Source organism: Rossellomorea sp. NS-SX7, from assembly GCF_052828565.1.
Window position 1 is genome coordinate 170,344 of the sequence record NZ_CM128249.1, and the last position, 115,343, is coordinate 285,686.

Below are 115,343 nucleotides of genomic sequence, written 5' to 3' on the forward strand. Positions count from 1 at the left end.
GGATTCATCGAGCTGAACCGTCCCAAGGTGCTGAACGCCATCAATCGCCCCATGGTGTCAGAAATCGTGGAAGCTTTTGAAGAGTTCGATCGGAACGACAATGTAAAAGTGATCATTTTATCCGGAAAGGGGAGGGCATTCGCTGCCGGTGCCGATATTGATGAAATGTCAGAAGACGGCGCCATTGATCTTGAGCTCCTCAACCAGTTCACTGAATGGGACCGCCTTGCATGGATCAAAAAGCCGATCATCGGTGCAGTTCAGGGTTTCGCGCTCGGCGGCGGCTTCGAACTGGCATTGTGTTGTGACATGTTGTTTGCAGCAGAAGACGCAAGCTTCGGATTCCCTGAAGTGAATCTCGGGGTCATGCCCGGTGCAGGAGGAACGCAGCGTTTGACAAAGCTCATTGGGAAATCAAGGGCGATGGAATGGCTCATGTCAGGCGACCGTTTCACTGCGGCACAGGCACTCGAATGGGGTGTCATCAACCGTGCGATCGCCCCGGAACTTTTGATGGAAGAAACAGAGAAATTTGCAAGGAAACTAGCATCGAAGCCGCCGCTATCGATACGGCTGATAAAAGAATCCGTTCATAAAGCGGTTGATTATTCTCTTTACGAAGGAATGCAGTATGAACGGAAGAATTTCTATCTTCTTTTTGCCTCCGAGGATCAAAAAGAAGGCATGAAAGCTTTCGTGGAAAAACGCAAACCACATTTCAAAGGAAAGTAAGGAGGCTACATAATGTACGAAACCATTAAATACGAAGTGAAAAACCATGTAGCCTGGATCACCCTGAACCGACCGGATAAATTGAATGCATTCATCCGCCAGCTCAACCTTGAAGTAGCGAAGGCGGTAAAAGAATCTTCACGTGACAAGGACGTAAGGGCAGTCGTCATCACCGGTGAAGGCCGTGCGTTCTGTTCCGGACAGGATTTGAGTGAAGTCGATGATTCGATGGACCACGGTGAAGTCCTCCGAAATAACTACGGGCCGATGGTGAAGGAAATCGAAGTCTGCGAGAAGCCGGTCATCGCGGCGGTGAACGGGGTTGCGGCAGGAGCAGGGTTTTCCCTGGCATTGGCATGTGACTTTAGGCTTGTATCTGAAAAAGCAAGTTTCGTTCAAGCATTCGTCCACGTCGGATTGGTTCCTGATTCAGGCAACCTCTACTATTTAACCAATCTGGTAGGCTATGCAAAAGCGCTGGAACTCGCTGTTTTTGGTGAGAAGATCACGGCAGAGCAAGCTGATAAGTTCGGATTGGTGACGAAGCTGATCGGGGTTGAGAGCTGGCAGGAAGAAACGGCCGCTTTTGCTGAACGGATTGCTTCCATGCCGACGAAAGCCATCGGATTGATGAAGCGGCTTTTAAAAGGAAGCCATGATTTACCCTTTGAAGAATACTTGGAAAAGGAAGCCTACGCCCAGCGGATTGCCGGCCAGACCGAAGACCATCGCGAAGGCGTCACCGCTTTTATGGAGAAAAGAAGACCTGCTTTTCACGGTAGATAGACTATTCTTGAATTTTAGGCTGAATCCAGCGGTTGATTGGAGTGCAAGACGAAGACTCCTGCGGGAGAAGCGTGTTAGGTGAGACCCCGCAGGAGCGCAAAGACGAGGAGGCTCAACAACCGCCCGCGGAAAGCGAAGTCTTGCACGGAAATCAACAGCGGAGTTTAACACAGTAAAACGAAAAAGGAGATGGGACTATGTCTACAGTAAAAGAACAAAGCTTTGAAGTACTTGAGATGAAAAGAGAGCATTATTCATTGGTAATCAACGGTCAACGTATGGAAAGTGAATCTGGGGAGACGTTCACGACGTTTAATCCTGCTACGGGTGAACCGATCGCAACCGTTTCTCTTGCTTCCGTGGAAGATGCTGAAAAAGCCGTTGAGGCTGCAAGAAATGCGTTTGATCATGGAAAGTGGAAGAAGTTCCCAATCAACAAACGCTCCCGCGTGCTGAATAAGATTGCCGGTATCATGCGTTCCCGCTTTAATGAACTGGTATCGCTTGAAATCATGGACAGCGGTAAATCTCTTTCTGCAGCCCAAGGACAGGTCATGCAGGCAATCGAAGACTTCGAATTTTATGCGGGTGCGATTGTCGGCCACCGAGGCACGGTAAACAATGTCCCGGGACAATTCACGAATACGGCAGAGAAAGAGCCGGTCGGTGTTTGTGCCCAAATCATTCCGTGGAACTACCCATTGATGATGGCAGCTTGGAAAATTGCCCCTGCAATCGCTGCTGGCTGCTCGGTCGTCGTGAAGCCGGCAACGCTCACTCCGCTCACGGCAATCGTTTTAGGTGAAATCTGTATCGAAGCGGGAGTTCCTGAAGGTGTTGTCAACATCGTACCGGGAGCAGGTTCTTCTGTCGGAAACTATCTGGTCGAGCATGAAAAAGTAGACAAAGTGGCATTCACAGGTTCAACGCCAATCGGTAAAAACATCATGGAAAAAGCTTCTCAAACATTGAAACGCGTGACATTGGAGCTTGGAGGCAAGTCTCCGAACATCGTCTTTGACGACGCTGACGTAGACGCTGCGGTAGATGGTTCGCTGTTCGGTATCTTCTATAATACGGGACAGTCCTGTGAAGCACGTTCAAGACTTTATGTGCATGAAGATATCTATGATGAGTTCATGGAAAAATTCACAGCGAAAACTAAGAAGCTTTCGCTTGGAGATCCCCATGATAAAGGAACCCATATCGGTGCCATCATCAACCAGGGACAGGTGGATACGATCCACAGCTATGTAGAGTCTGCCAAACAAGATGGGGCCACAATCGTGACAGGAGGAAAGCCTGCGACTGTAGAAGGCTTTGAAAAAGGATACTGGTATGAGCCTACAATCATCACCGATGTCAATCATGATATGAAGGCTGTGAAGGAAGAGATTTTCGGACCGGTTGTCGTAGTAATGAAATTCAAAGACGAAAAAGAAGTCATCAAGATGGCAAACGACAGCGAATACGGCCTCGGTTCAGCAGTTTGGACCCAAAATCACGGCCGTGCTACGAGAGTGTCCAAGGCAATCCAGGCAGGGATCGTCATGGTGAACTGTCCATTCTCGGCATTCCCGGGAACACCTTTCGGAGGCTACAAGCAGTCAGGGTTCGGCCGCGAACTCTGTGTCGAAACACTGGATCTATATACAGAAACGAAGAGTATCATTTCTTACTTCGGAAATCGTCCGCTGAATCCATTCGGCGTATAAACATAACAGCTTGATACAGGGGTTGTCCTTTAAGGGGTCAACCCCTTATTGCTATAAGGAGGAATCGATATGACACAGCATATTGTTGTCGTAGGATCAGGAGTAATGGGAAGGGGCATCGCCTATGTAAGTGCAGTGGGTGGCTTCAGAACCACTTTGGTGGATATTAAACAGGAACAGCTGGATCATGCCAAAGAAGATATTCAGCGTATTTTTGAAAAAGGTGTGGAAAGAGGGAAGATCACGAATCAGGAGTATATGGAAGCACGCGAACGTCTTTCGTATTCTACTAATCTATCCATAACGGTCCGTGATGCGGATGTCGTCATCGAAGCTGTTCCGGAAAAAACTGATATCAAACGCGGTGTGTTCGAAGTGCTGGATGCACATGCTCCTGATTACTGCTATCTTGCAACCAACACCTCGACGATGAGCCCGACCGAAATCGGTTCTTTCACGAAACGGCCTGACAAAGTCATTGCGATGCATTTCTTCAATCCTGTACATAAAATGCCGCTGGTAGAAATCGTAAGAGGGTTGGAGACAAGTGATGAAACGGCGGAAGTGATTGAGCAGGTCGCCCGCTTAATGGGCAAAGAAACAGTCGTCATCAATGAGTTTCCGGGTTTTGTCACAAGCAGGATCAGCGCGCTCGTCGGCAACGAAGCCTTTTATATGTTGCAAGAGGGCCTCGGAACGCCGGAAGAAATCGATAAGGCGATCAAGCTCGGCTTGAATTATCCGATGGGCCCGTTTGAACTGGGGGATCTGGTTGGACTCGATACCCGTCTGAACAACCTGAAATATCTTCATGAAAAGCTTGGGGAAAAATACCGTCCGGCCCCTCTTTTAGAACAATACGTAAAAGCGGGAAGACTTGGCAGGAAGTCGGGCAAGGGTGTATATGATTACTCAGAAACGAAAGAAAAGGAGAGCCGATCATGAGGGAAGTCGTCATCGTTGATGCAGTGCGGACTCCAATCGGAAGATATAAAGGCGCCTTGAAAGACGTCCGTCCGGATGACCTTGGGGCACTTGTGATCAAAGCGTTGGTCGAAAGGAACAGTGAAATGGCTGTTGATGCCATCGAAGAGGTCGTGCTCGGAAATGCTAATGGCGCAGGAGAAGACAATCGCAATGTAGCACGCATGTCCACCCTGCTTGCCGGCCTTCCTGTCGAAGTGGGTGCAACGACAATCAATCGACTATGCGGGTCGGGACTGGATGCAGTGAACTATGCCGCCCGTGCAATCCTTGCCGGGGAAGGCGATATTTTCATTGCCGGCGGTACCGAAAGCATGACGAGGGCTCCATTTGTTATGGCGAAACCTTCCAAGGACTTTCCGAGAGGGAATATGGAGATGTTCGATACAACTATCGGGTGGCGCTTCGTCAATGCCCGGCTTAAGCAAAGATACGGGACGGATTCCATGCCGGAAACAGCTGAAAATGTTGCAAATCGATATGAAATCACCAGGGAAGAACAGGACAGGTTTGCCTTTGAGAGCCAGGTGAAAGCTAAGCAAGCAATGGATGAAGAACGGTTCAAAGAGGAAATCATACCTGTAGAAATCACTGATCGAAAAGGGAATGTCACAACTGTGACAGTGGATGAGCACCCTCGTCCCCAATCAAGTATGGAAAAACTCGGCAAACTGTCACCTTTATTTAATGAAGGAACAGTCACCGCAGGAAATGCATCCGGTGTGAACGATGGGGCATCTGCGCTGCTTTTGATGAGCAGGGATAAAGCGGACGAATTAGGTCTGAAACCCCTCGCGCGTTACGTTACTTCTGCAACTGCAGGGCTGGATCCTTCTGTAATGGGGCTTGGTCCGATCTATGCCACACGCAAAGCACTGAAGCGGGCGGGCATCTCTCTTGATCAAATAGGATTGGTAGAGTTGAACGAAGCGTTTGCAGCCCAATCAATTGCATGTGTGAGGGACCTTGGACTGAACGAAGATATCGTCAATGTCAACGGAGGAGCGATCGCCTTCGGTCACCCGCTTGGAGCAAGCGGTGCGAGGATCCTGACAACACTCGTGCATGAGATGAAGAAACGCGGTACTCGGTACGGTCTCTCGACAATGTGTATCGGTGTGGGTCAGGGGATTGCGACGCTGGTTGAAAATATAGAATAATAATGAAGGAAGAGGTGCTGGATCCAGGACCTCTTTCTGTGATGTCTTTATTTTGGCTGATTACTATGATGTGATTGTTAGGAACCCCCGCTATTATTTCCAAAAATTTCGAGTTTGTTATTTAAATAAGTCAAAGAGTTGTGATAATATATTTATCAAACGTAAAATGAACGTCACAAGAAAGTTTTTTCGCAAAAGTGATTGTGCAAAAGGAGAGGCAGCAATGAACACCAGATCAATGATCTTTACCCTTTACGGGGATTACATACGCCATTATGGAAATAAAATATGGATCGGCAGTCTCATCCGTTTGCTGAATGAATTCGGACATAACGATCAGGCAGTCCGGGCAGCGATTTCAAGGATGAATAAACAAGGCTGGGTCCAGGCGGAGAAGCAGGGGAATAAAAGCTATTATTCATTGACTGAACCCGGCGTCGACCGCATGGAAGAAGCAGCTAACCGTATCTTCAAGCTCAAGCCCCAGGAATGGGACGGGAATTGGAGAATCTTCATGTACAGCATTCCTGAAGAAATCCGCAGCATCAGGGATGAACTCCGCAAGGAACTAGTATGGAGCGGTTTTGGTACGCTTTCGACCTCCACATGGATTTCACCGAACAATTTGGAAAAACAGGTTCAATCTTTGATCAAGAAATACGACATCAAAGAATACGTCGATTTCTTTATCGCAGAATACAAAGGACCGAATGAAAACCAGCGATTAGTCGAAAAGAGCTGGGACTTGAAAGAAATCAATGAACGTTATCAGGAGTTCATCGCCCTGTACAGTCAGCAATATATGATCGATAAGAACAAAATCAAAAAAGGCGATATGAGCGATGCGGAATGCTTTGTTGAGCGGACAAAGCTTGTGCATGAGTACCGGAAATTCCTATTCGTGGATCCCGGTCTTCCGGAAGAACTGCTTCCTGAAAAGTGGCTGGGGGCACATGCAGCCTCCTTATTTGCCGAATACTATAAAGAACTTGCGGAACCGGCATCCCGATTCTTTGAAAGTGTATTCGAAGACGGCAACGAATTGAAAAATAAGGACCGCAGTTACGATATCATGACACACCCTTTATTGCTGGATTGATAAAACCCCTGCTGAAATGGTAAGGGGTTCCGTTTTGGGAGAGAAAATTACAAATAGCACTATAAATAGCAGGCTAATTCGCATATGAATTAGACCTGCTTTATTTGTTGCGATAACAATGTTTTCATTCGATTTTGTGGTGAGATAGCACCTTGAATAGCATCTTAATTATCAGGAGCACAGTAATAATTGTATAACTAAAAAAAGAGGTGCTAATTAGGGTGCTAAATGACTTGTCAATTCAAAACCTGTTCTTGAGGAGATGAGCCTCTTGTAAGGAATTGTTTGGTACAATTGCAGGTTAGTAAAAAGGATATTTACATATTAATAACGAATTGTTGATGAACAGAGTAAAGAAGGATAGTGGTTAAAATGAAATTCAGACCCTGGATAGACATAAAATAGTGACAAATTATATTTGTAAGGTGATAAGTCGATGATAGGAATAAGTATAGCAACGAAGTGGGAATACGAAGCGACATTAGAATATTTCGGCATAAAAGATAATGAACGTATCGGTTATCCTTTTGGAGAGTATTTCATAAGAACAATTAATGATACCGAACTTGTTTTTTATAGTACCGGTGTAAGAAAAGTAAATGGTGTTGGTGGTAATCAGTATATGATTTCTACATTTAATTTAACTAAAGTAATCGTTGCTGGAACCTGTGCAGGAATAGATGATAAGTACAGTAATTTGGATATAATTGTACCCGGCGAAGCCGTTCAATATGATTGCACAGTAAAAGAAATCGAGCCTCTTATTAAACATTCCTTCAAAGTCGATATTGATCTATCAAAATATGGAAATGATTTTTATACCGGAACAATTGGCACCGCTGATAAAGCAGTAGTTATGTGGAAGGACTATTTAGAACTTAAAGAAAACGAAATAACAATAGCCGATACAGAAGCGGGTGCAATTGCTTATATCTGTAAGAAGAATGATGTTGAATGTATTATTATTAAAGGAATTTCTGATTTCCCAACAGATGAAAGAAACTCTGATAAATTCGAATCAAACATTGAACAAATGAATGTTTATTTAGAAAACACACCCAAAGTTATGAACAAAATATTTGGCGAATATTTAAAGAGATTTATATAAATAAATGTAAGGATGAAAAAACACTAAAGGGTGCTGTAACGGAACAAGAAGATAATCTAGACATAAAAACCCAGAGTCATTAGCTCTGGGTTTTTTTCTGTTCAGATTTCTTTTGCCAGATTGGAAACTTACAAACCATTTCATTATTATTTTCCTAGCATAACATCAAATAGAACTTGTCTATATTTTCGCAAAAGTATAACATAAAATTAACGAAGGGGGATTTTAATGAATAACTTAGCGGAGATTCTCAAAATCGACTATCCTATTCTTCAAGGGGGAATGGGGAACATCAGTAATGCTCCTTTGACGGCAGCCGTTTCCGAAGCAGGTGCGCTGGGCACCATCGGGGTCGGGACAATGAGCGTAAAGGAAGTAGAAAGTATAATCATAGAGACAAAGAATCGTACAGCGAAACCTTTCGCATTAAATATTCCAATCGCGATCACTCCTCATTTACAGGAGATGGTCCGACTGGTGGTTAAACATAAGGTGCATGCCGTATCCTTATCGGCAGGAAATCCGACGCCGCTCATTCCATATTTCCATGAACATGGAGTGAAAGTGATCTGTGTGGTCGCTTCCAAAAAACAAGCGATGAAAGCGGAAGATGCAGGAGCGGATATCCTTGTGGGGGAAGGGTATGAAGCAGCGGGGATCAATTCCAACCTGGAAACGACCACGCTCGCACTGATACCGCAGCTCGTTGATGCAGTAAGCATTCCCGTGGTCGCTGCAGGTGGAATCGGCGACGGAAGGGGACTTGCCAGCATGCTCGCCCTCGGTGCAAGCGGGGTTCAGATGGGGACCCGTCTCATCGCGACGCAGGAAGCACCGTTTCATGAAAGCTACAAATCCTCGCTTCTGGATGCGAAAGATGACAGCACGGTGATTGTCGGCCGTTCAGTCGGCAAAGTAAGAAGGGTCATGAAAACACCTTATTCTGCCGATTTGATCCGAAAAGAAAAGGAAGGCGTTCCTGCTGAGGAATTCGGGCAGCTTACATCCGAAGTCTACCATAGAATTGGTGCGCTGGAAGGAAAGCTGGATCAGGGATTTATCAATGGGGGCCAGGTATCGGGATTGGTATCGGATATTCCGACAGTGAAAGAGCTGATTGAAAAAATGATGGGTGATGTTGACCGGATTTTCGAAAGATTGGCAAAGAGCAGGATGAAATGATAGAGGGGAGCATGTTCCTTTTAGGGGGAGCGTGCTTTTTTATTGGAATGTTGGTTTTTGAGGTTACTGTAAATCTACACTAGAAAATAGGATTTATGAGCGCGGAGGCTGCGTATAGCAGTTAATCCCCTAGCAGGACTAGTAGGATATTTGCTTTTAAATGATTTTATCTGCCGTTTTATAATTTTATCTGCCAAAATTTCAATATATCTGCCATTCTTCACGAAACGACAAATTTCGCGCACCCGCCAAAAGAACACTATAAACGCCACCATGCCTTATGGAAACCCCGGTCTCAGAAAGATAATGATCATCCCATTATCAAATAGTTTCTAAACCCCTTGCTAAATCAGATTTCACTTCGCCAAAAACCAAAAAACATCTAGATATTCACACCCAAACCGTCTATACTAGTATTAATTTTTAAATTTTCGGAATATTATTGACTATTTTGTGACAGGAATGATAATATAACGTTGTATTAACGACGGTCATTTTTTTATCATAATGGGTTTGCTAGTCTTTGAGACTACTAATCATAAAATTCTTTTAAGAGAAAAAGGGGGATTTCAATGAAGAAGAAGAGTTTGTTACTCGGTGTCATAACGATGCTTCTAGGTATGCTTGTATTATCCGGATGCGGCGGCAGCGAGCAGGGTTCGGCAGATAATGGTGACAAGAAATACGTAATCGGGGTCACTCAAATTGTTGAACATCCTTCTCTAGATGCAGCTTTCGAAGGATTTAAAAAAGCTTTAGCTGACAATGGATTTAAAGAAGGGGAAAATGTTGAATACAATATTCAAATTGCCCAAGGAGATCAAAGTAACTCCCAGACGGCAGCCAAGAACCTGGTGGGTGACGGAGTAGACCTCATCTTCGCGAACTCAACCCCAAGTGCGCAGCATGCACTGAATGCTACAAAGAAAATCCCAATCGTTTTTACTTCAGTAACGGACCCGGTTGGTGCTGAATTGGTGAAATCGTTCGATGAACCAGGCGAAAATATTACAGGTACAACGGATACTCATCCTGAAGCCATTACTAGAACACTTTCTTTCGTAACAGATGAAATGAAAGCGAAAACAATCGGTATCATTTATAACTCAGGCGAGCAAAATGCGGTCGTTCAGGCAGAAGAAATCAATAAGATCGCAAAGGAAAAAGGAGTCAAGATCGTAGAAGCTTCCGTCTCCACATCTGCTGATGTTAAGCAAGCAGCTGAGTCGCTGACCGGGCGTGTTGATGCCATTTATATCCCGAAAGATAATACAGTGGTATCTGCACTCGAATCGGTCATCGGTGTTGCTAATGAAAAGGACATCCCTCTATTTGTCGGGGAACTTGATTCATTGAAAAAAGGTGCGATTGCGGCAAGCGGCTTTAACTATGAAGATCTTGGTTATGAAACTGGGTTGATGGCCGTCAAGATTTTAAAAGGTGAGAAAAAGCCTTCTGAACTTCCAGTACAGGCTCCACAAAACTTCGAATTGATGTTTAACAAGAAAGCAGCGGAAGAGCAAGGTGTAGAAGTGAAGGAAGCATGGTCTGAATTAGGTGAGTTTTTAGAAGAATAAGAGAGGATGATGATTCGTGCCTACAGCAATATTCGCATCCTTTGAATCTGGGATCATTTACGCTATTATGGCCCTCGGAGTCTACTTGTCCTTTCGGATATTGGATTTTCCTGATTTAACAGTCGATGGCAGCTTCGTTACCGGGGCTGCTGTCGCTGCTACCATGATTGTCAGTGGCGTAAACCCTGTCATCGCAACGATAACAGCGATCGTCATCGGATTTGCAGCAGGATGCATAACTGGATTGCTTCACACATTTGGTAAAATCAATGCTTTATTATCAGGGATCTTGATGATGATTGCGCTCTACTCGATCAACCTCAGGATCATGGGGCGGTCGAATGTCCCGTTATTAAGTCAGGAGACGACGTTTACCGGGGTAGAAAGCATGTGGGCGCCACTCGGGATCGATGCAGCCCTAAATAAACTCTGGATGGCCGTCGGACTCGGCGAGCCTCTTCCAGGTACATGGAGTATTTTGTTCATCATGGTCATCATTACACTGGCCATCAAATTTTTGACTGATGCATTTTTAAAGACGGAAATCGGTTTGGCATTGCGTGCCACTGGAGACAACCAGCGGATGATCCGCAGCTTCTCTGCCAACACCAATTTAATGATCATATTGGGCCTTGGGATCTCTAACGGCATGGTGGCCTTATCGGGTGCGCTGATTGCACAGTACAGCCGGTTTGCCGATGTCGGAATGGGAATCGGGATGATCATCATCGGCCTTGCCTCTGTCATCATCGGGGAAGCATTATTCGGTACAAAGACGATCGCCCGTACCACACTCGCGGTGATCGGAGGAGCGATCATCTACCGTTTGGTCGTCAGCTTGGCCCTTCGTGTCGAGTTCCTTGAAACCGGTGACATGAAGCTGATCACTGCAACGATCGTCATTCTGGCTTTGATCATGCCGAAAGTAATGGATCATTACAAAGATAAGAAACGAAAAGCCCAGCGGATGTCTGAGCGAATAGGAAAGACGTCGATTACCGAAGGAAAGGGTGATAAAGGTGCTGCAATTAAATCGAATTCATAAAGTGTTCAATGAAGGCACACCGGATGAAAAAATCGCCCTGGACGATATCCAGCTGACCATGAAACCAGGTGATTTCGTCACAGTCATCGGCAGCAACGGAGCTGGTAAATCGACATTGATGAATATCGTTTCCGGGGTTCTGCTGCCGGACGTGGGGAATGTGTACATTGATGATCATGAGGTTTCAAGGGTATCGGAATACAAGCGTTCCAAGCTGATCGGACGTGTATTCCAGGACCCGATGGCAGGAACGGCCCCTTCGATGACAATCGAGGAAAATCTGGCGATGGCCTATTCCAGGAACCGGACAAGAACTTTCCGACTCGGTGTGACGAAGAAGCGGAAAGAGTTCTTCAAAGAGGTTCTGGAATCCCTGCATTTAGGATTGGAAAACCGTTTGAATGCAAAAGTGGGACTGCTGTCAGGTGGGGAAAGGCAGGCACTTTCGTTATTGATGGCGACCTTCACGGAACCATCGATCCTGCTTCTTGATGAACATACCGCAGCACTTGATCCGGCCCGTGCAGATCTGATAACGAACCTGACAAAGGAAATTGTGGAGAAATATAATCTGACAACCCTGATGGTCACCCACAATATGCAGCAGGCACTCGATCTCGGCAACAGGCTGATCATGATGGACAAAGGACAGATCATCCTCGAGGTTAATGAAGACGAAAAGAAACATCTGACCGTCGAAGGCCTCCTGAATGAATTTCAACGAATTCGCGGAAGCAAGCTGGCAAGCGACCGCGCGCTTTTATCCTAGAATAGAGGCTGATGCATAATTGTTATAGCCTAAGTAAACCCTGAACTAATTTGCATTAGTTCAGGGTTTTAGTTTTGTTTAAATAAAGTGGGAAATATGCTCTTTCCAGCGGTTGATTGGAGTGCAAGACGAAGACTCCTGCGGGAAGAGTAGCTAATGTGAGACCCCGCAGGAGCGCAGCTCCGAGAAGGCTCACGGGCTACCCGCGGAAAGCGAAGTCTTGCACGGAAATCAATAGCGGTATTAAGAGCCTAAATTGAATTGTAAGTGCCAAGCCTCCGAGAGGGTTTATAAGATGTTTAAATTTTAACAATATATTGACTATTTATAATACTTAATGTTATTATATCGTTAAATTAACGTTATATGAAAATGTATAATGCGTTGGTTTAAAGGGGGAAAGCGATGAAGTCCGGATTAGCTGAAGGGCATACCGCCACGATCATGACGGAAGTAACCCCTGCCATGCATGCCCAGTTCGAGGGAAACGTGGTACACCCGGTTTATTCAACCGTGTCAATGGTCTATCACATGGAATGGGCATCAAGAAAGATCATCCTTCCTTATCTGGAGGAAGACGAAGAAGGCATGGGGTCGAAAGTGACAGTCAAGCACATGGCTCCTGCAGGCACCGGTTCCAGTCTTGAAATTAAAGCAACAGTCATAAAATATGAAAGAAACATCATCCTGACCGAAGTGGTCGTAAGAGATTTCAAGAATGATAGGATAATCGGCAAAGGAGAAGTCAAACAGGTTGTCCTGCCCAAAGAGAAAATTAGAGAAAGAATGAAAAGTATATAGTATTTGTGTTCTAATTTGAAAGCGTTTACAAAATGTCTGGGGGAAGAAGAATGGATATGTTTGAACAGATCAAAAACCATCAACAAGTTGTTTTTTGTAATGATGAAGATACAGGACTCAAAGCCATAATTGCCATACATAATACAACACTGGGGCCAGCTCTTGGCGGATGCCGTATGAGGCCTTATGCATCAGTGGACGAAGCATTGAACGATGTGCTGCGATTGTCTAAGGGGATGACGTATAAGTGTGCGGCAGCAGATGTTGATTTCGGAGGGGGGAAGGCCGTTATCATCGGGGATCCCGCGAAGGATAAGCACCCGGAACTGTTCCGTGCTTTCGGTCAGTTTGTGGAGTCCCTTAACGGCCGCTTCTATACAGGCACAGACATGGGGACGGAACCTGAGGATTTTGTTTATGCCCTAAAAGAGACAAATTGCATTGTCGGGGTGGATGAAGTGTACGGAGGCAGCGGAGACTCTTCGATTCCGACTGCGATGGGAGTCATTTACGGACTCCAGGCAACGAACCAGACCATATGGGGGTCAAGGGACCTGCACGGAAAAAGTTATGCGATCCAGGGACTTGGAAAGGTCGGCTATAAAGTAGCGGAACGCCTCCTTGATGAAGGGGCGGATCTGTATGTAACGGACATCAATCAAAACTCCATCGATCAATTGGTATCAAAAGCAAAAAACATGGGGGCAGCCATCAAAGTCGTATCAGGCGATGAAATATACTCTGTCGATGCCGATGTTTTCGTACCGTGTGCAATTGGCGGGATCATCAATGATGAAACCATCGATCGATTGAAAGTTAAAGCAGTCGCGGGTTCTGCCAATAACCAGCTGCTGGACCTGTATCACGGTTTGAAGCTCCATGAAAAAGGAATCCTCTACGCACCGGATTACATCGTCAATGCCGGCGGATTGATTCAGGTAGCGGATGAACTATACGAACCGAATAAAGAGCGTGTCCTGCAAAAGACAAGTGCCATCTACAACACCCTTCAGAATATTTACCTTCAAGCAGAAAACCAAAAGATGACCACAATGGAAGCAGCGGACCGGTTCTGCGAAGACCGCATCCACTCCCGCTCAAGAAGAAACAGCTTTTTCTCACACATGAAACGTCCGAAGTGGGCGGTTAGGCAATAAGAAAAGCGGAGGCGGCTCGCTCAGAGGCGACAAGCATAAGATGGATGGGCCTTGAAGGCGTTTTTTGCCTTCATGGACCATTTAGCTTATGACCTCGAGCCTCTAGCCGCCGCAGCTGGACAATAAGAAATGTGGAAGCGCCTTGGTCAGCTCCGACAAGCATAAGACGGGGGTGCCAAAAAGGCGGTGTTTGCCTTTATGGCAGCCATGGCTTATGACCTCGAGGAGCTAGGCGCAGGAACTAGGCAATAAGAAAAGCGGAGGCGGCTTGCTGCCCGAGCTGGAACTTGAAAAAACAAAATATGCACCACATGAGGTGATGAAATGATCGAGGATTTTCCAATCGTCCAGGTGATGGACAATCAGGGAGAACTTATTCGAAACGAGTATGAAAACGAGATTACTGAAGATATGACTCGTCAATTTTACCGGCATATAATCAGGATCCGCACCTTTGACCGTAAAGCGGTCAGTCTACAGCGGCAAGGCCGGATCGGGACATATGCCCCTTTTGAAGGACAGGAAGCATCGCAGGTGGGCACTGCCCTGGCCCTCGATGGAAAAGACTGGCTCTTCCCGACTTATCGCGACCACGGTGCCACCATGACATTCGGCCATTCCTTATTGAACATCCTCCTTTTCTGGAAAGGGAGGAATGAAGGGTGTGTACCTCCGGAAGGGAAGAATATCTTCACGCCGGGAATTCCGATTGCCACTCAGCTCCCGCATGCAGTGGGGGCAGCTTTTGCTGAAAAAAGGAAGGGTACAAAGAATGCCGCAATTGCTTATTTTGGTGATGGTGCGACTTCGGAAGGCGACTTCCATGAAGGCTTGAATCTCGCTAGTGTATGGGAAGCACCTGTTGTCTTTTTCAATCAGAATAATCACTATGCCATTTCAGTCCCGATGAGCAAACAAATGAAAACGAAGACCATTGCCCAGAAAGCACTGGCGTATGATATTCCAGGTGTAAGGATAGACGGCAATGATATTTTTGCTGTTTATTTTGAAACAAAAAAAGCTCTTGAGCGTGCGCGAAACGGAGAAGGTCCAACCTTGATCGAGTCGGTTACATGGAGATATGGAGCACATACGACTGCCGATGATCCGACGAAATACCGCGATCAGCTAGAAAGCGATGCTAGACGCCAGGATAACGACCCGGTAGACAGACTCGCCGCGTTCATGAAGAAAAAAGGGTGGATCGATGAAGACTGGATGCAGTCCGTTGAAAAAGAATGCGCAAAGGAAGTGGACCTCGCAGTAGAGGAACTGGAGGCGTATCCTGCTGCAGATCCGGGTGTCATATTTGACTATGTATTTGAAACCCCGACGTGGACGATTCAGGAACAAAAAGAAAAGCTCCTGAAAAGCTTAGGAGGAGTGAGCCGATGAGCACGTTAACGAAGACAAAGATGCTGACCATGGTGGGAGCCATCACGGATGGAATGAGAGTGATGCTGAAAGAACACGATGATGTGCTGTTGATGGGGGAAGATATCGGCACCAACGGCGGTGTCTTCCGGGCGACTGACGGACTTCAGGCGGATTTTGGGGAAGACAGAGTCATGGACACTCCATTAAGTGAAGCAGGCTTTATCGGAGCAGCGATCGGAATGGCCGTGAACGGTTTCAGGCCGGTGGCGGAAATCCAGTTCATGGGATTCATTTATCCTGCCTATGAGCAGATCATGACCCATGCCTCCCGCCTGCGTTCCAGAACACTTGGACATTACACATGCCCGATCGTGATCAGGGCTCCATACGGGGCCGGCGTCAGGGCCCCTGAAATTCATTCTGACAGTACAGAAGCAATCTTCACCCATATGCCGGGAATCAAGGTGGTTTGTCCATCAAATCCATATGATGCGAAAGGTCTTATGATTGCGTCGATTGAAGATCCCGATCCTGTCCTTTTTCTTGAGCCGATGAGGTGTTACCGCTCATCCCGTGAAGAAGTCCCGGAAGAGAAATATACGGTCGAGATCGGAAAGGGCAAGGTGGTGCAAGAAGGGGAAGACGTCACGATCATCGCCTGGGGTGCCATGGTCAAGGTTGCCGAAGAAGCTGCCGAGGAAGCAAGAAACCATGGTGTTTCCTGTGAAGTGCTTGACCTCCGGACGCTGTATCCGCTCGATAAAGACCTTATTTCAAGCTCTGTCCAGAAGACGGGCAGGACCGTGGTTGTGCATGAAGCACATGCGACTGGTGGAGTCGGAAATGATGTACTGGCAATTATCAATGACACCTCTTTCTTGTATCAGAAAGCACCGGTGGAACGTGTCACAGGTTTTGATACTCCTGTACCATATTTCGGTTTTGAAGATTTTTATCTGCCAGACAGCAAGCGTGTGCTCGAGGCAGTCAAGAAGGTTGCAGAATACTAGATTTGCAGAGGGGGGAGTTTATGGAAGTCAAGCTTCATGATATCGGAGAAGGCATGACGGAAGCGAACGTGAATCACTTTCTTGTGAAAGCGGGTGACACCGTCAAAGCGGATCAGCCGCTGGTGGAAGTTCAAACGGACAAAATGACCGCGGAAATCCCGGCGCCTTTTTCCGGAAGAATCAAAGAACTGACCGTCGGGGAAGGGGAAACGATCCCGGTCGGGACCACTGTGCTGCTCATGGAAAAGGAAGAAGGGATGACGCAATCAGTCACAGCCCCTAAAAAACCGCAGGGAATCCGGGCAAGAAGGGTGCTTGCTTCCCCGTATACAAGGAAGATTGCAAGAGAAAACGGAGTCGATCTGGATGAAGTCAGCGGAAGCGGAACGGGCGGCAGGATCCTTGATGAAGATGTGTACGCCTTTATTCAAGGAGGAAGAGAACAGGCACCGCCTGAAGAACCTGTAAGCATTGAAGCTGCCCCGGAAACGATGGAGGTTCAACCATCCGTTTCCGATCAGGATTCAAATACGATTCCATTCCGGGGAAGACGGAAACAAATCGCATCCAAGATGACCCATTCCCTTCGTACCATCGCCCACTGCACTCATTTTGAAGAGATAGATGTCACGAATCTATTAGCGTGGAAAGAAACGATGAAAAACAGCAATCAATCCATTTCAATGGGCGCTTATTTTATAAAGGTCATTTCGATTTGTTTGAAAGAGTTTCCTATATTCAATGCCGTACTGGACGAAAAGAATGAATGCGTCTACCTCAAACCTGACCACAACATCGGCATTGCGACAGATACAGATGAGGGGCTGATCGTACCCGTTATCAGGAATGTTGAAACAAAGTCGATGAAAGAGATCCACCAGGAAATGAAAGAACTGACACTTAAAGCGCAGGAAAATAGGTTATCGATCAAGGATATAACCGGCGGCACATTCACGGTCAGCAATGTTGGTCCGCTGAACGGTTCGATTGGTGCGACGCCGATCATCAATGAACCTGAAACCGGCTTACTTGCCTTTCATAAAACGAAGAAGCGGCCAATGGTAAACAATCAGGATGAAATCGTGATCCGTTCTATGATGAATGTGTCGATGTCCTTCGATCACAGGGTCGTCGACGGAGGAACGGCGGTACGCTTCACCAACCGGCTCCGTGATCTCATCGAAGAGCCTCAAACCTTGCTTCTGGAGTTGATATAAATGGTAGTGGGAGAAATCACGGAAGACAAAGATGTGGTCGTCATCGGCGGAGGTCCAGGCGGCTACCATGCTGCCATCAGGGCTGCAAGCCTGGGAAGAACGGTGACGCTCATTGAAAAAGAAGAAATTGGGGGCACATGCCTGAACAAGGGGTGCATTCCTTCGAAGATCTTCACCCATTTTGCCCAGGAATACAAAAAGCTCGGCCATCTGTCTGAAATGGGAATGGAGTTTATGCAGACAGAGCTGAACATGGCCACCCTGCAGCAGTATAGAGAAAAAAAGATCTCACAGCTGCGAAAAGGGGTGGAAGCGCTCTGTAAATCCAATGAAGTGGAAGTTGTAAAAGGGACAGCTTCCTTTTTATCGGATACGAGAATTGGTGTGGAAAACGGGCATAACTTCTCATTGTTCAATTTTAAAGAAGCAATCATTGCGGCGGGCGGAGAATTTCATTATCCGGAAGACATCCATTTTGACGCAGAAAAGATTCTCAAAGAGCGGGAGATATTTATGCTGGACGAACTGCCAGGTGAGCTTGCTGTTTATGGAACAGACTATATTTCCCTTGAAGCAGCCTCATCATTTGCGGTGCTTGGAAGTAAAGTGACACTTATCTTACCAGATGATCTCCCATTTGATTCTTCGATAACAAAAGAGATCCTGAGGCTTTTTAAAAAACAAAAGATAACCGTCCTTAAAGAGTGTATGCTTCAAAAAGTCACTCGTTCAGGTGAAAGGGTAAATACAGTGTTGAAAAAACAAAATGGAGAAACCGTGTCCATAGAAAGCAGTCACTTTACCGTAAGCGGCAAAGTGAAGGCAAATGTAAAGGAACTGGGCCTCGATCGATTGGGAATCGGATTGACCCCCGAGGGTTACATTCAAACCGACGACCAGGGGCGTACATCTATCCCCTCAATATGGGCTATAGGCGATGTGACGGAAGGTCCTTCCCTTGCAGTAAAAGCAATTAAACAGGGGAAAGCAGCTGCGGAAGCAATCGCAGGAAATCATCCTGAAGTCGACCTTCTGCATATTCCGACTGTCCTCCAGCTCTCACCACCCGTGGCATTTACAGGGTTGAGCGAGAGTGAAGCGAAAGAGGCGGGCTACACGGTTTCCGTGAGTGAATTCCCTGTTAGAGGGAATGGCTATGCAGGTGTCACGGGTGCCTCAGATGGCTTGGTGAAGATTATCAGTGACCAGGAAACGGATCTCATCCTTGGGATCCATATGATTGGCAGCGGAGCCGTTGAGCTGATCCAAACAGGTGCTCTCGGGCTTGAAATGGCGGCACGGGACGAGGACTTCAGCTTTCCGCTATATGCCCATCCAGGCTATGGTGAAAGCATGCTGGAAGCAGTGGAAGCTTTAAAAGGAGCGGCTGTTCATCTGCCACCTAGAAAAAAAGAGGCGGCAGGCAGATAACATCCTTTATTGCAGAAAAGCGTTCCAGCTTTAACAGCCGCTCTTGAGAAGATCGAAGGAATTAATTACGATATATTCAGAAAATATAAAAAGTTACCAGGAGGGATCAGGATGCAAGAAAATAAGGCAAAGAAGAAAGAAAAAGCAGAAGAACTGTTTCCGGTAAGAGACGTTGATTACTTAGAGTATTATGCAGGAAATGCCAAGCAGACAGCGCACTTCTTCTGTACGGCATACGGATTTAAAACAGTTGCTTATTCAGGTCTTGAAACAGGGAATCGCGATACTGTGTCCTATGTACTGCAGCAAAATAAAGTTCGCCTTGTGATCACTGGCAGCCTGCACGAAGGAAGCCGTGTATCACAATTCATCCATAAGCATGGGGATGGAATCAAAGACATCGCTCTTATGGTGGATGATGTTGAAAAGGCTTACAAGGGTGCTGTGGAGCGCGGGGCAATCGAAATCATGCCGCCAGCCACCCTGGAAGATGATGAAGGGACATTGAAAAAAGCCATAATCGGTACATATGGAGATACGGTTCATACCCTCATCGAGCGTAAGGATTATAAAGGCATATTCATGCCTGGCTTTGAAAAATATGATTCTGCGTTAAACATGGAGGATGCAGGGATCATTGCAGTCGACCACGTGGTCGGGAATGTCGAACGTATGGAAGAGTGGGTGGAATATTACGAGAAAGTCATGGGCTTCAAGGAAATGCGCCACTTTACCAATGAAGATATCACGACTGAATATTCTGCGCTTATGTCAAAGGTCATGCACAACGGCGGAAGAATCAAATTCCCGATCAATGAGCCGGCTGAAGGGAAACGCAAATCCCAAATCGAAGAATATCTTGAATTCTACGGCGGACCTGGTGTTCAGCACATCGCGATCCTGACAGAAGACATCGTAACAACGGTCAGTAAATTAAAAGAGAACGGAGTAGAGTTCCTGAATACCCCGGACTCTTACTATGAAATGCTCTCTGAACGCGTAGGGGAAATCGATGAGGAAATTTCGAAAATCAAAGAGCTTAATATTTTGGTAGACCGCGATGATGAGGGATACCTCCTTCAAATCTTCACAAAGCCGATTGTCGACCGTCCGACATTGTTCATCGAAGTCATCCAGCGTAAAGGTGCCAGAGGGTTCGGGGAAGGAAACTTCAAAGCCCTATTCGAATCAATCGAACGCGAGCAGGAACGCCGCGGGAATCTATAAAAAACAGAAATAGATAAAATAAAGAAAATAGAGAGATATTGGGGTCAAAAGGGACCGGTCAGGGGGTTAACCCGTGAAGAGGAAAGCCATTTCCTGCTGAATATATGCCAAAGGCTGTATTCAGCAGGGGAGGGAGCTTTCACTCGAAGCGGGTCGGCCCCCTTCATCCATGAGGAAGGCGAGGATCACGTATGGCACTTAAGTTTAAAACAAGAGAAGCGGTGACACATATCGCTCCTTATGTTCTCGGAAAAACATTAGCAGATCTGCAAAAGGAGCATGGATTGAGCACGATCAGAAAGCTCTCTGAGAATGAGAACATTTACGGATGTTCACCGAATGTGAAGAAATGGTTCAAGGAGCAGGACGGAGATCTATTTCTCTACCCGGACGGAGCCGCTATCGAGCTTTCAAATAAAGTCGCTGCTTTTTTAGGGGTTGAGAAGGAAAAGTTGGTGTTCGGTAACGGATCGGATGAAGTCATCCGGCTGCTGACGAGAGCGTATATGACCTGCGGGGACGAAGCGATCATGGCGGATGTGACATTTCCAAGGTATCAGACGAACGTATTCTTAGAAGGAGGGTCACCTGTCATCGTCCCTCTGCTTGACGGTACCCATGACTTAAAAGCCATGGCTGAGGCGATCACTCCAAAAACAAAGCTCATCTTCGTCTGTAATCCCAATAATCCTACAGGTACCATCGTCGGAAAAAAAGAGCTCTTGGAATTTATCGAAAGCATCCCGTCCCACATAATAGTGATCGTGGATGAAGCGTACATGGAGTACGTGACAACCGATGATTATCTCGAAACACTGCCATTATTATCACAGTTTGATAACTTGATCGTCCTGAGAACCTTTTCGAAGATCTACGGCCTGGCAGGATTACGTGTCGGGTTCGGTGTAATGAACGAAGAAATCGCCGAACAGCTCAGAAAAGTGAAAGACGTTTTCAATGTGAACATGATTGCACAAAAATCTGCCATCATAGCACTTGAAGATCAACCGTTCATCCGTGAATGCACCCATAAGAATCAAAAAGGACGGGAATACCTGGAAAAAGAGTTTCATCGTTTGGGAGTAAGCTATTTTCCATCGCAGGCGAATTTCATTATGGTGGACACGGGACTGAATGGAGACCATGTTTCCTCTGAACTTGTGAAAAAAGGAATTGTCGTCCGCTCTGGAACACTGCTTGGATATCCGACGACCGTGCGCGTCACAATCGGTACGGAGGAAGACAATAAGTTGTTTGTTTCTTCTTTGGAACAGATTTTAAAAGCGAAAGGAGGAGTTTGAATGGATATCAAACCTCACACCCTTCCTTGGCAGGATGCGTATAAATTAATGATTGGCAGTATTTTGCCGCGTCCGATTGCCTTTGTCTCGACCCTGGATGAAGAAGGAAGAGCGAATCTCGCCCCTTTCAGTTTCTTTACGGCGATTTCCGCCGAACCGATGCTTGTCTGTTTTTCCCCGATGAGAAAAGGAAAAGACGGCAGCAAAAAAGATACGCTTACAAATATTGAAGCAACGAATGAATTCGTCATCAATATCGTAAGTGAAGAGTTTGTAGAGGAAATGAATAACTGTGCGATCGAATTCGACCATGGTATAGATGAGTTTGAACAAACAGGCTTAACAAAGAAAGAATCAATCAGTGTAAAGCCTCCGGCAGTAGCAGAGAGTAAGGTGCAGCTCGAGTGTACACTGCATCAGGTGCTTCATTTCGGGGATGAACCAGGGGCAGGGAGCCTTGTGATCGGTAAAGTTGAATGCGTCAGGATCGACGACGAGCTTTATTATGACGGGAAAATCGATACACAGAAATTAAAGCCTGTGGGAAGGCTTGCAGGTCAATCGTATACAAAGCCGCTGGCAGATTCTTTTGAATTGATTCGAAAAAGGTGAGTAAAGATGAAACTCGTAAGTTTTCATGACGGAAATGAAATCAGAACCGGACTGCTGCAAGATGATATTGTCATAGATTTGTATGAAGCAACGGATGGGGCACTTCCAAAGGATATCCTTTCGTTAATCGGGCGCGGGGAAGAAGCGCTTGAGCAACTATCAGGACTCGGTATGTTTTCAAAGGGTGATAAAGGAGTCCGCGTACTGGATGATGTCACGCTGAAAGCACCGGTCCCGAGGCCGGTCAGCATCCGTGACTTTTATGCATTCGAGGAGCATGTCAAAACAGCCCGCAAAAGAAGGGGCCTGGATGTGGTGCCTGAGTGGTACGACATTCCTGTCTTCTACTTCACCAATCATCTCGCAGTGACAGGACCGGAAGAAGCCGTTGCCGGACCCGCTGACTGCGAGTGGCTCGATTATGAGCTTGAAATTGCCTGTGTGATCGGGAAGGAAGGCCGGAACATCTCTAAGGAAGACGCCGAGGACCATATTTACGGTTACTTCATCATGAATGACTGGAGTGCAAGGGACATCCAGAAACATGAAATGAAAGTCGGTCTCGGCCCTGCAAAAGGAAAAGATTTCGCCACGTCATTCGGACCGTATCTAGTGACGAAAGATGAATTGGAAGCCAAACGGAGCGGGGACCGGTTTGATTTAAGCATGACCGCTAAAGTGAACGGGAAGCTTCTTTCCCAAGGGAATTTCAAAGATATATATTATACGTTTGCAGATATGATCGAAAGGGCCTCCAAGGACGTCACCCTCTATCCCGGGGAAGTCATCGGTTCAGGGACTGTCGGTACCGGCTGCATCCTGGAGCTAGGGACGGAAACCCACCGCTGGCTGAAGGCCGGGGATGAAGTCGAATTGGAAATAGAGGGACTGGGCGTACTGCGAAACAAAGTCACGAGTACAAGAGAGGAGGAAAACCATGTATTACCGAAAGATGGGGGAAATCCCTCACAAACGTCACACAATGTTTAAGAAAGACGACGGCACCCTTTTCAGGGAACAGGTGATGGGTACAAAAGGATTCTCGGGAACACAATCAATCCTCTATCATCATCATCTGCCGACAGCCGTCACAAAAACGGAATACCTTGGCAGCTACATGCCCGAATTTGAAGAGGATGGTGCGGTGCGCCACCGCCATTTCATGACGGATGGAGTGGAGAAAAAGGGCGATGCCCTCGAAAGCAGGGAATACCTGCTTGGAAACTCGGACCTTTTGATCGGGACTGCATTTGTCACTCAGGAAATGAATCGCTTTTACCGTAATGGTGATGGAGATGAAATGCTCTATATCCATTTCGGTAAAGGGAAAGTGGAAACGATGTTCGGGACGATCACATATGGAAAAGGAGACTATGTCGTGATCCCGATCGGCACGATTTACCGTGTCGTCCCTGAAGAAGATACGAAGATGCTGATTGTGGAATCCTTCAGTCAAATCACCACGCCGCGCCGTTACCGGAATGAATATGGTCAGCTGCTCGAGCACAGTCCGTTTTGTGAACGCGATTTAAGAGGGCCGGAAACACTGGAAACGCATGATGAAAAAGGTGAGTTCGAAGTCATTTTGAAATCAAGGGGCGCCCTGCATTCACATGTGCTGGACCATCATCCGCTTGACGTGGTCGGCTGGGATGGATACTTATACCCTTGGGTCTTCAACATCGAGGATTTCGAACCGATCACCGGGCGTGTGCACCAGCCGCCGCCGGTCCATCAGACTTTCGAAGGGCATAATTATGTTGTGTGTTCATTCGTCCCAAGATTGTATGACTATCATCCGGAAGCCATACCGGCTCCTTACAATCACAGCAATGTTAACAGCGACGAGCTGCTGTACTATGTGGAAGGGAATTTCATGAGCCGTAAAGGGATCAAGGAAGGGTCGATCACACTCCACCCGAGTGGAATCCCGCACGGCCCTCACCCAGGCACAACGGAAGCAAGCATCGGCAAAAAAGAAACACTGGAGCTCGCCGTCATGATCGACACCTTCAAACCACTCAAAATCGTCAAAAAAGCGAAAGATGTCGAAGACGAGAAGTATATGTTCACCTGGACATAACATATCCTGCAAACGAACCAATTTAAAGTGCTGTTGAAGCATTTTAGATTGGTTTTTTATTTAGAGGGATTTTAATTTTGGGTGCAGCAGATGTTATCATCTCGATTGAGTGAAAAAATACCATTGTTATGAGATTTATATTAAATAGATATTAGTGTGGACCGTTCCAGCAGTTGATTGGAGTGCAGGACGAAGACTCCTGCGGGAAAAGCGAAGCAGGGGGGACCTGTCCAGCTACAGGGCTTAGAGGCACATGTCATAAGTCAACTCGTCCAAGAAGGCAAAGAACGCCTTCGTGGCCGATTCGCCTTATGCCACCCGCCTCTGAGCAAAGCCCTTCCGCTTTTCTAACCCGCAGAAGCGCAGCGACGAGGAGGCTCCCCGCTCGCCCGCGGAAAGCGAAGTCCTGCACGGAAATCAACTGCGGTATTCAAAGGGCATTATCAATTAGATGAATACAATGAGAATTCCTCTTCTTAAAATTTCTAGTCCCAAATACCCTTTCTATTAAAAAGCAGGATAAAACCTGTCGAATCCCCTCAAACTACCCTCCAAATAAATGAATCATGACTCATTAAAAAAATTACCAAAAAATTTATATCAAACAAACACGATTAGGACAAAGATGTAAGCGGTTACCATAAATCAGATAAATCTAAATAGTCAAAAAATTTACAAAAATACTGTTGACCTTCCCAGCAAACGGGCGTAATATTGTCCTCAATATAAAAATTCGAGCCGGAACAAACCGGTCATCGGCTGCTCCAAACACCCAGTCGAGGCTACTGAAAAAAAGGCTCCCATGCGGCTTTCAACTAAAGCTGCAAAACAAAAAAATTCTCTTAATCTATAAAAAACGAATCCAACCGGGAAAGGAATGATTAACATGAACGAACAATGGATCTACTTGGACGGTCAATACGTTAAAAAGGAAGACGCAGTCGTATCTGTTTACGACCATGGTTTTCTTTATGGAGATGGAGTGTTCGAAGGGATTCGAATGTATGATGGGAATGTATTCCGTCTGGAAGAACATGTTGATCGCCTTTATGACTCAGCCAAAGCCATCATGCTCAATATCGAAGTGTCGAAGCAGGAAATGTGCGACATCATCGTTGATACACTGAAGAAAAACCAGCTTGAAAATGCCTACATACGAGTGGTCGTTTCACGCGGTGTAGGGAATCTGGGGTTAGACCCATTCTCCTGTAAGAGACCGCAGCTAATTGTCATCGCTGAGCAGTTAGCTCTTTTCCCGAAAGAATTATATGAAACAGGCATCGAGATTGTTTCCGTTGCAAGCCGCCGGAATCGTGCGGATGTACTTTCACCGAAAGTGAAATCACTGAACTATTTAAATAATATTCTCGTAAAAATCGAAGCCAACCTTGCAGGAGTAAGCGAAGCGCTGATGATGAACGATCAGGGGTATGTAGCGGAAGGTTCTGCTGACAATATCTTCATCGTGAAGAACGGTAAGATTCTTACACCGCCGGGATACGTTGGCGCACTGGAAGGAATCACTCGAAACGCGATCATCGAAATTGCTGAAAACTTAGGCTTCGATATGAAAGAGGACGTCTTTACACGCCATGATGTGTACACAGCTGATGAAGTGTTCCTGACCGGAACGGCAGCGGAAGTCATCGCAGTCGTCAAGGTCGACGGACGTGTAATCGGTGACGGCACACCAGGTTCTTATACAAACCAATTATTGCAGGAATTCAGAAACACTGTCACGCAGGATGGAAGAAAAGTTTACAAACAAAATGCTCAAGTCGGATAAGTTGGAGGTGATGATGTGCGCAGTGACATGATCAAGAAAGGAATCGACAGGGCCCCGCACCGCAGTTTACTTTATGCAACGGGGGTAAAGCTACAAGATCTGGAAAAACCATTCATCGGAGTGTGTAACTCCTACATCGATATCATTCCCGGCCACATGCATCTCAATGGGTTTGCCCAAGTGGTGAAAGAGGCCATCCGGGAAGCTGGGGGAATCCCATTCGAATTCAACACCATCGGGGTGGATGACGGAATTGCAATGGGACATATCGGGATGAGGTATTCCCTGCCAAGCAGGGAGCTCATCGCGGATTCAGCCGAAACTGTCATCAACGCTCACTGGTTCGACGGAGTCTTCTACATCCCGAACTGTGACAAAATCACTCCGGGGATGCTGATGGCATCAGTCAGGACCAACGTCCCTTCCGTCTTTGTATCAGGCGGTCCGATGGAAGCGGGAGTATCGAGTGATGGAAGTCCTTTATCCCTCGTATCCGTTTTCGAAGGGGTCGGTGCCCACCAGTCAGGCAGGATGACAGCAGAGCAGCTCTTGGATATCGAGCAGAATGCCTGTCCTACCTGCGGCTCCTGTTCGGGAATGTTCACAGCGAATTCAATGAACTCCCTGATGGAAATGCTCGGCATGGCACCCCCGGGGAACGGGACGATCGTTGCCACTTCTGCTGATCGCCACCGGCTGATCAAAGACGCGGCCAAGCATTTGGTGGAGATGGTCAAGAAAGATATCAAGCCCCGTGACATCATCACGGAAGATACAATAGACGACGCATTCGCACTCGACATGGCGATGGGCGGGTCCACGAACACCGTCCTTCACACATTGGCGATCGCGAATGAAGCAGAAATCGATTATGACATCAACAGGATCAATAAGGTGGCAGAACGTGTCCCTTATTTATCGAAAATAAGCCCGGCATCCGACTATTCCATGCAGGATGTCCACAATGCCGGCGGAGTCAGCGCAATCATCAAGGAATTATGTGAAATGGGCGCTGTACACAAAGACAGGATCACGGTGACAGGGAAATCCCTTTATGAAAATGTAAAAGATTCTCACATCCAAAACGACGATGTGATCAGGAGCAAGGAAAATGCCCACAGTCCGGTCGGAGGATTATCGGTCCTCTTCGGGAATATTGCTCCTGATGGAGGAGTCATCAAGGTCGGTGCGGTCGATCCTTCGATCAAAACGTTCATGGGTGAAGCGATCGTGTATGAATCCCAGGATGAAGCACTCGCCGGCATCGAAAGCGGAGAAGTGAAGGAAGGTCACGTCGTTGTCATCCGTTATGAAGGACCAAAAGGAGGTCCGGGAATGCCTGAGATGCTCGCTCCTACAGCAGCGATTGCCGGCAGGGGCCTCGAGAAGAAAGTGGCACTCATGACGGACGGAAGGTTCTCCGGGGCATCCCGTGGCATTTCCATCGGCCATGTTTCTCCGGAAGCGGCTGAAGGAGGACCAATCGGGGTCATTGAAAATGGCGACGCGATTTTCATCGACTTAACGAATCGGACCATTTCATTGATGGTGTCGGAAGAAGAACTGAAATACAGACAGCAGGAGTGGGTACAGCCTCCTCCAAAAATCAAAAAGGGCTATCTCGCAAGATACGCAAAGCTGGTCACATCCGCAAGCACTGGCGGCATATTGAAAACCGAATAAGGTGGAAAGCGTTGAAGAGGTTAAAGGGTCGGGACTTGTATTTTCAGAGAGCTGGTGGTGCTGCAAACCAGTAATACACCCGATGCCGACATCCCCTCTGAGTATCGTTCTGAAAATCATGAGTAGGAACGGTCGAGTAGCTGTTACTCGTTACAAAAACAAAGGCTGATGCTCATAGATCAGCCTGCTGAGGGAGACGGCCCCTGTGCCGTCTCTGAACTAGGGTGGTACCGTGGAAAGGCACAAAGCCTTTTCACCCCTGCGAAAGATCAAATTCTGACGTAGTGGGTGGAAAGGCTTTTTTATATGGAAATTAACTGGAATGGAATGTGGAGTTGAAAACATAGTCAAGCGGCTTTAAAAATCGATTAAAAGGAGGAGATCAAAAATGAGAGCTAAGTTAGAGGCAGAACCGGCTTCACAGACACAGGCAGAAAAAGTCAACGGTGCTGACATGCTCATGAAGGCGTTAAGGGAGGAAAAAGTTGAAATTCTGTTTGGGTATCCGGGTGGAGCAGTCCTGCCAATCTATGATGCTCTATACAAAGCCCCGATCAAACATGTTCTCGCCAGGCATGAACAGGGAGCCATCCATGCTGCTGAAGGATATGCACGGGTGTCAGGGAAACCGGGAGTCGTGATTGCCACATCGGGACCAGGAGCAACGAATCTGGTAACCGGAATCGCAGATGCGATGATGGATTCGCTGCCGCTTGTCATCTTCACCGGCCAGGTTGCTTCAGGAGTGATCGGGACGGACGCATTCCAGGAAGCGGATGTGGTCGGGATCACGATGCCGATTACGAAGCATAATTATCAGGTCCGGGATATCAAGGAATTGCCAAGAATCGTGAAAGAGGCATTCCATATTGCATCGACTGGCCGGCCGGGTCCCGTACTTGTGGATATTCCGAAAGATTTGACTGTGCAGGCTGCCCCTTCTGTAAAGGATGTGGAGATGGACCTGCCGGGCTATCAGCCGAATTTCTATCCGAATCCGCTTCAAATCAGGAAGCTGGTGGATGCCATCAAAGTTTCAAAAAGACCCGTGATCTTAGCGGGAGCAGGCGTTTTACACGGTAAAGCGTCTGAAGAATTAAAAAACTTTGCAGAACTTTACGATCTTCCGGTCATTCATACGCTTTTGGGATTGGGAGGATTTCCGGCAGACCACCCGTTATTTCTAGGCATGGCAGGGATGCATGGCTGTTATACGAGTAATATGGCCCTTTATGAATGTGATCTCTTAATCAATATCGGCGCCAGATTCGATGACAGGCTCACAGGGAACCTTGCCACCTTTGCCCCGAAAGCAAAAGTGGTCCACATCGATATCGATCCGGCTGAAATCGGGAAAAACGTGACGACACACATCCCGATCGTGGCTGATTCAAAGCAGGCGCTCTTGAAAATTCTTGAGCACGAGGCGGAAAGAGGGGATACAGAAGACTGGCACCGCCATCTGCACGCTTATAAGCTTGAAAATCCTTTCTGGTACACCAAAACGAATGATGTATTGTCGCCGCAGCTTTTAATCGAGCAAGTATATGAAATGACGAACGGCGAAGCAATCGTCACAACCGATGTAGGTCAGCACCAAATGTGGGCGGCACAATATTATTCATTTAAAAAGCCGAATAACTGGGTGACTTCCGGGGGGCTTGGCACGATGGGCTTCGGATTCCCGGCGGCAATCGGCGCCCAGCTTGCGAACCCGTCCAGCAAGGTCGTTGCTTTTGTGGGAGACGGAGGTTTCCAGATGACGCTTCAGGAGCTGGTCCTGTTAAAAGAACTCAACCTTCCTGTCAAAGTCGTGCTGCTGAACAACAGCACGCTTGGAATGGTAAGGCAGTGGCAGGAAACCTTCTATGAAGAGAGATATTCACAGTCACTCTTCTCCCTGCAGCCCGATTTTGTAAAACTTGCTGAATCATACGGAATCAAGGGTTATCGAGTGAAAACCCAAGAGGAAGCCGAAACGGTATTAAAAGAGGCATTGACGAGTGACGAACCAGTCCTCATAGACTGCCTGGTAAATCCTAAGGAGAATGTTTATCCGATGGTCGCCCCAGGTAAGGGAATTCACGAAATGTTAGGGGTGAAACCATGAAGAGGATTGTAACAGCGCTGGTCCATAACCGCAGCGGAGTACTCAATCGGGTAACAGGATTATTTACGAAGCGCCAGTTCAACATCGAAAGCATTTCGGTCGGCTACACCGAGGTGGAAGGGATTTCGCGGATGACCTTCGTCGTAAACGTGGAAGACGACCGCAAAATCGAACAGCTGTTGAAACAGCTTCATAAACAAATCGACGTCCTGAAGGTAACGGATATCACCGATCAAGGGGTTGTAGCCAGAGAGCTGGCTCTCATCAAAGTACTGAGCACCGGCCAGACGAGATCTGAAATCAATGGCATCGTTGAACCGTTCAGGGCTTCCATCATCGATGTAGCCAGAGACAGCGTCACTGTCCAGGTAACCGGTGAAACGCCAAAGATCGAAGCAATCATCGACTTATTAAGACCATATGGCATCAAGGAAATTGCCCGTACCGGCATCACCGCCTTTGCAAGGGGGAATGGAAAACCGGTCACGGAACTGAAACAGTACTCAATCGTGAACTAACGGAAACACCGCTAACCGGCGTAAATTTTATAAAAAAAATGGAGAGGATGAGCGAAATGGTAAAGGTATTTTATAACGGAGATGTGAATGAAGAGGTTTTAAAAGGGAAGAAGGTAGCAGTTGTAGGATACGGTTCCCAAGGTCATGCCCATGCACAGAACTTGAAGGAAAGCGGCTTTGATGTAGTGGTGGGTTTACGAAAAGGTAAGTCATGGGATCAGGCGGAAGCAGACGGATTGGATGTCTATTCTGTACGCGAAGCATGTGAACAGGCAGATGTGATCATGGTCCTTCTTCCGGATGAACATCAGCCTAAGGTGTATGAAGCAGAAATCAAGCCTGCTCTTACAGCCGGAAAAGCTTTAGCATTCGCTCATGGATTCAACATCCACTTCAGCCAGATCGTTCCGCCGGAAGATGTCGATGTATTCCTGGTTGCCCCGAAAGGACCGGGACATCTTGTACGCAGGACATTTGAAGAAGGTGCAGGTGTACCGGCACTATTCGGAGTTTATCAGGACGTATCAGGTCAAGCGCGTGATGTGGCACTAGCCTACGCGAAAGGAGTCGGTGCTGGACGGGCCGGAATCCTCGAAACCACGTTCCAGGAAGAAACGGAAACCGATCTATTCGGGGAGCAGGCGGTACTATGCGGAGGGCTGACTTCGCTGGTGAAGGCAGGATTCGAAACACTTGTGGAAGCAGGATATCAGAAAGAAGTTGCATACTTTGAATGTCTCCATGAACTGAAATTGATCGTCGATTTAATGTACGAACAAGGGCTTGAAGGCATGCGCTACTCGATTTCAGATACCGCACAATGGGGAGATTTCGTTTCCGGGCCGCGTGTCGTGAACGAAGAAACGAAAGCCCGCATGAAGGATGTATTGACAGACATTCAAACAGGAAAATTTGCAAAAGGCTGGATCCTCGAGAACCAGGCGAACCGTCCGGAATTCAACGCCATCAACCAGCGTGAAAGCAAGCATGAAATTGAAGTCGTAGGGAAAGAGCTTCGCAAAATGATGCCATTTGTACAACCGAAATCCTCTAAAAAAGAGAAGGAAGTGGTAGCGAGTGCGAACCATTGATATTTTTGACACAACGCTTAGAGACGGAGAACAATCTGCCGGTGTAAATCTGAACACAGTTGAAAAAATTGAAGTGGCAAAGCAGCTCGAACGACTTGGGGTCGACGTCATTGAAGCTGGGTTTCCTGCAGCTTCAAAAGGCGATTTCGATGCAGTGAAACGAATCGGGGAAACGGTCAAAAACAGTTCTGTAACAGGTTTGGCGAGAGCCCAGAAGCGTGATATCGATGCAGTTTGGGAATCGCTCAAAACAACAGCCGAGCCAAGGCTTCACGTCTTTCTCGCTACTTCACCGATTCATATGACCCACAAGCTGAAGATGTCGCCTGATCAGGTGATCGAGTCGGCAGTGGAAGCCGTGAAATATGCGAAGAAGTTTTTTCCGGTCGTTCAGTGGTCAGCAGAAGACGCAGGCAGGTCGGATTTAAATTTTCTCGTGAAAATCATGGAAAAGGTGATCGATGCAGGTGCATCGGTCATCAACCTTCCAGATACAGTCGGATATATGACACCCCAGAAATACGGTGAGATGTTCCGGTTTGTACGAGAAAACGTACCGAATATCGAAGGGGTGAAATTATCGGCCCACTGCCACGATGACCTTGGGATGGCAACAGCCAATTCACTAGCTGCCATTGAAAATGGAGCCGATCAAATCGAAGGTACCATCAATGGTATCGGAGAGCGGGCAGGAAATGCGGCGCTTGAAGAAGTGGCGGTCGCCCTTCGGATCCGCGAAGACTTTTATGGAGCAACTACCCGCTTAAAACTTGATGAAATCAAGAAAACGAGTGCACTCGTCAGCAAGCTGACCGGAATGAGGGTCCCTGCAAACAAAGCCGTCGTCGGCAACAACGCATTCGCCCACGAATCCGGGATTCACCAGGACGGCATGCTGAAGGAGAAAACGACTTATGAAATCATTACGCCGGAGTTGATCGGGGTTAACTCCACGAGACTCGTACTAGGCAAACACTCAGGGCGTCATGCTTTTAAAAATAAAGCTGTGGAATTAGGCTTCGACCTGACAGAAGAAAAGCTGAATGAAGCGTTCCATACATTTAAGGATCTTGCTGATAAAAAGAAGGAGATCGTCGACGAAGATCTTTTCAGTATCCTGACGAACAAACAAACGGAAATCGGCGAAGGCGCCGGCTTCAATCTCGAAAGAATGCAGGTTCAATACGGCATGGACAATATCCCGACTGCCACGATCGAGCTTCGTGATGAAAACGGAGACCTGAAGCAGCTCGCCTCGACCGGGTCGGGAAGCGTGGAAGCCATCTACAATACGATCGAAGCGATGCTTCCTTCACCATCCAAGCTTCTTGATTACAAGATCAACTCAGTCGGCGGAGGACGAGATGCGCTGGCTGAAGTATATGTCCGACTCGAATATGACGGAGAAAACACCAGCGGCCGCGGCACCGCCCAGGATGTCCTCGAGGCATCTGCACGAGCTTACCTGAATGCAGTGAATCGATTGATGCAGAAGAAAGCGACGATGAAGGAGAAAGTGGCTGTGAAGGCTGGAGTATAAATTTTTAAAAAATAAAGGGATGCACCTGTCACCTGGCGGGTGCTTCCACTAAAACAGGAGGTAGTTCTAATGAAGAAAAAAATCGCAGTGTTGCCTGGAGACGGTATCGGTCAAGAGATTATGGATGGTGCATTAGAAGTACTGAAAGCGGTAGGTGACTGGTTCGGCCATGAGTTCGAGGTGGAGAAAGGCTACATCGGCGGAGCAGCCGTCGATCGGTTCGGTACCCCGTTACCTCCTGAAACCGTCAAGCTTTGTAGGGGAAGTGACGCCGTGCTGCTGGGAGCAGTCGGCGGACCGAAATGGGAGCACCTTCCAAAAGAACAGCGCCCTGAAAAAGGACTGCTTGCCATCCGCAAAGAGTTCAATCTATTTGCTAATCTAAGGCCGGTTAAAGCATTCGAAAGCTTACTGAATGCCTCTCCTTTGAAAAGAGAGATGGTGGAAGACGTTGATCTGGTGATTGTCCGTGAGTTGACGGGAGGCTTATATTTCGGCCAGCCATCCGGCCGCCAGGGGAAAAATGATGAGGTAGCGGTCGATACATTGGTATATGAACGAAGCGAGATTGAACGGATCGTCCGTAAAGCTTTTGCCCTTGCCAGGAAACGGAAGAAAAAGTTAACATCCGTCGATAAGGCAAACGTGCTGGAAACGAGCCGAATGTGGCGGGAAGTCGTAAATGAAGTGGCAGAGGAATACCCGGATGTGGAAGTCGAGCACATGCTGGTGGACGTAGCCGCCATGAAGCTGATGTATCAGCCGAAGCAATTCGATGTACTGGTAACGGAGAATATGTTCGGAGATATCCTGAGCGATGAGGCTTCCATGATCACTGGATCCCTTGGAATGCTGCCTTCTGCAAGTTTAAGAGAGGATTCATTCGGACTCTATGAACCGGTACACGGCTCCGCACCGGACATCGCAGGTAAAGGAAAAGCCAATCCGCTTGCTATGATTCTATCGGTAGCGATGATGCTTCGTCACTCGTTCGGTTTGAAAGAAGAAGCCGAAATGATCGAAATGGCCGTGCAGGAAGTATTGAACGCCGGCTACCGTACCGGTGATCTGTGGACGATGGGACGCGGAACCGTTGTCGGAACAGGTGCGATGAGCCAGCTTGTCGTAGAGCGTCTGGAAGCGGATCATGCGTTGAGTTCGATTTTGTCGGCTTATATGTAGGGGTGGAGACAGCGTTGGAAGGGTGTCGGAAATCCGTGTATTTTCTCGGAAAATAGTGGTTTCGTCCTTATATCGTAATAAAGCAAAATCAACAAAGCAATGAAACTACCGAACCAGGAGGGAGATCATGGCAGGGAAAAATATCATTGAAAAGATATGGAAAAAACATATTGTGCACGAAGAGAAAGGAAAGCCGGATTTGCTGTATATCGATCTGCACCTTGTTCATGAGGTGACATCTCCCCAGGCCTTTGAGGGGCTTCGTCTCAAGAAAAGAAAAGTTAGAAGGCCGGATTTGACCTATGCAACGATGGATCATAATGTCCCTACCCGTGAGCGGCACATTGTCCGGGATGAAATCGCCAGGCTGCAGATGGATACGCTGAAGAAAAATTGCGAAGAGTTCAATGTGGAACTGTCAGACATCCACCACCCTGATCAGGGAATTGTTCATGTGATCGGTCCGGAGCTTGGGCTGACACAGCCGGGTAAAACAATCGTTTGCGGCGATAGCCATACATCGACTCACGGTGCATTCGGGGCACTCGCATTCGGGATCGGGACCAGTGAAGTGGAGCACGTACTCGCGACCCAGACCCTTTGGCAGTCCAAACCGAAAACACTGCAGGTGGAAGTGACCGGCGAACTTGGTTTCGGGGTCTCGGCAAAAGATGTGATCCTTCATATTATTTCGGCTTACGGAGTGGGCTTTGGTACCGGCTATGTCATTGAATTCACTGGTGATGTCATCAAAAACCTCACGATGGAAGAGCGGATGACGGTCTGCAATATGAGTATCGAAGCAGGGGCAAAGGCAGGATTGATCTCACCTGATGAGGTGACGTTCGAATACCTTGAAGGAAGAGAGCATCTGCCGAAACATAAATCATATGAAGAACTGAAAGCAGAATGGCGTTCACTCCAAAGCGATAGTGATGCCGTGTACGATGATCATATCACAGTCAAGGGTGAAGATATCGAGCCTCATGTAACATGGGGCACGAACCCCGGCATGGGAGCGGGTATTTCAAACTCCGTCCCTTATCCGGAAGACTTCGAGGACCCTTCAGACAAGGAAGGGACCGAGCGTGCTCTCCGTTATATGGGACTTCAAGCAGGGATGTCGATTGAAGATATCCAGGTGGATTATGTGTTCATAGGCTCATGTACCAATTCTCGTTTGAGCGATTTGAGAGCGGCAGCAGAGGTCGTGAAGGGCCATAAAGTAAAACCGGAAGTTACTGCTCTTGTAGTTCCAGGGTCTTTCAAGGTCAAACAAGCGGCTGAAGCAGAAGGGCTGCACGACATTTTTAAAGAAGCGGGGTTCGAATGGAGAGAAGCGGGATGCAGCATGTGTCTTGCCATGAATGACGATATCGTTCCTCCGGGGAAACGATGTGCATCGACATCCAATCGGAACTTTGAGGGACGTCAGGGGAACGGATCACGGACCCACCTTCTCAGTCCTGCAATGGCCGCTGCAGCAGCGGTTACCGGCAAACTGACAGACGTAAGAAAACTAAAAGCAGCGACAGTATCCTAAGGAGGGGGAACCATGGCAATCAATCATTTGGAGGGAAAGGTATTCCCTCTTCAACGCGACAATGTCGATACAGATCAAATTATTCCGAAGCAATTTTTAAAAAGAATTGAACGCAAAGGGTTCGGTCAGTTCCTTTTTTATCACTGGCGCTTTGAAGATGACGGGAAAACCCTGAGAGAAGACTTTCAGCTGGACACTCCTAAGTATCATGACTCTGAAATTCTTCTCGGCGGAAAAAATTTTGGCTGCGGTTCATCAAGGGAGCATGCTCCCTGGTCATTGCAGGATTTTGGATTCAAGGTGGTCATCGCCAAAAGCTTTGCGGATATTTTTTACAATAACTGTCTGAAAAATGGGATCCTGCCGATCTCATTAGCTGAAGATACCGTTGATGCCCTATTTAAAAATGAACGAAAAGCAGACCTCTATAAGATTGAGGTTTCACTGGAATCTCAGATGCTTTGCGATTCTGAAGGGCTGATCGCATCATTCGAGGTCGATCCTTATTGGAAGACAATGCTGATGGAAGGACTCGATGAAATAGATCTGACATTGCATTATGGTGAGAAAATCCAGCAATACGAAAAACAAAATGAGGTGAGTGTCTTGGGGATTTAATGAATAGTGCTGACGTTGTAGAAGCGATGGAAAGAATCTGTGGTCAAGTGCATAGGACACCGTTGAAGCAGTCTTCGACATTGAATGCTTTCACTGGCGGAAACATTTATATGAAAATGGAAAACTTGCAGCGGACCGGCTCCTTTAAAGTAAGAGGGGCAATGAACAAAGTAATGTCCCTGTCCGAGGAGGAAGCAGCAAGAGGGATCATCTGCGCTTCCGCAGGAAATCATGCTCAGGGAGTCGCGCTTGCTGCCTCTCAGCGGAACGCGGGTTCTAAAATCTTTATGCCAAAACGGACGCCATGTGCAAAAGTGGAGGCGACTAAGCATTATGGAGCGAACATCGTATTAGAAGGAGAGACCTATCAAGAAGCTTATAGTGCTGCCGTCAAAGAAATGAAGGAAAAAGGCTCGACATTCGTTCATGCATTTGATGATCCGAAAGTGATGGCGGGGCAGGGAACCGTCGCACTTGAAATGCTTCAGCAGCTCAGCGATCTGGACACGATCCTGGTCCCGGTCGGAGGCGGAGGCCTTCTTGCCGGCATGGCGCTGGCGGTAAAATCCTTTAATCCAAAAGTGAACATCATTGGAGTGCAGGCTCTCGGGGCACCGGCCACCTATAATTTCTTCACAGGGAAAAACAAAGGATCCCTGAATCATGTGCACACCATCGCCGATGGTATCCTGGTCAAGAAACCAGGAGAACTGACCTTCCCGATCATCCGCAAATACGTGGATGATATGGTCACGGTGACCGATGAAGAAATCTCGTACGCGATGATGTTCATGCTTCAGCGTGAGAAAACATTGGTAGAAGGTGCAGGTGCCGCCTCACTTGCTGCTGCGATGTGCCATAAAGTAAAGGTCCACGGGAAGAAGGTCGGCTGTGTCGTCTCCGGCGGCAATGCCGATCCAAGCAAAATCCCTGTCTACCGGGAACTATCCAAGATGGTAAGGCAGCTTCATTATATCGGATAAAGAAGGACGGCTCCTGCTCTTCGACAAGATCAGGAGCGGTCCTCTGTTATTAATGGGGATTTTCAGGTGGAGTTGATTCAAATGGAGAAGGTCCTTAGTACGAACGGTAATGGTTATGTTTAGATATTCGTTTATAGTAACCTATCCAGCTTTTGATTGGAGTGGAAGACGAAGACTCCTGCGGGAGAAGTGGCCAATGTGAGACTTGTCCAGCTCGGGGGCTTAGAGGCACATGTCATAAGTCAAATCGACCAAGAAGGCAAAGAACGCCTTCGTGGTCGATTCGCCTTATGCCACCCGCCTCTCTTCAAAGCCCCTCCGCTTTTCTTCCCGCAGGCGAAGCCGAGGAGGCTCACGGGTCACCCGCGGAAAGCGAAGTCTTCCACGGAAATCAAAAGCGGCATTAAAAGTTTTTATTACATATCTACCAACAAAGAAAGCTCTTACATTCAAAAAATACGAAAATAGGTATTGTAATAGGAAATTATTTCTACTATAATGTCCTCTATACAAATACAAATGTACACCAGAAATAAACAATTGGAGGTTTTCGACTTATGGAATCAATTTCAATCGGACTTTTGGGACTCGGAACAGTGGGAGCCGGAGTAGTGAAGATCATTGAAAATCATCAGGATAAACTGTCGCATCAAATCGGCTGTCCTGTGAAAGTGAAAAAAGCCCTTGTTCAGGACTTGGAAAAAGATAGAGGACTTGAGATTGAGGATGGGGTTTTGACCTTGCATCCCGAAGACGTCCTGACCGACCCTGAAATTGATATTGTGGTCGAAGTAATGGGAGGAATCGAAGCGACGAAGGAGCATCTCCTCCAGGCGTTGAACAATAAGAAGCATGTCGTGACGGCAAACAAAGATTTGATGGCAGTACATGGACCGGAACTCCTGAAAGCAGCTTCAGCAAATGAATGTGACTTATTTTACGAGGCCAGCGTGGCAGGCGGCATCCCGATTTTAAGAAGTCTGGTAGACGGACTTGCATCCGACCGTATCACGAAAATGATGGGGATCGTCAACGGGACGACAAACTTCATCCTTACGAAGATGACAAAAGAAGGCCGGAGCTTTGAAGATGTATTGAAGCAAGCACAGGATCTTGGTTTTGCCGAAGCGGACCCGACAGCGGATGTAGGCGGGCTTGATGCGGCAAGAAAGATGGCGATCATGTCGACGCTCGGGTTTTCGATGAATGTGGATTTATCGGATGTGAAGGTGAAGGGAATCACCGATGTGACGGCTGAAGACATTGAATATGCAGGGCAGTTTGGATACACGATGAAGCTTATCGGGTATGCACACCGCGATGGGGAAAAGGTGGAGGTAAGCGTGGAGCCGGCATTGCTGCCGAATGACCACCCGCTTTCTTCCGTAAATGACGAGTACAACGCCGTTTATGTATACGGGGAAGCCGTCGGAGAAACGATGTTTTACGGTCCGGGAGCCGGAAGTCTTCCAACGGCAACTGCCGTCGTATCGGATATGGTCTGCACCATGAAGAACATGAGACTCGGCGTGACGGGTAAGAGTGCCGTGAATCCTCAGTTCCCGAAAAAATTAAAGGAACGCGAAGAAATTTCTTCTCAATACTTTTTACGCCTTCATGTCCAGGATGAAATCGGAGTCCTGGCGAAGCTGACGTCCATCTTTTCAAATCATGGGGTGAGCTTCGAGAAAATCCTTCAGAATCCGTTGAATGGAGCGGGATATTCTGAAATCGTCCTTGTCACTCATAAAGCATCGCTTGACCATTATGAGGACATTTTGATGGAGTTGAAGGATTACCATGCGATTCATTCGATCGAAAGCTCTTACCGAGTGGAAGGGGGAGAGAAGGGATGAGATGGAAAGGCCTGTTAGAGCAGTATGGAGAGTATCTTCCCCTCACGAATGAGACACCACTTTTAAGCCTGAATGAAGGAAATACACCATTGATCGAATTAAAAACACTTTCCGATGAATGGGGCATCGAGCTTTATGCCAAGGTTGAAGGAGCGAATCCGACAGGCTCTTTCAAGGATAGAGGAATGGTTCTGGCGGTCGCCAAAGCGATCGAAGACGGAAGTTCGACCGTGATTTGCGCGTCGACGGGGAATACATCCGCTTCTGCCGCTGCCTATGCAGCGAGGGCGGGCATCAAATGCATCGTCGTGATTCCTGAAGGGAAAATCGCTCAAGGGAAGCTTGCCCAGGCTGTCATGTACGGAGCAGAAATCATCTCAATCGAAGGGAATTTTGACGAGGCACTTGAAATCGTAAGGGAATTGAGCCACACCGAATCCATGACTCTAGTAAACTCGGTTAATCCGTATCGTCTTGAAGGGCAGAAGACTGCTGCGTTTGAAGTCATCGAAGGATTGGGGCAGGCACCAGATGTGCTCGCCATCCCAGTGGGCAATGCCGGGAATATTTCTGCCTACTGGAAAGGGTTCAAGGAATACAGCCAGCGCGAAAAATCAAGCCTGCCGCGAATGTTCGGGTTTGAAGCCTCAGGAGCTGCGGCAATTGTTCACAACAGGGTGTTCCCGCAGCCTGAAACGATTGCGACAGCGATCAGGATCGGCAATCCGGCAAGCTGGGATTATGCAGTGGATGCCCTGAAAGAATCGAATGGCCATATCGATGAAGTGACCGATGAGGAAATCCTCGACGCTTACAGGTTGATTGCGAAAAAAGAAGGGATTTTTGCAGAGCCGGCTTCTTGTGCATCGATTGCAGGGGTTAAGAAGAGCCTTGAAAATGGTGTGCTTGAAAAAGGAAGTAAAGTAGTAGCGGTACTCACTGGAAACGGTCTGAAAGATCCCGTGACAGCAATGGAATACAGTCCGGTTCAGCCGGTCAAGCTTCCGAATGATAAAGAAAAGGTGAAGGATTATATTAAAGGAACGATCGGGGTATGAAAAAGCGTGAAGCCAGGTCCTTTAAAGTCACCGTCCCGGCAAGCACCGCCAATTTAGGAGCAGGGTTTGATTCCCTTGGCTTGGCGCTTGATCTTTATTTGACAGTGGAGGCAGTAGAGTCTCGGTCGTGGCATGTAACGGCCCTTTCAAAGGAGCTGAAGGAATTTCCGACTGATGAAACACATTTTATTGTCGAGGTTGCCAAAGACACAGCAGAAGCTTACGGGAAAAAGCTCACTCCATGCCATTTATATGTGAAGAGTGATATTCCGTTGACAAGAGGGTTGGGATCGAGTGCAGCAGCGGTTGTAGCAGGAATTGAACTGGCCGATGCGTCTTGCGGACTTAATTTGTCCTTACAGAAGAAGCTCGAGCTTGCGACGAAGTATGAAGGGCACCCGGATAATGTCGGTGCCTCGTTATACGGAGGATTCGTGGTGAGCTGCCAGACGGAATCCGGGGTGAAGCTACTGCCTCTGTCCCAACTGCCGATTGAAGTGGTGACAGTCATTCCGAAGACTGAATTAAAGACGTCGGAATCGCGGAATGTACTGCCGGAAGGCATGAGCTTTCAGGAGTCTGTCCTTGCGGGATCGGTATCCAATGTACTTGTGGCAGCGTTTATCACACAAGATTGGGAGCTTGCAGGGAAGATGATGAAACAGGACCGCTACCATCAGCCATACCGCAAGAAGCTGCTGCCCCACTATGAGGCAGTCGAGGAAGTGGCAGGGAGATTTGGCGCATTTGGAGTGGCGCTTAGCGGAGCAGGCCCGACCATCGCATGCTTTGTTGAAAAGGAAGCAGGCGAATGGCTTTTAAGGCAGCTTCGGCAATCATTCCCGACCATGGACGTCCGTAAACTCTCGATCAGTACTACTGGCAGTAAAGTCGAAATATTGGAAGCCGGCCAGACGGAGGCCCGTCCCTCACCGCTTTCATGCGGCGGGGACGGGCCTCCGTCTTATTCGTCTTTGCAGCTAATGATGAAACATTTGTGTTCTTCGTTGATGTGAAGATTGTAAGGATCTTGAGGTGTGATGCCCATTTCTTCGCGAAGTTCCTTTGGGATGTGGACGGTTCCTTTCTCGGAGATGTAGCGTTTATTATTGGTGGAATCCTTTCGGGCGGGTTTGATATAGATGGAATCGTTTTGATAAATGAGCTCCGCCATTTTGCCGGGGATGAGCCCGAAGCGCTGCCTCCACTTTTTGGGCAAAGTGATCATCCCGCTGTTACTGAAGGTTTTGTTTTCATACAGTTGGCTCAAAATATCGAAACACCTTCTTTCCTCGTATATTTCTCTATAACCCGTAATTTGGAAAGGATAAACACAATCTTGCAAAAATGGGAACTTAGGCAGAGGCAGAACGTTTAGGCTGGGAATACGAAAGGGAATAGAGGAAAAAGACGTGTAGGCAGGAGGTGCTCATCATCGAACCAATCAGCATACTGATTCTGCTCATGATCGGTTATGCCGTATACACAATTGATAAAAAGAAGAAAAACCTCCCTGTGCCGGTGGTTTTGCTGTTGATCGGGATGATTCTTGGATTCTTTCCAGGCTTTGAAGAGATGGAACTGACGAAAAATACAATCTTTTATTGGTTTCTTCCCGCGCTATTATTCATATCAGCGTATCAATTTCCGGTACATTCTTTGAAAAGGTATGGCGGGGAAATATCCATCCTGAGTACAATCGGTATCTTCATCACTGCATTGTTCATGAGTGTTTTGGTTTATTTTACATTACAGCCTGCGTTGTCTATTTCCTTTATTGAAGCTCTGTTGATTTCCACTATCCTAACCCCGACAGACCCGGTTTCAGTCGTTTCAGTTTTAAAGCAATCATCAGAAAAACAGCAGCTTGCCGATGTAGTGGAAGGTGAATCCATGATCAATGATGGGACAAGTATTGTGTTATTTACCGTTGCAGCAGGTATTTACTTCGGTAAAGAATCCTATTCGTTTGCTTCATTCACAGGGGAGTTCCTATGGGTTTCGATAGGCGGGGCATTGACAGGGATATTACTCGGCTGGCTCGTGAGCAAAGCGATTCATTTTACGACAGATTCCCGGTACCAGATCATGCTTTCCATTATCCTGGCTTACGGAAGCTTTTATATAGCGGAGGAAATGGGCGTATCCGGAGTGCTCGCGACGGTCGCAAGCGGTATCATGCTTTCATTCGAATACGGCAGGACAATCAAAGAAAATCATTTCAGGAAGCATCTGGACGGATTTTGGGAGGTCATTGAACCAACAATCCTAACCTTTTTATTTCTATTAATAGGGATCAAAGCGGCCGGATACAGTTCTTTTTCTCTGCTTGGCTGGGTTTTCTTATTATTTATCATTACCTTACTGGTCCGCTATGTTATTATAATTGGTGTTGTAAAAATAAGAAAAACATGGAGGAGAACCTACGGCTGGAAGGAAGTATTCATCTTGACCTGGTCCGGCATCAAAGGGACGATGTCGGTGGCACTGCTTCTTGGTATGGAAGGAAAAGGGGCCGAATCCATTCAATCCATCTCGTTCGGAGTCATCATGTTTTCTTTGATTATTCAGAGCCTGGCAATCTATCCGCTTTCGAAAAAGCTTCTTTCTAAAAAGGATTAAGAAAGAATGCTGATAAATTGGCAGGATTTGTGAAAGTATAGAGGTAAGACTATAGTGAATTTAGGTGAATCACCCAATATGAGAAAAGCCAAAGAAATCGCCTTGAAAGTAGCTCTCGCTTACGTGCTGCTCGGAATACTCTGGGTTATTCTGTCAGACTATTTTTCTGTGATCCTTGCGCATGAAAAGCTTAGCCTGTACATCTACTTTCAACGCTTCAAGGGCTGGTTTTTTATATTTGTCACAGGAATCATCCTTTATCTGCTGGTATACCGGAGGACAAGGGATGTTATAGATTCCAATGAGCAATTAAGACAGAAAGAGCAGCAATTAAATATTCAGAATGAACATTATCATTCATTGTTCAAGCATAATCCTGATGGTGTATTCGAGCTCGATTTAAAAGGGAAGATCATGGCTGTTAATCCCGAGGCAGAATCCCTCTTGGAGGCCTCTCAGAAAGAGTTGGAAGACATTCAGTTAAGGAAGTTTCTCAAGGAAGAGGATGTAAGGGTGGTGACAGATCATTTTATCCAAACGCTCACTGGAAAAGGATCTATGTTTGAAACAAACATTCATCTGAACGGGAAAAAAAGAAAAATTCTACGATGTTCCTTTATTCCGATCATTGTAAGCGGTGATGTGACCGGTGTTTTCGTCATTGCAAGGGATATAACCCAGTTCAGAAAAAATGAGGAAATGATGATCGCTTCTGAAAAAATGTCAGTGATCGGACAGCTTGCTGCAGCGGTGGCACATGAAATCAGAAATCCACTCACATCCCTGAAAGGGTTCATACAACTGATAAAAACAACCGGCAGTGTGAATCATGATCATTTGGACATCATGCTTTCAGAAGTAGATCGAATCGACTTGATATCCGGGGAGATGCTGATACTAGGGAAACAACAAGATTTACATTATCAAACTGAAAATGTAGATTCGATTTTGCAGCAAGTGATCGTATTGATGGAAGCACAGGCGAACATTGATAACGTATCGATCGAATATAAACCCTATTCCTTAGAGCCGCTGAATGTGATGGCGGAAGCAAATCAATTGAAACAAGTCTTTATCAATATCATCAAAAATGCCGTTGAAGCCATTCCGGATGATCGAAGAGGGAAGGTATCCATTTCTCTGAACAGAAAAGACGGTGAGGCTCTTGTGATCGTATCGGATAATGGGACAGGCATGGACCCCGAAAGAATCGAGACAATTGGTGAACCGTTCTATTCGACAAAAGAGAAAGGTACCGGGCTGGGACTGGCTATCTGCAAAAAAATCATCGAAAAACACAAAGGAAAGATTGTCTTTCATAGTGAAAAACAAAAAGGCACTGTCGTGGAAATATGTTTGCCGCTAATAGAGGGAAATAGTTCGCGTTAGAATGCCGAAAGGGAAAGGAACAAGTAAAATGAATTCAACCTCTGCAATGATACAAGCACCATTTTTACAAAAAAACTGGGAGGAGTCCGGTTTCGCTGCATTAACTCCAGTACAGGAGCGCGTGCTGCCCCTCATATTTGAAGGTAAAGATGTAGTATGCGAATCACCGACAGGAACGGGAAAAACTCTGGCGTATATACTGCCGATCATTCAAGGGATCGATCCGAAGCGCAAGCAGGCACAAGCCGTCATTCTTGCCCCATCAAGAGAACTGGTGATGCAGATCCACCAGGAAATCCAGAAATGGGCAAAAGGCAGCGAGGTAACAAGTGCGGCTTTTATCGGCGGTGCCAACATAAAGAAGCAAGTTGAGAAACTAAAGAAAAAGCCTCACATCGTCGTCGGGACGACAGGACGGCTAATTGAACTGATGAAGCTGAAGAAGTTAAAGATGCATGAAGTCAAAACCATCGTTGTCGACGAGTTTGATTTAATGGTGGGGCAAGAGCATAAACGAGAAGTAGAAGACATCATCAAATCAACGCTTAAAGAGCGTCAGGTGCTCTTCTTCTCGGCTACTCTTTCCGATCGGACAGAAGAAGTGGCCGCCGATCTGCTTCAGAACCACGAAATCGTGAAGATGGATGCCAACCTAGATAATCCGAAAGTGGATCACATCTTTGTGTATACAGAACTTCGTGACAAGATTGAAGCATTACGAAGCATTGCTTACTTTAAAGACATCAAGGCGCTTGTGTTCTTCAATCAGCTTGAAAAGTTATCAGAAGCTGAAGAAAAGCTGAAGTACAAAGGCGTGGAACTTGAAGTCCTAGCAGGTGAATCGAAGAAAATGGAGCGGAAGCAATCCCTGGACCGCTTCAGGGCAGGCAAGGTGCCATTGCTTCTGACAACCGATGTCGCTGCACGTGGACTGGACATCACTGACGTATCCCATGTCATCCACTTTGATTTTCCGACTGACACTAAGCAGTACATCCACCGCTCAGGAAGAACAGGACGCATGGGAGCAGAGGGAACGGTCATTTCCCTCGTCTCCAAGCGCGAACAAAGTTTCCTTGAAAAGCTGAGCAAAGAACTTAATCTTCCATTCCAGGAAAAAACCATCCACAGCGGCGGATTGAAGAATCCACGCGGATAAATCTTGAAGGCCCGTCCCTCACTGCGTTAAAGCAATGGGACGGGCCTTTGTTTTTTGAATTCAATCCATTATTAGTCTGCATTTACAATCAGCTTTCATATACAATTGCTCCATCCATAACGGTCATAACTGTCTTCGCTTCAAGGATTTCATCAGGATCGGCTTCAAACAAGTTGCGGTCGAGTACGACGAGATCGGCTTTCTTGCCAGCTTCAATCGTACCTAATTCATTCTCACGAAAGTTTCCATACGCTGAGCTCTTCGTGTAATGAATAAGAGCCTCGCCGAGTGAAATCTTTTCTGAGGGGTTCCATCCGCCTTGAGGCGTGCCGTCTTCATGCTTACGGGTAACTGCACGGTACACGCCGAGCATCGGATTCAAATCCACAATCGGGAAGTCCGTACCGAACGCAAGCCTGGCTCCATGCTTTTGGAGTGAGCCGATCGGCCATGTGTACCTGGAACGATCACTTCCCAGGCGGTCTACATAAGCATGGGAATCCATCGATCCCGCGGTCAAATGTTCAGGCTGGATGGAGGCAATGACCCCAAGTTCTTGAAAACGCTGAAAATCGTCTGGATGGCATACTTCAATATGCTCGATCGTGTGGCGGGAATCACGTGCACCGTTCGCATCTCTTGCATGCTCGAATAAATCGAGCCCCATGCGGACAGCCCCGTCCCCGCATGCATGCAGCCTGACCCGGAAGCCTTCGCGATCGGCATCCTTAATCCATTGTTCGTATTGCTCAAAATCGTAAATCGTCCCGCCTTTCTCGAAAGGCCGGTCAGCATATGGCTCGAGCAGGAATCCGGTATATGTCAGGGGAACCCCATCAAGGAATTGTTTCACCCCTGAAAACTGCAGACTGTCCGAGCGATAGGACTCTCTATATGAAAGGCTTCTTTCAATGTTCCCGTCCAATACATCCAGGAAGTGAATCCTTGTCGACAGCTTTCCCTGTTCTTCAAAGCTTCGGTAAAAGGCAGGATCTCCAAGCGTATAACCCGGGAGAGGCAGCATATCTGAGACCGAAGTGATACCAAAAGATGCTGTTTTCTTAAGCATGTTCTCCATCAGTTTATTCTTCATCGCTTCATCAAACTGAAAGGCTCTCGTCACGTATTTTACGGCTGTTTCGTACAGAAACCCCGTAGGATCTCCGTTTTCATCCTTCTCTATTCTTCCAAATGGCGGTTCAGGAGTATGGCGGTCGATTCCTAGTTTCTGCAGGGCGGCGGTATTAAGCCACGCACTGTGCGCTTCCTCGTTTAACATGATTGCTGGTCTATGGGGCAGGTAGCGGTCCAGTGAATGACGGCTCGGCAGCTTCTGGCCTGGCCAGCGGACATGATGCCAGCCAAAGCCGAGGACCCATTCATCATCCGGGTGATTGCTTGCATAGCTGGCTGCCATCTTCGCCGTTTCATCTTCCGTCCCCCCATAGGTCAGTTGACAGAAGCTCTCAAACATCGCCCCGAGAAAAAAGTGAAGATGAAAGTCATGAAATCCTGCCATGACGAGTCGGTTACCCATATCAATAACCGCCGTCGAGGCATCAAGATAGCTTTCCAATTCAGAAGCAGGTCCTGCTCCAATGATTTTGTCCCCCCGTATCGCAACAAATCCCGGAGCGGGGAGGAGGGAGGTGCCGGTGAAGACAGCTTCACTCTTTATAATTTTCTGTGCTTTCATGAGCCTCATCCTTTACTGATTTCGTTATTGCTATTATACAGAACACTGAAGTGTGAAAAAACCGATATTTGTCAGTAGAAAGGTAATACAATGGAAGATGTTGAATAGTGCTAAGGAACAAACATTTAAAGAGGGGATTTCCATATGAATTTCACACAAGTGTTTCCGGTTTTAACGACCGATCGATTTCGTTTAAGACAAATGGATGAAAAGGATGCAGCCCAAGTATTTGATTACTTCTCAAAAGATGAAGTAACGAAATATTATGACCTCGAAACGTTTACTCAGGAAAGCCAGGCCGTTGAATTGATCAACCGGTGGAATACCAGGTTCATGAGGAATGAAGGCATACGGTGGGGAATCGCCGAGAAGGAATCCGGCAAGGTCATTGGAAGCTGCGGATACCATAGCTGGGAGAAGGAACATTATAAAGCGGAAATCGGGTTTGAAGTACATCCGGACTATTGGAGAAAGGGCGTCATGTCGGAAGTGCTGCAGCCTATCATCCACTTTGGATTCCAAACGTTGTCATTGAATCGAATTGAAGCTTTCTATGATTCTGAAAATACAGCATCGAAGGAATGTCTTTCTAAAGCGGGCTTCATTTTTGAAGGGGTATTGAGAAAAGCCGCTTTCGAAAAAGGGGTATTCTGCGACGCGGCAGTCTGCTCGATCTTAAAAGAAGAGTATGTATAAACAATTCAAGACGCTGCTTATGTATACTTCACATAAACAGCGTCTCAACTTAAGTAAACCTTATTCAATTACACGTTCTATCCTTTCTTACTAATACACATACCAAACATTCAATTAATTTACATTAATGGTGTTGCATGTTATTTAGTTTATTTTTTTCTTGCTCCTGTATCCCCACATGCCCACATGGTGCGAAGATAGTTTTCACGGGCTACCTTCTATATGCAACATGATCCTAGCATGCTTCGCTTACACTCTTCATTGGAATCATCTCCTGAAGTAAGATTTGCGCGTCCCCGCATATCCACACATCTTGAAATCAGTTTTCACGGGCCGATTTCAGTTGCAAGATGTGATGCTGACATGCTTTGCTTTCGCTACGTCATTGGAATCACGCCTTCCTTAAAGTTTGTGTAAATCTTTTGTTAAGTACATATTAACAAATTCCATTACTTATTCAAATCTTCAGAAAAGTCCATATATTCCGATATCGGATGATTTTTTATAGCATATAGGCGATTATCTTTCTTTTTCGCAGTCTATCTCATTTTTTGAAATCGTTTGTAACATTACATTTCTCTCCGTCTTAGATAATACTGTTCGTATCCGAGTTCACGGTTCACAAGCAGCTCCATTTCTTCCAAATGATGTGTCTCGACGACAGGATCAAGGGATGACCAGTGGACTTGATAAACAAAATAGAAGGTTCTGATTTTCCTGAGGATCACCAGTGAATGAGGGAAGAGGTCATATTCAGCCTTGATCGAGTTACGGCGGGTAAAGCCCCATTTTATTAGATTCACGTTTATCACCTATTGTTTAATTACCTTTATTTGCAATGTTTTAATCATGGAACAGAGAGTTGCATAGGCAATTCCTGTTCTTAAAATATTCTATTTATGTTGACTGGATTAAACACCGCTGTTGATTTCCGTGCAAGACTTCGCTTTCCGCGGGCGGCCGGTGAGCCTCCTCGTCGCTACGCTCCTGCGGGGTCTCACCTGTCTCGCTTTTCCCGCAGGAGTCTTCGTCTTGCACTCCAATCAACAGCTAGAACCGGTAAATATCAAAATCCAATAATTTGAAGGTGGAATGTGGAACTCGCCACCTCCGCATAATGAGAAAATCAACATTTTCATTTCAAATCAAAAAACTACGATTTAAACAAACGTTTGATTAACAGTCAGAATCCTTGCAGCAGCAGGCTGTAAAAAGTTAAACAGTTGTTTAACTGCAAACGCTCCAAATCAATGATTTCAGGAAAAAAGTTAAACAAACGTTTGATTAACTTCCAGAAACCTAATGATAACGGCATGTGGAGGATTTAAACAGTTGTTTAAAGGAATTGGCAGAAATTGATTTTCATCAGAATCGATTGCGGGATGCCGGGGACGCTTGTTATGATAGAAAGGTTATCTGAATCGGAAACGAACTTTTGCAATAGAGCAAGGAGAATGTGCGTTGAATAAAGTACAGACGAACTACTCGATTTATCCATTTGAGGCCGAGAAGACGGACATCCCCTCTGCCTCATTACATAAAGGACAGACTTCTAGGGAATTGGTTGCTTCAGAAGAGGCAGATGCATTCTTTTTCAGGAAAATAGAAGAGGCCGGCATTCATCTGAATGAAGCGCAAATCGCGGCGGTGCGTCATGGCGGCGGTCCGTGTCTGACCCTTGCAGGTGCAGGTACCGGGAAGACGACCGTCCTTGTATGCCGTGCCGGTTACTTGATGAAGGTGAAAAATATCCTCCCGCAAAATATTCTGCTCGTCACATTCACAAAAAAAGCAGCAGAGGAAATGAAGCAGCGCATCAACTCCCTGCCGGGTACGGAAGGAATGGGGAAGGGCGTCCAGGCGAGCACCTTTCATGCCTTGTTCCTTTATTTACTGCGTTCAAGGCAATACACGCAGGAAATCATCGGGAATGAACGCTACAAGCAAATCATCCTGAAGCAGCTTCAGCGGGAAATGAATATCTATGATCCTTATGATGCCGAGACATTACTTGCGAAGCTTTCACATTATAAATTAAATAAAATGAACCTAAAAGAAATGCCGCACTCATCAAAATCGGAGAAGGAAATCCGTGATATACTTATCCGTTATGAAGAATGGAAGCGCCGGAATCATAAAATGGACTTTGATGATATCCTGACAGAGGCATACGATTTACTGGATATGAATCCGAATCTATTGAAAAGTCTGCAGCACCGGTTTCAATACGTCATGGTGGATGAATTTCAAGATACGAATCTCATACAATATGAATTGATTAAAATGATTGCCGCCCATGGGAATCTATTCGTGGTCGGGGATGACGACCAGACGATTTATTCCTTCAACGGGGCCAGAAATGAGTTCATCCTTGATTTTGATCATGAATTTCAGGAAGCAAAGATCGTGACGCTGAAAGAAAACTATCGTTCCGACGCATATATCATTGGCCTGGGAAACGAGGTCATCGATCGAAATGTCCACAGGCGGAAAAAGAAATTGATTGCTACAAAGAAGGAAGAGAAGAAACCTCTATACTCAAGGCCGGCAACCGCTGACGAGGAAGCTGTCTGGATTACAGAAGAAATTGAGAGATTGATAGAACAAGGCCATTCCTATCGGGATATCACGATTCTGCATAGGACGATGAGCAGCGGCCGGGCCGTTTTTGAGCAACTGTTGATGAAAGAAATCCCTTTTCATCCTTACAATCAAAAGGATTCCCTTTTCTATGAAAATTGGACCGTCAAACCTGTTGTTGATTACTTGAGATTGTGCATCGTCCCACGGAATTTCGATGCAATCGGAAATATACTTCCGACCATGTTCATCAGAAGGGATCAGGGGATGGCCCATATTTTACAAGAGGATGGAAAGGTCAGAAAGAAGTATCCGCTCATCCATCTCACAACCATGAACGGACTGAAGCCTTTTCAGGTGAAAAACATTAAAACGCGGATGAAGTTCATCAAATCCCTTCAGGAGGAATCACCCGAAGCGGCCATCAAGAAAATCCGCAAAGAATTCTATCATCAGTACATTGATGCCCAGGAATCCCATGTCGTGACAGAGCAGAAGGAACTGATTAAAGAAATGCTGACGGAACTTGAAGGATCGGCGAAAAGGTTCGAAACGATTTCCAGCTTCATTAATTTCATAGATGAAATGAAAGCGAAATATGAAGATGTGTATCAGAATAAGAGCCGTGAGAGCGACAGTGTTTCCCTTATGACGATCCACCGTTCGAAAGGGCTGGAGTTTCCCGTCGTCTTCCTGATCGGGGCAATTGAAGGAAATCTTCCGCACAGCTCAGCCCTGAATGCCGGAAAGCTTGAGGACAAGATATACAAAGAGTCTGCCCACAAAGAGAACGGGGCCCTTGAAGAAGAAAGAAGACTTGCCTACGTTGCCATCACAAGGGCGAAGGAGAAGCTCTACATTTCTTCTCCAGCCTATTATCAGGGGGAAACGAGAAAGTGCTCCCGCTTTATCAGCGATTTATTCAGCAATGAACCTCATCAGGATGAGGTGAAGAGCGGAGGATCACGCGAAAAGCGGACCGGCAAGCTGCACCTGGTCAAAGCCTGGCTGTGCACAAGAGGGAGCTGCATTGCCTGGCAAAGGCGGGAGGCCGGTGAGACGGCTTCGGATGAAAAGAAATGTCCGATGTGCTCGAGTGTGATGGAGCTTGGTGAGAAAGAAGTATATGGATAGAAAGAAGTCCCTGCTTGATGGCAGGGGCTTTTTGTTAATTTCGGAAGAGTCATAGCGACCGGCTGAAGTTGAAAATAAAAGGGGTAAAGTTGAAAAAAATCCCCAAGCCTTTTAATTTGCGATTCATAAAGACGAATCATCTCCATAAAAAGACGTCCCCACCGGAAGAAAATTCACTTCCAATGAAAACGCCGCCTTTACTGTGAAAAATTATCATGATCCTTATGCGCATCGATTCGTTTTGAATCATTCGAGTCCAAAGCTTGTCTTAAGAAATAGATGAGGACGCCTAAAATCATGCCAAGGAACACAATGAATCCAATTGTCGTTAAAATACCCATTCATCTTCCTCCTTCCGCCTTACTAGTTATGACGAATTTTCCAGGAATTTAAACCTTATACGTTAAGTGTATGAACATTTTTTGAAATTTATATCTTTATGGGGTCAAATATGTGCAGTGGGATTGAAGAGGTGTATTTTTTCAGCTGTTTGTCTTGTGTACCAGGTACAAGGAGCAAGATTTGTACCTGGTACAAGTTAGGTGAAGTGTACCAGGTGCAGTGGAGGTTGAGAGGAGTATTAAAATACGGTTTCTGTGCCAGGCACAAAATGAAGGAATCGTGCCAGGCACAAAACAGTCGAATTGTGCCTGGCACCCCGAGGTTCGAAGCCAACAAAAAAGAAGCAGCTCCACAAGCTGCTTCCAACCAACGATCATTATGCTTTTCGGTCAATTAAAACCGCACGCACCGGAGAGCCGTCTGCTTCTTTAAGAGGAAGCGGCATGGCGTACAGTTCGTAATAACCGGGTTCCACGTCTGTTAATACGATGCCCTCCAGGATCAGGATATCATTTTCTGTCAGCGCGTGATGGGCTTCCATTTCCTTGCTGTCCAATTTATCCACTGAAGGGAGGTCGACTCCGATAAGGTGGATGCCATTCTCTTTTAAAAAAGGAGCCAGTTCCGGCCGGATCGGAGGGATTGATTCAGGGAATGCCTGAAGATCCTTCCACGCTTCTGTCTTAATAAGTACCTTTTTTACAGAAGACAGGTCAATGTCAGCAAGATGTTCTGGACCGATGCTCTCGGCACCTTCAGCTGATACGACCACGGCCGGTCCGATATAACGGTCCAGCGGCAAATCCAATATTCGTTTTCCGTCATTTTTAAAATGAAACGGGGCATCCACATGGGTTCCCGTATGGGCGCTTAGATTCAGCTGTCCGACATTGACGGATCCGGTTTCTTCCATGGACCAATTCAGTGAAAAAGAAAAAGGGGTGTCACCCGGCCAGACTGGTGTGCCGTCATGAAGCGGCTGTGAAATATCTATGATTTTCATTTGGATCCTCCTTTAAGCTACAACGTTACGGACGTTTTCGAATTGTTTATATTCTTCATTCTCCATGATTTCCTTCAAAATCTGGACGGTATTCCATACGTCTTCATAGGACGAATACAGGGCAACCGGAGCCAGACGGATATTGTTCGGCGCACGGAAGTCAGGTGTCACTTTTTTCGCCTTTAGGGCTTTACAAATCCTTGCTGCTTCTTCGTGCTTGAGGCTTACGTGGCCGCCCCGGCGTTCATCTTCAAGTGGATTGCAAATGGTGAACCCGCAGCCGGAGAGCTCCTGATTCAACAGATCCATCATGAATCTTGTCAGCGAGAGGGATTTCTTCCGGAGTTCCCCGATTCCTGCCTCTTCAAATAATTCAAGGGAACCGAGTAACGGGGCACTGCTCAGAATATGGGGCGTCCCGATCTGGAAAGCACCCGCATATTCTGCTGGGGTGAGCACATGCTCCATATCGAATTGCTTGTCTTTCCGTGATCCGAACCAACCGGACAAGCCTGGTTTCTTCCCAAAATGCCTTTCATGGACAAATAATCCACCGACACCGCCGGGACCGCTGTTTAAGTATTTGTAGTTACACCAGACGGCAAAATCCACTCCGTCTTCATGAAGGTTGTGGGGGAGGGCCCCGATCGAATGGGCAAGGTCGAACCCAATGACAATCCCCCGTTTATGGGCTTCCTCCGTCAACCGTTTCATATCCAGCAGCTGACCGCTGCGGTATAAGACAGAAGGAAGGAGGATCAGTGCGATATCATCCTTCATGGCATCGATGATATCTTCTTCCAGCAATGTATATCCGTCACGGCTTTTGACCTGCACAAGATGCTCTTCATGATCGTACCCCTTTAATTCCAACTGGCTTTGGATCGCATAGATGTCTGAAGGGAAAGTCAATTCATCAGCGAGGATTTTTGTCCTGTTATCCTGAGGCTGATAAAATGTCGCGATCAGCTGATGCAGGTTGGTCGTGATCGAGCCCGTCACAATGACTTCCTCTTTTTTGGCACCTACTAAAGGGGCGGTCTTCCCGCCCAGTTTTTCAGAATAATAGAACCAGGGCTCCACACCATCCATCCAGCCGTCGATTCCATGTTCCTTCCAGTCTTCCAGCGATGTATGAAGCGCTTTCTCGGCACGTTTCGATAATAATCCGAGAGAGTTTCCGTCCATATAATAATGTCCGTCTTTTATGTAAAATTCATCTTTGAAACGAGCGAGGGTGTCGCTCTTATCAAGTTCTTTTGCATGCTTGAGTGTAAGATTCTGAGACATTTTTTTGATCCCGCCTTTAATAGATTTATATTTATATAAATGATAATCCAAATGATCTGAATAGTAAAACATTTCAAGGGTTAATAGAACCTGGAAGGTCAGTTGATTGAATTAATAGGTTGGTTGAAGGAATTAAGTGATTATTTGACGGAATTAATCTGTTTTCTGATGGAATTAATGAATTTTTCGATGGAATTATTAAATTTTTTGCTTGAATGAATAGAGTAGTGGGGGTGAAACCTGAGGGTTATCAATCAGGCGCCCTGGTTTTCGAACAAGACTCGATGTTTAATGACTCAACCTCAAAAATCAACGGCCATAATCCAAATGGCGCAGCCCATAATCCAAATGATTCAGCCCAATATCCCCTTCTCAAGAAAAAAAGCGCGGACCATAATCGGTCACGCGCCTCTGCTTAAATCCTTTTCACCGAAATCGCACTCCGCATCTTCTTCAATGCTTCCTGTCCGGTCGCTTCCCGCCTCATCATGATAGCCACATAAAGCGTATCAATCAGTGTCAGTTGGGCAATCCGGGAGGAAAGTGCTTCTGAACGGTAGTCTGTTTCCTCTGACACCGTATATAAGGGGATTTCGACTCCCTGGCTTAATGGAGATTTAGCGAAGTTAGTGATACAAATGGTCTTCGCTCCCGTTTCCTTCACGACATCAAGGACTTGCAGGATATCTTTCGTGGATCCGCTGTGGGAAATGAAGACTGCGCAATCCTTTTCGGTCATCTGTGAAGCGGTCATCAGCTGGATGTGGCTGTCAGAAGTCGCCCGGACCCGAAGTCCTGTGCGGATTAGTTTATGGTACGCATCAAGTGCAATCACACCTGAGCCGCCGCTGCCGAAGAATTCGATTGATTCGGCTCCCGTTAGCGCATCCACGGCCTCCTGGAGTTTATTTTCATCAACGACCATCAGTGTGTCCTCGATTGTTTTGATGTTGGAGCGGAATACTTTGGATGCAATCGTTTGAGGAGTATCTCCTTCATCGACTCGTTCATGAATGTCTTTCAGTCCTGTGACGATTTCAGAAGCAAGTGCTATTTTCATCGCCTGATAGCCTTTGAAGCCGATTCGCTTGCAGAAACGGAAGACAGTTGAATCCGCTACACCTAAATCTTCGGCCAGGCCATTAATGGTGGAATGAATGATGTGAGTGGGGTCTTCGAGTATATAATCGGCAATTTTTCTTTCCGTCTCACTAAACTGTGGATAATGAGAGCGGATGCTTGCCAGACAATGCTGATGTTCTTTCATCATTGGCAACACTCCTGTAAGGGTTTTCATGATTTAATTATACTAAAATAAAAGAAAAAGAAAAATATTTTTTGTAAACGGTTGCAAAAAGAAAAATATTTTTTATAATAGAGATATCAAGAAAAAATAATTTTTCCGACTGGGCACGTTTTCGAAAAATATTTTCCAAGGATGATAACTTCAGAGTGTCCTATACATAAGGGTTTAATGTAAACGCTTAAATGGTATTGGCCGGAATAAGGAAATTGTAGATTCACAAAAGAAGGGTAGGGGTCAACATGTCAGATCAAATGCTGATATTGGTTGCGTTAGCAGGAATTTTTCTTCTATTATTTTTAGTCATTAAAACAAAGCTTCATGCCTTTGTTGCGCTGCTCCTCGTAAGTTTAATCGTAGGGATTGCAGCTGGAATGCCGCTTGGCGAGGTTGTCACCTCGATTCAGAGCGGTATGGGAGGTACGCTCGGATTCGTCGCCGTCGTCGTTGGTTTAGGTGCGATGTTCGGAAGGATGCTCGAAGTATCAGGAGGGGCGGAACGTCTCGCCCAGACACTGATCAACAAGTTTGGGGAAGATAAAGCACAGTGGTCTCTCGGTATCACAGGATTCCTGGTTGCGATCCCTGTATTCTTCGATGTTGGGTTCATCATTCTTGTACCGATTGTTTATGGTCTGGCAAAGAAAACAGGAAAGTCATTACTATACTATGGTATTCCACTGCTCGCGGGGCTTGCTGTCACACATAGTTTCATCCCGCCGACGCCAGGGCCGATTGCGGTAGCTGACCTGATCGGGGCCGATCTTGGCTGGGTCATTCTATTCGGTGTGATTGCCGGTATTCCGTCCATGATCATCGCCGGACCGCTTTTTGCAAAATATATTTCGAAAAAGATTCATGCCGTTGTGCCTGAATATATGCAAGTCGAAGAAATCGAATATGATAAGGAACTTCCAAGCTTCGGTCTTATTGCATCATTGATTTCGATTCCATTGGTATTAATATTATTGAATACGCTGTCAGGCGTTCTATTAGAAGAAGGAAATACACTTCGTTCAGTCTTGACGTTCCTTGGTCATCCATTTGTAGCCTTGACGATTGCGACATTGCTTACATTCGTTCTCCTTGGAACGAAGCGCGGATACACGAGGGAAGAGGTACAGGAAATTGCAACAAAAGCGCTTGAACCTGCAGGGATCATCATCCTCGTAACAGGTGCCGGGGGAGTTTTCAAGCAAGTATTGATCGACTCTGGCGTTGGTGAAGTCCTGGGTGAAATGATGGCGGGATCAAGCCTTCCTCCGATCGCCCTGGCATTCTTGATTGCAATGGTGGTGCGTGTCGCGCAAGGGTCTGCGACCGTGTCGATGGTCACAGCAGCAGGCCTTATGAGTCCGTTGATTTCAACATTGGGTCTTGAGGGTCCTGTACTCGGGCTGATGGTTATCGCGATTGCATCCGGTGCAACTGTATTCTCACATGTGAATGACAGTGGATTCTGGCTGGTGAACCGTTACTTCGGTTTGGATGTTAAAGATACACTGAAATCATGGACGATGATGGAAACGATCATCGGATTTGTCGGATTCGCCGTGGCGTTTATCCTGGGTATTTTTATAGCATAAAGGATTCATACTACATGATAGGGAAAGGAAGGGCAGTGATGCTTCTTCCTTTTCTCTATTTCATATCATAACGGATGACTTTTACTCATCCCCGTTTTATACTTGTCGAAGCAATGATTGTCTCTATTTAGGAGGAATGAACATGTCACATATGATAGGCGTAGATATAGGAACAACCAGTACGAAAGCGGTACTTTACAATGAAAAAGGAGAAGCCATCTGCCGTCACGGAGTGGAATATCCCTTACATACACCTGCACCGGGAACGGCAGAGCAGGACCCGGAAGAAATTTTCCGTGCGGTCATAAAAGCGATTAAGGAAGTGACGCTGCAAACGAACGAAAAGATTTCGTTTGTCTCTTTCAGTTCAGCGATGCACAGCTTGATCCTGGTCGATGAGAATGACCAGCCGCTCACTGGGTCGATTACGTGGGCTGATAACCGGAGTGCGGATTGGGCTGTCAAAATCAAGAAGGAATACAATGGTTTGGAGATTTACCGCAGAACCGGGACGCCGATCCATCCGATGTCTCCGCTGGTGAAGTTGGCCTGGCTGCATGCGGAGCATAACGAGTTATTTTCAAAGGCAGCTAAATTTATTTCTATAAAAGAATTTGTATTTCACCGTCTATTCGGCGAATATGTGATCGATTATTCCATTGCTTCGGCAACCGGGATGTTCAACCTGGAAAACCTGGATTGGGATGGAGAAGCATTGAAAGTGGCAGGTGTAAATCCTGGCCAATTATCAAAACCGGTTTCAACGACGGAAAGATTGACCGGCTTGAAGGAAGAATATACCGAAATGCTGGGTCTCTCAGCGGATACTCCTTTTGTGGTCGGTGCAAGTGACGGTGTCCTGTCAAACCTCGGTGTAAATGCGATTGAACCAGGGGTCGTTGCAGTGACCATCGGAACAAGCGGAGCCATCCGCGCCGTTACCGACAGACCCGTGACAGATCCCAAAGGGCGCATCTTCTGCTATGCGTTGACCGATAAGCATTGGGTCATCGGCGGTCCGGTGAATAACGGTGGAATGATCTTCAGGTGGGTGCGAGACGAGCTTGCCTCGGCTGAAGTGGAAGTCGCGAAACGATTAGGGAAAGATCCCTATGAAGTGCTGACTGACATTGCTGAAAAAGTCGAGCCCGGATCGGAAGGATTGATTTTCCACCCTTATATGGCAGGGGAAAGAGCGCCCCTGTGGAATGCAAAAGCGCGCGGATCGTTTTTCGGTCTCGGCATGCATCATAAAAAAGAGCATATGATCCGTGCGGTCCTGGAAGGGATCGTCATGAATCTATACAGTGTCCTGCTCGCTTTGGAAGAACTGATCGGTTCACCGACCCGCATACAGGCAACAGGGGGCTTTGCCCGTTCGGAGCTTTGGCGCCAGATGCTTGCGGATATATTCGATCAGGAAGTCGAAGTCCCTGAGAGTTTTGAAAGCTCATGTCTTGGAGCAGTTGTGCTAGGAATGTATGGACAAGGTACCTTGAATTCACTGGAAGAGGTGAAAACGATGGTCGGCTCCGTCCACTCCCATCAGCCTGATGAAAAAGCGACAGCAGCTTACCGCAGATTGATGCCGATCTTTATTCGTCTTCCGAGGCTGTTGGAAAGTGAGTATGAAGAAATCAGTGCATATCAGGAAGAAAGCCGGCCGTAGAGCCGGTTTTTCTTTTGGAAGTGAGGAGCTTTAGTTAGAAGGCATAATTATAATAATTTCTAGAAGATTATATATATTTACAGATATGATCATAAATTGACATTTAGGACCATATTTCCTGGGAAAAGATCATAAATCGACAGATCATACATTCACAAAACAGATCATTGAGATGTACTATTTGGATGCAGCGGTGCTTGTTTTGCCATCCGTAAGCTGATTTCCAAACCTTTTGTATACTTTCCCCAGGGAAAAAGAGCTTATTAAAAAAACATGATCCTTAATGAAGCAGTGGTTCCGATGCATAGCCAACTTTCGCCCTTTTCATGTATAATGAAATGGACAACCAACACGAAACAAGTGATTAATTTTATACACTGAAAGAGAGTGAAACAAAATGGGACGTAAGTGGAACAACATTAAAGAAAAGAAAGCGTCTAAAGATGCGAATACGAGTCGTATTTATGCGAAATTCGGACGTGAAATCTATGTGGCTGCAAAATCTGGGGAACCCGATCCCGACTTGAATCAGAACTTGAAATTTGTATTGGAACGTGCAAAAACATATAGCGTTCCGAAACATATCATCGACCGTGCCATTGAAAAGGCAAAAGGCGGATCAGAAGAAAATTATGATGAACTGCGATACGAAGGCTTCGGTCCGAATGGATCAATGGTCATCGTCGATGCTCTGACAAACAACGTAAACCGTACAGCATCGGAAGTACGTGCAGCTTTCGGAAAAAATGGCGGGAACATGGGTGTCAGCGGATCGGTTGCATATATGTTTGATGCAACAGCTGTTATCGGTGTTGAAGGGAAATCTGAAGAAGAAGTCCTTGAAATCCTAATGGAAGCAGATGTAGATGCACGTGATATCTTGGAAGAAGATGAAGCAGTCATCGTCTATGCCGAGCCGGATCAATTCCATGCCGTGCAGGAAGCATTTAAAAGTGCCGGTGTAGAAGAGTTTACAGTTGCTGAACTGACAATGCTTGCCCAAAATGACGTGGAGCTTCCTGAAGATTCACAAGCACAATTCGAAAAAATGATCGATGCCATTGAAGACCTGGAAGATGTACAGCAGGTTTATCATAATGTTGATTTAGGCGAGTAATGTACGGCCTATACTCAAAAAGCGTATTCCTTAAGAGGGATACGCTTTTTTGTGTCTATGTAAAAGGAATGATTTTAAAAAGACAAGTCATACTAAATAATGGAGGTGGTACAGGTGGATAGAGAGAAGAAAACCCCTGAGCTTAACGTCAATACCGCACTGAATCCTGAAATCACGATGCAGAATGTGAAAGATAATGAGCTGTATACATCGGTTGAAATGAATGAGAATGCCCATGGAGAGTCCGTAGGTGAGCTTCGGGCAGTGGAAGAAGGAAACGAGTATTTTGCCGCCAAAGAAATCGGGCAGCAAATCGAAAACGGATAAGGAGGAACGACATGGACAACAAAGAATATGGAGTCGCTCAATTGTCAGAAGATACGCTTGGCAAGCTGCAGCATATTGAAAACGAGCTTCGTCAGGAGACGCATGAAGAAATCATCCTGATTGCGTATAAGAAAGACGAAACAGCACACTAAAATAGAGGAGGGCGACCGTAATGGAAAAAGGCAAGAAAGAACTTCCGGATTTTAAACAGCTTGATGACCGGATCATTGCAGAACCGCCTCAAGGTCCTTTTTTTGAAATGAAAACAAACCTGGATACCCAGGAATCAACTGACAATCCTTACATTTCATCAGAAACAAGCAATGAGGAAATGGAAAAGATCAAGCGTTTTTTTGAGGAAGAATAGAAAGAGGCCGATTCTGCAGAATCGGCCTCTTTTACGGTTTTGATCAGTAATATAGTACGTAAATCACCAGGACTAAAACGATCCTGTAAATAGCAAAAGGGATCAATTTTACTTTGTTGATCAGTTTCAGGAAGAACTTGATGGATACGAGCGCAAAGATGAACGCGCTGACGAATCCTGCTGCCATAAAAGGAAGAGCATCCACCGTGAAGTACTGCCAGTTTTTTGCAAGGGACAGCGCGCTTGCACCCAGCATGATTGGAACGGCCATGATGAACGTAAAGTCTGCGGCAGTCCGGTGACTCATACCTAGCAGTACCCCGCCTGATATCGTTGAACCGGAGCGGGAAAAACCGGGCCACAGAGCCAGGCATTGAATGAGACCGACAATTAAAGCCTGTTTATGGGTGATGCCATCTACCGATTCGATTATCGGTCCTTTCTTCTTTGAGCTGATGATATCGGCAATGATCATGAAGACAGCCCCTATGAAAAGACCGATCAATACCGTGTTAATTGAAAACAAGTTATCGTCGATGTAATCCTCGAATAATACTCCCAGTACACCGGCTGGAAGCAGCCCGACAATTACGTGTGAGAGTTTTAGCTTATGCCGGGACGATTTCCCTGATGATCTCCAGGATTCTATGTCCAGCATGTCGATGAATCGGTCCCTGAAAATTACCACAACGGCTAATATTGAACCAAGCTGTATGACTACCTTGAAGGTATTGGCCGGGTACTTGCCTAGAAATTCTTTGGACTGCAGCCACAAATCGTCCACGATGATCATGTGGCCTGTCGATGAAATTGGTGCGAACTCTGTCAAGCCTTCGACCAGGCCTAAAATGATTGCTTTTAATATTGTTAAAATATCCATAGTTGTCTCCCTTGATTTTTAACTATCTATAAAATGATGTATCCCGTTAACGGCCTTCGATGCTTTACCTGAATAAAAGCCCGTCCCTCGGTACGTTAATGCGGTATTAGGATGATTTAATGCTAAAGATTTCGGCGATTTTATCCCAGTTCATCAGCTGAGGCCATGGGACATCGGGAAAAACTGAACCAAGGCTTTGTCCTGCTGCAATGGAGGATAGATATATCACTCCCAGGAAGGCGGTCAATCCGGCTAAACAGGTGATAAAGCAAATGAGGGACTCTTTTTCATAACTGTTTTCTCTCAATGGAATTCTCTCCTATACTCGCGTATTTAGTTTTTTGGTGAAAACGAGCAAACCAAATAAAACTTCAGGATTCGCTGAAGTTAACACTGGTTTTATTTGAGTACGGGAGTCAGAGTGAGAGGTAGTTCGAGCAGTGCATGACCATATGAATGAATCCACCGGAATCCGGTGATATGTCCATGGCAAAGAAGTTCACGTAAGATGGTGAAGTGAGAAGGGCTTGTTTGAAGGTTGCGGAAGACTTCCGCGGCAATAGAATGTCAGGAAGCTGCGGAAGAGATGAAACGGAAGACAGGATCACATCCACTCCCGAAATGTAGGAGCTGACAGAAATACTCTGCTCATCATCTGTAATCAATACATATCGGTCTGTATCCTGAATAGGATTGAAAAACAAGACCGAGCTCAGCAGGAATAATAAAGCAAAGTTCTTCACGATCATACCTCCTTTTCAAACAAGACTAAATTTTATTATATCTTCTTTTCACAACGTGTCTAGAAAATCTTTCGGCATTCTCTTAGAATGGAATAAACATACAAAGAAAGAAGGAAAAGAGATGGAAAAGGAAAGAGTAGCGGTACTCGCAGGGGCGACAGGTCTGGTAGGTTCCCATCTATTGCAATTACTGATAAAAAGTCCACGATACAAAAAAGTCATTTCCTTCGTTCGTACAAGCAGCGGCATTCACCATGAGAAACTCGATGAACGAGTCATTTCTTTCGATACTATGAAACTTCTTCCTCATGAAGAAGTCGATGACGTATTCTGCTGTCTCGGAACCACGATCAAAAAAGCGGGAACAAAGGAAAATTTTAAAAGGGTGGATTTCTATTACCCCTTAGAACTTGCCAAGGTATGCAAAGGACATGGTGCAGAACAATATCTGGTGATATCCGCGATAGGGGCAAGTGAGGACTCGCGCTTCTTTTACAGCAGGGTAAAAGGGGAAGTGGAACAAGAACTGAAAAAATTACATTTTAAACGTCTTCATATCTTTCGTCCGTCCCTGCTTGTCGGAGACCGAAAAGAGTTCCGCCTGGGTGAAAAAACGGGTGAAATTTTCTCACGGATGATTCGTCCCGTGATGATCGGAAAATGGAGGAAATACCGCAGTATCTCAGCTGAGCAGGTAGCTTTTGGGATGTACACATCAGCGCAGAGTTTCCCGGACGGGACTGTCAACATATATGAATCGGATGAGATCCAACGGTTATAAGGAGGGGCATGGAGCGTGAAAAAAATATTACGGGGCCACCATCTTTTATGCACTCACGGTTTCAAGGGGATGGGATACAGCCCGGAGTTCGTCGAGGTTATGACTGAGATTGTGGAGGATATCCGGAACGAAGAAGCGGATTTTCCCATTCAGGTTGTACAAGGGTTTGATTATGCATGTCAGGCATGTCCTCACAGGGGAAAGACAGAATGTATCAAAAGTCCGGATTCAAATGAACATGTTCTTTCAATGGATGGAAAAGTGATCAGCCACTTGGGATTAAGTCCCGGAGAGACATATATGAAATCCGATCTGGTACAGCGAACAGCTGAAAATGTGAGTCCTGAGGATTTGGAATATTTGTGTGAAGGTTGTTCGTGGCTTGAATACGGAGTTTGCAAAAATGGGATTCAGGAGTTGAGAGAGAAGCATCTCTTGAAGTAATAAAAAACGAGTATGTCTCCTCATACTCGTTTTTTTGCAGCTAAATTTCATAAAACTCCCGGACTTTTTCAGCCAATGAGGCAAGTGAGGAATCGCCCTCTTGCAGGTTTACAAGCATCCCTTTTATCACGATCGCCCGGGTTTCATCTTTAAGTATTTCTTCTTTGATGACCTCTAGTGATATCTTGATATTTTCATCTTCCGTTCCTTCAAGTTGTTCCTCGATCATCCGCACCAGCATATCCTCATTTAACGAAGCAGATTCCATCGCCTTTAAGAACGGCTCCAATTTCTCCGGGGAAAGGACAGGCTTTTCTCCGCTTTTCATGAGGCCGTGAACCACGTCATCGACACGCCTTAGGATAAAGTCTGACAGATAGTTGAAATCCATTTCAATTTTATCGAGCATGATGACTTCAAGGTAGGACTTGAGAATGCCCTGGATGATCAATGACAGATCCCAGAAATACGGTTCGATCTCTTTTCCGTAGATAGCGGTCAATCTGCGTTTGTAAAACTCATATGTGTGGACTTTCATTTCGTGAAGCAGGGCATGGATGTCCTCGTTGAACGGCATCGCATTTTCCCGGATCTGCATGATGATGAATTCTTTATGCTTCCAGACTTCGACAAGCTGGGATTCCAGCTGCTTGCGGAACTTTTCGTAAGGCGGCAAATCTTCGTGCTCAATGAGATCCACTTTCTCTCTGATCATTTCAAAGTAATATTTCATGATGGCAAGCAGCAGGGCTTCCTTTGATTTGAAGTATAAGTAAAATGCTCCTTTGGAAATGTCACATTCATTGACGATCTCCTGGACTGAGGTGGCGTTGAATCCTTTAGTGGCAAATAATTTTATGGACGTTTCGATGATTAACTTTTCTTTTTCTTTCATGTTTTTCTCTCCTCGATTAACTCCTACACCTATTATGACCGATTGGTCAGTAAAAATAAACCTTTAATTTCTAACAAGTATTGACTAATGACTGTACGGTCAGTTATATTAATCTATGTTATGACTAGTCAGTCAGAAAAAAGAAGGGATGAATACAGAGTGAACAGTATAATCAATTTTGTGCTCAAGAATAAGTTTGCTGTTTGGCTGATGACGATCATCGTCATTGTGGCAGGCTTATATTCTGGTTTTAATATGAAGCTTGAAACACTTCCGAATATCAATGTGCCGGTTGTCAGTGTGACGACGGTTTATCCTGGCGCAGCGCCGGAAGATGTAGCAGATAAAGTTTCGGAACCAATTGAAAAACGTCTGCAGAACTTAGATGGTGTGAATGTAGTGAGTTCCTCATCATTCCAAAATGCATCATCCGTCCAAGTTGAATACAAATTTTCAAAAGATATGGATAAAGCAAAAACGGAAGTGGAAGAGGCTTTATCCGAAGTTTCATTCCCGGAAGGAGTCAATGAACCGGATGTAACGAGAATCAGCATGAATGCTTTCCCGGTTATAGCCTTGAGTGTGGCAAATGAAGACCAGACACTTGCTCAATTGACTTCGACAGTGGAAGAAAACATCATTCCTCGATTGGAAGGTCTTGACGGGGTAGCTTCTGTTCAAGTTTCCGGACAGGAAATACAAGAAGCAAATCTGATATTCGATCAGGAAAAGCTGTCCCAATATGGTCTTGATGAAGAGACTGTCAAAAATATGATCAAGGGCTCCGATGTAACGGCCCCGTTGGGTCTTTACACGTTCGGTGATTCCCAGAAGTCTGTGTTGGTTGACGGGAATATTTCTACTCTGGAAGATCTAAAGCAAATTAAAATTCCTGTAATGCCGTCCGGCGGAGAAGCAACGGTGCCATCACAAGGTACACAAGCACCTCAGGCTCAGCAAGCAGCTCCTCAAAAAAGTATGCCTGCCGACATGAAAATCCCTACGGTAGAGTTGGGTGAAATCGCAGAAATCAAGGTGACCGGTAAAGCTGAATCGGTTTCTAGAACCAATGGAAAAGAGTCCATCGGGTTACAAATCGTCAAAGCTGCAGACGCCAACACGGTCGATGTTGTGAATGCGGTAAAGGACGAAGTGAAAAAATTCGAGGATGAATTAGATAATATTGAGATTATTTCTACTTTTGATCAGGGGGAACCAATTGAACAATCTGTAAGCACAATGCTGAATAAAGCTTTATTCGGGGCGGTGTTCGCGGTAATCATCATTCTCCTGTTCTTACGTGACATTAAATCAACGATCATTTCAGTCATTTCAATTCCATTATCGCTGTTAATTGCAATATTGTTGTTGAATCAAATGGACATCACGCTCAATATCATGACGCTTGGAGCAATGACGGTAGCCATCGGGCGTGTCATCGATGACTCCATTGTAGTCGTGGAGAACATTTATCGAAGAATGTCCCTGAAGGGTGAAATGTTGAAAGGGAAAGAATTAATCCGCGAAGCAACGAAGGAAATGTTCGTGCCGATCATGTCTTCAACGATCGTTACAATCGCCGTATTTCTTCCGTTAGGACTCGTTTCCGGCATGGTCGGGGAGCTGTTCCTTCCATTTGCCTTAACGATTGTATTCGCCCTGTTAGCTTCCCTTCTGGTTGCAGTGACAATCGTACCAATGCTTGCCCATTCCATGTTCAAAAAGGGTGCAGGCAAGAAACATATAGAAAAGCCAAGCCGTTTGGCGAACTGGTACAAAGGAATACTCAATTGGACACTGAACCATAAGATCATTACATCGCTCCTTGCAGTGGCGATGCTTGTGGGAAGCTTGTTCCTAGTTCCCCTTATCGGTGTAAGTTTCATCCCGTCCGATGAAGAAAAAATGATGATGGCTACGTATAAGCCGGAGCCGGGTCAAACGAAGGAAGAAGTCATTGAAATCGCCGGTGAGGCTGAAGAATACCTGAAAGGCCGAAAAGGTGCCGAAACCATCCAGTATTCAGTCGGGGGAGAAAATCCGATGAATCCCGGCAGCACGAGCGATGCCATCTTCTTTATTGAATACAATGATGACACAGAAAATTTTGCTGAAGAAAAAGAAACAGTCATAAAAGACCTTCAAGAACAAACAGGTAAAGGTGAATGGGCACAGCAGGACTTCTCTGCCAGCGCCGGAAGCAATGAAATCGTCGTATTTGTTTACGGTGAAACTCTTGAAGATATCGAACCTGTTGTCAATGATGTCCAAGACAAGATGAAAGACATCAAAGATGTCAAAAAAGTAGATTCAAGCATTTCCGAGTCTTACGATGAATACTCCCTGGTTGCGGATCAGGAAAAATTAAGCCAGTACGGACTTACTGCCGGCCAAATCGCGATGGAACTTGGTCAGACCCGCCAGCGTCCGGTACTAACGACAATCGAGAAAGACGGAGAAGACGTAAATGTCTATCTTGATGTTGAAAAAGAAGAATATGAAAGCATCGAAGATTTAACCGGAAAAACAATCCAATCTCCACTAGGCATGGAAGTCCCAATCGAGGATGTCGTGAAAGTGGAAGAAGGGGAAACATCGGATACCGTTTCAAGACGTGACGGCAAGGTGTATGCAAAAGTTAGTGGTGAACTGAGTTCCAGTGATGTATCCAAGGCATCCGCTGCCATCCAAAAAGACATTGAAGAACTCGACCTGCCATCGGGCATCGAAGTGAATATGGGCGGTGTAACAGAGGATATCCAGGAATCATTCACGCAATTGGGCCTTGCCATGCTTGCAGCGATTGCGATTGTTTACTTGATTCTTGTCATTACATTCGGGGGCGGTCTTGCACCATTCGCCATCCTGTTCTCGCTTCCGTTTGCGATCACAGGAGCACTTGTCGCGTTACTGATCGCCGGTGAAACCATCAGCATATCTTCCATGATCGGAGCGCTGATGCTGATCGGTATCGTTGTAACGAATGCGATCGTATTGATCGACCGCGTCATCCACAAGGAAAATGAAGGCTTCTCCACACGCGAGGCATTGCTTGAAGCCGGTGCCACCCGCTTGCGTCCGATCCTGATGACAGCGATCGCGACAATCGGAGCGCTGTTCCCGCTTGCCCTTGGACTAGAAGGCGGCGGCTTGATCTCAAAAGGATTGGGAGTGACGGTCATCGGCGGACTGACAAGTTCCACGCTGTTGACACTTATCGTCGTACCGATTGTGTATGAAGTAATGATGAAGATTAAGAGAAGGCTGTCACGCCGCAAGAAAGTGACAGAAGAAGTGTAGGTTAGGCAGACAGCTCCCGCTTGGTGCGGGGGCTGTTTTTTTATTGGCTGGGATGGTGTGTGTGGCGGTCAAAGGGCAGGTTATGCCTGGCACAAAGGGAGTGTGGGTTTTATCAACAATTTTTGTGTGGTTATCAACGAAAATTCTTGTTTATCAACAATTTTGTGCGGTTATCAACGAAAATTCTTGTTTGCAACAATTTTGTGTGGTTATCAACGAAAATTCTTGTTTATCAACAATTTTTTATGCATTACCGACAATTCTTCAACGATCGACAAATTTCGCAAATCAAACGGAACCGCCAAACCCCCTACACCCTCAATCCCTCTGAGTTGCCCATCACATCAGATCAAAACATATTCCCCGGACAACCATCATAAAATGAAACATCTCATGCGAAGGTGGTCCGGGATCTATGAGTTTGTTTTTGAGAGGCACATTGGTGCTTGTGATAACAGCTTTTTTTGGCGAACTGGTCGAGTTTATGATCAATATGATTTTAGCCCGTGAGCTGGGGGAAGCGGGTCTTGGTACATATATGTCTATTTTGCCGACGGTTTTTTTAGTGGTGATCCTTTCGAGTATGGAACTGCCGATCAGTTTATCGAAGTTCATTGCGGAAAAGGATGAGAAGTATCATAGGGGGATGCTTCAGTATGTGTTCAGGTTTGCCGTACTGACGACGGTCATCCTGCTGATTGCGATGGTTCTTGTGTATATGTGGACACCCCTGTTTGAAGGGATTCATCACGGCATCCGCTGGTTGATTCTGGCCGTGATCCCCATCGTTGCGTTTACCTCGATTACAAGAGGGTATTTCATGGGGGTTCAGCAGATGCGGAAGATTGCCGTCGCTAATTTTCTGCGCAAAGGAATACAGCTGGTTCTCTTGGTTTCCATCTATCAATTTTTGTCCTTCACCAGTGATACGTCCATCTTCATTGCCTTATGTACACTGGTCGCAAGTGAAGCGGTTGTGTTTATTTATTTGATACAGGCTTATTTTCTTGATCGAAAGGGTAAGAGAAAGAAAGGGATCTCTCACAACCCTTTATCGAAGAGTGAAATGAGGAAATCGATCTTATCTGTGTCAGTCCCGACGACCGTTCTGAGGATCTTTCATGCCTTCACGCACGCCGTTCAGCCTTTTCTGATAAAACTGGCCCTGGTTCATGCAGGGATGGGGGCGGTCGAAGCGAATGAACACTTTGGGATGATGGCTGGAATTGCACTTACCATCGGTTTCTTCCCTTCATTTATCGCTTTTTCACTATTGATTGTCTTGATTCCGACGATCTCTGAGAAAGCTTCGGCACAGGACGTCGAGGGAATCCTGCAGCATTTGAAGCAGGTGATGTGGATTACACTTGGGTATGGTGTGCCGGCTGTTGTCATTTACTATTGGTTGGGAGATTACATCACCACGACGTTTTTTCACTCTGTCACTTCTGCTTTTTACCTCAAGCTGTTGTGGCCGTATTTTTTCTTTCATTTTCTGGTGCTGCCCCTGCAGGCTTTTTTAATCGGACTCGGGCTTGTGAAAGATGCACTGGTCCATACGGTATGGGCAAGTATTTTTTCATTCAGCCTGATTTACATACTAGGGTCCCAGCCTGATTTTGGGATGACTGGTGTCATCATAGGATTGAATGCCGGGGCCGTGTTAAGTGCACTGCTTCATTATGTGACGATTTGCAGGGAATTGGAAACGACTATTTGGTTAAAATCACTGGTGAAAATGTAAACTAAAACAAAATAGGGTTCTTATCTTTTGCAACCATCGTCCATTGCAATTATCATGTTCCATAAGCAAAATGCAATATTAAAGCAATGTACATTACTAATTATCACATCAAAGGAGAACGCGATGATTGACTCTATATTGTTTAACTTAATGTTTATCGGTCTGCTTGGCATAGCTTCACAATGGCTCGCATGGAGATTCAGGATGCCTGCTATCGTCGTCATGTCGATTGCTGGACTGCTGGTCGGACCGATATTCGGTCTGATCGACCCGAAAGCCGATTTCGGTGAAATGTTCAAACCGATCGTATCATTGGCTGTAGCCATCATATTATTTGAAGGAAGCTTGAATCTTGATTTCCGTGAAGTAAAGGGACTGGGAAAACCGGTCTTTCGCATCGTTACGTTTGGAGCGCTGCTGGCATGGATCCTTGGCTCACTCGGTGCCCATTTTGTAGCCGGGTTATCGTGGGCTGTTGCATTCGTCATCGGAGGTCTCTTCATCGTGACCGGACCAACAGTCATCCTGCCCCTCCTCAGGCAGGCAAAGCTGAAGCCGAGACCTGCTGCGATATTGAAATGGGAAGGGATAGTGGTTGACCCATTCGGGGCTTTACTTGCCGTATTTGCTTTTGAAATCATCAACTTCTTAATAAGTGATGAAGTCACGGCAACCACGCTGCTCCTTTTCTTTGCTGCTTCTCTGTTCGCCGGTGTGTTTGGATGGCTCATGGGGAAATTCACTGCCTTTATTTTTGAAAAAGGACACGTGCCTGAATTCCTGAAATCGCCAGTCGTTTTCGTATTGGTGCTGGCGAGTTTTACGATATCCGATCAAATCATGCACGAAACCGGATTGCTTGCCGTAACGGTCATGGGTATGACCCTTGCCAATATGCACATATCTTCGATTGATGATATGCGCCATTTCAAAGAGAATATATCTGTATTGCTGATATCAACCATCTTCGTCATGCTGACAGCCTCTTTATCAGTTGATACATTATTGAGGATTTTCAATTGGAATATCATATCCTTTGTACTTCTTATGCTGTTTGTCGTCAGGCCGTTATCCATTTGGTTATCAACGATCGGGACAGATCTTTCGAATAGCGAGAAGCTTCTCGTGGGATGGATCGCCCCTCGGGGGATCGTAGCCCTGACGGTGTCGAGTTATTTTGCATCCGTGCTTTTGGAAAAAGGATTCGAAGATGCCTCAATCCTTACATCCTTAACCTTTGCGCTAGTATTTTCCACAGTGGTGGCGCACGGCTTCTCGATCAAATGGCTTGCAAAGAAACTGGATCTTGCTATCGATGAGCGTCCGGGAGTCGTCATTGTCGGCGGCAGCAGTTTCAGTACGGAATTGGCGAAAACACTTCAGGACTTGAAGGTAACAGTCCTGATTGCTGATTCATCCTGGCAGCGTCTCATCCCTGTCCGGAAAGCCGGGGTTCCTTTTTTTAAAGGGGAGATTCTCTCGGAGCAGACCGAGTACTATCTGGATTTGACCCCATATGAATACATGATAGCCGCTACCGAGCTTGACTCTTATAATGCTCTTGTCTGTACGACGTTCGTCCCTGAAATCGGAAGGAACAACCTCTTCCAGTTGAGCCTGCGCAGCCAGGGTGAAGTGGACCTTGAAGATATGGTCCACACAATCGGTGGACGGATCCTTTTCCAGGAGAGTGTGACGTGGGAAGAATTGAATAAGAGGGTTGAAAGAGGAGATGTCTTCAGGAAAACGAGCATCACCGAAAAATACAGCTTCGAGTCCTATCTCGAAGAACGTGATGAGCATACACTGCTATTATTCGCCCTCAAGCCTTCAGGCAGAATCGAATTCTTTACCGAAGGCGCTTCTCCTAAGATCGAACAGGGAGATGTCGTCGTAAGCCTCACACAGCGTTGCAAGGAAATGAAAAAAATCAATGAAAAGCTTGCTGTACAGCGTGAGAAGAATGAGGAAGCGAAAGAAAAATAACAGGGTGAAAATTCATCCGGCAGAAATAAAGCGCCGACTTTTACAGGTCGGCGCTTTATTATTGATTGGCAAGCAGACGGAAAGCTGCCTTCATTTCTTATTGGAATACTGCCCGCCAAGGAGCTCCTTCACCTGGTTATAGGTCAAGCCCGACTCGTTGTTCAGCTTCTTCACTTCATCAATATCGGTCCCGGAAACCGTCCGATTCTTACCCCGGTTTTGATCATTTCCCATATAAAAACACCCCCTCTAACTTAATGTCAGTCAGAAGGGGTGATTCTATACTCTTTGCGGATGTCGGCCGTCGGCCAATCAACGATTTAACGGCTTACGGACGGGACTTGCGATAGAAAAGCGTGACAAGCAGGACGATTAAGGCAAGCGTATAAGCTGTATAAGCGAAAGCCTGGTGTTCGCCTGCGTTTTTAAAGCCGATTCCGATAAAGGCCCAGACGAAGACGAGCGGATACAGCCAATCTTTTTGAGAGGCTCTGACCCAAACAGCAAGTATTGCCGCAATCAGTAAGCCGGCGAGTGACCAGTACACCCCGGCACTTCCTTCCCCAATCAGTCCGATGTCTGTAAAGTAATACAGGATATTGACGATCATCGCAATAGAGATCCAGCCCGTATAAATAGAAAATGGTGCATGATCCAAGAGCGAGGGTCCTGTCTGTTTCACAGCCTTATAAAGAGCCACGAGTGTCAGGAACAGACCGATCATGATAAAGACTGAAACCAGAAAGAAATTGTAATGCCAGACAAGGATCCAGACTGAATTCAGCAGACAGCTCAGGATGAACAATCCGCTCGTATGTTGATAAAGCGGGAGGTCTCTCCGGCTTTTCGGTATCTGCCGCAGAATCCATACTGCCAAGAGCAGATAGATCAAGCTCCAAATCGAAAATACATACCCTGCGGGTGTCAGGAGAATATCCAAACGATCGCTGATCTCCGAGGTCGATTGATCATTGAGGGGCAGTGTGACTGCAAGGGTGTTCATGACAATGACCAATGCAAACGCTAAAATATTCAGCAGTAATTTTTTCAAAATGAGTCCTCCTAGGATTGTTTATTTTAAATATACGCTTTAGGAGAGAGGATTATTTTAAGTACTATTCCACCAATTACAGGAAGCTAATCTTTTCTTAGAGAGTCGAAATAACTGTAAAATTGCAGAAGGATTCAAGGGGTGAATCGAGAATTATACTAAGATAGGTATATAGATAAATATTAGGGGGCAATTATGAACACTACATATTCAGATGTATGGGATTTAGATGTATTTTTCCAAGGCGGCAGTGAGTCGAAAGAATTCAGGGAACATCTTGAAGCACTGAAAAAAATGAAAACACATTTTGAGGAGAATGCACTCGCATTTCACCCGCCGCAGTCGGGCAACGATGCGGATCTTGTGTGGAAATTGATTGAAGAAGCAAAAGAAGTGATGCTGTATCTGCGTCAGGCAGGTGCATTTGTGAGCTGTTTGGAAGCACAGAATATGCACGACCGGAAAGCCGATGAGCTGAGAGGGGAGATCACAAGCATCAGCGCGGATTTCTCTTCCGTTTTCACAAAATTTCAGCAGCAGCTTTCCGACAGCTCTGAAGAAGTATGGGACGAGCTGCTTCAGCATGACCAGTTAAATGAAATCAGCTTCGTTCTGAATGAGTGGAGACAAAAGGCGAAAGACAAGTTATCCAGCACGGAAGAGGCATTGATCGGCGCACTTGCGGTGGATGGCTATCATGGATGGGGACAGATGTATGACACGATCGTCGGCTCCATGGAGATTTCACATGACGGCAAGAAGCTGTCAATCGGGCAGGCAAACAATTTATTATCCAGCCCTGATAAGAAAACAAGGAAAGACATCTTTGATAAATTAGAAAATGCCTGGGAGCAGAATGAAGAATTATTTGCAAAAACGCTTAATCATTTAGGCGGCTTCCGTTTGACGGTTTATAAAAAGCGCGGCTGGGAAGACATCATGAAGGAGCCGCTTGAGTATAACCGCATGAAGCAGGAAACGCTCGATGCGATGTGGGGGGCCATTACGAAAAATAAAGCTCCTTTTGTGAAGTACTTAAACCGAAAAGCTCAGCTATTAGGAAAAGAGAAGCTAGATTGGTTCGATCAGGATGCACCTGTTGCAGAGTCGACGAGCACGATGACGTACGATGAAGGCGCAAGGTTTATCCTAAAGCAATTCGCCCGCTTCGGGGAGGAGATGTCTGCGTTTGCACAAAAAGCATTCGAGGACAAATGGATTGAAGCAGAGGACCGTGCCGGCAAGCGGCCGGGAGGATTCTGTACGTCATTTCCGATGAGTGACGAGTCGCGGATCTTCATGACGTATTCAGGCAGCATGTCCAATGTATCGACGCTCGCTCACGAACTCGGACACGCGTTTCACTCCTACGCACTGCGTCCGATGCACACGCTCAACCGCAATTATGCGATGAATGTCGCAGAAACGGCATCCACCTTCGCGGAAATGATTGTCGCGGATGCAGCAGTAAAGGAAGCACAAACGAAGGAAGAAAAGATCGCCCTTGTAGAAGACAAACTACAGCGAAGCGTGGCATTCTTCATGAATATTCATGCCCGTTTCCTATTTGAAACCCGTTTCTATGAAGAACGTAAAAAAGGAATCGTCTCTGTTGATAAGCTGAACGAATTGATGGCGGCGGCGCAAAAAGAAGCATTCTCCGATTCCTTGGGAGAAGTTCATCCGCGTTTCTGGGCATCGAAGCTTCATTTTTACATCACGGGTGTGCCGTTCTATAACTTCCCGTACACCTTTGGCTATCTGTTCTCATTAAGTATTTATGCCAAGGCCCTCGAGTCTGGTGAAAATTACGAGGAAAAGTACATGGCCCTGCTTCGCGACACTGCCATCATGAGTGTCGAAGACCTTGCCATGAAGCACCTCGGTGAAGACATCACCCAGGAAGCATTCTGGGAAAAAGGCATAAAGCTCTGCATCTCAGACGTCGATGAATTCCTTGAACTGACAAACTAATGTGAAGGCCCGTCCCTCATCGCTTTAAAGCGGCGCGGGACGGGCTTTTTTGATGCAGTCCTACCACCTCTCAGCCTCAGGTCTTAGTTGAAAATAAAGCCAGAGCTCGTTATGGGAAATCCCGAAAGTAGGTAGGATAAAGGCATGAAGAAGAAAGGAGGCAACACCATATGAAAAAATTCGGATTGCTACTAGCGGGAGGGATCGCGGCGATCGTGCTGCTTGCCAATTTAGGACCGATTGTGGGGCTAGCGATTTCCCTGGTGATCATGTATTACAGCATAAAGGCATTTCTAAAAACAGACTCGACGTTCAAAAAGGTCCTCTGGGCCCTGATCGGTCTGGCGGCATTCAGCGCCACAGTGTCCAACTTCCCAGCGATCATCGGCCTGGTCGCACTTTACGTCCTCTACGTCATCTATAAAAACTGGAAAAAGGACGACATCATCATCGAAGAAACATCCAACGACCCATTCACTAACTTTGAAAGAGAATGGTCTCAGTTGAAGAACTAGGATTTTATCAGTAGATCTTGGTCCCTAGACAAAATGCAGTGTTGTATGTCTTAAGGATTTTAAGTTCCATCCAGCGGTTGATTGGAGTGCAAGATGAAGACTCCTGCGGGAAAAGTAGCTATTGTGAGACCCCACAGGAGCGCAGCGACGAGGAGGCTCACGAGCTACCCGCGGAAAGCGAAGTCTTGCACGGAAATCATAAGCGGTATTCAGAAGTACTTTCAAAAATAACAATCAAAAGGAGAGAAACAACCATGCCAAACTTATTCCAAAGAATCAAAAACACAGTCATGTCCGACCTGCACGAAGCATTAGATAAAAAAGAGAAGAAAAATCCGATCGCAGTTCTGAACCACTACCTAAGACAATGCGAACAGGAAGTAGAAAAGGTAAGAAAACTGGTCGAAAGACAATACCTCTTAAAAGAAGAATTCACAAAAGAATACCAGCAGGCAGCAAACCTTGCAGAAAAAAGAAAACACCAGGCGGAAGTGGCTTCAAACGCAAACGAAACAGAGCTTTATGAATTTGCCCTTCAGGAACAGACATACTACGAAGAGCGAACAGAACGCATTGCAGACCTCAAGTTGAAAGCGGCGAAAGAGCTTGATGAACTGGAGAGAAAATACGAAGAAATGAAGCACAAGCTGAAGGATATGTATATCAAGAGAATGGAGCTCATGGGAAGAGAGAACATCGCCCGTGCCCATAATAAGATGAATAGCGTCCTGGAATCTTCATCAGGCTACAATAACGCATCATTTTCTAAATTCGATGAGATTGAAACATACTTAGACCAGCTGGAGCACGGTGTGAACTCATCTTACTACCGCAACACCATCGATGCGAAAGTCGCGAAATTAGAAAAAGAAATGAAAAAAGAGGAAACAGAAGCCATTCCTTCCTAAAACATGGTATTCTATTAACAGTAAAAAGGGGGAGCCCAACGTTGGGTTCACCCTCTTTCATACTGTCAGGGGAAAAATGGTTACATAACTAACGAAAGGAGGAACCCCTTTGTTTAATCGACTGCGTTCAGACGGCATCAGCTGGATCATCTTGATCGGTACTTTACTCATCCTGTTGGAAGTCTCATTTTATGACGGGGGGGTTCTCGTCTTTCTTTTCATAGCGGCATTTGCCATTTATTTCGGCCGCAAAAAACTTCACAAGAAATCAGGCAAAATCTTGTTCTGGTTCGGGGTCATCAGTCTTGGAATCAATATATTCAATACAGTGGCCTTTAAATTTTTGCTTTTTGCCATTTTAATTTTTATTATCATGCGCTTTGCCGATTCGAAAAAACATCCAAAATATATAGCTCCGAACATTAAAGAAACGTTCACGCAATCGCAGGAACCGCTGGTCATGAAGAAAGCGGCCCTGCAGAATGAATGGTTCGGAACGAAGCGCACACCTGAGGATGTATTTGAATGGAATGACATCAACATCCAGGGAATCATCGGTGATTCGGTCATCGACATGGGGAATACCGTCCTTCCTAAAGGGACCTCGGTCGTATCGGTCCGCAATATCCTCGGGAATGTGGAAATTCTCGTCCCGTATGATGTAGAAGTAAGCATTCATCACTCGGTTCTGGCGGGTTCGATTGAGATTTTCGAAAGGGTGGAACCGAAAGCGATCAACCAATCCCTTTATTACCAAACGCCAGGCTACGAAACGGCAGGGCAGCGGGTCAAAATTGTGACCTCCCTCTGGATTGGGGATCTTGAGGTGAAGAGAATATGAGTACAGTCGGTAAGCAGCTTGCAGCCGGATTGCTTTTTTCCCTCATTGCCCTGATCGTGCTCTCAGTCTCCTTTTTTTATCTGTATCCACTCGATGACTGGTCATTGCTATGGGAAGTTGAAGTGATGGATATACCAGGGTTAGCTTTCATCGTGCTGCTCAGCATCTTATTGGGAATGGTTTTCGGATTCCGCTCTGGCTGGATTCAGAAAAAGCAGTTTCATGAGATTGAAGATGCCCTCCTGCACATGGAACAGGGAAAGACATTCACACCTGCAGAGTCCTCGGTCACAGAACTCCAACGCATTTGGAAAAAGGTGGACACATTAGGCAAACACCTTGCCGACCAGGCAAGATATTCACAGAAGCTGGCAAATGAAAAAGCGGAAGAGCAGGAAAAAAGGATCCAGGAAATCGTCTCCCAGGAACGTAACCGTTTAGCCAGGGAACTTCACGATTCGGTCAGTCAGCAGCTGTTCGCAGCATCCATGCTCATGTCAGCCATCACCGAAACACAGTCATCGACGCGCACGCCGCAGGAAGAAAAACAGCTCAAGATGGTTGAGCAGATGATTCATCAGTCACAGCTTGAAATGAGGGCGCTCCTTCTCCATTTGCGTCCGGTTGCGTTAAAAGGGAAGAACCTTCAAGAAGGAATGAAGGAGCTATTAGTCGAATTATCACAAAAGGTCCCTTTGGAAATTCAGTGGAAAATCGAAGACATGAAGCTCGACAAGGGAATCGAAGACCATCTGTTCAGAATCCTGCAGGAATCTGTTTCTAACACACTCAGACATGCAAAAGCCTCGTCACTCGAAGTGCTGCTGATCAAACGGGAATCCATCATCATTTTGCGTGTAGTGGACGACGGGCAGGGATTTGATGTAAACGAGTCGAAAGCAACAAGTTCATACGGGCTTCAAAATATGAAGGAAAGAGCCATTGAAATCGGTGGTACATGCAAAATTATCAGTATTCCAAGTAAAGGCACCCGCCTTGAGGTAAAGGTGCCGGTTGTAGAGAATGTAGGTGAAGAAAATGATTAAAGTCGTATTTGTAGATGATCATGAAATGGTCAGGATCGGGGTATCATCCTATCTGTCTGCGCAGTCGGATATCGAGGTGGTCGGTGAAGCATCGGACGGAAAAGAAGGCGTCAAGCTTGCACTCGAGCTGCGTCCGGATATCATTCTCATGGACCTTGTGATGAAAGAAATGGACGGCATCCAGGCGACAAAGGAAATTGTGCAGCAATGGCCGGAAGCCAAAATCATCATCGTCACTAGCTTCTTGGATGACGATAAGGTATACCCGGCGCTCGAAGCGGGGGCTGTCAGCTATATGCTGAAAACCTCCAAAGCCAGTGAAATCGCCGACGCCGTCAGAAAAACCCATCACGGACAATCCATCCTGGAGCCTGAAGTGACAGGAAAGATGATGACCAGGATGAGACGGCGGACGGTCTCAGAGCCTCATGAAGAACTGACCAACCGCGAACTCGAAATCCTGCTGCTGATGACCCAGGGGAAGACGAATCAGGAAATAGCGGACGAACTATTCATTGCATTGAAGACTGTGAAGACACATGTGAGCAATGTTCTTTCCAAGCTTGGTGTGCAGGACCGCACGCAGGCTGTAATCTATGCGTTTAAACACAATTTAGTAAAATGACGACCCGGAAGCTGATGCTTTTGGGTTTTTTATTTGCTGATTTTGAAAGGAATGATGCAAAAGCCATGGCTGCCGTTCAAGGTTTGATTACTGATGAAGCATTGGCGTGAGCGTAATTGTCGATTTTTGTCATATGATTGGTAGTTCGCACTTAGATTATCACAGAACGAGGGTCTTTTGACCTATTCGACCTCGACGTCCGCCTGTATGCGATTGAGTAATTTTGTCTATGTAAAATAAGGAAATACTTCAGGATGATTGTCATGCGAATTTACAAACTAAACATTCCGTTTACAAAATAATAAGAATAATAACACCCTTCTGCCTATTACTCTACAAAATAAGACAATATATGCTAGTACTGTAATCAAATTTTTATATTTGTCATTTATTTTTGAAAGGGGAAAGGGTATGAGCGTGAAAAAGGTTTCTTTGTCAGTAATCAGTACAGCATTATTGCTTGTGGGAAGTCTGGTTCCACAAGGTGTGACGGATGGGAATGAAGTGACGGCGGCATCCAATACAGCTGTGATCAATGAAGTTGCATGGATGGGGACGACCGCTTCTTATAATGATGAGTGGATTGAATTGTATAATGCATCTTCCTCCAGCCTGCCTCTTGATGGATGGGTGCTTGAAGCGCAGGACGGGTCACCGAGTATTCCGTTAAGCGGTTCGGTGGCGGCGAATGATTATTTCCTTTTAGAAAGGACGAGTGACGGCACGATTTCAGGCGTGACAGCGGACCAGATTTATACTGGCAGTCTCGGTAATTCGAATGAAGTGCTCTACTTGAAGGATGCTTCCGGCACGATCGTTGATGAGGTCGACAGCTGGTATGCAGGTGATAATACGACAAAAGCGACGATGGAGAGAAGTGACAGCGCAGCTGCAGGTACGAGCGCAGCCAGCTGGAGTACGGCGACTGCTGCATATGAGGGTGGTTACGGGACTCCGAAAGCTTCTAATTCACAGTCTGCGCCTCCTGCCGGGAGCGGCAGTGAATCCCTTACGAATGTAAGCGAGGATCTTGGGGCAATCAATGTCTTCTTTAACAAAAGTGCTTCGACTCAATATGCTTCTGCAGGTAATGAAGCAAACTACAATGTGAATCTGGAAGACCAGTTGATTGAACGTTTGAATGAAGCAACGATGTCGATAGATTTTGCTACATATGAAATCAATTTGCCCCGTGTGGTTGATACGCTGATGGAAAAAGCGGCTCAAGGAGTGGATGTACGGATCCTTGCCGATGCGAAAGACGGGGCCGACCCGCATTATGCTGAACGCTACGAAACAATGAGACTCTATTTAGAGAAGCTTGTCCGTGGTAAAGATTCCATCGTCGGAACGGCTGACGATGCTCATATTTTATCGGATTCCCCGATGTTTGCTGTAGAGGACGCAGCAAAGCGTTCAGCATACAACCTGCCTGCAAGTTTCACTGATTTCCCGCAGCGTACGGTTATGGTGGGGAGCTCGGAGATGACAGGCCATCTATTCGTTGAAGGCGAAGAGAAGGCTGCGGACAGCTATTACTCACCAGGCAATCAGATGCATAATAAATTTGCTGTGGTGGATGACAAATGGGTGTTCACAGGCAGTTGGAACTTTACAGTGACAGGACTTTACGGTTCGGAAGAAAATATGAATCAGGGAATTCTTGATGGGAACCAGCAGCATGTCGTCGAAGTTCATTCCCCTGAGCTTGCTGCCATCTATGAAACGGAGTTTGAGGAAATGTGGGGAAGCGGAACCACAACACCCGATAACAAGGTTTCAAACTTCAGTACAAGAAAAATCGATAATACTCCTCACTCAGTGACGATTGGCGGTAAAGAAGTCGAGGTCTATTTTTCTTCAGGTGATGACGCAGTCGGGCGTATGACCGAACTTGTGAAAACGGAAGCAGATGAAAGTGCGTACTTCACGATTTTTGCATGGAGCGATCAGGCCTTGGTTGATGAGTTGAAGAACAAATGGGAAGGGAGCTATGCCGATAATCAAGGTACATTGACAGGTTTTGATGTAAAAGGGTTATTCGATGCAAGCTTCTGGAATCAGTGGTGGTCTGCAAGTATCGAAATGACTGGCAGAACGGCATCACAGACGAGTGAAAACAACCCGAATATCCGCTGGGCGAACCCGGCACCGGTTTATCAGGCAAATGAAAGCAGAAAGCTTCATGCCAAAACGATGATCATCGATGCGGACACGTCCAGTGATCCGACCGTCATCGTCGGTTCCACGAACTGGAGCGAAAACGGGAACAACGTAAATGATGAAAACATGCTGATCATTCATGATACAGAGATTGCAAATCAATTTGTGCAGGAATTCAACGCTCGGTATATAAATGCCGGCGGGGTCGTTCAGTAAGGAATAAGGAAAAGCAGTTTGGTTTCGGGGTATGATTCCCCGGTATCGAACTGCTTTTTTTGTTGGCTCGAAAAGGTAAATGATTGATTATGTTGAATACATATCTATAGATTGTATTTCCGCGGAGGGAGCGTGAATATGGGGGATATCGATAAAAGAAATCGCCTGGATGAATCGCCTTTTCAGTATCGGATCACGAAAAACGGCATGGTGTTTATCGAGTATGAGGGCAGGCAGGTGAAAGTCCTTAAGGGGAAAGATGCCGACCGATTTTTAGAGAAAGTGCAAACGGCAGAAAGCGAAAAGGCACTGCAATTAATAATGGCAAAGATTACTGGCAATTTCAAAAGAGGCAATGAACGACTTTAGAATGTGAATGAATACGGGGGAAAATCGATGAGAGCAGAGCGCTTAACAGAAAGAACGAGGGAAGAATTTCTGGAGTATTGCCGAATACACCGGTACGAAGTGGATGATTCGTTTCTATATGAAGATCAGTTGAAGACTTTCAAAGTTGATGATGAGAATCCAACCTATCTTCTGATGGATGAAGACATGGTTGCCGGTGCAGTTTCACTGTATCGCAGTGAATACTTCCTCAAAGGAAACAGGGCGCGCTTCAGGATATTCCACAGCACCATCCGTACGTTAGAGGCTTATAAACTTCTATGGGAAAAGATTAAGGTGCACGCGGAAGATTTAGATAAAGTCTTTACATTCATCGATGAAAAGAATACGGCTGTTAGAAAGATAATGGAGGAATTGGGGTTTGATATAGAGAGAATATCCTATTTGCTTGAACGGCAGGCACAGGATATATCTCAAGTGGATATTCAACCAGGATACAGGGTGGAGGACCTTGTCTTCGACCGCGACGAAGAGATCTGGTGTGAAGTCAGAAATGCTGCGTTCTCTCAATTAGCAGGGGCTGAGACGCCAATTACAGTAGGGCAGGTCAAGGAAATGAAGGACCATGAGGGTCATCTCGCCGGTGGAATGAAAATTCTGTCCTGCAACGGCGTTCCGGCAGGGATACTGAACGTCGAGAAGGAATGGGATGAAGGAGAGTGGAAAACCTTCATCGGCCTCTTGGCAGTCAAGCCGGATCATCAGGGGAAAGGAATCGGCAGACTGCTGTTAAGGGAAGGGCTTCGTTTCGGAAAGGAAGCCGGTATGGAGAAAGCCTTGATCTCTGTTAATGGAGAAAATGATAAAGCAGTGAGCCTCTATACCCGGGAAGGGTTCGAGAAAAAGACTGTCATGATTTGTTATAAATAAGATCTGAAATAAGAAAAAAGGATGCTCAGGGGGAAAGAGCATCCTTTTTCGCTGTGGGAATGATCATTCCATTCCGGGCGCCTTCTGAATTTCAAAAATAAGTACAATGGCAGTAATCGCGTGGGCAATCAAGCGGATAATCGGGAAGAAATTCAGGAATGAGGCGATGATTCCAAGAGCACTTCCGAGAATGGGCTGATCCTCGGACTTTGATACATATAGCACACCGGCATGCCAAACAGCCACTAAACAAAGAAGAAACGGAATTGCGTCACCCGCAATATTTCCAAAGACCGGGACCGCGAGAAATAATTCAATTGAAAAAGACAACCATTTTATACGTGAAAGCACGGCACACACCTCCTGTTTACAAGGTATGCAAAGATGGGAGGGTGGTGCTTGTAAGAATGAGAGGAGCGAAAAAATAAAGGCGAATACAATCAAAGGATAGGATGCCGAGAAAGGTGAAGTTCCAGCGTCTAGATCCTCGATACGATTCGTTGTGAAGTCAGAGAGCTGCTTTATCGGAATTAGTATTGGGATGTTGCCGATTATTCTATAAACGGGTTTGACCTCTGTTAAACTAGAAATATAAGAATAGGAGGAAAGCTCATGAAAATCACAAAGCAGTGGGTACAAGAAGACAGCGACTATATAAGAAAAAAATTGATTGAATTTAATATGGACTCTATAGATGAAGAAGTGAAGACTCCGTTGGAGAAGGTCAGTTTCGTCATACGGAATGACAAGGATGAGATTGTCGGCGGAGTGGTCGGGGAGACATTTTGGCACCACCTTCATATTGATTTCCTTTGGGTGGCCGAGGAGTATCGGAAGGGAGGATACGGTGTCGGGCTCATTGAAAGAATGGAAGACTATGCAAGGGGAAAAGGCTGCTATTTGGTGATTTTGGATACATTCAGCTTTCAGGCGCCGGGTTTTTACAAGAAGCTGGGCTACCGTGAATTTGGGGTGCTGGAGGATTTTCCGAAGGGTTCAAGTCAGCATTTTATGGAAAAGCGATTATAATAGCAAAACAACCAGCCCCCGAGTTTCAGGCTGGTTGTTTTTTTAGAATCAGTCAAGCGGCTCCATCTCATCCGGCTTTGCATGAGTCACATACGTTCCCGCAATGAAATCATGAATCGCCCGTTTATCTTCACGTATGCCGACCATGAATGCACTGACGATAATCCCGATTCCTAAAGTCAGCGCATACACGATCCCTGAAACAATCGTTCTCATCAGCATGTTTCCGATGTGTACGTTGCTGCCGTCCTTCTTTACAATACGGATGCCGGCAATGCGTTTTCCGACTACATACCCTTTCCAAAGGACTGGAGTGATCAGGACATATAGAAAAGTAATTAATGAAACAAAGGAATTCTCCTCGGAAAATTCGCCTGTAATCAGCCCTGTAATAATGATTAATGGAAGATTGATGACTAACCAATCGACTATATTGGCTACGAACCTGACCCCGAACCCTGCCGGTTGAAACATGAACTTTCCCCCTTTATACTTCTGATTTGTAAAAATTGTAACATAATGACTACTACTATATGAAAAAGTTTCCTGGAATAAGACTAACTCCCTAAAATGATGTGCATAAAGACTGATTTTTTATAGAAAAAAAGATTAAAAATGTTTTACAGATATCTCACCGGGTATATATGTACTAAATCAAAATTGACGGGAGAGAAAATATAGTGGCATACATTAATCGAGGAAGAGAACGTATTCAATTTGATCGTAAGGGAAACGAACAAGATCTACATATCTTGGAATGTTGTCAATGTGAAACTGAATTTCGGACTCAGATGAATGTAAATAAGATAAAATGTTCCCACTGCTCGGCGACCACCAATACAAAATTTGATGTATCAGACTTCAAAGTCATTGGATTCATAGAAAATCAACAAGGGAGTGAAATGGCATGCTAAAACATGATAAGGTGACAGAAATGAAAATGGACTTCAGTGATATTCTTTGGATGAGCTCGGGTATTGTCATCATCCTTCTTCTGATCGCTATGGCTAATTTCTTTATTGTATCTTAATCATACGAACGAACGGCTTTAAGAGTCCTATCTGGTGATGGGGCTTTTTTTAGTTTGATAATATATAATGGCCCGTCCTTTGATGCTTAACGCATTGAGGGACGGGCCATGCCATATCATTATCCTTTATAATCTTCATCGTACTCGAGGTATACAACGTGTGTCTCCAGGTATTCATTGAGACCATGTTTACCATCTGCCCCGCCTATGCCTGATTGCGCGCGGCCGGCGTGGAAGCCGTTAATGGCTTCGAAGTTTTCACGATTGACGAACGTTTCTCCGTAGCGCAGTTCATTGGCCGCTCTCATGATTTCGTGCAGGTTTTCACTGAAAATGGAAGAAGAGAGGCCGTACTCTGTGTCATTGGCAAGCTCAATCACTTCATCAAAGTCTTTATAAGTCATGATCGGCAAGACCGGACCGAAGATTTCCTCTTGTATGATCTCCATGTCCTGCTTGACATCTACTAGAATGGTAGGCTCATAGTAAAACCCATGTTCAGCCTCGAGCGGTTTTCCCCCGGTAAGGATTTTAGCCCCGTTTTCCACGGCGTTATTAACCATTTCAGTGACGGTATCCAATCGGTCTTTATTGACAAGCGGGCCAATCTCGTTGTCACGGTTGGTAGGGTCTCCAACAGCTGTATTCTTAAATGCCTCAGTGATTTTACTGATGAACTCTTCTGCAATACTTTCATGGACATAGACTCTCTCTGCATTCGTACAGGCCTGGCCGGAATTTGTGATTCTCGAAGTTTTAATTTTTTCAACGGCAAGATCAATATCCGCGTGCTTCGTCACGATGGCAGGTGCTTTGCCGCCGAGCTCCAGGTTTACTTTGGTAATCGATTTAGAAGCAGCTTCCATCACTTTTGAACCGGCCGGGTAGCTGCCCGTCATGGATACCATGCGAACTTTAGGGTGTCCGGATAATGGATTTCCGATATCAGAACCTTTTCCTGTCACCAGATTAAAGACCCCTTTTGGCAGCTCCACCTCTTCTATGATCTTTGCAAACTCGCACGCTGTATTCGGGGTATACTGGCTGGGCTTCAGTACGATCGTGCAGCCGGTGACGATGGCGGGTGCAAGTTTCCTTGCCAAAATGAACATCGGGAAGTTCCAGGGCACGATACCAGCCACAACACCGATCGGCTTTTTATAAACAAGGATATTTTCATTCGAACGTTCGCTTTCAAGGATTTCCCCTTCATATCGGAGTGCCCAGCCTGCCATGTAACGGAAATACTCGATGGCAAGGTCGATTTCTGCCTCAGAGGCATCAAGCGTCTTCCCATTTTCTTCTGTCAGCATCTGAACGAATGAATCTCTTCGTTCCTCGAGCTTATCCGCTATTTTATACAGATAGGAAGCTCGTTCTTTAGAGGGAACTTTCTCCCATGAAAGAAAGGCGGAGTGAGCAGCTTCAACAGCTCGATTCACGTCTTCCTCTGAACCATTCTGGATTTTTGAAAGGACTTCCTCCGTTGCGGGATTGATCACTTCAAGGGTTTCACCGGATGAACCATCTGTAAATTCCCCATTTATATATAATTGAAAAGACTCCATGTTCATTCCTCCTTGGTGTATTGCTTATCTATCTCATTCCCCCTGTGAAAGAGGAAGAAACATGGGGATGTGCCATAAAAAAAGACAGCCCTATCAGGACTGTCCCGCCTTTCTATCATTTTGTCGGCTCTGCCACTTTAACGAGCTGCTTTCCGAGGTTTTTCCCTTGGAACAGCCCCAGAAAAGCATCAGTTATGTGGTCGAAGCCTTCTGTAATGGTCTCTTCGTATTGAAGTTTTCCTTCTGCAAGCCACTGGCCGAGCTGAGTCGCACCTTCTATAAAGCGGCTGCTGTAGTCGGTGACCACGAAGCCTTTCATGAGGGCACTCGATTTGATCAGCTTCGTCTGCACGCGCGGTCCAAGATCTCTGTCGGTTTTATTGTAGGAAGAAATAGCTCCGCAAACCGGAACGCGTCCATGTTTATTCAGCAGGCTGATGGCAGCATCGCCGATTTCACCGCCGACGTTTTCAAAATATACGTCGATACCGTTTGGACATGCTTGTTTCAGTGCCTTGTAGATATCGTCGGTTTCCTTATAGTTGATGGCTTCGTCGAATCCAAGGGTTTCTTTCAAGTAATGCACTTTTTCCTGGGATCCTGCAATGCCCACCACGCGCGCACCCTTGATTTTCGCAATCTGGCCGACAACGGAACCAACAGCTCCGGCTGCCCCTGAAACGACTACGGTTTCATCTTTCTTAGGCTGACCGATATCAAGGAGCCCGAAGTAGGCAGTAAGCCCAGTTAACCCAAGTACACTCAGATGAGTGGAAAGAGGTGCGATATCCGGATTGACTGAACGCACTTCTTTCTGGTTTGCCAGTGAATATTCCTGCCATGGAAGCATTCCGATTACGAAATCGCCTTTCTTGAATTGCTCTGATTTTGATACCATGACTTCGCCGACGACACCGCCGGAGAGTGCTTCATTTAATGCGAAAGGCTCTACATATGATTTGGCATCGGACATTCTTCCGCGCATGTAGGGATCTACTGAAAGGTACAACGTTTTAATGAGAACCTCGCCTTGAGACGGTTGAGGAACCTCGATTTCTTTATAAAGAAAATCACTTTCTGCAGGCATTCCCTCAGGGCGGGAAACGAGTTGGATTTGCTGCTGGGTTTTAGGGAGCATATAGTATTTCCTCCTTTGAATAAGTGTGTCTTTATTGAAACTTATCACAAACATGACAGTGGGGACAAAGAATCGGCTTCCTCAATATGTAAAAAGACCGCTTTGATTCTTACATCAAAGCGGTCTTGTCATAAAGGTTATTTCACGTTCTTTTTAATATATTTTACGGTTCTGAGAAGTTCATCTGGATGTGGCCTTCCGAACGGACCGGTCTGCTGCTGCTGATACATCAATTTGCCTTTTTCATTTATAAGGAAATATGCAGGCTCGCCATGCTCCCCGTGATCTTCGTATGGGGCATCCTCCCCGTGGTAATAGACATCATAGGCTTTAATGGCTTCTAGCTCTTTGTCCGACATGATCGGGAACATGATGTTTTCCTTGTTAGCGTATTCCTGCAGATCTTCGAGATCATCGCTCGCGATGGCCAGGATATGAACATCGAGTTCTTCGAATTTTTCTTTGTTTGCTTGGAACTCCCGAAGTTCTTCCTGACATACCGGACACCAGGCTCCCCTGAAGAAGACGACGAGGTGCCAGCTGTCATGTTCCTTGCGGTGCTCCTCGAATGAAAATTTTTCACCAGCTACTGTAGGGAGTGTGAAATCAGGAACCATATCTTTTAGTTGAAAGCTTGCCATACTTCATTCCTCCTTATGAGCATCTTTGTCAGTGAGGATAAACCTTACTGAGCAGACATGCATACAATATAGTCATCAACTCTTGTTTCTTACACAGAGTGTATTTCCCTTTGTGTGAGAAATGAAACGTCAGGGGTGTGTTAAAGAGTGAAAGGAGGGAAGAGATGGGAGAGAGGTTTAAACCAAAGTTTTGTATTTTTCCAGAATATAAATGGTGCGGCCCCGGGTGCAGCGGACCTGGAGAACCAATCAATGAGGTGGATGCAGCGTGCCGGGAACATGATTTATGTTACAAAAGATATGGACCGGCCTGCCATTGTGATCGGGAGTTTCTTTCACAACTTAAGCCACATGTGGGCTTCAACACGAAAGAAGGAAGAGATGCTCTGATCTTCTATCATTATATGAAACTGCAGACAAGTATCAAATGTGGACAAGAACGAAAGGGAGCCGCCAGAAGGTCAAATGGAATCAGGTGGATCTAGAAGAATGCCCGTTCTATGCGTTAAAGCGTTGAGGGACGGGCTTTAAGTGTGGTGAAATTTAGCTCTGGAAGGAAAATGATTAGTTTCATGAATGTGATACAAAGCATTTGGAAGTTTTATAGAATAAGAAAAGCCAGTTCATCCTGATAAGTTGATCCTGGCTTTTTGGGTTTCGACACGTACACCCCCTGCATCAAAGGGGCAGGGTATAATGGTAAACGTTATCTTCCCGTACATATCCATTTTTCTCATATAAATGCTGAGCGTGAACATTGTCCCAATCGGTTTCAAGAATGACATTCTTCGATTCTGTCTGTAGAGCATGTTCCTTGGCAGCTTCCAGAAGCTTTTGACCGACTCCTTTATTTCTGGCATGTTCTGCAATATACAAATCATTCAGCTTCCAGATGGGTTTTAGATAAACGGAAGAGAAGGAAGGGTAAAGCTGTGTGAAGCCAAGGCAGGTATCATTCTCGACGGCGATAAAAATGGTGGATTCATCCTGTAATAAACGTTCTGCTAAATAATGGCGCGCCCCTTCCAAGTCGGAAGGCTGCTTATAAAACATACGATATGCATTGAAGAGCACGGCCACCCGGTCTACGTCATGAAGTCCCGCCAGCAGGATGTTCATGTTTTTCCGCCTCCTTTGAAGGAAAGTCACTTTATTTCTTATCTTTATGGGGGGACGGGAAAGAACATTCCTGTGAAACGAAAGGCGGGAGTTACGAAAAACTGAAAGAACCAATGCTTACCGATATAAGTCCCGTCCCATCAATGATATAATGGAGCTGTTCGAACAGATTACCAGAGAGAGGTTTTCATATATGCTTAATACAACGATAGGACGTTTCCGGTTAAGCGGTTTTGTCGAAGGCGCATCATTATTGATTCTATTATTCATTGCCATGCCGCTGAAGTACATGGCAGGATTTCCAGAAGCCGTTACGGTCGTCGGCTCTTTGCATGGTTTCTTTTTTGTTGTCTACGTGCTGGTCATCGGATATACGACTTTAAAAATCAGATGGTCCTTCAAATGGGTGTTCAGTGCTCTTGCAGTCGCATTCATTCCGTTTGGCAACTTGATTTTGGACCGGTACATTAAGCGGTCGTTTCCTGTACAATAAGGATAGAACTTTTAATAAAGGATGTTTTACCGGTGAACTTAATCAATCAGCTTTTTTCCAAACGAAAAAAGGCCACCATCGAATTTTGCGAGAAAAACCTGGATCGTTTTTTAACAGAAGAGAATATGTCCGAATACAACCAGTTCTTGAGCCAGAAGAACATCACCTATAAAGAATATGAATGTCAAAGCAGATGTAAGGAATGCAAGTTGTCACCTTATGCACTCGTGAATGGGGAATTCACTCCCGCGGAGAATTCTAAAGAATTATTGGAAAAAATGAAAAAGCATGTTGATCAGAAATAAAACCGCACAGGAGCTGTGCGGTTTTATCTTTTAGTATAAGAAAAAGGTTATTGTCCAGCTCCGGCGGCTAGAGGCTCGAGACATAAGCCATGCCAGCCAAAAAGGCAAAAAACGCCTTTATGGCCGCCCTGTCTTATGCTTGTCGCCTCTGAGCAAGCCGCCTCCGCTTTTCTTATTGTCCAGCTCCAGGGCTTAGAGGCACATGTCATAAGCCAAATCGACCAAGAAGGCAAAGTGCGCCTTCATGGCCGATTCGTCTTATGCCACCCGCCTCTGAGCAAAGCCCTTCCGCTTTTCTTATTAAAACGGTTTAATCGACATTAATATGATAAGAATGATAGCAGCACTATGTATAATGATGTTATAAGGTTTTAACTCGGCGTTGATTTTGCCATAAGATGCAGGGACGTCTTCGCCTTTGTGGGCATGGATGATCTCGGCCATTTGTTTTACCTTCCGCGGCATGATGCCTGCAACGATGAATTGAACACCGATGTAGATGGCGATCGAAGCGATGTACCAGCCGGTTTTAAAGAGATAGGGGTTGATGACTCCCATCATCAGGCCTGTGATCAGAAGCACAATGCTCCCGACTTTTGCGAAGTTTTCAATTTTTTTGCTGAGGTCGAGTGAGTATATTGCCTGATGGGCTGTTTCAGGTGTCTTCATTACGACCGGCATCGCAAAGCTTGCGCCAAGTCCCGCAACTGCCGCCACCACATGAATCAACACGATGATACCGTAGAGTGACATGTTATTCACCTCCAATTAAGGAAATTTGTGCAGGTATAATTGTATAGTAAATATGTCATGTTTTCCATGGTTTTCTAGGAGAAAGTACCCTATTTTACAAATAAAGGAGGAATGAGGATGAGAACAAAGGATGAAATTCGACACAAAGTCTGGAATGCCCTGACCGAAAAGAAACTTGGACGGTTCCCGTTTCCACTGGTCAACCGCATCCCGAATTTCAAAGGAGCCGAAGCGGCAGCCAAACATGTGCAGGAGATGGATTTTTATAAAGAAGCGAAAGTCATTAAAGTGAACCCAGATGCGCCTCAGCTGCCTCTCAGAACCTCCGTCTTAAAAGATAAGAAAACGCTTCTGATTCCGACACCGCGTCTGAAGGATGGGTTTGTCATGATCAAGCCTGAATGGGTGCCGCATGGTGAGGAGCGAAAGGCTGCGAGCATCAAGCATATGAATTCATACGGAAAAGTGGTTCCGCTGACGGATATCCCTCAAATCGACCTGATTGTCGTAGGGTCGGTTGCCATCCACAGCGACGGAAGAAGGCTTGGCAAAGGGGAGGGATATGCTGATAGGGAATATGCGATCCTGCGTGAAATCGGCAACAAACCGGTACCCGTCATCACGACGATCAATAGTGAACAGCTGGTAGGGGATGATATTCCGAGAGACTCCTATGACCTGTCTGTTGATTGGATTTTTACCGAGAAGGGCGGAGTCGAGACTCATACTCCTTATGAAAAGCCCGGGGGAATCGAGTGGGACCATGTCAGTGAGGATGAGATGGAGAAGATGCCGATTTTACGGGAGTTGAAGGATTTCTCTAGTAAGTAAATAAAAGGACCCGTCTGTTAAAAAGAAGACGGGTCCTTTTAAAATTAATATCCTTCCACAACCAAATCAAGCTTTCCGGTTTCAGGAGAGATGACAAGGCCATGAACAGGGATGTTTTTGTCCATGAGAGGGTGATTTTTGATCATATCCACACTGTGGGAAACACTTTCCTGAACGGAGCTGAAGCCCTTCAGCCATTCGTGAAGGTCGATCCCCGAGTAGTTAAGGGTATTTAGTGTATCTTCATCAATACCCCTGTCTTTCATTTTCCCGATGATCTGTTCGCTGTTGATGGCGCTCATTCCGCAATCGTGATGGCCGATGACCAGTACCTCATCTGCCTGCAGTTCATACACTGCCACCAAGAGGCTTCGCATGATACTTCCATAAGGATGAGCCACAACAGCGCCTGCATTTTTGACGACTTTTACGTCACCGTTTTTCATATTCATTGATTTAGGAAGAAGCTCAACCAAGCGGGTATCCATGCACGTCAAAATAACGAGACGTTTGTCTGGAAACTTAGTCGTTTGATATTCTTCATATGATTTTTCTTCAACAAATTTCTGATTGTACTCAAGTAAATTTCCAAGTAAAGTCATATTCGATTCTCCTAACTCTGAAATGATGTACTCCTTCATTGTACATTTTTCATAAGCAGAATTTCAATTTCTTTCACTTTATCCATGACTTCTTCCCTATTCCACTCACTTGTATTGGAGAGTTTCATATAGAGTGAAGTGACACTCGCTAATACTTCTCGGTGGTTCGTATCTTTTCTGATGATATTCGATTCGCCCAAGCGGTCAAACAGGCCGTTCATCTGCTGTGAAACTTTGTGATACTCGTTGTCTTTCGAGATGACAGCCATATGGAACCGCTGCTGGATAACAGAGAATCGATAGAAAAGATCCACAAGTTCAAAGGAAGAATGTTTTTTTAGATTCACTTCCATCTTGCCGGACAGCTCTTTATGGATGATGCGCGCAAATTTAGGAGAACTTTCTTCTTCAAGGACCGATAAGAAACTCTCTCCCCGCTGCAATAGTGAATAGCCTGTTTCAGAGGCATCAAGGACATTCAAATTCCTATCTAATATAAGATAGGGAATCGGGCAAAAATCTAGATTTTCCACAGTATCCCTCCTTGTGGAAGGTTAACGGACACCATTGCCCTGTGAATTTCCGAGTCCATCGGAGAATTCGGGTAATTGTGAGAGAAACCTTTAGGTTGATATTTTTTCCTCCAATAGAGCAAGGAATTGTGCAGCGTGTTCTTCTAAATAGTCATTTAACTCTCGTAAATCATGTATGGTCGTGATAGAATCCTTTTTTAAAAAATCCAGGTTGTAGTGGGAAATGAGCCTGCCGCCAACCAAAATCTTGATGTCGGGCTGTACCTTCTCAATTTCCTCCAGACAATTCCTCAGCTGCGGAATAGTCGTTGTCATACCGATTGATATCGCGACAGCCTGGGGTTTCCAGGCTCTGACGAAAGTCACCGCATCCTTTACGGGAACATTCGCTCCGAGGTAACGGGTATTCCAATGCTGTTCTTTAAAGATTTCATTTGCAAGTTCCAGCCCCAAACTGTGCTGCTCGCCTTCGATACAGAATAAAAGTCCTTTCGGGCGGCGTTCTGACACCTCGTATGGGGTGTAGACGCTTGCAAGTAAATATTTCAACGTAGCGGTAGCTAAATGCTCATCAGCCACCGTGATTTGATTTTTCTCCCAAAGATCACCAATGCGGTACATTGATGGTTTGACAACCGATTCATAAAAAGTAAGCGGATCTGCTTTTGACTGAATCGACGATGAGTAGAGTTCTGTTACCGATTGAACATCACCCTTCAGTATTGCCTTGGTAAATGCGGGGACAAGCTGCTTCATTTCAATTTAAACCCCCTAGAAAAATTGAGGAAAGACAACTACGTATATATTCCACGTATAATGTAGAATTCCTCTTTGATATCGTATCTGATATTTGGCCGTTTATATCCATGAAAGGGGTGAAGTGCCCCGAAATGAGACAACCATATTTGATAATGGAAACACTAAGAGAATATTGACTTTCTCCCTATTCTTATTTATGATAACGACTGTACCACTATAAGTCGCTCACATTCATTGAGAGAGGTTCATAGCATTAACCCTCTATAAAAAACTATGTTTCTATGAAGCTGATGGCTGCTGGATGCTGAAAAACCTTCATCCATTAAGCGTAACAGTCGATAACAATAATTGCAAAATTACTGATTGTTACTGTCCATCAAAGGCTAATGCTATGTCCTCCTTTAGTTTGAGTACAATTAAAGGGAGGATTTTTATATGTCAGGAAGAAAAGATGAAGAATTAACAGATATTACCTTGTTGGGAAATCAAGGGACAAGCTACTTGTTCGAATATGCACCGGAGATTCTCGAAGCCTTCGATAATAAGCATCCGAACCGGGATTACTTTGTAAAGTTCAATTGTCCGGAGTTCACAAGTCTCTGCCCTAAAACGGGTCAGCCCGACTTTGCGACCATTTACATCAGCTACATCCCCGATCAAAAAATGGTGGAAAGTAAATCACTGAAACTCTACCTGTTCAGCTTCCGCAATCATGGTGATTTCCATGAAGACTGCATGAACATCATCATGAATGACCTGATTGAACTGATGGATCCACGCTACATCGAAGTATGGGGGAAATTCACGCCGAGGGGCGGAATCTCCATCGATCCGTATTGTAATTACGGAAAACCAGGTACGAAATATGAAACAATGGCGGATCACCGCCTCATGAATCATGATTTGTATCCGGAAAAGATTGATAATCGATAAAAGATGCCGGGGGCCCGTCCCTCACCGCTTTAAAGCGGTGAGGGACGGGCCTCCTGTTTTATGAATTCAGTCCAGGGTCGCAGGCCATTTTCATACTTGAGCTTGTGTCGGGGGTACCGGCTTTTTTTTACAATATAGTGGAAAGTCATTATAGATGAGAAGAAGTGGTCAGTATGAAAAATAATCCTGTTATTCCTTTATTTATACATCTGCTTCTGGCAGCATTGGTTGTCACTTTGTTCACGATGTTATTGCCAGACCTGAAGTCGTTTGTGAAACAAGCAATTACGTACTTGATGATCAGTGTCGTGGCAATTGAGGGCATTTCCTTGTGGAGGAAGCAGCACACTTATATAAAGGTCTCGCGATTGGTTCTCTACAGTCTGGTAAGTACAGTGCTTTTGTTCCTCCTCATTCACTACATTACAGCATTCACTGCGCTGGTGGATGCCAAAGGGATTGAGTCAGTTCTTATGGAATTCGATTCTGCCGCTAAGTTCATCTTCATCATCATCTGCTTTTTTCAGCCGATTCTCCTTTCCCTGCCGGAAGCGATTACCGTACCGGCAGGAAGCGCCGTGTTCGGATCTTTCACGGCCGCTTATCTAAGCTATATCGGTACAACCTCTGGTATTGCTGTCATGTTCTTTATTGCGCGGTCCGGAGGGAAGAAGTTGGCGGAAAAGCTGGTGAAAAAGAAGCATCTGTTGAAATACCAGGAATACACCGCAAAAAGCGAAACGGCCTTTTTATTTTTACTATTTATTTTTCCGATCCTGCCTGATGAAATCATTTGTATAGGGGCAGGTCTAGGGAGTGTTTCAATAAGAAAATTCTTAATGATTGCGTCCCTCTCCAAATTAATAACGTCTATATTACTGGCATACTCGGTTTCACTTGCTGGCCATCTATCTTTAGAGCCGGCAGAATCTGTCTTTTTAATCTCAATAATCCTTGCCGTCCTTTACTCGATGACTATATGGATAAAAAGAAGATGGATCAATGACAGCACCCCATCATTGAAAAGTGAAGAATAAGCCGATATTTCTATTGCCGAAATATTCTCCCCGGATTATACTTGCTTGAGACATAGGTGAAGAGGAGGGAGCAGGATGAAACCAATTAACGCATCTCTATGTGTACTCGTCGGAGCAAGCAGCTATGGCATCCATGCATCTGTGGTGAAGCTTGGTTTTGCGGAAGGCTACACAGTCGCGGAGGTGACCGGAATCCAGTATTTATTCGGGCTGTTGATGCTGCTAACGGCTTTTCTTTTTACCCAAAAAGTGAAAGTTTCGCTAAAACAGGTACTCTCATTGTTCGGAATCGGGATATTGCTCGCACTTACCGGCGTTTTTTATGGTCTGAGTCTGAGTCAGGTGCCGGCGACGATTGCCGTTGTCATGCTATTTCAATTTACATGGATCGGGCTTATGATCGAAGCCCTTCATTTAAAAAAATGGCCGTCCAACAAAAAGCTGGTATCGGTTGTCTTCCTTTGGTTGGGGACGCTGCTGGCAGGAGGGCTGGCTTCTTCAGGAGGCTTCAATTGGTCTGAGAATATCCTTGGGATTCTGTATGGGTTTGCAGCAGCCTTCACGTTTGCTCTCTTCCTATTCTTGAGCGGAAAGGTAGCAAAAGGGGTGCCGACCATTCAAAAAAGTTTGATGATCACGTTTGGCGGCCTATTGGTTGTGATTTTGGCGCTTCAGCCTTCTTTTATAAGAGAGCCGGCGCGGTTGATTGAGATGGGGGAATTTGGACTGGTGGTGGCAATCGTCGGAACGATCTTTCCGGTTGTGTTCCTTGCGATCGGTTCGCCGCATCTTGATTCCAGCATCACGACGATTCTCGGTGCAGCGGAATTGCCGGCAGCGATCGTGTCCGCCATGTTGATCCTTCATGAGCATGTCACGGCGGTGCAGATGGCGGGGATGATCCTCATCTTGATCGGAATTGCGATTCCTCAAATGCATTTCAAGACCATGCATTCTGGAAAACAATATAGTTAGGTTGTGGGGCTCTCTTCTTTATGGGAAGGGGGTCTTTTTTGTAAGGCAGCAATTTAAATAAGAATAAGTGGTGGTGAATAAGTATTTGAGGATGAAAAAACGTCGTGTTTAACTTTGATCATTCAAGATCGAAGTCAGCGGAAATACAATTGTCCCTATAAAAAAACACAACACCAAATAAACCCTCGACCCTATCAGAGAGGGATATGCAAACCCTTGCAATTTTCACAATTATTAAACCTTATTTTTTTGACCGCATTCCCTTTACAAAGGGTGTTTATGGGCTTTATAATCCCGTTGTTCAATCATTTACGGAAAAACCAAAAATACTAAAAATAAAGGAGGTTGCGGTGATGCGACAAAGATTATTTTCCTTCTTGATGATGAATCTTGGTGCGTTCCTTGTATCCATCAATGTTCACTTTTTCTTATCGCCAAATAATTTAGCGACAGGGGGAGTCAGTGGATTGTCGATCATCATGAACGATTTGTTCCCTGGTTTATCTCTGGGTCTGTTCATGGTTATCATTAATATTCTGTTGTTTATTGTCGGGGTCATTTTTCTTGGATTCAACTTCGGTGCAAAAACAATCTATGCCAGCTTTGCGCTGTCATTCTATGTATGGCTGCTGGAAATCGTAGCACCTATGAGTCAGCCGCTCAGCGATGATATCCTGATCCAGTTGATCATCGGTCAATGCATCGCCGCAACCGGCATGGCGATCGTGTTTCACCAGCAGGCATCAACAGGCGGAACAGATATCCTTGCGTTGATCTTTAATAAATATTTCAATATAGAAGTAGGCAGAGGAGTCTTGCTGGCTGATCTATCCATTGCGCTTTCCTCTGCAATACTTTTCGGCCCGCAGGTTGGTATGTATGCGTTCTTTGGTGTTATCCTGAACGGACTCGTTATCGACTATACCCTGCAGCAGTTCAATTCAAACAAGGAAATTGTCATCATCAGCAAATACAGTGATGAAATCAAATCCTTCATCGTGCACGAACTTGGAAAAGGTGCAACGATCCATACGGCAAAAGGAGCGTTCACTTCTGATGAGAAAGAAGTGATCACCACGATCCTCGGCCGTAAAGATTTCTCCAAATTGAGAGGGTTCATCACACAGATTGATAACCGTGCCTTTATCACGGTGCATACGATGAATGAAATATTAGGACAGAATTTTAAGAGATTGGCATAATGTTTGGAGCTCCACCCCTGATTTGGGGTGGGGCTTTTTTGTGGATGTGCCGTATTTTAGAGGGACATTTTTTAATAATCTCACATGAATATCATCAAACACTTAAAAACAAACTCGAAAAATATCTAAAAAAGAAAGGAAATATCTCAAGCCGTCCTGTATAAATAACAGTAAGGAGGTGGGAGTATGGAAAGAGAAGAGTTAGAACGGCTGGAAAGGCGCGTCGGTTCGCTTGAAAGGGAGTTGAACCTCGTAAAGATTCAGCTTATGAAGGCGAAGCATGGAGCAGACGATCCCGCGCCGGTCGGCCAACAGAAAGAAAAGCCTCATGTAAACAAGTCAGATGCCGTCCAGTTGGCCCAAGGACCCGTCCCGGCCAAGTCAAATGCTGAAAAACCGAAAGAAGCGTTTGATTTCTCAGTGGAACGCTGGCTGCCGAAAGTGTTTTTATTTGTTCTATTAATCGGAAGTGTGTGGGGATTCATGGCGGCATCCCAGAACGGATGGCTGACCCCGGGATTCAGGGTGCTGACGGGCGCTGTTGTCAGTATTGCAATGTTCATCCTTGGTGAGCGATATAGTAAAGATCAGCGCAAGTTGGGCATCACCCTGTTATCGGGAAGCATTGTCCTTGCTATCATCACTCTATTCTCTGCTAATATTTTGTACGGGTTCATCCCGGGAGTCGTGACGAACCTCTTGTTATTGTTGCTCATTTTGACAGGATTATGGGTTTCACATAAGCATGCATCCCAGCTGATCCTGTGCTTGATCGGAGTCGGTGCCTATTTGTTCCCGTTCATATTTGCCGGGGATGCGAGGAGTGAATGGTTATTCTACGGATATCAGCTGTTGATGTTCTTTGTGCTGGTCACCTTCAGTACATGGAAAAGATATCGCATCGCCTGGAATATTCATTACTACCTGCTGTATTTCACCCTGTTTTTCTTTGCGGCATTTGGAGTCGGACAGATCACCTTTACAATCCTGATTCCGTTTGCCATCCAGCATGCGTACATTTTGCTGCTGATCGTCCTCAACCGGAATGAGCGGGTCAGTGCGGAAATGATCCCTGCGGTCGTTTCGGGCACTTTCATCCTTCTTGCATTGTTGAACGATCTTTATGCCCTTACGGGGATACCGCTATATTATTACGCCATCTTCGCAGCGGTATATATCGGGATTTCATTCCTGGAGCCCGCTGAGAAGAAGAAGACGAAGGACGTCCTGCTTGTACTCGGATTCCTTCATGTCCTGTTATTCATTTTCGGCTGGCTGGATTATGATTGGACGTTCATCCTGGTCGCGCTTCAGGCAATGGCATTGTTATGGCTTGCTGGAAAAAGGAAGAGCCATATCAGTCTGGCGGGGTCCATCATTCTTATCCTGTATGCGCTGCTTGGTGTGGGATTCGGGCCGTCTTATGATTTTTTGAGCGTGGAGCTTCCGATTTTTCTCATCGTTTTCGGATACTTGTATCTGCTTGACCATTTTAGAAAGACAGGCGCAGCCTTTAGCTGGATCCCAGTGATCCTGTTAAAATCGGCGCTGACGATCATCGCGTTCTCCTTCGTGATGAGAGCGACTGATTTCACCGTCATCGGCTGGGAGTACACGCCAAGAACGACGGCATTCACGGTGGCCATTGCAATCCTTTCAATTGTGTACCTTGTGGTGGGGGAAAGCAGGAAGGATGCCTTTTACCGCTGGGCCGGAATCGGTTTCCTTGCGCTGGCATTGCTGAAATTCTTCTTTGCAGATCTGGTGTTCCTTGACTTTACGATCCGGGCGATGATCCTCATCCCGATTGGTATCGTCGGTCTGATACTGTCGCGGATTTTGTACAAAAAAAGGTAATACAAGTTGCAAAAGCTTTCTGAATAATTATATAATGACTGTATACACTATCGTGAAAAGGAAAAGGAGGTGGAATTTGAGATGAATCGTTCTGTTGGATTGCGTGGTAAGTACTTAGATTTTATTTATATCTGCCGTGCAATTTTTCATGCATTTGCATTCAAGGGGACACGTATGCCCTTTTTCAGCAAATGAATATGAATACCACTGAACGGTAAGAGGTCTCAGGTTCCAACCACTTTTCTATAAAAGGATCGGAAATGGAGAGCGTCTTAAGCTCTCTTTTTTCATGCCATTTATTAAAAAGCCGCGAGAGAAGCCTTGTCTTACTTGCGGCTTTTTTCTGTCCGCACTTAAGGCTTTTTCTGGGCGCATCGGCTTTGGCCGCGCTTTGCAAGGAGTCTGCCTTGTATGGTGAAGGTGCGGCTGCCCAAAGGAAATGTATGTGAGAGAATTCATACAAAGAGCCTCTTACCCGTAAATAAATGAATTTGAAAGGAAGAGGAAAGATGATACTTTGCAGTGCACAGGAATTAAGTAAAATGTTTGGCGGGAATTTGATATTTGAAGAATTATCGTTTGAAATCCCTGAAGGGGCCCGCATCGGGTTGGTCGGACGGAACGGTACAGGGAAGACGACCATTTTTAAGTTATTGTCAGGGGTGGAGACGCCTGATACAGGACTCGTTCATTTAAAGAAAGGGGCCAAGGTCGGCTATCTTGCCCAGATTCCGCAGTATCCGGAAGGGACGAGGGGATTAGATGTATTGAGGTCGGCGTTTTCTGACCTGCTTGAAACCGGGGAGCGATTGAAGGAACTCGAGAGCAAAATGGGAAGTGAGGGAGATCCCGACAAGTTGAACAGAATGCTTGAGGAGTACGGGAAGCTGCAGGATTCGTTCACACTCTCCGGCGGCTATGAGATTGAAGCAAACATCGCGAAGATCTCGAATGGACTGGAAATCAATGAACTGTTGGAGAAAGACTTTAATCAATGCAGCGGCGGTGAGCAGACGAAGCTATGTCTCGGGCTGATCCTGCTTCAGAAGCCTGACTTGCTGCTGCTGGATGAACCGACGAACCATCTCGATATCGGGGCGGTCGAGTGGCTTGAGGACTTTTTGAAAGAGTATGAAGGCACGGTCATGTGTATCTCGCATGACAGATACTTTCTCGACAATGTCATCACCAAGGTGTTTGACCTGGAAGATGGAGAGTTGACAATTTATCATACGAATTACTCCGGTTTTGTAAAAGAGAAAGAAGAACGGCTTCTGCTGGAGTTCCAGGCATATCAGGAGCAGCAGAAGAAAATCAAGAAAATGAAGGAAGCGATCAAAAGGCTGAAAGAATGGGCAAATCAGGCAAATCCCCCGAATGAGGCACTCCATAAGCGTGCGCGCAATATGGAGAGGGCACTTGAGCGGATGGAGAAAATCAAGCGTCCGATCCTTGAACGAAAAAAGATGGGGCTTGAGTTTGAAGAGACGGACCGAAGCGGGAAAGTGGTTTATTCCATGAAGGCCGTGGCTAAGTCGTTCGGTGAAAAAGCATTATTCACAGATGCCGATATGCTGGTCCATTTCAAAGACCGTACGGCGATCGTCGGGCAGAATGGGACGGGGAAATCCACCATCATTAAAATGCTCCTCGGCGATCAGGAATGGGATTCAGGTGAAGTGAAAATCGGCAGCAATGTGAAGCTCGGGTATTTGTCCCAGCATTTTACCGTGGCAGATCCAAATGCGCGCCTGATTGATGCATTCCGGGAAGAGGTTGCGGTGACGGAAGGGGATGCCCGCCATATCCTAGCTAAGTTCCTGTTTTATGGACCGAATGTATTCCGGAAGGTGGGGCAGCTGAGCGGTGGAGAAAAAATGAGGCTCCGGCTGGCGCAGTTGATGCATCAGGACATTAACTTCCTGGTGCTGGACGAACCGACGAACCACCTGGATATCGATTCGAGGGAAGTGCTGGAGGATGCCCTCGAAGACTTCAAAGGTACGATTCTCGCCGTTTCGCATGACCGCTACTTTTTAAATAAATTATTTCATAAAACGTATTGGATTCATGACCGGAAGCTATACTCATTCCAAGGGCCGTACAGTTGGGCTAAAAAGAAGCTGGCTGAACTGGCACCGGAAAAAGAGGAAATGGCAGTGGTTAAAAAGCAAACGGCTCCTGTTCGTAAAAAGGAGGAGCGCCCTGACCCGCCCATTTCCATTGAAGAGGTGGAAAAAGAGTTAGAAGAGTTGGAGGCGCAAATCTCCATGATTGAAGAAGAGCTGCTGGCTTCGACGGATTTGGAAGTCCTCCAGGAGCTGTATAGAGAAAAAGAAAAGCTGGAAAAAGTAAGAGATGAAAAATACGAACTGTTGGAAAAGTGTTTGTAGGAATGAGGCAGCCGCACCTATATTGGACGGCTGCCTTATTTTTTATGAATTTTAAATAGTCAGAATTTACTAAGGGTTATATAATGAGGTAATAAATGGATAAACAAAGGGTGGTTCAATGTTTAAATCTTTGGAGTATCAGCCTAAAAAGAGATCCGCGTTCAGGGTATTCCTCGGAACCTGCTTTTACCGTACAAAAAGGTATATCGAGTGGCTGACGTCGAATGAAACGTTCACTAAAACAAGAGAATCGGATTTGAAGCAGCACGTCATTCATTCTCACCGCACGCCGTTATACAGGAAGCTGAAGGATGTGGACATGTGGTACCAGGACAATAAGGTGAAGAATTTAAAGATTGCTGTCCGTGAGCTGGACAAGGTCGTCATCAGGCCCGGAGAGACATTTTCTTATTGGAAGCTGCTTGGAAACACGACAAAACGTAAAGGATATGTGAATGGAATGGAATGGAATGGAATGGAATGGAATGGAATGGAATGGAATGGAATGGAATGGAATGGAATGGAATGGAATGGAATGGAATGGAATGGAATGGAATGGAATGGAATGGAATGGAATGGAATGGAATGGAATGGAATGGAATGGAATGGAATGGAATGGAATGGAATGGAATGGAATGGAATGGAATGGAATGGAATGGAATGGAATGGAATGGAATGGAATGGAATGGAATGGAATGGAATGGAATGGAATGGAATGGAATGGAATGGAATGGAATGGAATGGAATGGAATGGAATGGAATGGAATGGAATGGAAAAAAGGGTTATATGATGAGGTAATAAATGGATAAACAAAGGGTGGTTCAATGTTTAAATCTTTGGAGTATCAGCCTAAAAAGAGATCCGCGTTCAGGGTATTCCTCGGAACCTGCTTTTACCGTACAAAAAGGTATATCGAGTGGCTGACGTCGAATGAAACGTTCACTAAAACAAGAGAATCGGATTTGAAGCAGCACGTCATTCATTCTCACCGCACGCCGTTATACAGGAAGCTGAAGGATGTGGACATGTGGTACCAGGACAATAAGGTGAAGAATTTAAAGATTGCTGTCCGTGAGCTGGACAAGGTCGTCATCAGGCCCGGAGAGACATTTTCTTATTGGAAGCTGCTTGGAAACACGACAAAACGTAAAGGATATGTGGATGGAATGGTTCTTTATTACGGCTCCTTTAAACCGGGGATCGGAGGAGGGCTGTGCCAGTTATCGAATCTGATTTATTGGATGACGCTTCACACGCCGCTGATTGTCACCGAGCGCCACCGCCACAGTTATGACGCATTCCCTGACAGCAATCGCAGGCTTCCGTTCGGAAGCGGCGCCACATGTGCCTATAACTATTTGGATTTGAAAATCAAAAACAATACGAGCGAGACGTTTCAGCTGCACGTGTATCTGACGGACGAATCCCTTGTCGGGGAATGGAGATCGACCTCGCCTGTCCTCACCCATTATGAAGTGTATGAAAAAGAACATAGTATCTCACATGAATATTGGGGCGGCTACTTGAGGCATAATCAAATTTTCCGGAAAGTGTTCAACAAGGCCGGTCAACAGATCGATGATGAGTTCATCACGGAGAATCATGCACTGATGATGTATGAACCATTGCTTGAACAGAAAACCGGCAGCAATCCCTGATGAGCGGCCTGAGCGGGATGGATTTTCAGAATAACCTCCATCCTTTCATCAAACACTAAAGGGTAAGAAAACATCAATGGATACGAGGAATGACAATGATAAAAGACGTGACATCTTTAGAATTAAAAAAAGCAACGAATGAACAACTGGATGAGATTACAGCAGTTTATCAGAGAAGCAAGAAGGATCTGGATGAAAACGGACTTCTTCAGTGGGATGATCACTATCCAGGCAGGGAGTACTTTGAAGAACAGATCGGATACGGGGATTTGTACTGCCTGTATTCGGATGGAGAGCTGTCGGGGGCGGTGACTTTGAATACGTGGCAGGCCCCTGAATGGAGCGAGATTCCGTGGGAGTATGATGAGGAGCTGGTGGTTCATGCTTTGTTCCTGGATCCGATGAAGCAGGGGAAGGGGCTAGGTACCCGCTTTTTGGAGAAGTGTGAGGAGTATGCAGCTGAAAACGGTTATCTCAGTATCCGGCTGGATGCATACGCACGTAACGAAGGGGCCAACTACTTGTATGAGAAATTGGGGTACGTATACAGAGGGTCGGTCTATTTTACTTCAAAGCCTGAAGGTCATCAGGAATACCGCTGCTATGAAAAGTTACTGAGATAGGAAGGGGATTGTACAGATTCTGAAAGTCCTGCAACTGTGCGGGGACATGGTGCCTGACCCGGTGCCCGGGCGTTCATTTTTTGTACAAATGTACCAGGTTTATAGGGATTCCGACATGATATACTTGGGGTACAGTTTATGATATGAGGAAGCGGTAGGATTGAATGAATTAGTTGCAGAGGCAAAAGCCTTTATCGAGCAGTTTTATATAGAAAGTGAAAAGTCCGGTGTCGAGGTGCGTTTGCAGCAGGTTGAAGAGGAAATCGCCGAAACCGGCACCTACATCCATACAAAAGAAGAGCTTGCATTCGGGGCAAAGCTGGCTTGGCGGAACAGCAACCGCTGTATTGGCCGCTTGTTCTGGAATTCGCTGCATGTGTTTGATGAGAGGGGAGCTTCATCGGAAGAAGATGTGTTCCGAGCCCTCGAACGCCACTTGGAGTTTGCTTCCAATGAAGGACGGATCCGGCCGGCTATCACGGTGTTCAGGCCTTCACAGCAGGGGGCGCCTGACATCCGTTTGTGGAATCATCAATTGCTGAGATATGCAGGATATCAAGAGGGCGACGCCTATATTGGAGATCCGCATTCGATTGACTTCACAAAAAAATGTGAGGAGCTGGGATGGAAAGGGGACAGGACGGATTTTGACATTCTGCCTTTCGTCGTCCAAATCGGAGAGAACCTGCCTCAGTGGAAGCCGGTCAGGAAAGAGCTCGTGCTGGAAGTTGATTTAAGACACCCGGAATTTGAATGGTTCAGTGACCTTGGTCTCAAATGGTACGGGGTGCCAATCATCTCGGATATGGAACTGAAGATCGGAGGAATATCCTATAAAGCGGCACCGTTCAACGGCTGGTATATGGAAACGGAAATCGGAGCAAGAAATCTGGCAGACGTTGAGCGGTACAATCTTCTCCCCAAAGTCGCAAGCTGCATGGGTCTTGATACATCAAGGGCCATTACGCTTTGGAAAGATAAGGCGCTTATAGAATTGAATATCGCGGTGCTACATTCCTTTAAAGAAGATGGTGTGAGCATCGTCGATCACCATACTGCTGCCCAGCAATTCCGCCTGTTTGAACAGAATGAGCAACATGCCGGTCGTGAAGTCACAGGTGACTGGACATGGCTGATTCCACCTGTGTCACCGGCGGCGACTCATATTTTTCACAAAGCTTATGATAACACGTGGAAATCGACGAACTATTTTTATCAGGATAAACCATATTGAAATGGAAAGCTGTTTTCTGAGCGTATCAGGGAACAGCTTTTTTCTATGGAATTACACCTTTTGTGTGCCGCTTGCAGAAGGGGAACGGCATGGAGTTTGAGAAAGTGGGACAGGTACAGGGAGTGGCACCGGGGCAGGTTCGGTGTACTCGGTATAAGCGATATCCCGAACCGCGTTGCAAAAACGACAAGGGGGATCTGTCACTGTCCTCTATCCACGATTAACAGTAAGGCGAAGAACCGTCCATCCCTTTCTTTGACACCTCGTAATACCGGAACCAGAAGCGGAACTCATCAAATAGGATGGATCGATCAAGGGTAAAGTGGTCAAAGAAATCCTCGAGGTGCTCTGCCTCGCTTTCATCCAGCAAGCCGGTTACATAAAGGGGTGTTTTAAATCGTTTATATAAATCTTCATGGCCATAAAAGTGAAACAGATCCTCCATTTGCTGTTCAGTCATGGTTTCATCACTCCTTTTTTCTAGGATTGGTCAGATTTGAGTGATTTATCCATGGGGAGAGTGGTGTTGTTCGTGGTGTGGATCGTTGAGCAAGGGGTACGGGCATTGTATGTGTCGCTGGCGTTGCTGCGAGACAAATTATGAGCCGTTTTCACAATTTAAGATCCTGTTCGTGAAAATATGATTTTTTGTGGAAAAATCTCTATGTTCAACATCCGAATGATACTCGGCCGGGTCCGCTCCTGCAACATACATTTCAATAAAAAATTCATCTCTTAAATTCCATCTGGATTGGACATCTTAAAGGGAAAAGGAGTGATGAGGGATGAGAAGTTTATTCATTTGTCTGTCGGTTATTTTATTGGTGCAAGGCACGGCAGAAGCAAGGAATATCCTGCCGCTGCCGGCCCACCAAAAGGAACTGGCCATTGTGATCGACGACCTGGGGAATGATATGAAGGGGACAGCGGAAATCCTCCATCTGCCAGTGACGCTGACCCTTGCCATCATGCCGTTTTTACCGACGACGAAGCAGGATGCAGAAGAGGCGCACGGGCTGGGTCATGAGGTGATTGTACACCTCCCGATGGAGCCGGTGTCAGGAAAGGCAAGTTGGCTCGGACCTGGAGCGGTCACGACCTCATTATCAAATGAAGAGATCCGGAGCAGGGTGGAAAAGGCTATTGAAGATGTTCCTTACGCCGTGGGCATCAATCACCATATGGGATCGAAAGCGACAGCGGATGAGCGAGTCATGAGAATTGTGCTCGAGGTATGCAAGGAGAAAGGACTTTTCTACCTTGATAGTAAAACGACAGGCAAGAGTGTGGTCCCGAAGCTTGCGAAGGAACTTGATGTCCCCTATCTTGAAAATGAATTATTCTTCGATGATATTTACACGCTGAGTCATATCGGTAAGCAGGCAAAACGCCTGTCGCAAGAATTGGATGAGGATGAACGGACGATCGCGATCGGGCATGTGGGCGTGACCGGGATGAAGGTTGCGGTGATGCTGAAGGAGTTCATACCGCTTTACGAGAAGAAAGCGTCGATTGTACCACTGTCAGATTTGATACCTGAATATCATTTGATTGATGAGAGCATGCCTTGAGGGGTGTGCTTTTTTGCATGTCCAGCTCCGGCGGCTGGCCCTCCAGGTCATAAGCAATAGGAAAAATAGGCAAAACAGCGCCTTTCCTGCCTATTCATCTTATGCTTGTCAAAGTTGAACGAGCCGCTTCAAGCTTTTCTTGTTTTAAAGGGTTTGAGCCAAAGAAGGATTTTTCCTTTCGTTCTCAGAATACATAGTGAAAAGGAAAGGAAGGAGAATGGGTATGAATGTTGAAAAACAGATGTTAGATTGGTTCACTCATTTCCACGCTCACCCTGAAGTGAGCTGGAAGGAGTATGAAACGACGAATAAGATTGCAGGGATCCTGGATGGGCTGAATGTGAGCTACAGGAGGTTTTCAGATGTGACAGGTTTGATCGCCGAGATCGGTGAAGGGGATGAAGTGACGGCTGTACGCGCAGATATCGATGCCCTGTGGCAAGAGGTGGACGGGGTGATGCAGGCGAATCATTCCTGTGGTCATGATGCTAATATTTCGATGGTTCTCGGAGCGCTTCTTTATTGCCTTCAGGAACCGCCAAAGGACAAGCGGATCCGTTTCATTTTTCAACCTGCAGAGGAGAAGGGGAATGGATCGCTTACCATGATTGAGAAAGGGGCACTTGAGGATGTCCGTTATTTATTCGGGGTTCATTTGAGACCGAAAGAAGAATTGGATTATGGATCCTTTTCGCCTTCGGTTCATCACGGGGCAGGCATTTACATGGAAGGGAAAATAAAAGGGGTGGATGCGCATGGTGCGAGACCCCATCAGGGGAAGAACAGTATCGATGTGTTGGCGGCCATTCATTCATTTTTAAAAACGATCTATTTGTCTCCATTTGAATCTTATTCTGCAAAACTGACAAAGCTCGCTGCAGGAGGGGAGAATCTAAACATCATTCCTGGAAATGCCGAGTTTGCAATCGATGTACGTGCCCAGAAGAATGAGGTGCTGGAAGAAATACAGCGCCGTCTCCAGGAAGGGATCGATGGCATTGCCAAGTTGTACGGAGTCACGATTGAGTATGAATGGACAGATTATACGCCTGGAGCGGAAGTGTCGGGGGATGCTGAGGCCATCACGAGGGAAGCGATTCGATCCATCGCGGGTGAAGAAGCTTTGGCACCACCCGTCATTACATCCGGCAGTGATGATTTTCATTTTTACACGATCAAGCATCCGGAAGTGAAGGCGGCGATGATCGGGGTCGGTGCGGATTTGACTCCCGGGCTGCATCATCCGAATATGACGTTCAATATTTCTGCTCTGGACCAAGCTGCAAAAATATTGGCTGCGACGTTGAAGATGGGATAATTTGATATGGAAACGGTACCAAAAACGGATTGACTACTCCAACTTCTGCCCTTATGATACTCATATAGCGACTATTTAACGACAATTGGAAATAGTCAAAAAACAAAGGGGTTTCAAGGGGGAATTTGGATGAAAAAAGAAATGTCTTTTTGGCTGGCAATCATTCCATTGCTTGTCATGATCACCGTAATGGCCATTACTATTGTGGTGTTGGAACAGGGGCCACACATTCCTCTGATCATCGGTACGGTCACGGCTGCACTTGTCGCCTGGTTTGCTGGGTTCAAGTGGAAGGATATAGAGGAGGCGATGTATAAGGGGATTCGTCTTGCTTTACCTGCTGTAGTCATCATTATGCTTGTTGGATTGACAATCGGTGCGTGGATCGGCGGCGGAATTGTGGCAACGATGATTTATTATGGTTTGAAGATGATCACTCCGTCGCTTTTCCTTTTATCGATTGCAGTCATCTGTGCGGTTGTGTCGCTTGCGATCGGAAGTTCCTGGTCAACAATGGGGACAATCGGTGTTGCGGGTATGGGAATCGGCATAAGTATGGGGATACCGGCTCCGATGATTGCCGGTGCCATAATTTCTGGGGCTTATTTCGGTGATAAGATGTCGCCGCTGTCAGATACAACGAACCTTGCTTCGGGACTCACTAACACGGATCTTTTTGTACATATCCGTCATATGCTTTACACGACGATACCAGGTTTTGTGATTGCCCTGGCTGTATATGCTTATTTAGGAAGGAACTTTGGAAAAAATGGGGTCAATACGGCTGATATTGAAAAGACAATCGGCGTTCTTCAGGAAAGTTTTGTCGTTTCGCCATTTTTACTGATTGTCCCGCTGCTTGTCATTGTGCTCGTTGCGCGGAAAGTTCCTGCCATCCCGGCTCTTATCGTAGGGATCATTCTTGGTTTTGGTGCACAGGTATTCATTCAGCATGATTCGTTTGCGGATGCTGTTTCTGCTCTTCAAAGCGGATACGTGATCGAGACGGGAAATACGATGGTCGATGATCTGTTTTCACGCGGCGGTCTTGATTCGATGATGTACACAGTGTCGATGACGATTGTAGCGATGACATTCGGAGGGATTTTGGAGCACACAGGTATGCTTCGTGCCATCGTCAACCAGATCCTAAAGGTGACAAAAACAGCGAAAGGCTTAGTGGCTTCCACTGTGGTTTCATGTTTTGCGACGAATGCATCTTGCTCGGAACAGTATATTTCTGTCGTGGTACCTTCACGGATGTATGCAAATGCCTATAGGGAAAAAGGGCTGCATTCAAAGAATCTGTCGCGTGCACTGGAGGATGGAGGGACGTTGACTTCCGTTTTCATCCCTTGGAATACTTGCGGGGTCTTCATCTTAGGAACGCTCGGGGTTCATGCATTTGATTATGCTCCTTATGCGGTATTGAATTTTATCGTGCCGATCATTTCCATCATTTATGCCTTCACTGGCTTCAGCATTACCAAGCTGAGTGAAACCGAAATGAAAGCAGCGGAGCAGGAGGATGCCACACTTTCCTCCTGACCCGGTCAATAGATGGGGAAGGTCAGTTCATAAACCGCGCGCGGCCTTCCCTGGGCATACGTCATTTCTTCTCCGATGATCTTGGCGGAACCGTTGTCGACCAGTTTCTTCAAGATCCGTTCCGTTGAGCGCCTTGTGATTTGCATGTAGTCAGAAAGCTCTGCTGCAGTGAAATCACGGGACGAACGGGATTTGTAGAATTGAATGATTTTGGATAAGTTCGACGGACTTAATTTTAATTGTTTGGCAAGAGACAGCATTTCGGGATGATCATTTTTCAGATGCTGTTTCTTGTTTTTATCAGGATAAGGTCCTGACATCTCTTTTTCCTCATTTAGAATATAGGCGCAGCCATCAGAATCAACCTTTCGTGCAAATGACAACGCGGTCTGTGCGTTTGCCTCTGCCTGCGCTGCCGTATGACCGTAACCGAACCCTGCAAGCACGGGGTGTTCAAGTTGAAACAGAGAAGGGAAGTCGGCGCTTTGCAGGAAATGTTCGATGCTTCCCCTATTGCTGAAAATCGTGTAGGAAGAATCATCCTCATTTTTTTGCAGTGTACCCTTCATCAGATGAGCGAACTGTTGAAGATGTTTATGTTCACCATCCCATTCATGAACTGAAAGACGGGCAGCAGCAATCGTGGCTGCTTTTCTTTTAGATAAAAGGGATTGGGAATGAGCTTCATCGATGGCCCGTATAACCGACTTAGCAGGGTCGATCATTCTCAGGCAAGGGATTTGCAAATCGACAAGCCGATCATAAACAGCATGGATGCTCGTTAAGGCCAAATCCGTTTGACCATCCTGAAATAACTGCCGGTGGAAGTCTGTATATTCACTGATGTTAAAGTTGTGGGGCAGACGCTCTTTATAATCCATCACATAACGGGGCGGGTTCTTGAGGTGTAAGTCTGACGCAACGTGATCGATGAATGAAAGATCCATCAAATCGATGGACACGCGGTCTGGTTTGATCTGATGATGGTGCAGGATATAAAGCAGTGATGTAACAAGAGCCGTTTCATCCTGTTCAAGGTAAAGGACCGGGACAGATAATGTGCGACATGCTTCTTTTGAAAAAAAGTAAGGCAGTGCCCCGGAAAACAAAACGGCATCACAGGGTGTGATTTCTTTAATAAGCTTGCCTGCTTCCTGAGGTTCACCATAAATATAAGGGACCAGTTCAATGCTGTTCAAGTCAGGAGCAATGGACGTCTGGGCACGTTCTATGAAATCCTTGGAGCCGATCAGGGCGATTTTCGTTTTCATGACAATCTCCTTTCTGAATTAACGACTATATAACGACATTATACCAAGCAATAATAAAATTTGTTAGATTAAAAGGAGTGTTTTTCAAATGATCATAAAAAAAATCAATCTGTATGCGATTCGATTACCGCTGAAACAGCCTTTCATCATAAGTTATCATACATATGATGATATGCCCTCCATCATTTTGGAAATGGAGACGGATGAAGGAATCATTGGCTATGGTGAAGCGGTGGCTGATGAGCATGTGACAGGAGAAACGTGGGAAAGCACATTTCAGGTGCTTCAGCATACGCTCGCCCCGAAACTGATCGGGGAGAATCCTTTTCATATTGAAAGAATTCATGATCTGATGGATAAGGCCATTTACAATGCCCCGACAGCAAAGGCGGCCATCGATATCGCATGCTATGATGCTATCGGGAAAAAAGTGAATCAGCCTGTTTATCAGCTGCTCGGCGGCCGCTATCATGAAGAATTCCAGCTTACCCACGTCCTGAGCATAACAGAACCGGATCGGATGGCGGAGGAAGCGGCCCGGATGATCGAGGATGGATTTCAATCTTTTAAAATGAAAGTTGGAACCGATATCGACCTGGATATTGAAAGAATCAGGAAGGTCCGGGAACGCGTCGGAATGGAAGTGCCAATTAGGGTGGATGTGAATCAGGGGTGGAAGAACAGCAGTCAGACGCTAAAGGCACTGCGGCATCTTCAAGATTTGAACATCGATTGGCTTGAGCAGCCCGTTTTGGCAGATGATGTAGATGGGATGGTTCGGATCAAATCAAGGACAGATATCCCGCTCATGATTGATGAGGGGCTGAAAGGCGTACGTGAAATGCGTGAGATCATTAGGAAGCAGGCAGCGGATAAAGTGAATATCAAATTGATGAAAAGCGGAGGGATCTACCCGGCAGTCAAACTTGCCCACATGGCTGAGATGGCAGGGATGGAATGCCAGGTCGGTTCAATGGTAGAGTCATCGATCGCATCAGCAGCCGGTTTCCATGTTGCTTTTTCCAAAAAGGTCATCACTAGTGTAGAATTGACGGGACCGATTAAGTTTTCAAAGGATATTGGAGACCTGCATTATGACGTCCCTATTATCCGACTTTCTGAAAAGGCTGGCCTCGGTGTTGAAGTAGATAAAGATATTCTGAAAGAATTGACTCAGTTCAAGAGTATCGTAGAGTAAGGAGAATGGAATCATGAATCATCTATTCGAGGGATATCTTGAAAAAAACAATGAATCCTATACCGTTCGTTTATTGAGTAAAGAGCATATAAGTCAATTACAGGAGCTGCAGGAACTTGTGGTGGATACACTGACGGATAAAAAGAATTTACAGCCCCTGACGTATGAGGAATTGGACTATATTTTAACCGGAAGAGGACTGATGATCGGAGCATTTACAGCGAAGGGATTAATCGCATTCCGTGCCTTGTTGATCCCGCCGATCGATGAAGAACATCTGGGGCTGGATGCCGGGTTAGAAGCAGAGGAACTGCCACGGGTAATCTATCAGGAAATTTCGAATGTACACCCGGATTACAGAGGCAACCGGCTCCAGCAAACACTGGCTCATTTGATCATGGAAGAGCTGGGGAAGCTGGATCAAAGGTTCACCTATGTGGCGTGCACGGTCGCTCCCTTTAATATTCCGAGTTTAAAAGATAAGTTCAAGCAGGGTATGGAGATTGCGGCCCTTAAGATCAAGTACGTAAATCAATTGCGCTATATATTCATTAAGCGCCTTGATGGAGAGGGAAGCGGGGGAGAGATTTCCGAGATTACCAGAGTTCAGATGGGGGATGTCGATAGGCAGCAGACGTTATTGCATGAAGGCTGGCGCGGTATTTCGCTGGAGGAAGAAGATGGCGGGTACCAGGTGTTGTATGTGAAAAGGATAGGGCAGTGAAGAACTGCAACGAATTTGGCGTCCAGAAGGGCGCTATTTTTGTTGACTCGAGAAGGGAGGATTATAATTTTATCTGTCAAAATAAGCCGGGCGACAAACGACCCGGCTTTTCCTGAAAGGTTTATTTTTTCTGAGCGATTTCCAGTCCCTGCTGATCAAGTGCGTACTTGATCCCTTGCTGCAGGATGGTGAAGCATGGGATGTTGGCGACGGTATGTCCGGACTGGGTTATTTTTATGCTGAGTTCTGGTGAAATCCCCACGAGGAGGCATTTGGTTCCCAGCAATCCGGCAGATCCTACGAACTTTCTGATGAAGTCGAGTGTGTAGTCATCGAATCCGGTCAAGCTCGTCAGATCGAGCACGAGATATTCCGCTTGGTAGTGTGGAAGGTTCAACAGAGTCCGGTTCAAGAGCTCCTCGCCTCTTAATTCATCGTACGGCCCTACCAATGGGACGACGAGAATCGAATCCATAACGGGTATGATCGGCGATGAAATTTCTTTGATGATATCAGAAAGCACCTGGGTCCGCTGTTCTGTCAGCTCCTCCAATTCAGCACGTGCCTTCATTGTCTGTTCATTCAATAACGTTTGAACATTCAATGTCGGTGTGATGTCCGAGGCGAAGAATTCATATTGACTGTAATCATCTCCTCTTATCTGGCTCTTGACGATTCTGTACCATACATCTGCATCGAATAAGCCGGAAAATACCCCTGCCCAGTGTCCGGGAAGGAATTTTCCCTCATCCGTCTTTCCTTGAGCAAGATTGACTTTGTGCTCCCAGCCATTTTTGACGGTAATGGCAGCTTTCCTGTTTTCGATAGAATAGTAGACGACGTCCGTAATCCCCCATCCGGCTGTTACATATGTATTGGGAAGCTTCTTCAAAATCTCATCCGTGTTTCCGATGGTGTCCATGTAGAACTTACTCACAATCTTCCCGGTTTTGTACCCGGCTGTTTCAAGGACGAGCTCCGACTCCTTTTCACCTGCAATTTCCTCGATGGAATCGAACAGCGTCTTAAAAGCCGTCTTCACCCAAAATAGAACCACTTCATCATTTTCAAAATGAAAGTCACCGGTTTCCAAGTTCCAGTCAAATAACGAACCATTGACATTCACATCATACGTTGTCATAAACAATAGCCTCCAAAAAACAAATAAGTTGATACTTACCTATACCCTAAATAAAATACCTCAATCTAAATTAAATCCCTTTTTACTGAATTATAAGGCTGTCCATCCGAAGAGTAAATCTGCAGGCACTTTCCTATTGAAAAATGTGCTGTCATTTACCGGACAGAGGGAAGGGGGCAAAATAAAAAACCCGGCCGGGGCGGGTTTCAAGATTTCAGTTCAGTGTAGATGACAAGCCGTTTACTGTAGTTTCTCGATGCATGGTCAAAATCGCCTGTGCATGTGATCAGGTTCAATGAACTTCTGTGGGTATATCCGAAGATGGATTTCAACGGTGCGTCATCCCATGGATATTCTTTTTTATCCGTCACTACAAAGGTTCGTGTGTCACCGGTTTTGCTCGTGACCGTCACCTCATCGCCTACAGACAGCTTGTTCAATTCGTAGAAAACGGCCGGGCCGTTCCGGCTGTCGACATGGCCACCGATGACGGCATTTCCGGGTTCACCAGGATTGTAGCCTTTCTCATACCAGCCTGTCGTATCGAAACCTTCGGTTACGGCCATTTCTCCGTTTTCCTTCAGTCCGACCGATTCGACATTGGCTTTGAGGCCGATCGAAGGAATTTCAAGAGAAGCGGGAACGATTCCTGTCCGCTCGTCTTTTAAAATGGATTCAGAATAAGGAGAAGAGCTGGTGGTTGTGCTGGCCATCTGTTGTTTAGGTTCTCCTTGCTGCTCTTTCGGCTCCTTAGCAGGTTCAACACTTGGATTCATGCCCATTTCAGAACTGCATGCAGAAATAGTCATTAGTACAAGCACAAGGAAGATAACCCTCATAGTATATAACATGTGAAGCCACTCCTTTCATCTTCACAAAAGAGGGGACAGACCTTGCAGGGGTCGTCCCTCTTTTTATTGGCTATTATTTACTTCCAGCGTATTTTTTAAGGGCCAATACAGATCCCCCGGCAATCGCCATCAGGGCAGCCAATAAGTATTCCAGCGGGAATTCATCAGCCGTACCGCCCATTCCTGTGTTCGGCATTTCAGAAGGCATGTCGTGAGCGAATTTATCAGGGTATTGATCGACAATGGCTGAAGATAGACCTTTTGCAGGGTTCAGCATATGTTCATAAGCCATGCGGATGTCTTCAAACGATTGTTCATAATCGCCTGCAGCATAGCTGTCAAATGCTCCTACAAGCTGATCGACGTGCATTTGAAGTCCTTCTGCCAGAGCATCGGATTTCAGGCGGCCTTCTGTAGCTGTTTCAAGGAACTTGGAGAAATCGGCACGATAGTTATCAAGGTTCTGGAGGGCTTCTTTTTTCGCCGCTTCGTCTTCAGCTCCGGTAGCTTTTACATAGTCAACGAAGAAACCGATGTGATTCGACCACATTTCTTTAAACTGATTCCCTGCTTCCTCTCCATATACAGAGGCGATCGCTGCAGATAGGGCTTCAGTATTGGCATTCAAGGCATTGACGGAAGCATCGAAGTCTTCAGAACCGTCGATGCCGTTTTGCATCGCCATCGTTGCCAGTGCAGCATGCTCAGTCAATAGATGGTTAAGGGTCGCCCTTAAGTCAGCTGCCGGTGTGACGGCCATTGTGTTTTCGAATTTTTCCGGATATTGATCGGTGATGGCGCTTGATAATCCTTTTGCGACCATATGCATATGATTGATGGCTTCGCGTTCATATTCATAGGCTTTGTCGTAGTCACCTGCTGCATAGCTGTCAAAAGCTCCAATGAGCTGGTTCACATGCATTTGCAGACCTTCAGCCAGGCTGTCGGATTCCAATCGTTCACCGGTAGCGGTTTCAAGGAATTTTGAGAATTCAG

At 45.9% G+C, this 115,343-nt stretch carries 110 protein-coding genes and 1 pseudogene (2 of these 111 only partly in view); 83 read left to right on the forward strand and 28 right to left on the reverse strand.

What is annotated here, in order from left to right:
- The 36 genes and pseudogenes from ACUXV2_RS00790 to thrB all read left to right on the forward strand — a co-directional run.
- Positions 1-732, forward strand: the 3' portion of a protein-coding gene (locus ACUXV2_RS00790) for an enoyl-CoA hydratase/isomerase family protein (protein WP_446245170.1). 45 nt of this gene lie to the left of the window's left edge; only the last 732 of its 777 coding nucleotides appear in the window; its start codon lies off the left edge, out of view; the stop codon is at positions 730-732.
- A gap of 12 nt (positions 733-744) precedes the next feature.
- Positions 745-1,518 carry an enoyl-CoA hydratase-related protein gene (locus ACUXV2_RS00795; RefSeq protein ID WP_446245171.1) on the forward strand — a complete coding sequence of 258 codons (774 nt, stop codon included), beginning with the start codon at positions 745-747 and terminating at the stop codon, positions 1,516-1,518.
- 32 nt (positions 1,519-1,550) lie between these two features.
- Positions 1,551-1,744 (forward strand): annotated as a pseudogene (locus ACUXV2_RS00800) (hypothetical protein).
- Positions 1,716-3,233 carry an aldehyde dehydrogenase family protein gene (locus tag ACUXV2_RS00805; protein ID WP_446245172.1) on the forward strand — a complete coding sequence of 506 codons (1,518 nt, stop codon included), beginning with the start codon at positions 1,716-1,718 and terminating at the stop codon, positions 3,231-3,233. The pseudogene ACUXV2_RS00800 and the gene ACUXV2_RS00805 overlap by 29 nt, the downstream one beginning before the upstream one ends.
- A gap of 69 nt (positions 3,234-3,302) precedes the next feature.
- Complete coding sequence (locus tag ACUXV2_RS00810; RefSeq protein ID WP_446245173.1) at positions 3,303-4,178, forward strand: 3-hydroxyacyl-CoA dehydrogenase; 876 nt, start codon at positions 3,303-3,305, stop codon at positions 4,176-4,178.
- Positions 4,175-5,377, forward strand: coding sequence for a thiolase family protein (locus ACUXV2_RS00815; protein ID WP_446245174.1), 1,203 nt, complete (start codon positions 4,175-4,177; stop codon positions 5,375-5,377). Before ACUXV2_RS00810 ends, ACUXV2_RS00815 begins: the two co-directional genes overlap by 4 nt.
- Positions 5,378-5,600: 223 nt before the next feature.
- On the forward strand, positions 5,601-6,476 hold the full coding sequence (gene paaX, locus ACUXV2_RS00820) for a phenylacetic acid degradation operon negative regulatory protein PaaX (RefSeq protein WP_446245175.1): 876 nt from the start codon (positions 5,601-5,603) through the stop codon (positions 6,474-6,476).
- 436 nt (positions 6,477-6,912) lie between these two features.
- Entirely contained in the window at positions 6,913-7,584 is a 672-nt protein-coding gene (locus tag ACUXV2_RS00825; protein ID WP_446245176.1) for a 5'-methylthioadenosine/S-adenosylhomocysteine nucleosidase family protein, read from the forward strand.
- A 228-nt stretch (positions 7,585-7,812) separates the two neighbouring features.
- Positions 7,813-8,766 (forward strand): NAD(P)H-dependent flavin oxidoreductase, encoded by a 954-nt coding sequence (locus ACUXV2_RS00830; RefSeq protein WP_446245177.1) that lies wholly within the window; start codon positions 7,813-7,815, stop codon positions 8,764-8,766.
- 572 nt (positions 8,767-9,338) lie between these two features.
- Positions 9,339-10,343: an ABC transporter substrate-binding protein gene (locus ACUXV2_RS00835; RefSeq protein WP_446245178.1), complete on the forward strand. Its 1,005-nt coding sequence runs from the start codon at positions 9,339-9,341 to the stop codon at positions 10,341-10,343.
- Positions 10,344-10,359: 16 nt separating this feature from the next.
- Positions 10,360-11,388, forward strand: a complete 1,029-nt coding sequence (locus tag ACUXV2_RS00840) for an ABC transporter permease (protein ID WP_446245179.1) — start codon at positions 10,360-10,362, stop codon at positions 11,386-11,388.
- Positions 11,363-12,157, forward strand: coding sequence for an ABC transporter ATP-binding protein (locus ACUXV2_RS00845; RefSeq protein WP_446245180.1), 795 nt, complete (start codon positions 11,363-11,365; stop codon positions 12,155-12,157). Before ACUXV2_RS00840 ends, ACUXV2_RS00845 begins: the two co-directional genes overlap by 26 nt.
- Before the next feature lie 405 nt (positions 12,158-12,562).
- A complete protein-coding gene (locus tag ACUXV2_RS00850) occupies positions 12,563-12,958 on the forward strand; it encodes a thioesterase family protein (RefSeq protein ID WP_446245181.1) in 396 nt (131 codons plus the stop codon).
- A gap of 50 nt (positions 12,959-13,008) precedes the next feature.
- Entirely contained in the window at positions 13,009-14,115 is a 1,107-nt protein-coding gene (locus ACUXV2_RS00855; protein ID WP_446245182.1) for a Leu/Phe/Val dehydrogenase, read from the forward strand.
- Between the two features lie 324 nt (positions 14,116-14,439).
- The gene (gene pdhA / locus ACUXV2_RS00860) at positions 14,440-15,510 is read left to right on the forward strand and encodes a pyruvate dehydrogenase (acetyl-transferring) E1 component subunit alpha (protein WP_446245183.1); all 1,071 of its coding nucleotides are present in this window, start codon (positions 14,440-14,442) and stop codon (positions 15,508-15,510) included.
- On the forward strand, positions 15,507-16,502 hold the full coding sequence (locus ACUXV2_RS00865) for an alpha-ketoacid dehydrogenase subunit beta (RefSeq protein WP_446245184.1): 996 nt from the start codon (positions 15,507-15,509) through the stop codon (positions 16,500-16,502). The genes pdhA and ACUXV2_RS00865 overlap by 4 nt, the downstream gene beginning before the upstream one ends.
- Positions 16,503-16,522: 20 nt before the next feature.
- The gene (locus ACUXV2_RS00870) at positions 16,523-17,719 is read left to right on the forward strand and encodes a dihydrolipoamide acetyltransferase family protein (RefSeq protein ID WP_446245185.1); all 1,197 of its coding nucleotides are present in this window, start codon (positions 16,523-16,525) and stop codon (positions 17,717-17,719) included.
- On the forward strand, positions 17,720-19,150 hold the full coding sequence (locus tag ACUXV2_RS00875) for a dihydrolipoyl dehydrogenase family protein (RefSeq protein WP_446245186.1): 1,431 nt from the start codon (positions 17,720-17,722) through the stop codon (positions 19,148-19,150).
- A 111-nt stretch (positions 19,151-19,261) separates the two neighbouring features.
- Positions 19,262-20,377: a 4-hydroxyphenylpyruvate dioxygenase gene (hppD, locus tag ACUXV2_RS00880; protein WP_446245187.1), complete on the forward strand. Its 1,116-nt coding sequence runs from the start codon at positions 19,262-19,264 to the stop codon at positions 20,375-20,377.
- Between the two features lie 191 nt (positions 20,378-20,568).
- Positions 20,569-21,678, forward strand: coding sequence for a histidinol-phosphate transaminase (gene hisC / locus ACUXV2_RS00885; protein WP_446245188.1), 1,110 nt, complete (start codon positions 20,569-20,571; stop codon positions 21,676-21,678).
- Entirely contained in the window at positions 21,679-22,290 is a 612-nt protein-coding gene (locus tag ACUXV2_RS00890; protein ID WP_446245189.1) for a flavin reductase family protein, read from the forward strand.
- Between the two features lie 6 nt (positions 22,291-22,296).
- Positions 22,297-23,280: a fumarylacetoacetate hydrolase family protein gene (locus tag ACUXV2_RS00895; protein ID WP_446245190.1), complete on the forward strand. Its 984-nt coding sequence runs from the start codon at positions 22,297-22,299 to the stop codon at positions 23,278-23,280.
- Entirely contained in the window at positions 23,228-24,373 is a 1,146-nt protein-coding gene (locus ACUXV2_RS00900) for a homogentisate 1,2-dioxygenase (RefSeq protein WP_446245191.1), read from the forward strand. The genes ACUXV2_RS00895 and ACUXV2_RS00900 overlap by 53 nt, the downstream gene beginning before the upstream one ends.
- A gap of 886 nt (positions 24,374-25,259) precedes the next feature.
- Positions 25,260-26,159 (forward strand): branched-chain-amino-acid transaminase, encoded by a 900-nt coding sequence (gene ilvE, locus ACUXV2_RS00905; protein ID WP_446245192.1) that lies wholly within the window; start codon positions 25,260-25,262, stop codon positions 26,157-26,159.
- A gap of 15 nt (positions 26,160-26,174) precedes the next feature.
- A complete protein-coding gene (gene ilvD / locus ACUXV2_RS00910; protein ID WP_446245193.1) occupies positions 26,175-27,842 on the forward strand; it encodes a dihydroxy-acid dehydratase in 1,668 nt (555 codons plus the stop codon).
- 388 nt (positions 27,843-28,230) lie between these two features.
- Positions 28,231-29,952, forward strand: a complete 1,722-nt coding sequence (ilvB, locus tag ACUXV2_RS00915) for an acetolactate synthase large subunit (RefSeq protein WP_446245194.1) — start codon at positions 28,231-28,233, stop codon at positions 29,950-29,952.
- A complete protein-coding gene (gene ilvN / locus ACUXV2_RS00920; protein ID WP_446245195.1) occupies positions 29,949-30,470 on the forward strand; it encodes an acetolactate synthase small subunit in 522 nt (173 codons plus the stop codon). The genes ilvB and ilvN overlap by 4 nt, the downstream gene beginning before the upstream one ends.
- Before the next feature lie 56 nt (positions 30,471-30,526).
- Complete coding sequence (gene ilvC / locus ACUXV2_RS00925) at positions 30,527-31,561, forward strand: ketol-acid reductoisomerase (protein ID WP_446245196.1); 1,035 nt, start codon at positions 30,527-30,529, stop codon at positions 31,559-31,561.
- Entirely contained in the window at positions 31,548-33,101 is a 1,554-nt protein-coding gene (locus ACUXV2_RS00930) for a 2-isopropylmalate synthase (RefSeq protein ID WP_446245197.1), read from the forward strand. Before ilvC ends, ACUXV2_RS00930 begins: the two co-directional genes overlap by 14 nt.
- Positions 33,102-33,170: 69 nt before the next feature.
- Positions 33,171-34,283: a 3-isopropylmalate dehydrogenase gene (gene leuB, locus ACUXV2_RS00935; RefSeq protein WP_446245198.1), complete on the forward strand. Its 1,113-nt coding sequence runs from the start codon at positions 33,171-33,173 to the stop codon at positions 34,281-34,283.
- A 127-nt stretch (positions 34,284-34,410) separates the two neighbouring features.
- Complete coding sequence (gene leuC / locus ACUXV2_RS00940) at positions 34,411-35,826, forward strand: 3-isopropylmalate dehydratase large subunit (RefSeq protein ID WP_446245199.1); 1,416 nt, start codon at positions 34,411-34,413, stop codon at positions 35,824-35,826.
- Positions 35,827-35,838: 12 nt separating this feature from the next.
- Positions 35,839-36,444: a 3-isopropylmalate dehydratase small subunit gene (gene leuD, locus ACUXV2_RS00945; RefSeq protein WP_446245200.1), complete on the forward strand. Its 606-nt coding sequence runs from the start codon at positions 35,839-35,841 to the stop codon at positions 36,442-36,444.
- Positions 36,444-37,427: a threonine ammonia-lyase gene (gene ilvA / locus ACUXV2_RS00950; RefSeq protein WP_446245201.1), complete on the forward strand. Its 984-nt coding sequence runs from the start codon at positions 36,444-36,446 to the stop codon at positions 37,425-37,427. Before leuD ends, ilvA begins: the two co-directional genes overlap by 1 nt.
- Before the next feature lie 557 nt (positions 37,428-37,984).
- Positions 37,985-39,283: a homoserine dehydrogenase gene (locus tag ACUXV2_RS00955; RefSeq protein ID WP_446245202.1), complete on the forward strand. Its 1,299-nt coding sequence runs from the start codon at positions 37,985-37,987 to the stop codon at positions 39,281-39,283.
- Positions 39,280-40,341, forward strand: a complete 1,062-nt coding sequence (thrC, locus tag ACUXV2_RS00960; protein ID WP_446245203.1) for a threonine synthase — start codon at positions 39,280-39,282, stop codon at positions 40,339-40,341. The genes ACUXV2_RS00955 and thrC overlap by 4 nt, the downstream gene beginning before the upstream one ends.
- The gene (thrB, locus tag ACUXV2_RS00965; RefSeq protein WP_446245204.1) at positions 40,338-41,357 is read left to right on the forward strand and encodes a homoserine kinase; all 1,020 of its coding nucleotides are present in this window, start codon (positions 40,338-40,340) and stop codon (positions 41,355-41,357) included. Before thrC ends, thrB begins: the two co-directional genes overlap by 4 nt.
- Here thrB and ACUXV2_RS00970 read toward each other — a convergent pair.
- Positions 41,306-41,611 carry an AbrB/MazE/SpoVT family DNA-binding domain-containing protein gene (locus ACUXV2_RS00970; RefSeq protein WP_446245205.1) on the reverse strand — a complete coding sequence of 102 codons (306 nt, stop codon included), beginning with the start codon at positions 41,609-41,611 and terminating at the stop codon, positions 41,306-41,308. The genes thrB and ACUXV2_RS00970 overlap by 52 nt on opposite strands.
- Positions 41,612-41,766: 155 nt before the next feature.
- On the opposite strand from ACUXV2_RS00970, the gene ACUXV2_RS00975 reads away from it, so the two are divergent.
- From ACUXV2_RS00975 to ACUXV2_RS00985, 3 genes are all read left to right on the forward strand, one after another.
- Entirely contained in the window at positions 41,767-42,963 is a 1,197-nt protein-coding gene (locus tag ACUXV2_RS00975) for a cation:proton antiporter (protein ID WP_446245206.1), read from the forward strand.
- 78 nt (positions 42,964-43,041) lie between these two features.
- Positions 43,042-44,352, forward strand: a complete 1,311-nt coding sequence (locus tag ACUXV2_RS00980; protein ID WP_446245207.1) for an ATP-binding protein — start codon at positions 43,042-43,044, stop codon at positions 44,350-44,352.
- Between the two features lie 28 nt (positions 44,353-44,380).
- Positions 44,381-45,511 carry a DEAD/DEAH box helicase gene (locus tag ACUXV2_RS00985; RefSeq protein WP_446245208.1) on the forward strand — a complete coding sequence of 377 codons (1,131 nt, stop codon included), beginning with the start codon at positions 44,381-44,383 and terminating at the stop codon, positions 45,509-45,511.
- A gap of 88 nt (positions 45,512-45,599) precedes the next feature.
- On the opposite strand, the gene ACUXV2_RS00990 is transcribed toward ACUXV2_RS00985, so the two are convergent.
- On the reverse strand, positions 45,600-47,207 hold the full coding sequence (locus ACUXV2_RS00990; protein ID WP_446245209.1) for an amidohydrolase: 1,608 nt from the start codon (positions 47,205-47,207) through the stop codon (positions 45,600-45,602).
- A 144-nt stretch (positions 47,208-47,351) separates the two neighbouring features.
- Here ACUXV2_RS00990 and ACUXV2_RS00995 point away from each other — a divergent pair, with 144 nt between their 5' ends.
- Positions 47,352-47,903, forward strand: coding sequence for a GNAT family N-acetyltransferase (locus ACUXV2_RS00995; RefSeq protein ID WP_446245210.1), 552 nt, complete (start codon positions 47,352-47,354; stop codon positions 47,901-47,903).
- Positions 47,904-48,472: 569 nt separating this feature from the next.
- On the opposite strand, the gene ACUXV2_RS01000 is transcribed toward ACUXV2_RS00995, so the two are convergent.
- Complete coding sequence (locus ACUXV2_RS01000) at positions 48,473-48,706, reverse strand: hypothetical protein (protein WP_446245211.1); 234 nt, start codon at positions 48,704-48,706, stop codon at positions 48,473-48,475.
- A gap of 658 nt (positions 48,707-49,364) precedes the next feature.
- On the opposite strand from ACUXV2_RS01000, the gene ACUXV2_RS01005 reads away from it, so the two are divergent.
- Positions 49,365-51,617 (forward strand): UvrD-helicase domain-containing protein, encoded by a 2,253-nt coding sequence (locus tag ACUXV2_RS01005; protein ID WP_446245212.1) that lies wholly within the window; start codon positions 49,365-49,367, stop codon positions 51,615-51,617.
- Positions 51,618-51,814: 197 nt separating this feature from the next.
- Here ACUXV2_RS01005 and ACUXV2_RS01010 read toward each other — a convergent pair whose 3' ends face one another.
- The 4 genes from ACUXV2_RS01010 to ACUXV2_RS01025 form a co-directional block, all read right to left on the reverse strand.
- Positions 51,815-51,958 (reverse strand): hypothetical protein, encoded by a 144-nt coding sequence (locus ACUXV2_RS01010; RefSeq protein ID WP_446245213.1) that lies wholly within the window; start codon positions 51,956-51,958, stop codon positions 51,815-51,817.
- A gap of 377 nt (positions 51,959-52,335) precedes the next feature.
- On the reverse strand, positions 52,336-52,962 hold the full coding sequence (gene kynB, locus ACUXV2_RS01015) for an arylformamidase (protein WP_446245214.1): 627 nt from the start codon (positions 52,960-52,962) through the stop codon (positions 52,336-52,338).
- 12 nt (positions 52,963-52,974) lie between these two features.
- Complete coding sequence (gene kynU, locus ACUXV2_RS01020; protein WP_446245215.1) at positions 52,975-54,252, reverse strand: kynureninase; 1,278 nt, start codon at positions 54,250-54,252, stop codon at positions 52,975-52,977.
- Positions 54,253-54,667: 415 nt separating this feature from the next.
- Complete coding sequence (locus tag ACUXV2_RS01025) at positions 54,668-55,522, reverse strand: MurR/RpiR family transcriptional regulator (protein WP_446245216.1); 855 nt, start codon at positions 55,520-55,522, stop codon at positions 54,668-54,670.
- A gap of 275 nt (positions 55,523-55,797) precedes the next feature.
- Between ACUXV2_RS01025 and ACUXV2_RS01030 the strand changes: the two genes are divergently transcribed.
- The 6 genes from ACUXV2_RS01030 to ACUXV2_RS01055 all read left to right on the forward strand — a co-directional run bounded on the left by ACUXV2_RS01030 (position 55,798) and on the right by ACUXV2_RS01055 (position 60,621).
- Complete coding sequence (locus ACUXV2_RS01030) at positions 55,798-57,141, forward strand: GntP family permease (protein ID WP_446245217.1); 1,344 nt, start codon at positions 55,798-55,800, stop codon at positions 57,139-57,141.
- A 151-nt stretch (positions 57,142-57,292) separates the two neighbouring features.
- The gene (gntK, locus tag ACUXV2_RS01035; protein ID WP_446246975.1) at positions 57,293-58,810 is read left to right on the forward strand and encodes a gluconokinase; all 1,518 of its coding nucleotides are present in this window, start codon (positions 57,293-57,295) and stop codon (positions 58,808-58,810) included.
- A gap of 397 nt (positions 58,811-59,207) precedes the next feature.
- A complete protein-coding gene (locus tag ACUXV2_RS01040; RefSeq protein ID WP_446245218.1) occupies positions 59,208-59,927 on the forward strand; it encodes a YebC/PmpR family DNA-binding transcriptional regulator in 720 nt (239 codons plus the stop codon).
- 114 nt (positions 59,928-60,041) lie between these two features.
- Positions 60,042-60,254: a hypothetical protein gene (locus tag ACUXV2_RS01045; protein ID WP_446245219.1), complete on the forward strand. Its 213-nt coding sequence runs from the start codon at positions 60,042-60,044 to the stop codon at positions 60,252-60,254.
- Between the two features lie 11 nt (positions 60,255-60,265).
- The gene (locus ACUXV2_RS01050) at positions 60,266-60,406 is read left to right on the forward strand and encodes a hypothetical protein (RefSeq protein WP_446245220.1); all 141 of its coding nucleotides are present in this window, start codon (positions 60,266-60,268) and stop codon (positions 60,404-60,406) included.
- Between the two features lie 20 nt (positions 60,407-60,426).
- A complete protein-coding gene (locus tag ACUXV2_RS01055; RefSeq protein WP_446245221.1) occupies positions 60,427-60,621 on the forward strand; it encodes a hypothetical protein in 195 nt (64 codons plus the stop codon).
- Positions 60,622-60,664: 43 nt separating this feature from the next.
- On the opposite strand, the gene ACUXV2_RS01060 is transcribed toward ACUXV2_RS01055, so the two are convergent.
- The 3 genes from ACUXV2_RS01060 to ACUXV2_RS01070 form a co-directional block, all read right to left on the reverse strand.
- Complete coding sequence (locus ACUXV2_RS01060) at positions 60,665-61,501, reverse strand: undecaprenyl-diphosphate phosphatase (protein WP_446245222.1); 837 nt, start codon at positions 61,499-61,501, stop codon at positions 60,665-60,667.
- 106 nt (positions 61,502-61,607) lie between these two features.
- A complete protein-coding gene (locus ACUXV2_RS01065; RefSeq protein WP_446245223.1) occupies positions 61,608-61,808 on the reverse strand; it encodes a hypothetical protein in 201 nt (66 codons plus the stop codon).
- A 109-nt stretch (positions 61,809-61,917) separates the two neighbouring features.
- Entirely contained in the window at positions 61,918-62,244 is a 327-nt protein-coding gene (locus ACUXV2_RS01070) for a hypothetical protein (RefSeq protein WP_446245224.1), read from the reverse strand.
- A 121-nt stretch (positions 62,245-62,365) separates the two neighbouring features.
- Between ACUXV2_RS01070 and ACUXV2_RS01075 the strand changes: the two genes are divergently transcribed.
- Positions 62,366-63,025 carry an oxidoreductase gene (locus ACUXV2_RS01075; RefSeq protein ID WP_446245225.1) on the forward strand — a complete coding sequence of 220 codons (660 nt, stop codon included), beginning with the start codon at positions 62,366-62,368 and terminating at the stop codon, positions 63,023-63,025.
- Between the two features lie 15 nt (positions 63,026-63,040).
- A complete protein-coding gene (locus ACUXV2_RS01080; RefSeq protein WP_446245226.1) occupies positions 63,041-63,469 on the forward strand; it encodes a DUF1284 domain-containing protein in 429 nt (142 codons plus the stop codon).
- A 40-nt stretch (positions 63,470-63,509) separates the two neighbouring features.
- Here ACUXV2_RS01080 and ACUXV2_RS01085 read toward each other — a convergent pair whose 3' ends face one another.
- Positions 63,510-64,364 carry a TetR/AcrR family transcriptional regulator gene (locus tag ACUXV2_RS01085; protein ID WP_446245227.1) on the reverse strand — a complete coding sequence of 285 codons (855 nt, stop codon included), beginning with the start codon at positions 64,362-64,364 and terminating at the stop codon, positions 63,510-63,512.
- Between the two features lie 159 nt (positions 64,365-64,523).
- Here ACUXV2_RS01085 and ACUXV2_RS01090 point away from each other — a divergent pair, with 159 nt between their 5' ends.
- The 3 genes from ACUXV2_RS01090 (at position 64,524) to ACUXV2_RS01100 (ending at position 71,394) form a co-directional block, all read left to right on the forward strand.
- Positions 64,524-67,664 carry an efflux RND transporter permease subunit gene (locus tag ACUXV2_RS01090; protein WP_446245228.1) on the forward strand — a complete coding sequence of 1,047 codons (3,141 nt, stop codon included), beginning with the start codon at positions 64,524-64,526 and terminating at the stop codon, positions 67,662-67,664.
- A gap of 415 nt (positions 67,665-68,079) precedes the next feature.
- Positions 68,080-69,408, forward strand: a complete 1,329-nt coding sequence (locus ACUXV2_RS01095; protein WP_446245229.1) for an oligosaccharide flippase family protein — start codon at positions 68,080-68,082, stop codon at positions 69,406-69,408.
- A gap of 123 nt (positions 69,409-69,531) precedes the next feature.
- Entirely contained in the window at positions 69,532-71,394 is a 1,863-nt protein-coding gene (locus tag ACUXV2_RS01100) for a cation:proton antiporter (protein ID WP_446245230.1), read from the forward strand.
- 90 nt (positions 71,395-71,484) lie between these two features.
- On the opposite strand, the gene ACUXV2_RS01105 is transcribed toward ACUXV2_RS01100, so the two are convergent.
- Together ACUXV2_RS01105 and ACUXV2_RS01110 are read right to left on the reverse strand one after the other, a co-directional pair.
- Positions 71,485-71,628 carry a hypothetical protein gene (locus ACUXV2_RS01105; protein WP_446245231.1) on the reverse strand — a complete coding sequence of 48 codons (144 nt, stop codon included), beginning with the start codon at positions 71,626-71,628 and terminating at the stop codon, positions 71,485-71,487.
- A gap of 94 nt (positions 71,629-71,722) precedes the next feature.
- A complete protein-coding gene (locus ACUXV2_RS01110; protein ID WP_446245232.1) occupies positions 71,723-72,445 on the reverse strand; it encodes a tryptophan-rich sensory protein in 723 nt (240 codons plus the stop codon).
- 192 nt (positions 72,446-72,637) lie between these two features.
- On the opposite strand from ACUXV2_RS01110, the gene ACUXV2_RS01115 reads away from it, so the two are divergent.
- The 9 genes from ACUXV2_RS01115 (at position 72,638) to ACUXV2_RS01155 (ending at position 82,011) form a co-directional block, all read left to right on the forward strand.
- Positions 72,638-74,419, forward strand: coding sequence for a M3 family oligoendopeptidase (locus ACUXV2_RS01115; RefSeq protein ID WP_446246976.1), 1,782 nt, complete (start codon positions 72,638-72,640; stop codon positions 74,417-74,419).
- Between the two features lie 170 nt (positions 74,420-74,589).
- On the forward strand, positions 74,590-74,934 hold the full coding sequence (locus ACUXV2_RS01120; protein ID WP_446245233.1) for a lmo0954 family membrane protein: 345 nt from the start codon (positions 74,590-74,592) through the stop codon (positions 74,932-74,934).
- A 254-nt stretch (positions 74,935-75,188) separates the two neighbouring features.
- Entirely contained in the window at positions 75,189-75,842 is a 654-nt protein-coding gene (locus tag ACUXV2_RS01125) for a PspA/IM30 family protein (protein WP_446245234.1), read from the forward strand.
- A 109-nt stretch (positions 75,843-75,951) separates the two neighbouring features.
- On the forward strand, positions 75,952-76,683 hold the full coding sequence (liaF, locus tag ACUXV2_RS01130) for a cell wall-active antibiotics response protein LiaF (RefSeq protein ID WP_446245235.1): 732 nt from the start codon (positions 75,952-75,954) through the stop codon (positions 76,681-76,683).
- Positions 76,680-77,729, forward strand: coding sequence for a sensor histidine kinase (locus tag ACUXV2_RS01135; protein ID WP_446245236.1), 1,050 nt, complete (start codon positions 76,680-76,682; stop codon positions 77,727-77,729). The genes liaF and ACUXV2_RS01135 overlap by 4 nt, the downstream gene beginning before the upstream one ends.
- Entirely contained in the window at positions 77,722-78,354 is a 633-nt protein-coding gene (locus ACUXV2_RS01140) for a response regulator (protein WP_446245237.1), read from the forward strand. Before ACUXV2_RS01135 ends, ACUXV2_RS01140 begins: the two co-directional genes overlap by 8 nt.
- A 411-nt stretch (positions 78,355-78,765) precedes the next feature.
- A complete protein-coding gene (locus ACUXV2_RS01145) occupies positions 78,766-80,733 on the forward strand; it encodes a phospholipase D-like domain-containing protein (RefSeq protein WP_446245238.1) in 1,968 nt (655 codons plus the stop codon).
- Positions 80,734-80,871: 138 nt separating this feature from the next.
- Complete coding sequence (locus tag ACUXV2_RS01150) at positions 80,872-81,102, forward strand: hypothetical protein (RefSeq protein WP_446245239.1); 231 nt, start codon at positions 80,872-80,874, stop codon at positions 81,100-81,102.
- Between the two features lie 27 nt (positions 81,103-81,129).
- Complete coding sequence (locus ACUXV2_RS01155; protein WP_446245240.1) at positions 81,130-82,011, forward strand: GNAT family N-acetyltransferase; 882 nt, start codon at positions 81,130-81,132, stop codon at positions 82,009-82,011.
- Positions 82,012-82,074: 63 nt separating this feature from the next.
- Here ACUXV2_RS01155 and ACUXV2_RS01160 read toward each other — a convergent pair whose 3' ends face one another.
- Complete coding sequence (locus ACUXV2_RS01160; protein WP_446245241.1) at positions 82,075-82,362, reverse strand: hypothetical protein; 288 nt, start codon at positions 82,360-82,362, stop codon at positions 82,075-82,077.
- 261 nt (positions 82,363-82,623) lie between these two features.
- Here ACUXV2_RS01160 and ACUXV2_RS01165 point away from each other — a divergent pair, with 261 nt between their 5' ends.
- The gene (locus ACUXV2_RS01165; RefSeq protein WP_446245242.1) at positions 82,624-83,040 is read left to right on the forward strand and encodes a GNAT family N-acetyltransferase; all 417 of its coding nucleotides are present in this window, start codon (positions 82,624-82,626) and stop codon (positions 83,038-83,040) included.
- Positions 83,041-83,088: 48 nt separating this feature from the next.
- Here ACUXV2_RS01165 and ACUXV2_RS01170 read toward each other — a convergent pair whose 3' ends face one another.
- Positions 83,089-83,514, reverse strand: coding sequence for an RDD family protein (locus ACUXV2_RS01170; RefSeq protein WP_446245243.1), 426 nt, complete (start codon positions 83,512-83,514; stop codon positions 83,089-83,091).
- A gap of 433 nt (positions 83,515-83,947) precedes the next feature.
- Here ACUXV2_RS01170 and ACUXV2_RS01175 point away from each other — a divergent pair, with 433 nt between their 5' ends.
- On the forward strand, positions 83,948-84,070 hold the full coding sequence (locus ACUXV2_RS01175; protein ID WP_446245244.1) for a hypothetical protein: 123 nt from the start codon (positions 83,948-83,950) through the stop codon (positions 84,068-84,070).
- Positions 84,071-84,189: 119 nt separating this feature from the next.
- On the opposite strand, the gene aldA is transcribed toward ACUXV2_RS01175, so the two are convergent.
- The 3 genes from aldA to ACUXV2_RS01190 all read right to left on the reverse strand — a co-directional run bounded on the left by aldA (position 84,190) and on the right by ACUXV2_RS01190 (position 87,417).
- Positions 84,190-85,638, reverse strand: coding sequence for an aldehyde dehydrogenase (gene aldA / locus ACUXV2_RS01180; protein ID WP_446245245.1), 1,449 nt, complete (start codon positions 85,636-85,638; stop codon positions 84,190-84,192).
- A gap of 115 nt (positions 85,639-85,753) precedes the next feature.
- Positions 85,754-86,776, reverse strand: coding sequence for an NADP-dependent oxidoreductase (locus ACUXV2_RS01185; protein ID WP_446245246.1), 1,023 nt, complete (start codon positions 86,774-86,776; stop codon positions 85,754-85,756).
- Positions 86,777-86,913: 137 nt separating this feature from the next.
- A complete protein-coding gene (locus ACUXV2_RS01190) occupies positions 86,914-87,417 on the reverse strand; it encodes a peroxiredoxin family protein (protein ID WP_446245247.1) in 504 nt (167 codons plus the stop codon).
- Between the two features lie 164 nt (positions 87,418-87,581).
- Here ACUXV2_RS01190 and ACUXV2_RS01195 point away from each other — a divergent pair, with 164 nt between their 5' ends.
- Positions 87,582-87,902 (forward strand): phospholipase, encoded by a 321-nt coding sequence (locus tag ACUXV2_RS01195; protein ID WP_446245248.1) that lies wholly within the window; start codon positions 87,582-87,584, stop codon positions 87,900-87,902.
- A gap of 193 nt (positions 87,903-88,095) precedes the next feature.
- Here the strand turns inward: ACUXV2_RS01195 and ACUXV2_RS01200 are convergent, their stop codons facing one another.
- Entirely contained in the window at positions 88,096-88,536 is a 441-nt protein-coding gene (locus tag ACUXV2_RS01200) for an N-acetyltransferase family protein (RefSeq protein WP_446245249.1), read from the reverse strand.
- A 193-nt stretch (positions 88,537-88,729) separates the two neighbouring features.
- Between ACUXV2_RS01200 and ACUXV2_RS01205 the strand changes: the two genes are divergently transcribed.
- Together ACUXV2_RS01205 and ACUXV2_RS01210 are read left to right on the forward strand one after the other, a co-directional pair.
- Positions 88,730-89,029 (forward strand): DUF3817 domain-containing protein, encoded by a 300-nt coding sequence (locus ACUXV2_RS01205; RefSeq protein WP_446245250.1) that lies wholly within the window; start codon positions 88,730-88,732, stop codon positions 89,027-89,029.
- A gap of 32 nt (positions 89,030-89,061) precedes the next feature.
- The gene (locus tag ACUXV2_RS01210; protein ID WP_446245251.1) at positions 89,062-89,334 is read left to right on the forward strand and encodes a DUF1450 domain-containing protein; all 273 of its coding nucleotides are present in this window, start codon (positions 89,062-89,064) and stop codon (positions 89,332-89,334) included.
- A gap of 300 nt (positions 89,335-89,634) precedes the next feature.
- Here ACUXV2_RS01210 and ACUXV2_RS01215 read toward each other — a convergent pair whose 3' ends face one another.
- Positions 89,635-90,087, reverse strand: coding sequence for a DUF2269 family protein (locus tag ACUXV2_RS01215; RefSeq protein ID WP_446245252.1), 453 nt, complete (start codon positions 90,085-90,087; stop codon positions 89,635-89,637).
- Positions 90,088-90,204: 117 nt separating this feature from the next.
- Here ACUXV2_RS01215 and ACUXV2_RS01220 point away from each other — a divergent pair, with 117 nt between their 5' ends.
- Complete coding sequence (locus ACUXV2_RS01220) at positions 90,205-90,918, forward strand: 5-formyltetrahydrofolate cyclo-ligase (protein ID WP_446245253.1); 714 nt, start codon at positions 90,205-90,207, stop codon at positions 90,916-90,918.
- Between the two features lie 44 nt (positions 90,919-90,962).
- Here ACUXV2_RS01220 and ACUXV2_RS01225 read toward each other — a convergent pair whose 3' ends face one another.
- From ACUXV2_RS01225 to ACUXV2_RS01235, 3 genes are all read right to left on the reverse strand, one after another.
- A complete protein-coding gene (locus ACUXV2_RS01225; protein ID WP_446245254.1) occupies positions 90,963-91,520 on the reverse strand; it encodes a beta-class carbonic anhydrase in 558 nt (185 codons plus the stop codon).
- Between the two features lie 35 nt (positions 91,521-91,555).
- Entirely contained in the window at positions 91,556-92,053 is a 498-nt protein-coding gene (locus tag ACUXV2_RS01230; protein WP_446245255.1) for a hypothetical protein, read from the reverse strand.
- Positions 92,054-92,143: 90 nt separating this feature from the next.
- Positions 92,144-92,809, reverse strand: coding sequence for a cobalamin B12-binding domain-containing protein (locus tag ACUXV2_RS01235; protein ID WP_446245256.1), 666 nt, complete (start codon positions 92,807-92,809; stop codon positions 92,144-92,146).
- 438 nt (positions 92,810-93,247) lie between these two features.
- On the opposite strand from ACUXV2_RS01235, the gene queF reads away from it, so the two are divergent.
- The 11 genes from queF to ACUXV2_RS01290 all read left to right on the forward strand — a co-directional run bounded on the left by queF (position 93,248) and on the right by ACUXV2_RS01290 (position 104,725).
- Positions 93,248-93,745, forward strand: a complete 498-nt coding sequence (gene queF, locus ACUXV2_RS01240) for a preQ(1) synthase (RefSeq protein WP_446245257.1) — start codon at positions 93,248-93,250, stop codon at positions 93,743-93,745.
- 173 nt (positions 93,746-93,918) lie between these two features.
- Positions 93,919-94,782, forward strand: a complete 864-nt coding sequence (locus tag ACUXV2_RS01245; protein WP_446245258.1) for a TVP38/TMEM64 family protein — start codon at positions 93,919-93,921, stop codon at positions 94,780-94,782.
- A gap of 75 nt (positions 94,783-94,857) precedes the next feature.
- On the forward strand, positions 94,858-95,757 hold the full coding sequence (locus tag ACUXV2_RS01250) for an EamA family transporter (protein ID WP_446245259.1): 900 nt from the start codon (positions 94,858-94,860) through the stop codon (positions 95,755-95,757).
- 353 nt (positions 95,758-96,110) lie between these two features.
- Positions 96,111-96,959 carry a YitT family protein gene (locus ACUXV2_RS01255; protein ID WP_446245260.1) on the forward strand — a complete coding sequence of 283 codons (849 nt, stop codon included), beginning with the start codon at positions 96,111-96,113 and terminating at the stop codon, positions 96,957-96,959.
- Positions 96,960-97,145: 186 nt separating this feature from the next.
- The gene (locus tag ACUXV2_RS01260) at positions 97,146-98,816 is read left to right on the forward strand and encodes a DUF2339 domain-containing protein (protein ID WP_446245261.1); all 1,671 of its coding nucleotides are present in this window, start codon (positions 97,146-97,148) and stop codon (positions 98,814-98,816) included.
- An 81-nt stretch (positions 98,817-98,897) separates the two neighbouring features.
- Positions 98,898-99,011: an RAxF-45 family protein gene (locus tag ACUXV2_RS01265; protein ID WP_098151160.1), complete on the forward strand. Its 114-nt coding sequence runs from the start codon at positions 98,898-98,900 to the stop codon at positions 99,009-99,011.
- Between the two features lie 314 nt (positions 99,012-99,325).
- A complete protein-coding gene (gene abc-f, locus ACUXV2_RS01270; protein ID WP_446245262.1) occupies positions 99,326-101,209 on the forward strand; it encodes a ribosomal protection-like ABC-F family protein in 1,884 nt (627 codons plus the stop codon).
- Positions 101,210-101,327: 118 nt separating this feature from the next.
- Positions 101,328-102,008, forward strand: a complete 681-nt coding sequence (locus ACUXV2_RS01275) for a VanW family protein (protein ID WP_446245263.1) — start codon at positions 101,328-101,330, stop codon at positions 102,006-102,008.
- Between the two features lie 26 nt (positions 102,009-102,034).
- Positions 102,035-102,868 (forward strand): VanW family protein, encoded by an 834-nt coding sequence (locus ACUXV2_RS01280; RefSeq protein WP_446245264.1) that lies wholly within the window; start codon positions 102,035-102,037, stop codon positions 102,866-102,868.
- 95 nt (positions 102,869-102,963) lie between these two features.
- A complete protein-coding gene (locus ACUXV2_RS01285) occupies positions 102,964-103,491 on the forward strand; it encodes an N-acetyltransferase family protein (RefSeq protein ID WP_446245265.1) in 528 nt (175 codons plus the stop codon).
- Positions 103,492-103,651: 160 nt separating this feature from the next.
- Positions 103,652-104,725 (forward strand): nitric oxide synthase oxygenase, encoded by a 1,074-nt coding sequence (locus tag ACUXV2_RS01290; RefSeq protein ID WP_446245266.1) that lies wholly within the window; start codon positions 103,652-103,654, stop codon positions 104,723-104,725.
- A 220-nt stretch (positions 104,726-104,945) separates the two neighbouring features.
- Here the strand turns inward: ACUXV2_RS01290 and ACUXV2_RS01295 are convergent, their stop codons facing one another.
- Complete coding sequence (locus ACUXV2_RS01295) at positions 104,946-105,185, reverse strand: hypothetical protein (protein WP_446245267.1); 240 nt, start codon at positions 105,183-105,185, stop codon at positions 104,946-104,948.
- A 325-nt stretch (positions 105,186-105,510) separates the two neighbouring features.
- Between ACUXV2_RS01295 and ACUXV2_RS01300 the strand changes: the two genes are divergently transcribed.
- From ACUXV2_RS01300 to nhaC, 3 genes are all read left to right on the forward strand, one after another.
- Positions 105,511-106,296, forward strand: coding sequence for a divergent polysaccharide deacetylase family protein (locus ACUXV2_RS01300; protein WP_446245268.1), 786 nt, complete (start codon positions 105,511-105,513; stop codon positions 106,294-106,296).
- A 223-nt stretch (positions 106,297-106,519) separates the two neighbouring features.
- Positions 106,520-107,614, forward strand: coding sequence for an amidohydrolase (locus ACUXV2_RS01305; protein ID WP_446245269.1), 1,095 nt, complete (start codon positions 106,520-106,522; stop codon positions 107,612-107,614).
- Between the two features lie 129 nt (positions 107,615-107,743).
- The gene (gene nhaC / locus ACUXV2_RS01310; RefSeq protein ID WP_446245270.1) at positions 107,744-109,162 is read left to right on the forward strand and encodes a Na+/H+ antiporter NhaC; all 1,419 of its coding nucleotides are present in this window, start codon (positions 107,744-107,746) and stop codon (positions 109,160-109,162) included.
- A 5-nt stretch (positions 109,163-109,167) separates the two neighbouring features.
- Here the strand turns inward: nhaC and ACUXV2_RS01315 are convergent, their stop codons facing one another.
- A complete protein-coding gene (locus tag ACUXV2_RS01315; RefSeq protein WP_446245271.1) occupies positions 109,168-110,433 on the reverse strand; it encodes a transcriptional regulator in 1,266 nt (421 codons plus the stop codon).
- 88 nt (positions 110,434-110,521) lie between these two features.
- On the opposite strand from ACUXV2_RS01315, the gene ACUXV2_RS01320 reads away from it, so the two are divergent.
- Together ACUXV2_RS01320 and ACUXV2_RS01325 are read left to right on the forward strand one after the other, a co-directional pair.
- Complete coding sequence (locus ACUXV2_RS01320; RefSeq protein WP_446245272.1) at positions 110,522-111,631, forward strand: mandelate racemase/muconate lactonizing enzyme family protein; 1,110 nt, start codon at positions 110,522-110,524, stop codon at positions 111,629-111,631.
- A gap of 13 nt (positions 111,632-111,644) precedes the next feature.
- Positions 111,645-112,355, forward strand: a complete 711-nt coding sequence (locus ACUXV2_RS01325) for a GNAT family N-acetyltransferase (RefSeq protein WP_446245273.1) — start codon at positions 111,645-111,647, stop codon at positions 112,353-112,355.
- Between the two features lie 121 nt (positions 112,356-112,476).
- Here the strand turns inward: ACUXV2_RS01325 and ACUXV2_RS01330 are convergent, their stop codons facing one another.
- From ACUXV2_RS01330 to ACUXV2_RS01340, 3 genes are all read right to left on the reverse strand, one after another.
- Positions 112,477-113,496: an STAS domain-containing protein gene (locus ACUXV2_RS01330; RefSeq protein ID WP_446245274.1), complete on the reverse strand. Its 1,020-nt coding sequence runs from the start codon at positions 113,494-113,496 to the stop codon at positions 112,477-112,479.
- Between the two features lie 206 nt (positions 113,497-113,702).
- A complete protein-coding gene (locus tag ACUXV2_RS01335; RefSeq protein ID WP_446245275.1) occupies positions 113,703-114,347 on the reverse strand; it encodes a class F sortase in 645 nt (214 codons plus the stop codon).
- Between the two features lie 73 nt (positions 114,348-114,420).
- Positions 114,421-115,343, reverse strand: the 3' portion of a protein-coding gene (locus ACUXV2_RS01340) for a copper amine oxidase (RefSeq protein WP_446245276.1). The gene runs 418 nt beyond the window's last position; the window shows 923 of its 1,341 coding nt (coding positions 419-1,341); its start codon lies beyond the right edge, outside the window — the gene reads right to left on this strand; it ends in the stop codon at positions 114,421-114,423.

Coding starts and splice junctions, on each gene's coding strand:
- ACUXV2_RS00795 (WP_446245171.1), top strand. CDS start 745: ATGTACGAAACCATTAAATACGAAGTGAAAAACCATGTAGCCTGGATC.
- ACUXV2_RS00805 (WP_446245172.1), top strand. CDS start 1,716: ATGTCTACAGTAAAAGAACAAAGCTTTGAAGTACTTGAGATGAAAAGA.
- ACUXV2_RS00810 (WP_446245173.1), top strand. CDS start 3,303: ATGACACAGCATATTGTTGTCGTAGGATCAGGAGTAATGGGAAGGGGC.
- ACUXV2_RS00815 (WP_446245174.1), top strand. CDS start 4,175: ATGAGGGAAGTCGTCATCGTTGATGCAGTGCGGACTCCAATCGGAAGA.
- paaX (WP_446245175.1), top strand. CDS start 5,601: ATGAACACCAGATCAATGATCTTTACCCTTTACGGGGATTACATACGC.
- ACUXV2_RS00825 (WP_446245176.1), top strand. CDS start 6,913: ATGATAGGAATAAGTATAGCAACGAAGTGGGAATACGAAGCGACATTA.
- ACUXV2_RS00830 (WP_446245177.1), top strand. CDS start 7,813: ATGAATAACTTAGCGGAGATTCTCAAAATCGACTATCCTATTCTTCAA.
- ACUXV2_RS00835 (WP_446245178.1), top strand. CDS start 9,339: ATGAAGAAGAAGAGTTTGTTACTCGGTGTCATAACGATGCTTCTAGGT.
- ACUXV2_RS00850 (WP_446245181.1), top strand. CDS start 12,563: ATGAAGTCCGGATTAGCTGAAGGGCATACCGCCACGATCATGACGGAA.
- ACUXV2_RS00855 (WP_446245182.1), top strand. CDS start 13,009: ATGGATATGTTTGAACAGATCAAAAACCATCAACAAGTTGTTTTTTGT.
- pdhA (WP_446245183.1), top strand. CDS start 14,440: ATGATCGAGGATTTTCCAATCGTCCAGGTGATGGACAATCAGGGAGAA.
- ACUXV2_RS00865 (WP_446245184.1), top strand. CDS start 15,507: ATGAGCACGTTAACGAAGACAAAGATGCTGACCATGGTGGGAGCCATC.
- ACUXV2_RS00870 (WP_446245185.1), top strand. CDS start 16,523: ATGGAAGTCAAGCTTCATGATATCGGAGAAGGCATGACGGAAGCGAAC.
- ACUXV2_RS00875 (WP_446245186.1), top strand. CDS start 17,720: ATGGTAGTGGGAGAAATCACGGAAGACAAAGATGTGGTCGTCATCGGC.
- hppD (WP_446245187.1), top strand. CDS start 19,262: ATGCAAGAAAATAAGGCAAAGAAGAAAGAAAAAGCAGAAGAACTGTTT.
- hisC (WP_446245188.1), top strand. CDS start 20,569: ATGGCACTTAAGTTTAAAACAAGAGAAGCGGTGACACATATCGCTCCT.
- ACUXV2_RS00890 (WP_446245189.1), top strand. CDS start 21,679: ATGGATATCAAACCTCACACCCTTCCTTGGCAGGATGCGTATAAATTA.
- ACUXV2_RS00895 (WP_446245190.1), top strand. CDS start 22,297: ATGAAACTCGTAAGTTTTCATGACGGAAATGAAATCAGAACCGGACTG.
- ACUXV2_RS00900 (WP_446245191.1), top strand. CDS start 23,228: ATGTATTACCGAAAGATGGGGGAAATCCCTCACAAACGTCACACAATG.
- ilvE (WP_446245192.1), top strand. CDS start 25,260: ATGAACGAACAATGGATCTACTTGGACGGTCAATACGTTAAAAAGGAA.
- ilvB (WP_446245194.1), top strand. CDS start 28,231: ATGAGAGCTAAGTTAGAGGCAGAACCGGCTTCACAGACACAGGCAGAA.
- ilvN (WP_446245195.1), top strand. CDS start 29,949: ATGAAGAGGATTGTAACAGCGCTGGTCCATAACCGCAGCGGAGTACTC.
- ilvC (WP_446245196.1), top strand. CDS start 30,527: ATGGTAAAGGTATTTTATAACGGAGATGTGAATGAAGAGGTTTTAAAA.
- leuB (WP_446245198.1), top strand. CDS start 33,171: ATGAAGAAAAAAATCGCAGTGTTGCCTGGAGACGGTATCGGTCAAGAG.
- leuC (WP_446245199.1), top strand. CDS start 34,411: ATGGCAGGGAAAAATATCATTGAAAAGATATGGAAAAAACATATTGTG.
- leuD (WP_446245200.1), top strand. CDS start 35,839: ATGGCAATCAATCATTTGGAGGGAAAGGTATTCCCTCTTCAACGCGAC.
- ilvA (WP_446245201.1), top strand. CDS start 36,444: ATGAATAGTGCTGACGTTGTAGAAGCGATGGAAAGAATCTGTGGTCAA.
- ACUXV2_RS00955 (WP_446245202.1), top strand. CDS start 37,985: ATGGAATCAATTTCAATCGGACTTTTGGGACTCGGAACAGTGGGAGCC.
- thrC (WP_446245203.1), top strand. CDS start 39,280: ATGAGATGGAAAGGCCTGTTAGAGCAGTATGGAGAGTATCTTCCCCTC.
- thrB (WP_446245204.1), top strand. CDS start 40,338: ATGAAAAAGCGTGAAGCCAGGTCCTTTAAAGTCACCGTCCCGGCAAGC.
- ACUXV2_RS00980 (WP_446245207.1), top strand. CDS start 43,042: ATGAGAAAAGCCAAAGAAATCGCCTTGAAAGTAGCTCTCGCTTACGTG.
- ACUXV2_RS00985 (WP_446245208.1), top strand. CDS start 44,381: ATGAATTCAACCTCTGCAATGATACAAGCACCATTTTTACAAAAAAAC.
- ACUXV2_RS00990 (WP_446245209.1), bottom strand. CDS start 47,207: ATGAAAGCACAGAAAATTATAAAGAGTGAAGCTGTCTTCACCGGCACC.
- ACUXV2_RS00995 (WP_446245210.1), top strand. CDS start 47,352: ATGAATTTCACACAAGTGTTTCCGGTTTTAACGACCGATCGATTTCGT.
- ACUXV2_RS01010 (WP_446245213.1), bottom strand. CDS start 51,958: ATGGGTATTTTAACGACAATTGGATTCATTGTGTTCCTTGGCATGATT.
- kynB (WP_446245214.1), bottom strand. CDS start 52,962: ATGAAAATCATAGATATTTCACAGCCGCTTCATGACGGCACACCAGTC.
- kynU (WP_446245215.1), bottom strand. CDS start 54,252: ATGTCTCAGAATCTTACACTCAAGCATGCAAAAGAACTTGATAAGAGC.
- ACUXV2_RS01025 (WP_446245216.1), bottom strand. CDS start 55,522: ATGATGAAAGAACATCAGCATTGTCTGGCAAGCATCCGCTCTCATTAT.
- ACUXV2_RS01030 (WP_446245217.1), top strand. CDS start 55,798: ATGTCAGATCAAATGCTGATATTGGTTGCGTTAGCAGGAATTTTTCTT.
- gntK (WP_446246975.1), top strand. CDS start 57,293: ATGATAGGCGTAGATATAGGAACAACCAGTACGAAAGCGGTACTTTAC.
- ACUXV2_RS01040 (WP_446245218.1), top strand. CDS start 59,208: ATGGGACGTAAGTGGAACAACATTAAAGAAAAGAAAGCGTCTAAAGAT.
- ACUXV2_RS01050 (WP_446245220.1), top strand. CDS start 60,266: ATGGACAACAAAGAATATGGAGTCGCTCAATTGTCAGAAGATACGCTT.
- ACUXV2_RS01055 (WP_446245221.1), top strand. CDS start 60,427: ATGGAAAAAGGCAAGAAAGAACTTCCGGATTTTAAACAGCTTGATGAC.
- ACUXV2_RS01060 (WP_446245222.1), bottom strand. CDS start 61,501: ATGGATATTTTAACAATATTAAAAGCAATCATTTTAGGCCTGGTCGAA.
- ACUXV2_RS01075 (WP_446245225.1), top strand. CDS start 62,366: ATGGAAAAGGAAAGAGTAGCGGTACTCGCAGGGGCGACAGGTCTGGTA.
- ACUXV2_RS01085 (WP_446245227.1), bottom strand. CDS start 64,364: ATGAAAGAAAAAGAAAAGTTAATCATCGAAACGTCCATAAAATTATTT.
- ACUXV2_RS01095 (WP_446245229.1), top strand. CDS start 68,080: ATGAGTTTGTTTTTGAGAGGCACATTGGTGCTTGTGATAACAGCTTTT.
- ACUXV2_RS01100 (WP_446245230.1), top strand. CDS start 69,532: ATGATTGACTCTATATTGTTTAACTTAATGTTTATCGGTCTGCTTGGC.
- ACUXV2_RS01105 (WP_446245231.1), bottom strand. CDS start 71,628: ATGGGAAATGATCAAAACCGGGGTAAGAATCGGACGGTTTCCGGGACC.
- ACUXV2_RS01120 (WP_446245233.1), top strand. CDS start 74,590: ATGAAAAAATTCGGATTGCTACTAGCGGGAGGGATCGCGGCGATCGTG.
- ACUXV2_RS01125 (WP_446245234.1), top strand. CDS start 75,189: ATGCCAAACTTATTCCAAAGAATCAAAAACACAGTCATGTCCGACCTG.
- ACUXV2_RS01135 (WP_446245236.1), top strand. CDS start 76,680: ATGAGTACAGTCGGTAAGCAGCTTGCAGCCGGATTGCTTTTTTCCCTC.
- ACUXV2_RS01140 (WP_446245237.1), top strand. CDS start 77,722: ATGATTAAAGTCGTATTTGTAGATGATCATGAAATGGTCAGGATCGGG.
- ACUXV2_RS01145 (WP_446245238.1), top strand. CDS start 78,766: ATGAGCGTGAAAAAGGTTTCTTTGTCAGTAATCAGTACAGCATTATTG.
- ACUXV2_RS01150 (WP_446245239.1), top strand. CDS start 80,872: ATGGGGGATATCGATAAAAGAAATCGCCTGGATGAATCGCCTTTTCAG.
- ACUXV2_RS01155 (WP_446245240.1), top strand. CDS start 81,130: ATGAGAGCAGAGCGCTTAACAGAAAGAACGAGGGAAGAATTTCTGGAG.
- ACUXV2_RS01165 (WP_446245242.1), top strand. CDS start 82,624: ATGAAAATCACAAAGCAGTGGGTACAAGAAGACAGCGACTATATAAGA.
- ACUXV2_RS01170 (WP_446245243.1), bottom strand. CDS start 83,514: ATGTTTCAACCGGCAGGGTTCGGGGTCAGGTTCGTAGCCAATATAGTC.
- ACUXV2_RS01175 (WP_446245244.1), top strand. CDS start 83,948: ATGCTAAAACATGATAAGGTGACAGAAATGAAAATGGACTTCAGTGAT.
- aldA (WP_446245245.1), bottom strand. CDS start 85,638: ATGGAGTCTTTTCAATTATATATAAATGGGGAATTTACAGATGGTTCA.
- ACUXV2_RS01185 (WP_446245246.1), bottom strand. CDS start 86,776: ATGCTCCCTAAAACCCAGCAGCAAATCCAACTCGTTTCCCGCCCTGAG.
- ACUXV2_RS01190 (WP_446245247.1), bottom strand. CDS start 87,417: ATGGCAAGCTTTCAACTAAAAGATATGGTTCCTGATTTCACACTCCCT.
- ACUXV2_RS01195 (WP_446245248.1), top strand. CDS start 87,582: ATGGGAGAGAGGTTTAAACCAAAGTTTTGTATTTTTCCAGAATATAAA.
- ACUXV2_RS01200 (WP_446245249.1), bottom strand. CDS start 88,536: ATGAACATCCTGCTGGCGGGACTTCATGACGTAGACCGGGTGGCCGTG.
- ACUXV2_RS01205 (WP_446245250.1), top strand. CDS start 88,730: ATGCTTAATACAACGATAGGACGTTTCCGGTTAAGCGGTTTTGTCGAA.
- ACUXV2_RS01215 (WP_446245252.1), bottom strand. CDS start 90,087: ATGTCACTCTACGGTATCATCGTGTTGATTCATGTGGTGGCGGCAGTT.
- ACUXV2_RS01220 (WP_446245253.1), top strand. CDS start 90,205: ATGAGAACAAAGGATGAAATTCGACACAAAGTCTGGAATGCCCTGACC.
- ACUXV2_RS01225 (WP_446245254.1), bottom strand. CDS start 91,520: ATGACTTTACTTGGAAATTTACTTGAGTACAATCAGAAATTTGTTGAA.
- ACUXV2_RS01235 (WP_446245256.1), bottom strand. CDS start 92,809: ATGAAGCAGCTTGTCCCCGCATTTACCAAGGCAATACTGAAGGGTGAT.
- queF (WP_446245257.1), top strand. CDS start 93,248: ATGTCAGGAAGAAAAGATGAAGAATTAACAGATATTACCTTGTTGGGA.
- ACUXV2_RS01245 (WP_446245258.1), top strand. CDS start 93,919: ATGAAAAATAATCCTGTTATTCCTTTATTTATACATCTGCTTCTGGCA.
- ACUXV2_RS01250 (WP_446245259.1), top strand. CDS start 94,858: ATGAAACCAATTAACGCATCTCTATGTGTACTCGTCGGAGCAAGCAGC.
- ACUXV2_RS01255 (WP_446245260.1), top strand. CDS start 96,111: ATGCGACAAAGATTATTTTCCTTCTTGATGATGAATCTTGGTGCGTTC.
- ACUXV2_RS01260 (WP_446245261.1), top strand. CDS start 97,146: ATGGAAAGAGAAGAGTTAGAACGGCTGGAAAGGCGCGTCGGTTCGCTT.
- ACUXV2_RS01265 (WP_098151160.1), top strand. CDS start 98,898: ATGAATCGTTCTGTTGGATTGCGTGGTAAGTACTTAGATTTTATTTAT.
- abc-f (WP_446245262.1), top strand. CDS start 99,326: ATGATACTTTGCAGTGCACAGGAATTAAGTAAAATGTTTGGCGGGAAT.
- ACUXV2_RS01275 (WP_446245263.1), top strand. CDS start 101,328: ATGTTTAAATCTTTGGAGTATCAGCCTAAAAAGAGATCCGCGTTCAGG.
- ACUXV2_RS01280 (WP_446245264.1), top strand. CDS start 102,035: ATGTTTAAATCTTTGGAGTATCAGCCTAAAAAGAGATCCGCGTTCAGG.
- ACUXV2_RS01285 (WP_446245265.1), top strand. CDS start 102,964: ATGATAAAAGACGTGACATCTTTAGAATTAAAAAAAGCAACGAATGAA.
- ACUXV2_RS01295 (WP_446245267.1), bottom strand. CDS start 105,185: ATGACTGAACAGCAAATGGAGGATCTGTTTCACTTTTATGGCCATGAA.
- ACUXV2_RS01300 (WP_446245268.1), top strand. CDS start 105,511: ATGAGAAGTTTATTCATTTGTCTGTCGGTTATTTTATTGGTGCAAGGC.
- ACUXV2_RS01305 (WP_446245269.1), top strand. CDS start 106,520: ATGAATGTTGAAAAACAGATGTTAGATTGGTTCACTCATTTCCACGCT.
- nhaC (WP_446245270.1), top strand. CDS start 107,744: ATGAAAAAAGAAATGTCTTTTTGGCTGGCAATCATTCCATTGCTTGTC.
- ACUXV2_RS01315 (WP_446245271.1), bottom strand. CDS start 110,433: ATGAAAACGAAAATCGCCCTGATCGGCTCCAAGGATTTCATAGAACGT.
- ACUXV2_RS01320 (WP_446245272.1), top strand. CDS start 110,522: ATGATCATAAAAAAAATCAATCTGTATGCGATTCGATTACCGCTGAAA.
- ACUXV2_RS01325 (WP_446245273.1), top strand. CDS start 111,645: ATGAATCATCTATTCGAGGGATATCTTGAAAAAAACAATGAATCCTAT.
- ACUXV2_RS01330 (WP_446245274.1), bottom strand. CDS start 113,496: ATGACAACGTATGATGTGAATGTCAATGGTTCGTTATTTGACTGGAAC.
- ACUXV2_RS01335 (WP_446245275.1), bottom strand. CDS start 114,347: ATGTTATATACTATGAGGGTTATCTTCCTTGTGCTTGTACTAATGACT.